General features: G+C 62.0%; 111 protein-coding genes, 1 tRNA gene and 4 pseudogenes (1 of these 116 running past the window's edge). 45 read left to right on the top strand and 71 right to left on the bottom strand.

Annotated elements, in window-relative coordinates; translation table 11 throughout:
• A protein-coding gene (locus ACPS74_RS00855) for a C1 family peptidase (RefSeq protein WP_029650624.1) crosses the window boundary here: on the bottom strand, positions 1-368 show its beginning. Its footprint begins 448 nt before the window's first position; the window shows 368 of its 816 coding nt (coding positions 1-368); it begins with the start codon at positions 366-368; the stop codon falls past the left edge of the window.
• Positions 369-449: 81 nt separating this feature from the next.
• Positions 450-1,028, bottom strand: a complete 579-nt coding sequence (locus ACPS74_RS00850) for a YqaA family protein (RefSeq protein ID WP_029650622.1) — start codon at positions 1,026-1,028, stop codon at positions 450-452.
• A 131-nt stretch (positions 1,029-1,159) separates the two neighbouring features.
• On the opposite strand from ACPS74_RS00850, the gene ACPS74_RS00845 reads away from it, so the two are divergent.
• Both ACPS74_RS00845 and ACPS74_RS00840 read left to right on the top strand, forming a co-directional pair.
• Positions 1,160-1,244: transfer RNA gene (locus ACPS74_RS00845), tRNA-Leu, on the top strand.
• 216 nt (positions 1,245-1,460) lie between these two features.
• Entirely contained in the window at positions 1,461-2,612 is a 1,152-nt protein-coding gene (locus ACPS74_RS00840) for a tyrosine-type recombinase/integrase (protein ID WP_425622387.1), read from the top strand.
• 209 nt (positions 2,613-2,821) lie between these two features.
• Here ACPS74_RS00840 and ACPS74_RS00835 read toward each other — a convergent pair whose 3' ends face one another.
• Positions 2,822-3,022: a CsbD family protein gene (locus tag ACPS74_RS00835; RefSeq protein ID WP_029650618.1), complete on the bottom strand. Its 201-nt coding sequence runs from the start codon at positions 3,020-3,022 to the stop codon at positions 2,822-2,824.
• Between the two features lie 626 nt (positions 3,023-3,648).
• Between ACPS74_RS00835 and ACPS74_RS00830 the strand changes: the two genes are divergently transcribed.
• Positions 3,649-4,083, top strand: a complete 435-nt coding sequence (locus ACPS74_RS00830; RefSeq protein ID WP_029650616.1) for a hypothetical protein — start codon at positions 3,649-3,651, stop codon at positions 4,081-4,083.
• A gap of 949 nt (positions 4,084-5,032) precedes the next feature.
• Here the strand turns inward: ACPS74_RS00830 and ACPS74_RS00825 are convergent.
• The gene (locus ACPS74_RS00825) at positions 5,033-5,383 is read right to left on the bottom strand and encodes a hypothetical protein (protein WP_157055254.1); all 351 of its coding nucleotides are present in this window, start codon (positions 5,381-5,383) and stop codon (positions 5,033-5,035) included.
• Between the two features lie 639 nt (positions 5,384-6,022).
• Here ACPS74_RS00825 and ACPS74_RS00820 point away from each other — a divergent pair.
• From ACPS74_RS00820 to ACPS74_RS00810, 3 genes are all read left to right on the top strand, one after another.
• Positions 6,023-6,772: an SOS response-associated peptidase gene (locus ACPS74_RS00820; protein ID WP_239754547.1), complete on the top strand. Its 750-nt coding sequence runs from the start codon at positions 6,023-6,025 to the stop codon at positions 6,770-6,772.
• Between the two features lie 166 nt (positions 6,773-6,938).
• Entirely contained in the window at positions 6,939-7,400 is a 462-nt protein-coding gene (locus ACPS74_RS00815; protein ID WP_157055253.1) for a hypothetical protein, read from the top strand.
• Between the two features lie 126 nt (positions 7,401-7,526).
• On the top strand, positions 7,527-8,294 hold the full coding sequence (locus ACPS74_RS00810; protein ID WP_157055252.1) for a hypothetical protein: 768 nt from the start codon (positions 7,527-7,529) through the stop codon (positions 8,292-8,294).
• 49 nt (positions 8,295-8,343) lie between these two features.
• Here the strand turns inward: ACPS74_RS00810 and ACPS74_RS00805 are convergent, their stop codons facing one another.
• Positions 8,344-9,012, bottom strand: a complete 669-nt coding sequence (locus tag ACPS74_RS00805; protein WP_029650611.1) for a hypothetical protein — start codon at positions 9,010-9,012, stop codon at positions 8,344-8,346.
• Between the two features lie 248 nt (positions 9,013-9,260).
• On the opposite strand from ACPS74_RS00805, the gene ACPS74_RS00800 reads away from it, so the two are divergent.
• The gene (locus ACPS74_RS00800) at positions 9,261-9,509 is read left to right on the top strand and encodes a hypothetical protein (protein WP_029650609.1); all 249 of its coding nucleotides are present in this window, start codon (positions 9,261-9,263) and stop codon (positions 9,507-9,509) included.
• 126 nt (positions 9,510-9,635) lie between these two features.
• Here the strand turns inward: ACPS74_RS00800 and ACPS74_RS00795 are convergent, their stop codons facing one another.
• The 17 genes from ACPS74_RS00795 to ACPS74_RS00715 all read right to left on the bottom strand — a co-directional run bounded on the left by ACPS74_RS00795 (position 9,636) and on the right by ACPS74_RS00715 (position 24,641).
• Complete coding sequence (locus ACPS74_RS00795; RefSeq protein ID WP_029650608.1) at positions 9,636-12,005, bottom strand: hypothetical protein; 2,370 nt, start codon at positions 12,003-12,005, stop codon at positions 9,636-9,638.
• A gap of 196 nt (positions 12,006-12,201) precedes the next feature.
• Positions 12,202-12,519, bottom strand: coding sequence for a hypothetical protein (locus ACPS74_RS00790; RefSeq protein ID WP_157055250.1), 318 nt, complete (start codon positions 12,517-12,519; stop codon positions 12,202-12,204).
• Positions 12,520-12,533: 14 nt separating this feature from the next.
• Positions 12,534-13,379, bottom strand: coding sequence for a hypothetical protein (locus ACPS74_RS00785; protein WP_029650605.1), 846 nt, complete (start codon positions 13,377-13,379; stop codon positions 12,534-12,536).
• A gap of 259 nt (positions 13,380-13,638) precedes the next feature.
• Positions 13,639-15,075, bottom strand: coding sequence for a phage portal protein (locus ACPS74_RS00780; protein WP_029650603.1), 1,437 nt, complete (start codon positions 15,073-15,075; stop codon positions 13,639-13,641).
• Positions 15,076-15,265: 190 nt separating this feature from the next.
• Positions 15,266-15,640 (bottom strand): hypothetical protein, encoded by a 375-nt coding sequence (locus ACPS74_RS00775; protein ID WP_162231974.1) that lies wholly within the window; start codon positions 15,638-15,640, stop codon positions 15,266-15,268.
• A 19-nt stretch (positions 15,641-15,659) separates the two neighbouring features.
• A complete protein-coding gene (locus ACPS74_RS00770) occupies positions 15,660-17,429 on the bottom strand; it encodes a terminase gpA endonuclease subunit (protein ID WP_029650599.1) in 1,770 nt (589 codons plus the stop codon).
• 6 nt (positions 17,430-17,435) lie between these two features.
• Entirely contained in the window at positions 17,436-17,816 is a 381-nt protein-coding gene (locus ACPS74_RS00765; RefSeq protein WP_157055249.1) for a hypothetical protein, read from the bottom strand.
• Positions 17,817-18,067: 251 nt separating this feature from the next.
• Positions 18,068-18,511, bottom strand: coding sequence for a hypothetical protein (locus tag ACPS74_RS00760; protein WP_157055248.1), 444 nt, complete (start codon positions 18,509-18,511; stop codon positions 18,068-18,070).
• 122 nt (positions 18,512-18,633) lie between these two features.
• A complete protein-coding gene (locus ACPS74_RS00755; RefSeq protein ID WP_051381767.1) occupies positions 18,634-19,293 on the bottom strand; it encodes a hypothetical protein in 660 nt (219 codons plus the stop codon).
• Between the two features lies 1 nt (position 19,294).
• Positions 19,295-19,510 carry a hypothetical protein gene (locus ACPS74_RS00750; RefSeq protein WP_029650591.1) on the bottom strand — a complete coding sequence of 72 codons (216 nt, stop codon included), beginning with the start codon at positions 19,508-19,510 and terminating at the stop codon, positions 19,295-19,297.
• The gene (locus tag ACPS74_RS00745; protein ID WP_029650590.1) at positions 19,497-19,790 is read right to left on the bottom strand and encodes a hypothetical protein; all 294 of its coding nucleotides are present in this window, start codon (positions 19,788-19,790) and stop codon (positions 19,497-19,499) included. The genes ACPS74_RS00750 and ACPS74_RS00745 overlap by 14 nt, the downstream gene beginning before the upstream one ends.
• Before the next feature lie 28 nt (positions 19,791-19,818).
• Positions 19,819-20,082 carry a helix-turn-helix transcriptional regulator gene (locus ACPS74_RS00740; RefSeq protein WP_029650588.1) on the bottom strand — a complete coding sequence of 88 codons (264 nt, stop codon included), beginning with the start codon at positions 20,080-20,082 and terminating at the stop codon, positions 19,819-19,821.
• A 205-nt stretch (positions 20,083-20,287) separates the two neighbouring features.
• The gene (locus ACPS74_RS00735; RefSeq protein WP_029650586.1) at positions 20,288-20,551 is read right to left on the bottom strand and encodes a hypothetical protein; all 264 of its coding nucleotides are present in this window, start codon (positions 20,549-20,551) and stop codon (positions 20,288-20,290) included.
• A gap of 546 nt (positions 20,552-21,097) precedes the next feature.
• On the bottom strand, positions 21,098-23,308 hold the full coding sequence (locus tag ACPS74_RS00730; protein WP_162231973.1) for an AAA family ATPase: 2,211 nt from the start codon (positions 23,306-23,308) through the stop codon (positions 21,098-21,100).
• 95 nt (positions 23,309-23,403) lie between these two features.
• Entirely contained in the window at positions 23,404-23,895 is a 492-nt protein-coding gene (locus tag ACPS74_RS00725; RefSeq protein ID WP_157055247.1) for a hypothetical protein, read from the bottom strand.
• A gap of 12 nt (positions 23,896-23,907) precedes the next feature.
• Positions 23,908-24,147, bottom strand: coding sequence for a hypothetical protein (locus tag ACPS74_RS00720; protein ID WP_029650580.1), 240 nt, complete (start codon positions 24,145-24,147; stop codon positions 23,908-23,910).
• On the bottom strand, positions 24,147-24,641 hold the full coding sequence (locus ACPS74_RS00715; RefSeq protein WP_029650578.1) for a hypothetical protein: 495 nt from the start codon (positions 24,639-24,641) through the stop codon (positions 24,147-24,149). Before ACPS74_RS00715 ends, ACPS74_RS00720 begins: the two co-directional genes overlap by 1 nt.
• Positions 24,642-25,403: 762 nt before the next feature.
• Between ACPS74_RS00715 and ACPS74_RS00710 the strand changes: the two genes are divergently transcribed.
• Positions 25,404-26,435, top strand: a complete 1,032-nt coding sequence (locus ACPS74_RS00710) for a hypothetical protein (protein WP_029650576.1) — start codon at positions 25,404-25,406, stop codon at positions 26,433-26,435.
• Between the two features lie 147 nt (positions 26,436-26,582).
• Here the strand turns inward: ACPS74_RS00710 and ACPS74_RS00705 are convergent, their stop codons facing one another.
• On the bottom strand, positions 26,583-27,335 hold the full coding sequence (locus ACPS74_RS00705; protein WP_029650574.1) for a hypothetical protein: 753 nt from the start codon (positions 27,333-27,335) through the stop codon (positions 26,583-26,585).
• Positions 27,336-27,740: 405 nt separating this feature from the next.
• Between ACPS74_RS00705 and ACPS74_RS00700 the strand changes: the two genes are divergently transcribed.
• Positions 27,741-28,718, top strand: coding sequence for a transglycosylase SLT domain-containing protein (locus tag ACPS74_RS00700; protein WP_239754551.1), 978 nt, complete (start codon positions 27,741-27,743; stop codon positions 28,716-28,718).
• A gap of 8 nt (positions 28,719-28,726) precedes the next feature.
• On the opposite strand, the gene ACPS74_RS00695 is transcribed toward ACPS74_RS00700, so the two are convergent.
• Positions 28,727-29,614: a patatin-like phospholipase family protein gene (locus ACPS74_RS00695; RefSeq protein ID WP_029650570.1), complete on the bottom strand. Its 888-nt coding sequence runs from the start codon at positions 29,612-29,614 to the stop codon at positions 28,727-28,729.
• A 178-nt stretch (positions 29,615-29,792) separates the two neighbouring features.
• Here ACPS74_RS00695 and ACPS74_RS00690 point away from each other — a divergent pair, with 178 nt between their 5' ends.
• Positions 29,793-29,993 carry a hypothetical protein gene (locus tag ACPS74_RS00690; RefSeq protein ID WP_029650568.1) on the top strand — a complete coding sequence of 67 codons (201 nt, stop codon included), beginning with the start codon at positions 29,793-29,795 and terminating at the stop codon, positions 29,991-29,993.
• 4 nt (positions 29,994-29,997) lie between these two features.
• On the opposite strand, the gene ACPS74_RS00685 is transcribed toward ACPS74_RS00690, so the two are convergent.
• Positions 29,998-30,480 carry a DUF2165 family protein gene (locus tag ACPS74_RS00685; protein ID WP_029650565.1) on the bottom strand — a complete coding sequence of 161 codons (483 nt, stop codon included), beginning with the start codon at positions 30,478-30,480 and terminating at the stop codon, positions 29,998-30,000.
• A 100-nt stretch (positions 30,481-30,580) separates the two neighbouring features.
• Here ACPS74_RS00685 and ACPS74_RS00680 point away from each other — a divergent pair, with 100 nt between their 5' ends.
• A complete protein-coding gene (locus tag ACPS74_RS00680; RefSeq protein WP_029650564.1) occupies positions 30,581-31,285 on the top strand; it encodes a glutathione S-transferase N-terminal domain-containing protein in 705 nt (234 codons plus the stop codon).
• A 45-nt stretch (positions 31,286-31,330) separates the two neighbouring features.
• Positions 31,331-32,014 carry an orotate phosphoribosyltransferase gene (locus ACPS74_RS00675; RefSeq protein ID WP_029650562.1) on the top strand — a complete coding sequence of 228 codons (684 nt, stop codon included), beginning with the start codon at positions 31,331-31,333 and terminating at the stop codon, positions 32,012-32,014.
• Positions 32,015-32,033: 19 nt separating this feature from the next.
• Here the strand turns inward: ACPS74_RS00675 and ACPS74_RS00670 are convergent, their stop codons facing one another.
• Complete coding sequence (locus ACPS74_RS00670; protein ID WP_029650560.1) at positions 32,034-32,324, bottom strand: hypothetical protein; 291 nt, start codon at positions 32,322-32,324, stop codon at positions 32,034-32,036.
• An 81-nt stretch (positions 32,325-32,405) separates the two neighbouring features.
• Here ACPS74_RS00670 and ACPS74_RS00665 point away from each other — a divergent pair, with 81 nt between their 5' ends.
• The gene (locus ACPS74_RS00665; RefSeq protein ID WP_029650558.1) at positions 32,406-33,050 is read left to right on the top strand and encodes a M15 family metallopeptidase; all 645 of its coding nucleotides are present in this window, start codon (positions 32,406-32,408) and stop codon (positions 33,048-33,050) included.
• 31 nt (positions 33,051-33,081) lie between these two features.
• On the top strand, positions 33,082-35,184 hold the full coding sequence (gene recG, locus ACPS74_RS00660) for an ATP-dependent DNA helicase RecG (protein ID WP_029650556.1): 2,103 nt from the start codon (positions 33,082-33,084) through the stop codon (positions 35,182-35,184).
• 7 nt (positions 35,185-35,191) lie between these two features.
• Here the strand turns inward: recG and ACPS74_RS00655 are convergent, their stop codons facing one another.
• From ACPS74_RS00655 to coaD, 9 genes are all read right to left on the bottom strand, one after another.
• On the bottom strand, positions 35,192-36,391 hold the full coding sequence (locus ACPS74_RS00655) for a DNA methyltransferase (RefSeq protein ID WP_029650554.1): 1,200 nt from the start codon (positions 36,389-36,391) through the stop codon (positions 35,192-35,194).
• Positions 36,392-36,394: 3 nt separating this feature from the next.
• Positions 36,395-36,829, bottom strand: coding sequence for a HigA family addiction module antitoxin (locus tag ACPS74_RS00650; RefSeq protein WP_036241833.1), 435 nt, complete (start codon positions 36,827-36,829; stop codon positions 36,395-36,397).
• A gap of 68 nt (positions 36,830-36,897) precedes the next feature.
• Positions 36,898-38,022: a tRNA guanosine(34) transglycosylase Tgt gene (tgt, locus tag ACPS74_RS00645; protein WP_029650552.1), complete on the bottom strand. Its 1,125-nt coding sequence runs from the start codon at positions 38,020-38,022 to the stop codon at positions 36,898-36,900.
• Positions 38,019-38,351: a hypothetical protein gene (locus ACPS74_RS00640; RefSeq protein ID WP_029650550.1), complete on the bottom strand. Its 333-nt coding sequence runs from the start codon at positions 38,349-38,351 to the stop codon at positions 38,019-38,021. The genes tgt and ACPS74_RS00640 overlap by 4 nt, the downstream gene beginning before the upstream one ends.
• Entirely contained in the window at positions 38,348-39,409 is a 1,062-nt protein-coding gene (gene queA, locus ACPS74_RS00635) for a tRNA preQ1(34) S-adenosylmethionine ribosyltransferase-isomerase QueA (protein WP_029650548.1), read from the bottom strand. Before queA ends, ACPS74_RS00640 begins: the two co-directional genes overlap by 4 nt.
• Positions 39,410-39,499: 90 nt before the next feature.
• Positions 39,500-40,207, bottom strand: coding sequence for a PRC-barrel domain-containing protein (locus ACPS74_RS00630; RefSeq protein WP_029650546.1), 708 nt, complete (start codon positions 40,205-40,207; stop codon positions 39,500-39,502).
• A gap of 167 nt (positions 40,208-40,374) precedes the next feature.
• On the bottom strand, positions 40,375-40,830 hold the full coding sequence (locus tag ACPS74_RS00625; RefSeq protein WP_029650543.1) for a peptidylprolyl isomerase: 456 nt from the start codon (positions 40,828-40,830) through the stop codon (positions 40,375-40,377).
• A gap of 125 nt (positions 40,831-40,955) precedes the next feature.
• Positions 40,956-41,507 carry a peptidylprolyl isomerase gene (locus tag ACPS74_RS00620; protein WP_029650542.1) on the bottom strand — a complete coding sequence of 184 codons (552 nt, stop codon included), beginning with the start codon at positions 41,505-41,507 and terminating at the stop codon, positions 40,956-40,958.
• A gap of 9 nt (positions 41,508-41,516) precedes the next feature.
• Complete coding sequence (gene coaD / locus ACPS74_RS00615; RefSeq protein WP_029650540.1) at positions 41,517-42,035, bottom strand: pantetheine-phosphate adenylyltransferase; 519 nt, start codon at positions 42,033-42,035, stop codon at positions 41,517-41,519.
• A 325-nt stretch (positions 42,036-42,360) separates the two neighbouring features.
• Between coaD and ACPS74_RS00610 the strand changes: the two are divergent.
• Positions 42,361-42,582 (top strand): annotated as a pseudogene (locus tag ACPS74_RS00610) (LysM peptidoglycan-binding domain-containing protein); the annotation flags it as partial.
• Positions 42,583-42,647: 65 nt separating this feature from the next.
• On the opposite strand, the gene ACPS74_RS00605 reads toward ACPS74_RS00610, so the two are convergent.
• From ACPS74_RS00605 to ACPS74_RS00590, 4 genes are all read right to left on the bottom strand, one after another.
• Complete coding sequence (locus tag ACPS74_RS00605) at positions 42,648-43,244, bottom strand: glutathione S-transferase family protein (protein ID WP_029650536.1); 597 nt, start codon at positions 43,242-43,244, stop codon at positions 42,648-42,650.
• Between the two features lie 261 nt (positions 43,245-43,505).
• Positions 43,506-44,351, bottom strand: a complete 846-nt coding sequence (locus ACPS74_RS00600) for a 23S rRNA (adenine(2030)-N(6))-methyltransferase RlmJ (RefSeq protein WP_029650533.1) — start codon at positions 44,349-44,351, stop codon at positions 43,506-43,508.
• 4 nt (positions 44,352-44,355) lie between these two features.
• Positions 44,356-45,063 (bottom strand): ribonuclease T2 family protein, encoded by a 708-nt coding sequence (locus ACPS74_RS00595; protein WP_029650531.1) that lies wholly within the window; start codon positions 45,061-45,063, stop codon positions 44,356-44,358.
• Between the two features lie 23 nt (positions 45,064-45,086).
• On the bottom strand, positions 45,087-45,563 hold the full coding sequence (locus ACPS74_RS00590; protein ID WP_029650529.1) for a hypothetical protein: 477 nt from the start codon (positions 45,561-45,563) through the stop codon (positions 45,087-45,089).
• Positions 45,564-45,702: 139 nt separating this feature from the next.
• Here ACPS74_RS00590 and ACPS74_RS00585 point away from each other — a divergent pair, with 139 nt between their 5' ends.
• On the top strand, positions 45,703-47,016 hold the full coding sequence (locus ACPS74_RS00585; protein WP_029650528.1) for an SGNH/GDSL hydrolase family protein: 1,314 nt from the start codon (positions 45,703-45,705) through the stop codon (positions 47,014-47,016).
• Between the two features lie 80 nt (positions 47,017-47,096).
• Positions 47,097-47,825, top strand: coding sequence for a L,D-transpeptidase (locus tag ACPS74_RS00580; protein ID WP_029650526.1), 729 nt, complete (start codon positions 47,097-47,099; stop codon positions 47,823-47,825).
• 56 nt (positions 47,826-47,881) lie between these two features.
• Here the strand turns inward: ACPS74_RS00580 and ACPS74_RS00575 are convergent, their stop codons facing one another.
• From ACPS74_RS00575 to ACPS74_RS00545, 7 genes are all read right to left on the bottom strand, one after another.
• Complete coding sequence (locus ACPS74_RS00575) at positions 47,882-48,091, bottom strand: hypothetical protein (RefSeq protein WP_029650523.1); 210 nt, start codon at positions 48,089-48,091, stop codon at positions 47,882-47,884.
• A 6-nt stretch (positions 48,092-48,097) separates the two neighbouring features.
• The gene (locus tag ACPS74_RS00570) at positions 48,098-49,516 is read right to left on the bottom strand and encodes a glutamate synthase subunit beta (RefSeq protein WP_029650521.1); all 1,419 of its coding nucleotides are present in this window, start codon (positions 49,514-49,516) and stop codon (positions 48,098-48,100) included.
• Positions 49,517-49,715: 199 nt separating this feature from the next.
• The gene (locus tag ACPS74_RS00565) at positions 49,716-50,927 is read right to left on the bottom strand and encodes a GGDEF domain-containing protein (RefSeq protein WP_029650519.1); all 1,212 of its coding nucleotides are present in this window, start codon (positions 50,925-50,927) and stop codon (positions 49,716-49,718) included.
• A 137-nt stretch (positions 50,928-51,064) separates the two neighbouring features.
• Positions 51,065-55,759, bottom strand: coding sequence for a glutamate synthase large subunit (gene gltB / locus ACPS74_RS00560; protein WP_029650517.1), 4,695 nt, complete (start codon positions 55,757-55,759; stop codon positions 51,065-51,067).
• Between the two features lie 1,001 nt (positions 55,760-56,760).
• Positions 56,761-57,549: a hypothetical protein gene (locus tag ACPS74_RS00555; RefSeq protein ID WP_029650515.1), complete on the bottom strand. Its 789-nt coding sequence runs from the start codon at positions 57,547-57,549 to the stop codon at positions 56,761-56,763.
• A 16-nt stretch (positions 57,550-57,565) separates the two neighbouring features.
• Entirely contained in the window at positions 57,566-58,030 is a 465-nt protein-coding gene (locus ACPS74_RS00550) for an Hsp20 family protein (RefSeq protein WP_018408616.1), read from the bottom strand.
• A gap of 91 nt (positions 58,031-58,121) precedes the next feature.
• Positions 58,122-59,282, bottom strand: coding sequence for a helix-turn-helix transcriptional regulator (locus tag ACPS74_RS00545; RefSeq protein ID WP_029650514.1), 1,161 nt, complete (start codon positions 59,280-59,282; stop codon positions 58,122-58,124).
• Positions 59,283-59,551: 269 nt separating this feature from the next.
• Between ACPS74_RS00545 and ACPS74_RS00540 the strand changes: the two genes are divergently transcribed.
• From ACPS74_RS00540 to ACPS74_RS00525, 4 genes are all read left to right on the top strand, one after another.
• Positions 59,552-59,944, top strand: a complete 393-nt coding sequence (locus ACPS74_RS00540; protein WP_029650511.1) for a DUF2946 family protein — start codon at positions 59,552-59,554, stop codon at positions 59,942-59,944.
• 60 nt (positions 59,945-60,004) lie between these two features.
• Complete coding sequence (locus tag ACPS74_RS00535) at positions 60,005-62,416, top strand: TonB-dependent receptor (RefSeq protein ID WP_029650509.1); 2,412 nt, start codon at positions 60,005-60,007, stop codon at positions 62,414-62,416.
• A 70-nt stretch (positions 62,417-62,486) separates the two neighbouring features.
• Positions 62,487-63,056 (top strand): TlpA family protein disulfide reductase, encoded by a 570-nt coding sequence (locus ACPS74_RS00530; RefSeq protein WP_051381766.1) that lies wholly within the window; start codon positions 62,487-62,489, stop codon positions 63,054-63,056.
• Between the two features lie 78 nt (positions 63,057-63,134).
• Positions 63,135-64,082, top strand: a complete 948-nt coding sequence (locus ACPS74_RS00525) for an alpha/beta fold hydrolase (protein ID WP_029650505.1) — start codon at positions 63,135-63,137, stop codon at positions 64,080-64,082.
• On the opposite strand, the gene hisN is transcribed toward ACPS74_RS00525, so the two are convergent.
• Both hisN and ACPS74_RS00515 read right to left on the bottom strand, forming a co-directional pair.
• A complete protein-coding gene (hisN, locus tag ACPS74_RS00520) occupies positions 64,079-64,891 on the bottom strand; it encodes a histidinol-phosphatase (RefSeq protein ID WP_029650503.1) in 813 nt (270 codons plus the stop codon). The genes ACPS74_RS00525 and hisN overlap by 4 nt on opposite strands.
• Positions 64,892-64,924: 33 nt before the next feature.
• Entirely contained in the window at positions 64,925-65,884 is a 960-nt protein-coding gene (locus ACPS74_RS00515) for an N-formylglutamate amidohydrolase (protein WP_029650501.1), read from the bottom strand.
• Between the two features lie 179 nt (positions 65,885-66,063).
• Between ACPS74_RS00515 and cpdR the strand changes: the two genes are divergently transcribed.
• Complete coding sequence (cpdR, locus tag ACPS74_RS00510) at positions 66,064-66,438, top strand: cell cycle two-component system response regulator CpdR (protein ID WP_026223012.1); 375 nt, start codon at positions 66,064-66,066, stop codon at positions 66,436-66,438.
• Between the two features lie 59 nt (positions 66,439-66,497).
• On the opposite strand, the pseudogene ACPS74_RS00505 reads toward cpdR, so the two are convergent.
• A pseudogene (locus ACPS74_RS00505) lies at positions 66,498-66,878 on the bottom strand (homocysteine S-methyltransferase family protein); the annotation flags it as partial.
• A gap of 209 nt (positions 66,879-67,087) precedes the next feature.
• On the opposite strand from ACPS74_RS00505, the gene rpmE reads away from it, so the two are divergent.
• Positions 67,088-67,318: a 50S ribosomal protein L31 gene (gene rpmE, locus ACPS74_RS00500; RefSeq protein ID WP_018408626.1), complete on the top strand. Its 231-nt coding sequence runs from the start codon at positions 67,088-67,090 to the stop codon at positions 67,316-67,318.
• A gap of 47 nt (positions 67,319-67,365) precedes the next feature.
• Here rpmE and ACPS74_RS00495 read toward each other — a convergent pair whose 3' ends face one another.
• Positions 67,366-67,896, bottom strand: a complete 531-nt coding sequence (locus tag ACPS74_RS00495) for a DUF1465 family protein (protein ID WP_029650498.1) — start codon at positions 67,894-67,896, stop codon at positions 67,366-67,368.
• Positions 67,897-68,464: 568 nt separating this feature from the next.
• Between ACPS74_RS00495 and ACPS74_RS00490 the strand changes: the two genes are divergently transcribed.
• Together ACPS74_RS00490 and ACPS74_RS00485 are read left to right on the top strand one after the other, a co-directional pair.
• The gene (locus ACPS74_RS00490) at positions 68,465-69,256 is read left to right on the top strand and encodes an inositol monophosphatase family protein (protein WP_029650496.1); all 792 of its coding nucleotides are present in this window, start codon (positions 68,465-68,467) and stop codon (positions 69,254-69,256) included.
• Entirely contained in the window at positions 69,253-69,732 is a 480-nt protein-coding gene (locus tag ACPS74_RS00485) for a GNAT family N-acetyltransferase (RefSeq protein ID WP_029650494.1), read from the top strand. The genes ACPS74_RS00490 and ACPS74_RS00485 overlap by 4 nt, the downstream gene beginning before the upstream one ends.
• Before the next feature lie 38 nt (positions 69,733-69,770).
• Here ACPS74_RS00485 and ACPS74_RS00480 read toward each other — a convergent pair whose 3' ends face one another.
• A complete protein-coding gene (locus ACPS74_RS00480; protein ID WP_029650491.1) occupies positions 69,771-70,220 on the bottom strand; it encodes a GatB/YqeY domain-containing protein in 450 nt (149 codons plus the stop codon).
• Positions 70,221-70,457: 237 nt separating this feature from the next.
• Here ACPS74_RS00480 and carA point away from each other — a divergent pair, with 237 nt between their 5' ends.
• On the top strand, positions 70,458-71,648 hold the full coding sequence (gene carA / locus ACPS74_RS00475) for a glutamine-hydrolyzing carbamoyl-phosphate synthase small subunit (protein WP_029648116.1): 1,191 nt from the start codon (positions 70,458-70,460) through the stop codon (positions 71,646-71,648).
• On the opposite strand, the gene ACPS74_RS00470 is transcribed toward carA, so the two are convergent.
• Positions 71,645-72,286 carry a hypothetical protein gene (locus tag ACPS74_RS00470; RefSeq protein ID WP_029648114.1) on the bottom strand — a complete coding sequence of 214 codons (642 nt, stop codon included), beginning with the start codon at positions 72,284-72,286 and terminating at the stop codon, positions 71,645-71,647. The two genes, carA and ACPS74_RS00470, sit on opposite strands and share 4 nt — an antisense overlap.
• Before the next feature lie 85 nt (positions 72,287-72,371).
• Between ACPS74_RS00470 and ACPS74_RS00465 the strand changes: the two genes are divergently transcribed.
• From ACPS74_RS00465 to ACPS74_RS00455, 3 genes are read left to right on the top strand one after another with little or no spacing between them, the layout of a single operon-like run.
• Positions 72,372-72,944: a DUF2975 domain-containing protein gene (locus ACPS74_RS00465; protein WP_029648113.1), complete on the top strand. Its 573-nt coding sequence runs from the start codon at positions 72,372-72,374 to the stop codon at positions 72,942-72,944.
• Positions 72,944-73,165: a helix-turn-helix domain-containing protein gene (locus ACPS74_RS00460; protein WP_029648111.1), complete on the top strand. Its 222-nt coding sequence runs from the start codon at positions 72,944-72,946 to the stop codon at positions 73,163-73,165. Before ACPS74_RS00465 ends, ACPS74_RS00460 begins: the two co-directional genes overlap by 1 nt.
• 24 nt (positions 73,166-73,189) lie before the next feature.
• The gene (locus ACPS74_RS00455) at positions 73,190-74,074 is read left to right on the top strand and encodes a hypothetical protein (RefSeq protein WP_029648110.1); all 885 of its coding nucleotides are present in this window, start codon (positions 73,190-73,192) and stop codon (positions 74,072-74,074) included.
• Here the strand turns inward: ACPS74_RS00455 and ACPS74_RS00450 are convergent.
• From ACPS74_RS00450 to ACPS74_RS00440, 3 genes are read right to left on the bottom strand one after another with little or no spacing between them, the layout of a single operon-like run.
• Complete coding sequence (locus ACPS74_RS00450; protein ID WP_029648109.1) at positions 74,071-74,391, bottom strand: type II toxin-antitoxin system PemK/MazF family toxin; 321 nt, start codon at positions 74,389-74,391, stop codon at positions 74,071-74,073. The two genes, ACPS74_RS00455 and ACPS74_RS00450, sit on opposite strands and share 4 nt — an antisense overlap.
• Positions 74,385-74,639, bottom strand: coding sequence for an AbrB/MazE/SpoVT family DNA-binding domain-containing protein (locus ACPS74_RS00445; RefSeq protein WP_029648107.1), 255 nt, complete (start codon positions 74,637-74,639; stop codon positions 74,385-74,387). The genes ACPS74_RS00450 and ACPS74_RS00445 overlap by 7 nt, the downstream gene beginning before the upstream one ends.
• Before the next feature lie 58 nt (positions 74,640-74,697).
• Positions 74,698-75,501: a GyrI-like domain-containing protein gene (locus ACPS74_RS00440; RefSeq protein WP_029648106.1), complete on the bottom strand. Its 804-nt coding sequence runs from the start codon at positions 75,499-75,501 to the stop codon at positions 74,698-74,700.
• A 140-nt stretch (positions 75,502-75,641) separates the two neighbouring features.
• Between ACPS74_RS00440 and dapF the strand changes: the two genes are divergently transcribed.
• Entirely contained in the window at positions 75,642-76,505 is an 864-nt protein-coding gene (gene dapF / locus ACPS74_RS00435) for a diaminopimelate epimerase (protein WP_029648104.1), read from the top strand.
• The gene (locus tag ACPS74_RS00430) at positions 76,502-77,680 is read left to right on the top strand and encodes a MiaB/RimO family radical SAM methylthiotransferase (RefSeq protein ID WP_029648103.1); all 1,179 of its coding nucleotides are present in this window, start codon (positions 76,502-76,504) and stop codon (positions 77,678-77,680) included. The genes dapF and ACPS74_RS00430 overlap by 4 nt, the downstream gene beginning before the upstream one ends.
• Here ACPS74_RS00430 and ACPS74_RS00425 read toward each other — a convergent pair.
• Both ACPS74_RS00425 and ACPS74_RS00420 read right to left on the bottom strand, forming a co-directional pair.
• Entirely contained in the window at positions 77,661-78,827 is a 1,167-nt protein-coding gene (locus tag ACPS74_RS00425) for a PQQ-dependent sugar dehydrogenase (RefSeq protein WP_029648101.1), read from the bottom strand. The genes ACPS74_RS00430 and ACPS74_RS00425 overlap by 20 nt on opposite strands.
• A 113-nt stretch (positions 78,828-78,940) precedes the next feature.
• Positions 78,941-79,333: a PRC-barrel domain-containing protein gene (locus tag ACPS74_RS00420; protein ID WP_029648099.1), complete on the bottom strand. Its 393-nt coding sequence runs from the start codon at positions 79,331-79,333 to the stop codon at positions 78,941-78,943.
• A gap of 327 nt (positions 79,334-79,660) precedes the next feature.
• On the opposite strand from ACPS74_RS00420, the gene ACPS74_RS00415 reads away from it, so the two are divergent.
• The gene (locus ACPS74_RS00415) at positions 79,661-80,359 is read left to right on the top strand and encodes a TerC family protein (protein ID WP_029648098.1); all 699 of its coding nucleotides are present in this window, start codon (positions 79,661-79,663) and stop codon (positions 80,357-80,359) included.
• 61 nt (positions 80,360-80,420) lie between these two features.
• Here the strand turns inward: ACPS74_RS00415 and ACPS74_RS00410 are convergent, their stop codons facing one another.
• On the bottom strand, positions 80,421-81,296 hold the full coding sequence (locus ACPS74_RS00410; RefSeq protein WP_029648097.1) for a tetratricopeptide repeat protein: 876 nt from the start codon (positions 81,294-81,296) through the stop codon (positions 80,421-80,423).
• 117 nt (positions 81,297-81,413) lie between these two features.
• Positions 81,414-81,638: pseudogene (gene rpsU, locus ACPS74_RS00405) on the bottom strand (30S ribosomal protein S21); the annotation flags it as partial.
• 257 nt (positions 81,639-81,895) lie between these two features.
• Between rpsU and ACPS74_RS00400 the strand changes: the two are divergent.
• The 5 genes and pseudogenes from ACPS74_RS00400 (at position 81,896) to ACPS74_RS00380 (ending at position 85,883) form a co-directional block, all read left to right on the top strand.
• Positions 81,896-82,063 (top strand): hypothetical protein, encoded by a 168-nt coding sequence (locus ACPS74_RS00400; protein WP_157055179.1) that lies wholly within the window; start codon positions 81,896-81,898, stop codon positions 82,061-82,063.
• An 89-nt stretch (positions 82,064-82,152) separates the two neighbouring features.
• Positions 82,153-82,845, top strand: a pseudogene (locus ACPS74_RS00395) (metal ABC transporter ATP-binding protein); the annotation flags it as partial.
• Complete coding sequence (locus ACPS74_RS00390) at positions 82,835-83,704, top strand: metal ABC transporter permease (protein WP_029648094.1); 870 nt, start codon at positions 82,835-82,837, stop codon at positions 83,702-83,704. The pseudogene ACPS74_RS00395 and the gene ACPS74_RS00390, both read left to right, overlap by 11 nt.
• A 4-nt stretch (positions 83,705-83,708) precedes the next feature.
• Entirely contained in the window at positions 83,709-84,584 is an 876-nt protein-coding gene (locus ACPS74_RS00385; RefSeq protein ID WP_029648092.1) for a metal ABC transporter substrate-binding protein, read from the top strand.
• A gap of 147 nt (positions 84,585-84,731) precedes the next feature.
• Positions 84,732-85,883 carry a CobW family GTP-binding protein gene (locus tag ACPS74_RS00380; RefSeq protein WP_029648091.1) on the top strand — a complete coding sequence of 384 codons (1,152 nt, stop codon included), beginning with the start codon at positions 84,732-84,734 and terminating at the stop codon, positions 85,881-85,883.
• Here the strand turns inward: ACPS74_RS00380 and ACPS74_RS00375 are convergent.
• Entirely contained in the window at positions 85,874-86,404 is a 531-nt protein-coding gene (locus ACPS74_RS00375) for a DUF6101 family protein (protein WP_029648090.1), read from the bottom strand. The two genes, ACPS74_RS00380 and ACPS74_RS00375, sit on opposite strands and share 10 nt — an antisense overlap.
• Positions 86,405-86,623: 219 nt before the next feature.
• Between ACPS74_RS00375 and ACPS74_RS00370 the strand changes: the two genes are divergently transcribed.
• The 4 genes from ACPS74_RS00370 (at position 86,624) to lpxK (ending at position 90,123) form a co-directional block, all read left to right on the top strand.
• On the top strand, positions 86,624-87,445 hold the full coding sequence (locus tag ACPS74_RS00370; protein ID WP_239754562.1) for a 3'(2'),5'-bisphosphate nucleotidase CysQ: 822 nt from the start codon (positions 86,624-86,626) through the stop codon (positions 87,443-87,445).
• Positions 87,442-87,702 (top strand): DUF4170 domain-containing protein, encoded by a 261-nt coding sequence (locus ACPS74_RS00365; RefSeq protein WP_029648087.1) that lies wholly within the window; start codon positions 87,442-87,444, stop codon positions 87,700-87,702. Before ACPS74_RS00370 ends, ACPS74_RS00365 begins: the two co-directional genes overlap by 4 nt.
• 120 nt (positions 87,703-87,822) lie before the next feature.
• Complete coding sequence (locus ACPS74_RS00360; RefSeq protein ID WP_029648086.1) at positions 87,823-89,100, top strand: 3-deoxy-D-manno-octulosonic acid transferase; 1,278 nt, start codon at positions 87,823-87,825, stop codon at positions 89,098-89,100.
• A 27-nt stretch (positions 89,101-89,127) separates the two neighbouring features.
• Positions 89,128-90,123: a tetraacyldisaccharide 4'-kinase gene (gene lpxK / locus ACPS74_RS00355; RefSeq protein ID WP_029648084.1), complete on the top strand. Its 996-nt coding sequence runs from the start codon at positions 89,128-89,130 to the stop codon at positions 90,121-90,123.
• Here lpxK and ACPS74_RS00350 read toward each other — a convergent pair.
• The 7 genes from ACPS74_RS00350 to ACPS74_RS00320 form a co-directional block, all read right to left on the bottom strand.
• Positions 90,120-90,341, bottom strand: a complete 222-nt coding sequence (locus ACPS74_RS00350; RefSeq protein ID WP_014890019.1) for a DUF2093 domain-containing protein — start codon at positions 90,339-90,341, stop codon at positions 90,120-90,122. The two genes, lpxK and ACPS74_RS00350, sit on opposite strands and share 4 nt — an antisense overlap.
• Before the next feature lie 183 nt (positions 90,342-90,524).
• A complete protein-coding gene (locus tag ACPS74_RS00345; RefSeq protein WP_051381651.1) occupies positions 90,525-92,378 on the bottom strand; it encodes an OprO/OprP family phosphate-selective porin in 1,854 nt (617 codons plus the stop codon).
• A gap of 1,083 nt (positions 92,379-93,461) precedes the next feature.
• Entirely contained in the window at positions 93,462-95,408 is a 1,947-nt protein-coding gene (locus ACPS74_RS00340; RefSeq protein ID WP_029648078.1) for an OprO/OprP family phosphate-selective porin, read from the bottom strand.
• A gap of 768 nt (positions 95,409-96,176) precedes the next feature.
• A complete protein-coding gene (locus ACPS74_RS00335) occupies positions 96,177-96,887 on the bottom strand; it encodes a tetratricopeptide repeat protein (RefSeq protein ID WP_029648075.1) in 711 nt (236 codons plus the stop codon).
• Between the two features lie 130 nt (positions 96,888-97,017).
• Positions 97,018-98,646 (bottom strand): porin, encoded by a 1,629-nt coding sequence (locus ACPS74_RS00330; RefSeq protein ID WP_239754564.1) that lies wholly within the window; start codon positions 98,644-98,646, stop codon positions 97,018-97,020.
• 285 nt (positions 98,647-98,931) lie between these two features.
• A complete protein-coding gene (locus ACPS74_RS00325; RefSeq protein WP_051381649.1) occupies positions 98,932-102,705 on the bottom strand; it encodes an AAA family ATPase in 3,774 nt (1,257 codons plus the stop codon).
• Positions 102,702-103,907, bottom strand: a complete 1,206-nt coding sequence (locus ACPS74_RS00320) for an exonuclease SbcCD subunit D (RefSeq protein ID WP_029648071.1) — start codon at positions 103,905-103,907, stop codon at positions 102,702-102,704. Before ACPS74_RS00320 ends, ACPS74_RS00325 begins: the two co-directional genes overlap by 4 nt.
• Positions 103,908-104,336: 429 nt before the next feature.
• Between ACPS74_RS00320 and ACPS74_RS00315 the strand changes: the two genes are divergently transcribed.
• The 3 genes from ACPS74_RS00315 to ACPS74_RS00305 all read left to right on the top strand — a co-directional run bounded on the left by ACPS74_RS00315 (position 104,337) and on the right by ACPS74_RS00305 (position 106,927).
• On the top strand, positions 104,337-104,855 hold the full coding sequence (locus ACPS74_RS00315) for an HNH endonuclease (protein WP_029648069.1): 519 nt from the start codon (positions 104,337-104,339) through the stop codon (positions 104,853-104,855).
• Between the two features lie 27 nt (positions 104,856-104,882).
• The gene (locus ACPS74_RS00310) at positions 104,883-105,395 is read left to right on the top strand and encodes a hypothetical protein (protein ID WP_029648068.1); all 513 of its coding nucleotides are present in this window, start codon (positions 104,883-104,885) and stop codon (positions 105,393-105,395) included.
• Between the two features lie 350 nt (positions 105,396-105,745).
• Positions 105,746-106,927, top strand: a complete 1,182-nt coding sequence (locus ACPS74_RS00305) for a hypothetical protein (RefSeq protein ID WP_029648067.1) — start codon at positions 105,746-105,748, stop codon at positions 106,925-106,927.
• Between the two features lie 49 nt (positions 106,928-106,976).
• Here the strand turns inward: ACPS74_RS00305 and ACPS74_RS00300 are convergent, their stop codons facing one another.
• The 3 genes from ACPS74_RS00300 to hemN all read right to left on the bottom strand — a co-directional run bounded on the left by ACPS74_RS00300 (position 106,977) and on the right by hemN (position 109,905).
• Positions 106,977-108,071: an ATP-dependent DNA helicase gene (locus tag ACPS74_RS00300; RefSeq protein WP_029648065.1), complete on the bottom strand. Its 1,095-nt coding sequence runs from the start codon at positions 108,069-108,071 to the stop codon at positions 106,977-106,979.
• 72 nt (positions 108,072-108,143) lie between these two features.
• Positions 108,144-108,533 (bottom strand): hypothetical protein, encoded by a 390-nt coding sequence (locus ACPS74_RS00295; protein ID WP_029648064.1) that lies wholly within the window; start codon positions 108,531-108,533, stop codon positions 108,144-108,146.
• A 25-nt stretch (positions 108,534-108,558) separates the two neighbouring features.
• Positions 108,559-109,905: an oxygen-independent coproporphyrinogen III oxidase gene (gene hemN, locus ACPS74_RS00290; RefSeq protein ID WP_029648062.1), complete on the bottom strand. Its 1,347-nt coding sequence runs from the start codon at positions 109,903-109,905 to the stop codon at positions 108,559-108,561.
• 177 nt (positions 109,906-110,082) lie between these two features.
• Between hemN and ACPS74_RS00285 the strand changes: the two genes are divergently transcribed.
• Positions 110,083-110,469 carry an AprI/Inh family metalloprotease inhibitor gene (locus ACPS74_RS00285; RefSeq protein ID WP_239754581.1) on the top strand — a complete coding sequence of 129 codons (387 nt, stop codon included), beginning with the start codon at positions 110,083-110,085 and terminating at the stop codon, positions 110,467-110,469.
• Between the two features lie 130 nt (positions 110,470-110,599).
• Here the strand turns inward: ACPS74_RS00285 and ACPS74_RS00280 are convergent, their stop codons facing one another.
• A complete protein-coding gene (locus tag ACPS74_RS00280) occupies positions 110,600-110,935 on the bottom strand; it encodes a hypothetical protein (RefSeq protein WP_029648059.1) in 336 nt (111 codons plus the stop codon).
• Positions 110,936-111,075 lie beyond the last annotated feature (140 nt).

Raw genomic sequence — 111,075 nt, 5'->3', positions numbered from 1 at the left:
CCGCCCTGGCACAGAAGATCGAGATAGGAGCCGAGCCGCGAGCCTTGGCATTGATTGGCGCCGTAGCACTTCATGACCTCGATGTAGATATGCGCCGGACTCGCCTGCAGTGACGCATCGCTTGGCGTCGTCTGCGAATTTTGCGCGGCCGTAAAGGTCGCGAGGCCATAGGTCGTCGCCCAGGCCGCGCAGCTGCCTGGGCTGCCGATATGCTTGGACGTGCCTTGGGCCTGCGGCGGGGGCAAATAAAGCGGATTGACCGTCGCAGAAGTGGGAAGAGTCCCGGAGAAAGCCGGCTTAACTGAACGGCCGGTCTCAATGATGGTCGGATTATAGCCAAGATTCAGAAATTCTTGTCGTGCAGACATTGAAAGCTCCTCTTCAAAAAAGCAGCAGCGGCAAAATTCGGCGCTTCAGTTCTGCAATTCTCGGACTGAAGCCTGACGATTTTAAAACATCTTCGCCGCGAGCGCGAAGCCGGCGACGACGATCACCGCGAGCGACGCGATGAAAAGTCCGAAGTGGCTTTCGAGCTTCGAGCGGATCGGATCGCCAAAATGATTGATCGCCGCCGCCAGCACGAAGAACCGCGCGCCGCGCGTCACCATCGACAGCACGATGAACAGCGGGAAATTATAGGCGAGAAGCCCGGAGACGATGGTCACGAGCTTATAGGGGATGGGCGTGAAGCCCTTGACAAGGATGAAGATCGCCCCCCACTGCGCGTAGAAGGCGCGCAGCGCCTCCATCTTCTCGCCATAGCCATAGAGATTGATCAGCCACTGGCCGATCGTATCGTAGAACAGCGCGCCGAACGCGTAGCCGAGCGCCCCGCCCGCGACCGAGGCGATCGTGCAGATGCCTGCGAAATACCAGGCCTTCTTCGGCTCGGCGAGCGTCATCGGCACGAGAATCACGTCGGGCGGCACCGGGAAGAACGAACTCTCCGCAAAAGCGATTGCGCCGAGCGCCAGGGGCGCATGCCGGCTCGCGGCGAGCGACATGGTCCAGTCGTAGAGCTTTTTCATCTGTTCCCGGGGTTGGCGCGGCGCGCTGCCCGCGCATAGCACGTAAGCGTTGAAGAAAGAAGTTTCTCGGGTTGACGGGCGCCGAGGCGCGGCTAATATCCGCGCCGCTTCGCCGGCTTCCCGCCGGCAGGGCCCCTGTGGCGGAATTGGTAGACGCGCTCGACTCAAAATCGAGTTCCGCAAGGAGTGCTGGTTCGACTCCGGCCAGGGGCACCACCCAAATAATTCAGACGATTTCAAAAGCGCTCAATTCGAGCGCTTTTTTATTGGTTTTCAAGCGATTACCGAGCTTCTAGCCGATCGAACCTTTTCACCCCATTTCATCCTTTCTCGCCACTCGGGTGGGGTCTAAGGTGGGGCCAAGCGATTCCGTGAAGGTGGGGCCAAGACGACGTGGCGGGGGAGAAACTAACAGCGGCGAAAGCGAAGGGTGTGTTGGCGCCGGGCCGATATCTCGACGGCGCCGGGCTCTATTTGCAGGTGAAACCATCCGGCGCGCGCTCTTGGATTTTTCGATACAAGGTCGCCGGCAAACCGAAGTTCATGGGGCTCGGCCCCTTCCCTGCGGTGTCGCTCGCCAAGGCGCGAGAGAAGGCGAGCGAAGCGCGCAAGGTGCGCGCCGGTGGTCGCGACCCAATTCGACAGAAGAGACGCGCCGACGCCCAAGCGGCGCGCGAGACGGCCGGCGCCATCACATTCGAAAGGGCCGCGCTTGAATGCATCGCTGCCAAACAAGGCGAATGGCGGTCGCCAAAGACGGCCTACATCTGGAATCACACGCTGAAGACGTATGCCTTCCCGATCATGGGCGCTCTGCCGATCGGCGACATCGAATTGCAGCACGTCAAAGAGGCGTTAGAGCCGGTTCGCATGGCCAAGCCCGAGACAGGCCGGCGCCTGCGTCGGCAAATTGAGGCCGTTCTGACTTACGCCAAGGCGCACGGTTGGCGCACGGGCGATAATCCCGCGGCGGAGCGCCTTGTTGACGCTGTGATGGCGAAGCCGAGCAATGGCGTCGCGCATCGTCCTGCTATGTGCTGGCAGGACGTTCCCGCGTTCATGGCGCGGCTGGACGATCTAAAGGATTTGTCCGCGGTTGCGCTGCGCGTGGTCATCCTTACGGCTTGCCGGACTAGCGAGGCGCTCGGCGCCCGCTGGAATGAAATCGACCTGAAGGCGAAGGTCTGGACGATTCCCAAGCCGCGCATGAAAGCCGGCAAAGAACACAAAGTGCCGCTATCGCGTGAAGCGGTCGCCGCGCTCAAAGCCGCCGCGCAATTCCGGCTCGCGAATTCCGACTATGTGTTTCCGGGCGCTCGGCTCGGCCAACCGTTATCGAACATGGCGCTGTTGACTTTGCTGCGGCGTATGAAGGTCAAAGGCGTTACCGTCCACGGCTTCCGGTCATCGTTTCGAGTTTGGGCCGCAGAGACGACAGACTTTCCGCCCGAGATTTGCGAGGCCGCCCTCGCGCATCAGGTGGGGAGCGCTGTCGAGAGGGCTTACAGGCGAACGAGCTTCTTTGATCGCCGCAGGGATTTGATGGACGCTTGGGGCGCTTATTGCGATTCGGAAACGGTTTAAGGCCCGCCGACAATCGCGTCGAGACGGCATTGGCGCATTCGATCGGGAGCGCTGTCGAGGCGGCTTACAGGCGTGGCGACCTGTTCGAAAAGCGGCGGGAATTGATGGCGGATTGGGGAGTGTATTGTTCGGAAGAACGGCCGATGCTTGCGCGCCAGTCAATATGAAACCGCTGCACGCCTGCGCCGACCGCACTGATCTTCTCAATCTCAGTTACGCGAAATCCAGTTATCAACTTCTCTCTTTGCTTCGTCCGGCGTATATCCGTATTTCTGCTGAAGCATCCCTTCCAAACCTTCACGTTTGCCGTTGATCTGGACAAGCTCGTCATCCGTGAGACGGCCCCATTGCTCCTTGACCTTACCGGAAAATTGTTTCCAGCCGCCGGAGATGACATTCCAGTTCGTTATCGTCTGACGCACGGCAGGCTTTGGAGCTTGGGGAGTGTAGCCCGGCATACCCACAACATTTGGCGGCGACCATTTCTGCGTGTCGGAAACTTGCTGTCCGGCGAAACACGCCGTGCTGAAGGCAACTGCGGCACCTATCGTTAAAAGCGCGCCCCGTGAGACATTAATTAGCATAGACGGTCCTCCCAATAATGAGCGCTCAGCAACCCAATGCTGACGAGGGTAGAACACCTTGGACTCTAGGATTGTTCCAAACCGCCCTTGCGCATCAGGTGGGAAACGCCGTCGAGAGGGCCTACAGGCGAACAAGCTTCTTTGATCGACGCAGGGATTTGGTGGACGCTTGGGGCGCGCACTGCGATTCCGAAACGGTGTAGAGCTTTTCTCGCCGATACCGATAGTGCGCGAGCCTCAACTTGACCCCGTCCTGTCCCCGATATCCACAGGCGGAAGACTATGACTTCAAACGAATTCTCCGACTCCGACGCGCGCTGTAACCCTGCTTTTCCAAAGAAAATTCGCTGATTTTGCGCTGCTCTCCTTGCCGGCAACAAAATTTGGTGGCCTAGTTTCCACAGGCGCTCAAACGATTCGACGTTGAGACTATGCTGTGGCATAGTGTTCGAATGTCGAAGGTTGTGCTTTTTCCAACTCCCAGTAGCAACGATTCAGGCGGCGGCTCCCACGCCGACGAAGTCGCGCGCGCCATTAAAACTCTGCTCGATCCGTTACCGCCTGCGGAGCAAGAGCAGGTGATTCGAAAGCTTGCGGAAGCGCTTCGATCTGAGACAGCGCCGAAGGCTGGAGACGTGCTGAACACGATCGTCCGTTTGCTCCCCAAACAACGAGATTGGTCTGTTCAAGCCATAAAGAAGGAAGTTGAGGACCGCGGTATCGAAGCGTCAGATAAGTCGATCTACAACGCGATCGGTTATCTAACGCGCAAGGGGCGCATGCGCCGCATCGGCTATGGTCAATACATCGTCGACGGAATCCAAGTGACGACAGCGGATGAGTTCGGCGGCGCACCGCTCTATCCAGCTTCCGAGCATGGCGATTGACGTGATGCTTCGTAAAGAAATTGGGCCGCAGAAGACGACATCCCGCTGCGGCCCATAAAAGTCACCGGCGGAGAGGCCTCCGCCAGACGCCGCGAGAGCGGCATTTCCTGTGCGACAGGCACACCCGGCGTGAAGACCACCGGGAGAAAGGAACATCAAAAATGACCCACAACCCGTGCCTCGGCGTTATCGGTCGCGACGCCTGGACCGCGTCGCGCGCCGTTCCGAGGCTCTTGTTACGGTCAGATTGATTCTCCCGGAGCGGCTAGCTGCTCCGGGAATTTTGTTACCACATCCAAAGAATCCCTGTCCACATATGAAAAAGGACACGAAGAACATGGCTAAAAAGCAGTCATCATCGAACACTTCCAGCCTAGCTGGAAAGGTGCTGTCTGGCGCGAAGAAGGCTACTTCTTCAGATGCAAAAAGGCTCGCCGCTTCTGTTTTGTCTCAAGATGAAAAGAAGGGTCAGAAGCGAAAATAACGCCGCGGTTCAAAGTTCGTAACCTTGGCAAGTCGAATGCAGGTGTTCGCGATCGAGTCGAGCCCTGCATTCTGCCGTCGCTTTCGCGCGCAACGCAGAGAACAATTTAAATGGCCAGTCGGTGGGTGAAGCGACGACAACATGAGCGCCGAACACAGTCCGGCCACACCGCGACGGTTTGCGCCAATTGGGCTGTATACGAGAGCGACGAAGATAGAAAAAAGAATGCGCGATATCCGTGCCCTATGTGTGGGGCGGCTCTTATCCGTGTAATCATGCCAAACGGCGGGCGAGCCCATTTTGAAGGCGCCAATGGTCTGACATGGGTGAAGCATCCTTGTTTGCACCTGGGTGAAGGTTTGTCGCGCAAGCGCGATGACGACACTCCCGACCTATTCGCGGAGCAACTAGCGCCTAATCGGTAAGTGTCACACCATGTGCCGGCCCCGCGATCTGACGAGCTAGTTAAGCATTATCTTTCAGCCACGATTCCATCGCGCGACAAATATCAGCATAATTGAGTTCGCTTGCATTCAAATGATTTTTCATTGAAGCTTCAGGTAATTGTCGGGAAAAGCGGCGGTACTGCTTGTTAATGAACTCGCCCCCAGGCGGCAAATTAGGTCCTTGATGACACGTGTTAAGCCAGTCCCGGATTTTGCGAATGGCTTTTTTTTGAATTCCTCCATGAACTTCTATGTCTTGGCCTGAGATGTCTGACAGCGATGCTCGATAACGATATGCTCGGGTATCGAGAACGAGCGCAACTTTCTTCCTCTGTTGTGAAGAGCCAAATCTCTTCGCAGCGAAAAACATTCCAAGCTCAAAAGGCATGTTGAAGCGAGGAAGATTCGTTCTTGAGTCAAGCTCAACGAAAGAGATGTCATGAATTCCGTATTTGGACTCCTTAATGATCGATTCAATCTTTGCCAGTCGGTTTAGAGATGAATCGCTAATCTCAAGTGCGCATCTAGGCCTGTATCCACAGTAATAGACAGAGAACAGGATCGCTCGAAAAATTGGCTGGTATTCATGGGAGAATGGGCAGTTTATAAAAACACTGCGCGAGTATAGATTAGCCGATCTCACAGTATTTTACTTCTTAAATGCCTTGGACCAGGAGCTTATCGTATTTGATGACTTCGCTGGCGATCGAATGATTACTCTACCAGATTTCGTAACCATCGCATTTTTGGACGACAATGCCGAAGCGGCGAGTGTTTTCACGCGAGAATGCGAAGCCCCCTTAGAGCCCGATAAGGCCTTGCCGGCAACGCTCGAAACACGCGACGAAGATTGCTTTTTAGCCATTTTGGTAGGGCGCGTCTTCAACTCATCAAACTTTCTCTTGATAGGCACGCCCGACCATTCCGTCAATGGGAGCGGGTTCGCGTCGGACAAGCGTTCGCTTGTGAAGGCGCTCTCGTTGCTACGGCGCCGCAGGGCGAACACTTCATGGTTGCGGCACTGCGTGTTTTGGAGAAGTTCGGCTATCGTAGCCCCATGTGCGGACGCTTCACACAAAATCTCTCATGGGCCGAACTGCATCGCCGTGCCGATCTGGTCGGCCAGCCGCGCAACCTTCAGCCGCGTTACAACATCGCGCCTACCACACGGATTGAGGTCATTCGCCCAACGGCCGCCGGGAATGAATTGACTCCCATGCGTTGGGGCCTCATTCCCTCATGGTGGAAAAAGCCGTTTTCGGAGTTGCCCTCGACGTTCAATGCTCGCGCCGAGACAGTCGCCGAAAAGCCGATGTTTCGATCGGCGTTCAAGTCTCGGCGCTGCGTCATTCCGGCTTCGAGCTTTTACGAGTGGACAGGCGCCAAGGGCTCAAAGACGCCCCACTACTTCAGCGCGCCGAGCGGCGAGCCCCTGGCGTTCGCGGCGTTATGGGAGACGTGGCGCGACCCCGAAAGCGACGCGAAGGTGGACTCCGCCACGATCATTGTCGGCGCGGCGAACGATTGGATGTCGCGCTTTCACCATCGAATGCCGGTCATATTGAATTGGCGGGATGTTGGGGCGTGGATGGCCGGCGACGATCCGAGCGCGCTGTTGCAGTCGGCGCCTGGATACGCATTGCAAGAGTGGATTGTGTCTTCGCGCGTCAACATGTCAGGCGTGGGCGACGACAACGCGGAATTGATTGAGCGGGTCACACCGGCGCTTATCGCGCCTTTAGAGACAGCTTCACAATAAAGGACCGCCGACTATCGATGATCTATGACGTGAGCGCGCTATCCCGACAAAATTTCACGTCCACATCCTAGCCTTGTGCTTTACGATGATTGACGGCATGCTCAATCAGAGTATTTGACGAAGTTTCGGCAATGCGCTTTTGGCTGCTCACGAAGAGGGTAATGCGATGTTTAATAAAAATCTCGCCCTGGTTTTTATTGCCGCAAGTCTTACAAGTGTGAGTATAACTTCTGCCGAAGAAGTTCAGTTCGAATCTGCTCCCTACTATTGTAAAAAGTTTTTTGCCGGAGAAGTGACAGGAAATAGGCAATGTACTATGGATGCGACTGTTGAAGACAGCGCTTGCGATCGGTTAGATCGGTATGAATCCGAAGGATATTATGCAAAGGAAGATGCAGACGTTTTGAAGGACGCTCGCAGTGCTCAGTGTGGTCGGCGCACCATCCGGGAGCTTCTCAGCGAGGCAGAACATGCTCGCTACGAAGCAATGAGTTATGTCACTGCGGGCGAGGACGAGAGTCGATGCGATCCTGAAACCAATCCTGTGGCACCTCGATGTAACCAGACTTGGTATGCGGTTTATAACCTATACATGTGCGCGGCTGCGCGGTGCAAATTTGCGCGCTAACTACGTTTGTTCGCCAATATGCCAAACGTTTTGCGCCTTCTCATCTCGTTCCTTTTTTTGGTCGCCTGTTCTTTGGAACATGCACACGCCGACAGTGAATCCGAGTGTCGACGCGCAAATAAGCCTGTGTTTGACGCTCTGGACGCCAGGATCAACGAACTGTACCGGGAGCAGCCCGCAATAGGTGAAGGACCGCAGGTGGACGTTGGCTCCTGCGCCTCAAGATTGCGTAAGCTGGCAGGAAATTTCCTGTGCTGTAGAATATTTGCAAACACGGCACCCATTTGGGAGGAAATCAGTTGTCTCGAACTAAAGAGATTCTATGTGAACAAAGCGTGCTCGTGTAACTCACGTGGCGTGGAATATAGTCAGGACGAGGTTCTTCAAGACGAAGCCTTCGAGACCTATTCGGCTGCAATGAAATTGCGAAATCGTGCGCTAGAGCACGGAATATCGAACGAATTCATTCAGTCATATGTTTCTGAACTGCACAGCACGATCGATTGCATCAATCAGCGATCATTAAGGATCATGAATCAACTCAAAGCAGCGCTGGAGGAAGCAATAGAGAAGGATACCAGTACCACCCCGCAACCGAACTCGGTTTCGAAGTTATCACCTCAGAAACCATCACCGCAATTGCCATCAGTCTCCCCTCCATCGTCTAGCAGACCGAACATGGATTCTTCTCAAAACCGTGGACAATCCCAAAAGGGTAGCCAGGAAGTTCCTGATGCAGAACATGTAGGTTCAGATGGGGGGCAAACTTTAATCTGCCAAGAGCGAGTTCAAGGCGGACAACCTAGTTGTTCTGTTACCGCAAAATCCCGACAAGAGCTTGAAGCCAGCGGGTTCGAATGTGAGTTTAAAGGCAAAGATATACTTTGCTTTTAGAGGGGTGATATTAGACGGCGGGTTAGACGAACGCTGCGGAATCCCGCTCCTAAACTGCTTTTGCCGTCCCTGAGATAACGATCACGTTCGATTGATCCTTCAATCTCGCCAGCACTTCGCCTATCGCGGAGTTGACCCCCGCGCGATAATGTGCGCTCGCCAGCCCTTCAAAGCCATCTGTCACCAGCGCCAGCCGACAATCCCACCCATGTCGCGAGATGATCGCGACGAGCGGCGGCTCGAAAGCGCGATCTTCGCAAACGTCGATTTCCCTGTCTAACGCAGCGCGTCCGAAGGCTGGCAATCCCTTGCGCACGTCTGCTTCGAAGCGATCCAAGAATGACGCGCTCGCGTCGCGCAGTTCGGCGACGGCCTCTTCGTCCGGTCCTGAATAAGACAAATCCAATGAGTCTTCGTCGTCTTCGGCTCCAAGGTCAGCATAAAGCGACGATGCCACGTCTTCGAACCCACTCCCTTCAGGAAAATACCGATCAGGAAAATTCACGTGGGCCACGTCTCCAAGCACACCAAGCTCTGCAGCGTAGTGATGAAAGTCGGCGATATCGTCGAACGTGCGCACGACTGTGTTGCTTTGAGTCACGTGCCAAATCCCTAACCCGCTCTCGATCTCTCGCGGTGACGATTTGTGGATTTTGCCGTTCGGCGCGAGCTTGCGATTGATGCGCGCCAACACCGTGTGAATCGTGATTATCTTCATACGGACCTCCCAGCCATCTCGTTACGATGACCACCGTTTAACACGCTGTTATGTTAAACGTCAAACATTATAGTAAAGTTCCAGGCAAACATTTGACATAGCTCGCAAATCTGCTCACTACTAGCGTCGTTGCGAGGCACCCCGACCCTGTGAGGTTCGATTTGGCCAGAATCAGGAAAGAGCTGGTTAGCGGAGCGACGGTGCGCGCTGCACGCGCGGCTTTACGACTAACTGCACACGATATCGCGATGCGCGGAGGCGTTAATCGAAGCCTCGTCGCCCTGTACGAATTGGGGAGGTATCGGCCGCCGACAGATGATTTCACGGCCAGCATTGCGAGGGTTTTGCAGGAGGCCGGGTTGCTGAATTGGTCAGAGAACGATAACGGCGACATTTCTCTGACGGTGAGCGGGGCGGCTATCGAAGAGGCCGAATTTGGCCGCAAGGAACAAGAGCCCAAACAGCCGAAACCCACGAAAAGGAAGCCGCGGCAATAAGGAAAAAAAAGCTCCGCCGACCCTTCGGCCAGCGGCGCTCCCCACCTTCATCCTAGATTTTGCTTGATCCTGCGGGCGGCATGACTGCGCCCGTTTGAAAGCGCTGTAACTCTTACGGATTCGCCTCTATCGAGTGCCTGCAGGCCCAAACCCAAAGCTCGAATGCAGCGGCGCAGCATGTGGAGCGCCAGCGCCGCCCGATCTCGTGGGTGCGTTGCCGCCGCCCTGCATCGTGGTTCCGAGCTTCCCGCTTAGCTGCATTCGCGCCGATGCGTCTGCAAAACGCCGCTCGATTGACGCCAAGAACTGCAGACTGGCGTCGACTCGCACATGGTTTTCGACACTGACATGGGCCTCACCCTGGACGGTTCCTTGAACCGATATCTCGCGCGGAACGGCCCATGTGCTCCCATGCGGTTCGATACCCGGCCATTTGGGCCGATCGGCCTGGGACGCCGGCAAGCTCGGCAACGGACCGGCCGTGTAGCCGGCGCCGCTCAATCGGCTGTTGAGCGCGAAGCGGGCGCCGTCTGTGGCGCCGCGAAACGCTGATGCGCGGATGATCTCCGCCGTGCCGAAGAGGTGATTGAACGCACCCTGGCGCGAAGGATCGATCTCCCGCGGCGACCATACGTTGAGCGCTCTAAGATATCGCTCGCGTGCTGCACGATCGTATTCGGCTTGGCGGGATTCGTCATAGGCCGAAGGTCGAGGACCTCGACGCTTTTCCTCCTGGGCGCGATCGAAAGCCTTGGCCTCTTCGATCATGAGCTTCGCAACCGATCCGACAACGATTGTCGTGGCGGTTATCGCCAGTCCTTGGGGTGTGAGCAGTCTCGATAGAAGTCCGGCGGTCCTGGCAGTCGCGCCGACCGCGCCCGCGGCGCCAGCGCCTTGCACCGCCGTCCCGCCGACGCCCAAAGCGCCGGCCGCTTTGCCGAGCAAGTCGCCGCCGCCCAGACGCGCTGCAGCCACCTCCAAAGAGGCAGCGGCGACGTTGAGGTTCGCCGCCGAGACGTTCAGTCCGAAGTGGCCACGAAGCGCCTTCAGCACGCCGTCGCCCAAGCGATAAAGCTGGAGGCCCGCGACTCCGGCAATCCCCACGGGCACAGCGCCGAGCGCCTGTGCGCCCAATGGGTGTTCTTTCTGGAACTGCTGCAGCGAACCGCCTAAAGACGCAACGCCCGATGCAAGCCCGCTCATGACTTGCGCAGCTTTTTCCATGTTCGGCGCGGTCAAGGTGCCCGCGAAGTCGCCGATCGCTGTCGAGAGCGATTTGGCCGCCGAGATCGGGTCGCCTGCAGCCGTCTTTAGAGCGCCGTCCACGCCGGCCGCCTGATCGAACAGCGCCATATGACGTTTGAACGTCTGCTCTTGGTTGATGAGCACTTCGGCGAGGCGCGCGGCGTTGCTGTTCGGGAAGAGGCGCTGCGCTTCTATGATCTGGTCTTCCTTGTCCGTGAAGCCTTTGGCTTTGAGAGCAGGAAGCAGTGTGGTCCAGACCCATTGGGCCGGATCATGCGCCGCTGCCTCGTGGCCTTGGATGAAATGGCCGGGCAGCAACCCGAGCGCCTTGCCCTTCCCGCTAAATTCAATGTCTTTGTCTGTGATGAGCCCGAGATTGCGGAACTCTTCCAAGGCCGGATGCGATGTCGGACCTTTGAGGTTCGACGTGAGCAGCTTGAAAAACGATCGAATGCCAAGGCCAGCGGTCGACCCGCCGAGTTCCTGCGCCAAACCTGCGGCGGTCTTGTTGAGAAACTGTTCGGACAAGAGCGGCGCGGCGGCGCCGGAGTATTTCACGACATCGGCTAGCTGTTCGAAGCTAACCGTCTTGCCCATGATCTGAACGGCGCGAACGGCGCCGTCGAGATAGCGCGAGAGTTTTCCAATATCCTGACCAAAGCCGGCGATTTCCGCCGCCTTCAGCATCCACGGCAAGCCATGCGCCGCCTGCCCGGTCGGATCGCTCTGCAGAACCGCCGCCTCAGTCCGCGCGACCATCGGCATGACGTGCGCGGCTTCCTCGGGGCTAGGCAGGATCGATCTGACTTCTTTGTAGCGCTCCAGGAGCTTGGTTTGATCCAAGATCGGAGTCATGCGTTGTAACTGCGCCGCGAGTTCCTTGGCGTGCTCAAGTTCAGCACCGCGAATGCCGGCGAGCGTCAATCGGAACTGCTCAGACGTGCGTTCCGCGCCAAGATGCAGGGACTGCTCCGCCCCATGCAGGATGGCCGGCGACGCCAGCACGGCGACATTCGACGCAAATTGCTTCGCCGCGACGGCGAGGCGATGATAGTTCGACTCGATGCGCGCCAGCGCGCGGGCGTGGGCGTCCAGCGCCGGATTGTTAAACACCTTCGCGAGGCCCGATTGAACGCCGAGCCGGTTTAGCTGATCTGCAATCTTATGAATCCGCTCGGCGATCTTCGCAAGCTCAGGGCTCGCATGGTCGACCGCGGAAACTGTAGCTGTGATTGACGGGCCGCCGGCCATGTCCTGAAACTCCTGGGCCGCGCATGTGCGGCATCATCTGCAAATGGATAGAACGAAAAGAGCGCCCGCTATTGCTGGCGCTCTTTCTGCAACTTCGAAATGTGTTCGAGGTAGAAAGTCGCTTGCGTGACGGTCATGGCCTCGATATCGGAAACCGGCATATGCAGGTCGTAGACAAATGAGGCCATCAGGCGCGTCACGCTGCCGTAGGGCGGTCGCCGGCAACCCCCATCAGTAGCTCTACCATCGCTTGGCGAACAGATATCCAGTCCCGCGCAGGCATAGTTTCCAGAACGACGATATCGTGTCCGCTCATGTCGACCAGAAATCCCGTCAAAGCGGCATTATCGAACTCAGTCGAATGACCATCCTTGTTGCTCGTCAGTTTCCATGGCTCGCCATATTGGCGAAACGTTCGGAGCGTCGGCTCGTTCAGGACGATCTCTTTGATCGGGCCTTTGTGCGTTTGAAGTTCTCGCGAGAGCGGAACGGTTCGGGAGGCAGGCTTCGACATTGCGTTCGCCTCCATTAAGCAGCGGCTAGCGCGCGCTTCGCGGCGTCGCTAATCGCCGCAACGTCGGCGCCTGCCGTATGGAGCGCCTTGCCGATCGGCGTTCCGTTGCGATAGTCCGCGATAGCCGCATTGAGGCGACGCGATTCCGCCTTTGCGGCGGCGTCGCCGCGGGCGCCTTTCTGACTGAGCCCCAGCGCGCGGATTTCAACAGATCGCACGATAACCTTTTCGGTCGCGGCGTCGGCGTGAGAATGGATAGAATACGACATAGTAGGAGCCTCAATAGGTTCAGAAACTTCCGCAGGAATTGCGGATAAAAGAGCTTCGGCCTGATAGACCGGCAACGTGCATTCGTTGTGGATTGATAAGAGCAGCTTGGCTGCTTGCGGTCGCAATCTCGCGGCGTCGGTCGAGAGGACCGACGCTTCATATGGCGACAAGGGAGGTTGTTCGGACGGCGACTCGGAAGCATGCGCCTTGTCGACCGTCGCGGCTTCCCGCCCCAATTTTTGCTCTTGCTTGGCCGCGAACGCGGTGTCTTCCGCGGCCCACCGCGCTTTCTCCTGGTCGATTGCCGCACGCATACCCTTGGGCATGGGCTTGATTGAAAATCCGCGCGCCTCCGCTTTCTCCCGCGAGCCGAGCGCCATGTCCGCGTAGCGCACCATCTCGCGGCCAATGTTCGACGTAGCACTTTCATCAGACCAAGCGACGCGTTTCACGTCAGCGCCCATCGCTTCCGCTTCGCCAAGCGATATCGGCGACGCGACGCCATCGATCTGAACTGCTTCGACAGCGTCAGCATCCTTGCCCGGAATCCAGCGCTCGCCGAGCGCAAGGGCTAGAAGTTCCTCTGCCATCCATATCCCCCATGTTGCTGATATCCGCCGGCTCGGATCGCATAGCGTTTCGGGCCGTGATAGACGCCGCAGATCGACTCCAACCGACGAATCTCGCTTTGCAACGCTCGCGCGTCCGCCCGATGATATCGAACCAATCTCTCGCGGAATCGAACCTCTTCGGCTTGGGAACCCGCTAGGAGCGAGTAGTAAGCGGCACGCAACTTTGGGAGCATCGTGCACGGGTCATCGATGTCAGGCCCTAGAGTGAGTGGTGGACTCATACTGCTTTCACCTTCTTACGTTGCTGCGCGGCGAAAAACGGATGCTCCAAGCCAACGCTTTCGAGATATTGCTTCTCATGTTGAAGCGTTTCCATCTGAGCTTCAAAATCCTTGCCGTCTTCAGCATAGGCTTCCGTTAAGCTGATAAGGCCGGTTTCCAGACCAAGGATCGTCGCCTCGCGAGTCTTCTTTTCGTCGGGCGACACCCTGCCCTTGCCAAGGAATCGGGCACTGCAATATCCCTCTTTCGCGACGTAGAAGTCGCGCGCGCCAGCCGGCAGTCTGATCGTCGTCGTCGCGATCGCCTCTTCTAGCCATGCTTCGAACACGGCTCGATAAAAGCGCTCGGCGATATCTTTCCGCCTGCGAAGATTGATCTCATGGGGCAGCGCAGTCGCGAGCCGCGAAGCACTAAACGACGTGTCGGCGTAATCGCCCGAGATGTCCTCATAGGCTGCGCCCGCCGCTTTCGCAGTCTTTCGAAGGAGCGACTTGTCGAAGGCGTCGAAATTGTTGCTCGGCGACTCTGACTCATGCTGCATCAGCTTGTCGCCCGGCATGAGATGTGTGACCGTTCCGACCTGCGGCGTAATCTTCGCCTTCGAATAGAATTGCTCGTGGGAGTCGAGCCACTCGCCAACGGTCGACGCGATTCCGCCCGCGCGATCATTCACACTGAGAGAGTCGAGCGCCACGGTAGTGGGCAACGAGGACTCAATCGTCGTCGTGAAGCTCGCATCAATCAAAGCTTTGCCAAGGGTGAACTCGGCTAAGGTATCCTCTTCCTTGGCCGGGGTGAGCGCGCCGGTCAGAGGCGACAGTCCGCGGACTTGCCGTGGATCGTCAAACTGAAAAGCGTGAATGATTTTGCAGCGGCCCCAAGAGGTGAACCCCTCCACATAGGTCGCCTGCGGCGCGCTGCGTTGAGCGCCCAAAGGTAACGGCCGCAACATATAACCAGAGACGCGCCCGTGTTGGTCGAACGCTACGCCTTGAATGATGTTGCGCCCATTCTCGCTTCGGGTGATGGATCGATCTAGTTGCGAGATATCGAGGACATTGACCTTCGTCTTCGTCTTCGCGTCTCTCAGAGCAAGCCATTCAAGCGTTGCCAGCGACTCGCCGTTTAGAAGCCAATTGCGAAAGAATGCTCCGGCCATCTGATGAACGTCGAAACGTCCGGCGATATCGCATTCGAGCGGATTTCCTGCCCAAGCCGCCCATTTCGTCTCTATCTGATTTGAAAGCTCGCGCGCTTGCTCCGGCGTGACGCCGATCTCGTCGGCGCGCGGCTTGCTGGAGAGCGTGAGGCCGGTTCCAATTGCCTGCGTCGTCAGATTAAGGAGCAGCGTCGCGATAGGCGCGTTGCTTGTCGCGAGATCGTTACTGATTCGGCTGGCGAGCGCGCCGTCACGCGCAGTCCGGCCGCCCATATTGAGAGTCCAAAGCCCACCATCCGAAAAGGAGAAGCCGGCGCCATGAGTCGAGCGCGCCCATGCCAGACGGGTTCGGCCCCATTGGTCGCGGTAGTAAAGTCAGCGCGTGGCGCTTGCTCGAATGAAGCCGAGAGGGAATTCGGCGCGTCGGAATTTGGCGGCGCGAGGCCTTCATAGGTGATCTGCATTAGACTCTCACGTCAAGCCCGCGAGCTTTCGCCTCTTGAGGGCTGATGTATCCTTTGGCGAAGTTGTGCCGGTTTGCGGCTTCTCTGATCTCCGCCAAGCGCGCCACTTTCGAATCGTCAGACGCGACCGCGGCGCCGAGTGGCGAGATGACGCCGGTCTTGCCTTCCCGCTCCATAGCCGCCAGGAACGGGCTTTCCGCCGGGAGATCGGCCAACATCTCCCGAATGATCTCCGGCGGCGTTTGGCCGTAGAGGGCGAGCCTTAGCGCGGTCTTGGGGCGAGCTTGCGCTTCGGGACTTTCCATGATGGCCTTAAAGCGCATCCTTTCTTCGGCCCGGACGGTCGCTTCAGTCTTCGCGACGGGTTTGGTCATCTTCGGTTCGGACATGGGCTCAAGCAGCCTTTCGTGTGTGCAATGATTGGAGCCGGGCGGCGCGCTCGGCGATGGAAAGAGACTGCGTTTTCGCCTTGTCCACTGGTGCTGCGCGGCCGTTAACGAGTGAGGCCGCAGCGACCGCTAGAACGAGGCAATCGAACGCTTCGTTTCGAACGTCCGGTGACTTCTCCCATTGCTGGCGAGGAAAGCCGCGAACATATTTGACTGCTAGGCGCTCGGCGCTTAGCTGTTCGAAGAAATCGGCGTCGAGATGATTTGGCGTTTTGATCGTGCCGCTTTGAAGCGCCTTCGCCACATTCATCTTAATGTTGTCGACGCCCACGATTAACCCACGCAACAGCCCGCGGATTTTGGCACCCTCCTTCACGTTGGCGCGATCGAAGCCGGCGCGGCCGAACGTGATATGGCAGCGGCGGCCTTTGGCGCGTTGCCGCATCACAAAACGCGCAACGGTTTCGGTCATGAACCCGCCGTCCACGAAGGTCACTTGCGACTCCAGCGCGCGACCATCCTGCGATTTGAAGACTCGCCCAAGCAACCCGTCCAAGTCATCCCAAACTTGCGCGCCGGACGTGTCGCCGTGCAACACGACGTGATCCAGGATCGAACGCTCTAGACCGGACGTTTGGTGGGCGACGAATTGCGCCTCGATACGGTTGGACTGAACGTCGACGCCGCACGTGAGGAAATCGATTGTCTTCTCGTATGGCGCTTGGATAGATTCGGCCATCGCCATGAGCGCGGACGGATCGTTCTCAACTTCGGATGACGCCTCAAAAGGAAGGCCCCAACAAAGGTTTTGAACGGATTTTTTCTGCTCCAGCGACTTTGCGCTATCGACTTGGGCGGCGACCTTGGCGAGTGAACTGAACTCGCTGCAAAGCTCGTTCGCGTGAATCGAGACGACGCCCGGCTCGCCTTGTGCGGTTGGTCGCAGTTCCCCTTTGGCGACCATGCGTAGTCGCTCGGCTTCATCGGCGAGCGCTCCGCACCCTTGGCACAACAGCCGCGCGCCTTCAGGCTTGCCCGGCTCGAAAAGCAGACGATCTTGCGTGATTGGCGCTTCGTTGTGACAGTGTTCGCAGCGGACGAAGAAAAGCCGTTTGTCGCCCTGCTCGTAATTCGCCGCGATGCGCGACGTCGCGCCAAACGTCGGCGTGCTGGCGAGCAGCAGCAAAGAGCGCCTATATGTGTGAAGGCGGCGCCGGACTAAATCTTCCGGCCTGCCTTCTCCATTCGAAGTCACGGCCGCGCATCTGTCGAGTTCGTCGATAATGCCGAACCTGATGGCTTTGCCTGATAACTGCGGCGCCTTGTATGACGACGCCAGCGCGAGCGACCCTCCAGCGAATGTTTTCAGGTTTGCATTGCTGTGCGCGACCGCGCCTTTGAGAGTCGGCGACGCTGCGATTAGAGGGTCGAGCGTCTCTTTGACATAGGAGCCGATATCGCCTTCGTCCGGTCGGACGAGCAGCAAAGGACCGCCTTCGCCGCAAATCGCGTGACCGATGATCGAATGGAGCGCGGTCGTCTTGCCGATCTGCGCGCTTGTCATCAGAATGGTTTCGCGCGTCGTCGGCTCGGCTGCGGCGTCGACGATCTGCTTTTGGAGATTGGCTAGGCGCAGCTTGCCGGGACGGGCGTTCGACTCTCTTGGTAGGACGAGGTTCTGTTCGGCCCATTGGCTGGGTTTGATATTGGGCGGTGGCGCGAGCACGCGCAGCATCTCCGCGAAGATCGCGGACGCGTCATCTATAGATGTCATGGGGTGTCAGTCTCTTAGTGCGTAAAGGTCGATGTCTGACAGCGCGGCTAACTCTTCGCGGATAGCGTCATCTAAGACGCGCTCGATGGCTTCCGCGTCTGCGGCGCCGACAAGTTTGTGAGCAATACGAGCGGGAAAGCCTAAGAGGCCGTTACGAATATGCGTCGCAAACTCGACTGCGGTTTTGTTGACGACATCCCGCGACACGAGTCGACCTTCTTTGCTGGCGACTTCCAGTTCGATCTTTCTGGCCCGAGCCGACTCGGCAGTCGCACGAGCGGCGGCGAGCGCCTGCATATGATCATTGCGCGTGGCGACGTTGCCGTAGCCGTTCATGGCATGGCCGGTCGATCTGCCCGCGTCGCTGAACGCGAGCAAAGCCCGCATGGCGATTTCGGTGGGATATTTCTTGTAAACGTCGCGCTTGATATGTGCGGCTTGAAGGATTTGAAGCGCGCGGGGACGCGAGAGGCCGGCCGCGTCGGCGAGCGCCGTTATTCCCGCTTTGTCAGGCAGGTCATAGTCGTGCATTAAATCGTCCGACAAATCTATTCGTCCAGTCATGAGCCCTCCGGCTAGAACCTGACAAGTTTCCAAATGACCTGTCAGGTTCTAGGGAAATGCCCACGGCGGCAATTTTAACTGACGTGCGTTTTTATCAGATGTGACAAAAATTCTGTGCACAGATCAACGTCAAGCTTTGCGAAAGGAACCGTCTTGAACACAACACCCGGCTGTCTTCCGTGGGCGTTGCGCGTAAAATCCGTGATTACAGCGCACTCGTCCGATCCAATGTTAATAGCGCCTTCGGCTACAAGCGCCTCTGCTTCGAACAATTTCAGATACAAACCTTTGAGTCCGTGACGATTACCGCTATCCAGACCTCCGGCACCTGTCACTATTGTGTCCAATTGAAGTCCCTTCGGAATAGAAGCTTTCACGGCACTATCGATTTCTTCAAGCCGTTTCTCCGCAAAAAGCATAAATTCATTTGCTCGCGCTTCTTTCGCGATTCGCTCCTTTTCCTGAGCTTCACGCTTGTTCTTTGCAGCTTCATATGCGTCTGTCGGAGCTAGGCTCATCTTCGCGTTCTCCAGTGTTTTCAAACCCCTAGAATAAATAGCTCGTCACTTCCCGCATTCAAGCTTTTGCAAGTTGAATTTTGTAATGACACCATCGAAAACACTCACGTTTTCAATGAAAATCATGCGGCAGCGGACCCGCGGAGCGCTTGGAGCGCGTCGGAAGGACCCGGTTGACCTTCGCTCGTTGGCGTCGGGACTGTGCCACCACTGAGAGCGACGCCAACGTTCGCTGCAATTTCTTTCGCTAGTTCGCGCTCGGCGACACTCTGCCATTTAAGCCTCGGCGCGCCGTCGGTCTGCTCCATTCCAGTCCGCGGCATTTCCGCATAAATCGACTTCACGTTGGAACGTCCCCGCCCCTGCCTCACCATCAAGAGTGAATTGCCGCCGACATTCATCACGAATGATTTGCCGATGCGGAGCGACGACGAACCGCCACCAGTGAGACGGAATGTTGAGCCGGCATATGAACCACGCAGAGGCGAGAGGACCGGCTGGAACTTACCCACCTTCAGCGCGCTGATGCGCGCCTTCGAGATCGTCCACGTTGCCGATAGATTATTTTGAGTGCTTCCCTTCACAGGAGGGACGGCTTTTCCAAAAACGCTCATGCTCACGCCGATGTCGGCCGCCATGACCGGGATAGTCTCTCTGCGCGCGGTCCTTGCCGCGCGGTCGACGGATCGGCGCAAAGCGTTGCGCGTCTCCCGTGACGCGAGATCGAGGACGCTCTCAAACTGCCTCGTGTCGAACTCGACCTTTAGCCCGATGTCGCCCATCTCACTTTTCCATCCGTGTCGGCGCGACGAAGCTCCTGCGGTCAACGATCGTTCCGCGCGGGGTCTCGACGGTCAAAGCGATGTGAACCTTGTCGCCGGATGCGATCTCGACGCGCTGAAACATGTTCCACAAGGCAATGCTGGCGTTCTGGCGCACTCTGCTCTGAAAGGCCTCGTCGACTAGGCGCGGCGATGTGAACGACTCACTGACCGCCATCGGCTTTGCCAATCGTGATGCTCAGCCAAGGGGAGTCGCAAATGATGCGGAAGGGAGGCAACGACGAGCGACGCGGCGGCTCAGAAATGATCTCGCTAAATATCTCGCCGATGGTCGGAATGCGCTCGCCGCGCAAGCTGAACTTCGGTTCCGTCTCGGGTGCCGGGGTCATGTATCGAGCGTAAGCTTGTGCGGTGTCGTCGGCGAACCGAGCAAGCGCGGAATAGGCGCGCAGTGTCGCCGGGCCGAGCAGATCGGCCGCGTTGATTGTATCGTCCATGTGGAATCCAGTCTGGAAAAGGAACGGCTCACACCAAGCCGAAATGCGCGGCGGCCGTGATGAGATCGTCGTCGAGATGCGACTCGATAGACTGCTCAGGCGCGGCGCTGTAGGTGCGGCCTTCGATAAAGGCCAACACATCGGATCGGCGCCAGCGCGGATGGCCGGGACCGCCGACTGGCGCAATGAATTTTCCGGCCTTGCGCCACAGCCGCAGGGTTTCGTCAGAAACGCCGAGAAGCCGCGCGACTTCGTGGACGCGCAGCAGCATCGGCTCGTTATCACTCGTCATTTGTCTGAAATCCGGTTGCGCACGCGCCAAAGCACGGCGCGCGACTAGCGGTCGTGGGGCGGATTTGGGTCTGTTGGGAAAAACGAAACGGCCCCATTGGGCGCATTTCGAGATGTGGCGAGAATAGCTAGTTCACCCGCTGTATGTCAAGCCTTCCTTGACGAAAATTTTGGGCAGGCTGGCGATAGGAGTTGCGAGCGCGTCGTTAGGGAACGCTTTGCCGCGCGCAAGCGTTACCCGTCAAACCAATAAAAACGTTCGATTTTTTCACGTCTTGTTCTTGGCAATAATAGGAGGGTGTTATGAAAAGGCTGAGCGTAGCAATTGCATTGATTTTGTTGTCTTCGAACGTGTTGCTCGCCGCAGAACCGCGAATTAAGCCCGGAACGCCCATCAAAGAATCAGAGATCGCGGGCGAAGAGGCCAGCACGGTTACGACGTATAAATCGAGTAGCCCCGGATCATTCATTACCTGCAGGGGACGGTGCCCGAATTCCGGAGAGCACTTCTGGAAATGCGAGGCCAGTCCAGACGGGTTTCCCGTGCATTGCTGGCTGCGCTGTGGTCCGCCCGTTGAAAAGGAATGCCTCTACGAGTGATTGGTCAGTGCGCCCGCTCGATAGAGCCGGACATGGGCCGCGCCTCGGACGATTAATGGCCCATGTCCTCTTAATCGCCGTCTCGCGTCTCAACCCCGTCTCGCGTCTCACTTGCTTTTCCTTCTAGGAAAGGAAAAGCGTGAGACGGTGAGACGATAGAGGGGTTCCGGCCGAAAATCGTCTCATGATCGTCTCACGGTCCGACGCTGCGAACGGCTTATATTCAGTGCCTTATCAAAAAATCGTCTCACCGTCTCACAGATCGTCTCACAAAATCGTCTCACAAAAACGTGAGACGAATCGTGAGACGGCGTCTCACTGATCGTCTCAGACCTCGCAAGGTTGTTTTCAGGCAGACGAGACAAAAAAAACCCGCCTGGATGGCGGGCTTCCTTCTCACGGGAGCTAGTCGCCGGTCACACCGACTCCTCATCGGCCACAGGCTCGAAACAACCTCCCGCCGCTTCCGCGGTGTTCTTGGCCTCGGCGACGGCTGCCCGCCCTTTGCGTGTCAACGTCTTGCCATCAGGACTCTGCTTCACAAGCCCGCGGTCGACCAGCCCGGCGACCCGCCTGCCGATCGTCGCCTTCGAAGCCCCGACTGCCACGGCCAAATCCGTCAAGCTCGACTTCGCGTCCTTGTCGATTGCGACTAGCAGCGCCGCATCGCCAGCAAGCGCGTCCCGCCGTTCCGCGACAACCGCCGCGTCGGCCGCCTCCGATGACTTGGGCCGCGCGATCGGCAGGCGCAGCGCCTTGCCTTTGGCGTCTTTCAGCTTCGTGACGATCTCTGCGATCTCGAAATTCTTGGGCTCGAATGTCCTGCCTCGCAATTTGCCCTGCCAGTGAAGCTCGGCAATCGCGCTCCGGCGCTCTTTCCAAAGCGTAAGGTTCCCGTCGATCTCGTTCAGCAGAGCGCCCCCGCCATAAGGCGTCAATTGATCTCGACCGGCGTTTTTCACCGGGTGCGCTGCAATCACCACGGCAGGCCGCCCCGGAAGGCGAGTCAGGTCTCGCAGCGACATGACGAATTTTTTGACCTGATCATTGCTGTTCGAGTCGTCGCCTGGGAATGCGGCTTGAAGCGTATCGACGATCACCAGGGCGCATTCGCCCGCTTGCCGCACAAGCTTTCGAATCCCGCCCGGCGTCACATGGGCGTCTATGATGTCGAGATTGTCAGACGCGTCGCCGCTCGAAACGCTATGGCCCTCCATTGCGGCGAGCAACTTGACCCGAAAGTCGTCGGGATTCTCGAAGGAGCAATAGACGACGCGCCCCTGCTCTACCTCAATTCCAAGCACTTCGTCACGCTTCGCAGCGACCGCTAGCGCCAACGACGATAGCAGCGTCGTCTTGCCGGCGCTTGTTGGCGCGGTCAATGTGTAGACCTTGCCACGTTCTATCAGGCCATCGATGACATATTCGACCGGCGCGTATTCGGCGCAAAATTCCGCGAGGGATTTAATCTTGCGCCTTGCCTTATCGGCCTCGCCTGCCGGCTCTGACCCTTCTTCATCGACCGGCGTGAACGCTGAACCGTCCGTGATCGCGCCGCGACGCTCGGCGACCGGCTTCGCGTTTTCAAATGCTCTGACGAGGTCACGGTGATTGAATTGCCCTTTTGCGCGCGCATCATCGCCAACATATTCGCCAAACGCGACGCCGCCGGTCTTATCGTTCACACCGTCGACAAGCGATGCGAAGGCAAGCAAATCCAGTTTGTCGCCAAACTCGCGATGCAGACACTTCGCCGCGTTGAAGAGGTTGCCAGAGGCCGAGTCATCGCCGCCCATATCCTGACTGTCGTACGAAGTGCAAATGCGACGCCACTCGGCGTCGCGCTCGGCGAGCGCGTCGAGATCAAAATCGCCAAGGTCCGAGTCCGTGATCTCGCCAAAGTCCGGCCAATCGGACTCGTTCAGCAGCTTCCGGCCACGCGCTTCGTCGATTTTTGTGACGTTGCTGCTTGAACGGTCTGCGCCGCGAAACATCGCGACAAGCGCATCAGGAATCGGCGGAATGGAGCCATTCTGAAAAGCGTCCACGAGCGACGGCGCGCCCTCTTCGGCTGTGTAGCTTTTTCCGTCTGACTCTCGCACGGCACCGGGCGCTACAACCTGCCCTCCTGCGCCCTTCAAATCCCATTGCAGATCGGCGCGGCGTCCGCAGCCGATGTTGCCCGGATTCGAAAAGTAGACGTGCAGGCCGCCGCCTTGCGTGCGAACCCTAGGGCATTTCTCAATATCGACGTCGTGCTCGGCAAGCCATCTGAGGCCCGACTCCACACCGTCGACGCTGTTCTTAATATCGAGATCAAGCACAGCAAGTCCGGCCGCCCCGAGGCTTACGCTCGGCGTAAAGTCGTGAGTCGTTGTCCAGGCGTCGACCGTGCTGGCGTCGAGAGTCGAGCCGACGTGCATCGGCGCAAAGCCGTTCTTCGCTTTGGCTTCTGCAATAATCGTTTGGCGTTCGTCGTCTGAAATTTCAGAATCGAGCTTCGGCCACGCGGCCGGGAGGGGAACTTTGTCTCGCGTCGGCACAACGGGAATCCCGGCGGCGACAAGCGCGCGGCCGGCGGCGCGGTTCGCCTTGCGGCGCTCCGGCACTGAAAGATTGTTCGTCAAGGTTATCTTGACATTACGTAAAACGTAATCCATAAAACGCATATCCTGGTTTGAGACTTCGCCCGGCCGCTTTGTCTGAGCGCGCCGGGCGTTTTTTAATCACTGACGTTGGCTTCGAATGCCGCTCTTGCCTTGGTGATCTCATTCTCGGAAATGCCAAGAGCGCGTGCATGATTTTCGTTCGCACGCAACCACGCTTCCTGCTCTGAGATTTCGTCGCCGTCCTCGATTGATTGCTCGCGCAGATGACGCGCGGTCATCTTCAAGTGTTCGATCGCGGCGAGTTCGGCGAATTGTTCGGGCGAGTAGTCGCGGGAGTCGATCAGGTCCTCAGCCCGCGCGGCTGATCGTGGCGGCGAGCCTGGAGGCGCAAGGTCGAATCTAGACACGTGATCGGCCGGCGCCGGGTGCAGGTGATGCAGAAACCTGAGCGATAGCTCGGTCGGATGTTCCCGCTTCAAGCTCACTGGATGGCACCCGCGCTCGTCGACATGCGAGATGTGAACGGTGTCGATGTCATCCGCCGCGACGAGCACAATGTGCTCGCCGCAGTTCGACTCTAGAGGCACGAGATGTGTGTTACTCATTCGGTCGCCCCCTCAGTGTTCCGCGTGTGACCCGCCCATAAACTGGGCCAAATCTCGCCGTGCCTGTAGTTCGTGACGCGCATCGTGCGTCCAACTTCGTTCGTCCGACACTTCGCGGAAGATCGTGCGCTCAGCGTCCGTCATGTCACCCTTTTCGAGCGCGTCGCGCCACGTCAGAGCGAACTCCTGATCGTCGAGATTGAGCAGATAGCGCCGAAGTGACTCGGCGCTGCTCTTAGGAATCGTCTGCATCAGGCCGCGTGCTCTTTTTTCCAAGGAGCGATGTTGCGACACAAAATTTCCCGCGCTGGCTCGGGTCTTTCGCGACGCCACGTGCGCAGGTCGCGCAGTGCGGATTCAAGCGCGTCGGCGACGCCCAAGGGGTGCGCATCAGGCAGCAAGCGCAACGCCTTGGTCAGCACCCGCGGCACCCCCTTGCGCAAGCCGGCGACGAAGCTGACAAGGCGCGGACCCTCATAGAGATCGAGCGCGGTCTCGCCGTTCAGGATCGCGACGATTCGTTCGACACGTGCGACGCGTTCGGCGTGTTCTTGCAACATGTGTTTGGCGAAGGCGTGCGCGTTGACGGCGCCGCCCATGGTGACGAAGCCGTCCGCGGCGGCTGCGCCTGCATCGATGATCGCGGTATGCGGCGGGTTCTCAAGCGCGCGACGATGCCTGTCCGACAATGGTTCGGCGCCGCGAGCGGCGGTGAGGGCGGCTTCAAAAAGGCTGTGAGAGGTCATTAAGCAGCCCTCCCCTTTAGCGATTCGATGACACTGCGCCGCCAGCGCGGCGCGCCAGGAAGGTTGACCGGCGGAGGGATTTTTCCGCTCTTGCGCCAGCGCCAAAACGTGGTGTTGGAAATAGGCCGCTCGCCGTCGCCCAACTCAGCGCGAACACGGGGGCCACCGAACAAAGCATCGTCGACAGTAGGTGTGGGTTGTTTGGTCACAATAAACCTCTGCGATTCGCGCTCGCGGACGCGCGACGGCGCGGCCTTGGGCGCAAGGTTGGGGATTTTCAGAGGTCAGGAAACAGGGCGCAGGGCGATCAGACGCAAAGGCGCAAGAGATCAGGGCGCAGGAGATCAGAAATCAGACGATCAAGCACAATTCACAAGACGCCACGAACATCGCTCATTGCGCCGGCGCGGGTCAATCCATTGTGTCGCAAATTTTTTCACCCCGCCACAAGGTGTGGCCAGAGGTGGGGCCTCATGTCGAGCGTCTGCGCTTACATTATTGAATCAAAATGCTTCAGAGATTTAGTTTCGTGCTGGCCAGGGGCACCACTTAGTTTCAGTTCATCCTCAATATCAGCCAGTTATTATCAATTCGATTTGTCGGCCCTCGCCTGGCCTCGATCCCTCGCGACGAGCGCGGAACGAACGCTCGAAAGCTGCGTTATAGAAACGATCGCTTCAGCAAACGCGACCGTAAGCTTTCGATCCGTCGCGGCGACGATCTCCCCAAGATGCTTGTAAATTGGCTGAGGGATTTTTGCGCATGTACATGACGCCCATCGACTTTATCGACCTCGGGTTTCGCACGTTCATGCGCAACCCATTTTCCAGTCCCGAACAGATCTCGCTCCGGAAAGGTGAAAGCGACTTTCGCTTGTTGGGCGCGCGCGAGGGACTCGTGGTGACGCTCGGTCCCGAGACGTCCTTTTTTGATCGGCCAAGCAGGTCTGTTTGCCGATGGCCCGGAACACGGACCATTCCGCGTCAAACTCCTCACTTAGCGCCAAAACGCTCCTGGATCGCGAATGAGTTCGCGACATTCCTTTACGTGTTCTGCGGCGGCGGAGACGTGAAGCTCAATCGGATCGCCACTTCGGAGAAGCAAAGAGAGATTTTGCTGACGGCTGGCGAAGGCAATGTCGTCGAGAAAATCGATCTGACGAAACTTGCAGGAGACAATTCGGCGCCGCTGCTGTTTCTCCAGCCTGCCTATCTTTGTTCATCCGCCAATGTCGTGATTGAATCCGTTCCCTGTGACGCATCGACCATGAGTTGGGCGCGAGCGCCTTATGTCTACAAGACATGCCCTCTCGACGATCCGTCGACGCCTGCGATTCTGTGTCTTGCCGGCAAGACGATGATCTGGTGCGAACGGATCGAGCCGGGCGAGAGTCGGGACTACGCGCTTGGAAACGTCATTGCGACGACCGCCAATGTCGTTTCCAAACTGCGGCCAACCAGCCAGACGCATCCTGAGGATATGAGGGTCGCCGCAGTCGCACAGGATCGCTCCAGAGCAAATGCAATCATTACGGCGTCCGCAAAGACGAGCCGCGATAATTCGATCCGCGCGCGCCTGCGTGAGTGCGCCGCCGCCACGAAAATCCTCTTTGAATCGATGCGCGCCCGTGAAGGATTCTTTGTGTGCGAAGTGACCAATGAATCTGACGCGCCGGCCCATGTTTTTATCCAACTCAACAAAGGCAATTTTTATGGCGGCTCAGGGCTCGTTGGCATCGTGATAAAACTCGTATCCAGCATCTTCCGTATGTCGCACCTGTCGCTGGGTCATTGATCGAGCGGCTGCGAGGCAGTCTATCGCGGTCGCCATTACCTCGCCATGGACGGATAAGTCGTCCGTCAATTTAGCGCGCGTACAAAGTTCGATTGAGGTCGCCCAAGCTGCGCCACCATCGTAAGCGATCCGGTCGACTCCTCTATCCTACCGCCCGTAGGCGCCGAGCGGGCGCGGCGCGCCGGGCGCGTCCGGATATTTTGTTGGCTCGAACGCGTCCCCGCGACGTATTTTGTGACGTCGCAGTCCCTCGCCGACTTTCACCGTCGCAGAGACGGTCGTCCGCCGCGACGCGCCTTGTTCGAGAATGACGTATTCGTTTCGCGGCGAACGCGCGCCGGCTTGCTCCGAGGACGCGGGCTTGGCGGCTGCGTCGCGCCGCAGTCCCTCGACCTGACCTGACAGCGCGCCGATCGCGGCGCTCGTTTCCGTCTTCATCGCGTCGACGCGTTTGCCGAGAGTTTCGACAGCGTCGGCGGCCGGAGCCGCCGCCTGCATCGAAGACCTCATCGACTCCATCTCCGTGCGGAGCGCGCGGACCTCCTCTTGCATCTTCTGCGTCGTACGCAGAAAGGCGGCGCGCTCGGCGTTTTCCTGCGTCGCCATCGTGCGGACGAGGTCCGGCAAGGCGGAGACCGTCGGCCAGGCGGCCTCGGCGATCAGCCAGCCGGCGAGGCCGGCGACGCCATAGAGCAGCGCCGCCCAAAGAAGCCGAGAGCCGTGGATGAAAGCGCTTTTGAACGCCGGTGGCTGGCGTTGCGCGACTTTTGTCTCAGAACCAGCGGAGAAATTTCCGGAGATCGCCGCGTCCGCGGTCCCTACCTTCAGCTCCGGAACGTCAGCCGCAGGCGCCGCGGCAGAACTAAGGTCGAGGGCGGCTAATCCCGTTTGCTCGGTCATGGCAAGGCTTCGCATGGGGGGTGCAAGATTTTTGAGCCTCACGCCGATTGCTTGAGAATGGATTAACGGCCTGCGCGACTTGCGCCGCCGCCACGCAAAGATTTCAAACACCATGATTCGGGAAATAGATTTGATCCGGAGGGAAATCGTTCGCTCTTCGGGAATAAAAGCTTCTTCATGAGGGCTCCCGGCCCTCTCGCGAATTTGAAAGCCCATCTGCCTCAATCAACTACAAGCTCGAAGCAGGCGTCGGAAGATTGAGGCAAATTTCGAAGCGCCGAGGCGCGGCGCCTTTCCGTCACAAGCGCAAGCTCGCTCTCTGAAGCATCGTTTACAATTTGATAACAGGAAGCTGCTCCCCTCGTCTGCCATTGGATATTCGCCACACAAGCGAGGAGTGAGCTGATGGACGAGGCAAGCTCTTCAACTGAGACCTCCGACGAAGCGGTTACGCGAGCGCGCGAGGACAAAGCTCCGCCAACTGCGGGAGCCGAAGCCGCAGTAAAAATTTCGGCGTGCGAACACGCGACGTTGGTTTCTGACAGCGAGAGTTCAGACGCAGGAAGAAAGATCGAGATCAGGATCAATCTGGGGTTCGACGACCAGACGCTGCAAAGCGTTCTGTCCTCTCTCAAAAACGCGCAAATACAACCACAGACCGCCGAATATATCAGGCTGACCGCGCCTTATCGGGAAGAGGCTTTCGCCACGCGCAGGCAGGCCAGCGACGAAACAAACACACGCGTTTCTCCAGTCGCTCTAATGTTGATCTTCGCCGTTGGATTCGGACTGAAACTGCACTTCCACGACTTTCATTTTCCAGTTTTTCCCGATCAGGCCGCCTCGTCGCTTAAGGCTCTGGTCGATCGGATCACCATGTCCGAGTCACAGGGAAATCCGGACGCTAGAAACAATTTTTCCTCCGCTGCCGGACTCGGCCAGTTCATCAACGCGACCTGGATGGGGTTGATCAAGAAGCACCGTCCTGAACTCGCCGGCAATTTAAGCGACAAAGAGATTCTGGACTTGCGCAAGGATCCTGAGCTCTCTCGAGAAATGACGGCGCGCTATGTCGAGCAAAACACGTCGATCCTGTTGAAGAAGGGTCTGCCCGTCACGCCCGGCGCGCTTTATCTCGCGCATTTCGCCGGACCGGGCGGCGCGGCGGCGATCCTGTCGGCGCCGGAAGAGGTGGACGCGGCGACGGTGATCGCCAGCGTCGACGGACAGCCCGGCAAAACCCGCGAAAAAATCGTCAATGGAAATCCCTTCTTGAAAGGTTTCACCGTGAAAGACCTCAAGAACTGGGCTCATCTCAAGATGCAGGGGATCAGCTTGGAGCTTGGCGCGACGCCGGAGGAGAATTTAGCGCGGCGAGATTGATCGCAACGTCAGTGTCGACCGGTAACGGCCGCGAGAGGATGATGGTGCGGGGCGAGATCGGACGGCGTCGCGCGGCGGCTTAAGCCGCCTTTGGCGATCCATTCCTGCGACGCGGCGGTCGCGCGTGAAATCAGTTCGCCGGCGCGCGAGAAATCGTAAGGGGAAACGTTCAACGGACACAGCGCCGGCGCGAGATGCACCTCGATCTCCTGCGGCAAGCGCTCCAAATCGCGGATCAACTGCCAGGCGATGAGCAGAGTGATCGCGTGCAGTCCGCGACCGACGGCGCTCGCAGGCGGCTTTTCCAGGGCGCAGGCGTAGCCCGTCGGCAAGACGATGATCCTCGACGCGCCGAGCGTCATGGCGAGCCAAAGCGGCGTGTTGGCCGCGATCGCGCCATCCATCAAGGGCGCGCCGTCCACCTCGACGGTCGGAAAAATTCCCGGCACCGCAGCGCTGGCCATGATGGCCTGCGCAGCCGACCCACGCGAAAGGGTCACGGCGACGCCCTGCATATCCGTGGCGACGATATAGACCGGCAGCCTCGCCTCTTGCAGCGCGACATAAGACAGATGCCGCTCGATCAAGCCGCGCAGCGACGAAGGATCCACCAGATAATCGGCGTGGCGCAGCAAGCCGAGCGCCGCAGAGAAAGTGAACGGGAAGATGTCCCGCCGACGCAGGCCGAGCCAAACATGGGCGAGCCTTTCGACGCCTCCCGCGTCCGGCTGGCCGGCGAAATAGCAGGCGTTCATCGCGCCGACCGACGAACCGACGATAAAGTCGGGGCGCACGCCGGCGGCCGTAAGGCTTCGAAGCATGCCGACCTGAATAGCGCCGAGGCTGCCGCCGCCGGCCAGAACAAAGGCGGTTTTTGCGGCGGTTCCCCCGTTCATGGCGCATCCTTTCGGCGCGTCGCGCCACGCGGGCCAAGAGTCTTCCGTCGGATATCTAGGAGGCCAGGTGAAGTCGATCCATGCGCGCGCCAACTCGCCTTATTGACGCGCCCCCGCTCTTGAAAACAACGCGGGCCTGCTTAATTCGCCACTGCGGCTCTTTCACGAGGACTTTGCAATGGCGGATGACAAAAATCCTATCGTTGAGAACAAACTGACCGACGAAAACCCCACCGTCCAGAAGAACAAATATCTTTTCGGCGGCGTGGGCGCCGTTCTCGGCGGTCTGACTGGCGTCGCGATCGGCGGCCCGCTCATCGCAGTCGTCGGGGCGGGACTTGGCGGTCTGCTCGGATACAATATGCTGAAGCGGCTGTGACGCGTTAATCGTCGCGCTGACCCAGAAACAGCATCACCAGCGCCGCGCAGCCGATGAAGCGGAACGCGGCTTGCTCGGCGTCTGGCAGGGACCGCCACATCTGGAACCATTCCCCGCCAACGGCCATGAAGCCGAACAGGTAGAGGCCGACGGCGAGCGCAAGACCCGCAATCGCGACACCCTTCGCGGCGTTGAATCGCGCCGCCTCCGCTTTGCGCCTCAGCAACAGCCGCCACACGCCGGCGAGAACGAGCGCAGCGGCGGAGAATTCGACTGCGATAATAAATGCATAGAACATCCGGTGCAGCGTTACGCTCGTGACCGCGCGCCACTCGAGCGGGCTGCCGGCCGGCACCTGATCCATCGACATCACATGGCTGACGAACTGGTAATTCGTGGCGTAGTCGGTCACATTGTTGATGGCGACAAGCAGAATGAGCGCGCCGAGCGCAGCGGTCAGCAAAATCTTCGAATATCTGATCAGCATGGCGATCCACTCCCGGGCGTTAGCCTAGCATGACCTGAGCGATTGATCTTGCGACGCGAGGGCTTACAACAGAGTCTGGTCTCCCGTCGGACACGCGTCCATGATCGATCTTCATTATTGGCCGACCCCCAACGGCCACAAAGTCACGATTTTTCTCGAGGAAGCGGGACTCGCTTATCGGATCAAGCCCATCGACATCACCAAAGGCGACCAATTCAAGCCTGAGTTTCTCGCGATTTCTCCAAATAATCGCATGCCGGCCATCGTCGACCGCGAGACGGCGGATGGCGGCGCTCCGGTCGCGCTCTTCGAATCGGGCGCGATCCTCGTCTACCTTGCCGAGAAGACCGGACGGCTTCTTCCCACAGACCTCCATGCCCGCGCGCGAACGCTGCAGTGGCTGTTCTGGCAGGTCGGCGGACTTGGCCCGATGGCCGGTCAAAACCACCACTTCGCCAAATACGCGCCGGCGAAAATTCCCTACGCGATCGAGCGCTACCGTAATGAGACCGGCCGGCTCTACGGCGTGATGGACGGACAGCTCGCCAAGACGCCTTTTCTGGCTGGCGAATATTCGATCGCCGACATCGCTTGCTATCCTTGGATCGTTCCGCATGAGGATCAGGGCCAGGATCTGGACGACTTCCCGCATCTCAAGCGCTGGTTCGAGGCGATCCATTCCCGGCCGGCGGTGATCCGCGCCTATGCGGCGGGCGCGCCCTATGAGCGGTCGCGTCTCGATTTTACGGCGCTGGAGCGCGAAATACTTTTCGGTCAGACCACCGAGCGCGGCGGCGCGAAATAGGCTATGGCTGCGCGGCATTTTTTCTAAGAAGGGCACGCCGCATCCATGTCGAACGACCACCAAACCGCCGCGCGAGAGACCGCCAAGGCGCTGATCGAAGTGCAAGCGGTGCTCGTGAATGTCGATAAGCCTTTCATAACCACCGCCGGCTGGGCGTCGCCGGTCTACATCGACATGCGCAAGATCATCGCCTTCCCGCGGCTGCGGCGGCGCCTCGTCGATTTTGCGACGCGGACGATCGAGCGCGACATCGGCTATGAATCGCTCGACATCGTCGCAGGCGGCGAGACGGCCGGCATTCCCTTCGCGGCGTGGATCGCCGACAGCCTCATGCTGCCGATGCAATATGTGCGCAAGAAGCCCAAGGGCTTCGGCCGCAACGCCCGCATCGAAGGCGATGTGATGGAGGGCGGCCGCGCCCTCCTGGTCGAGGATCTGGCGACCGACGGCGGCTCGAAGAAGGACTTCGTGCAGGCGCTGCGCGACTCAGGGCAGCGCTGCGATCACGTCTTCGTGTTCTTCTTCTACGATATATTTGCCGGCGCGCGCGAGGAGCTCGCCGCGCTCGGCATCAGCCTGCATGCGCTCGCAACCTGGCGCGACGTGCTCGCCGTGGCCCGCGAGCACAAATATTTCCCCGATGACGCGCTCAACGAAGTCGAAGCCTTCATCGCCGATCCCGTCGCCTGGTCGGCGGCGCATGGCGGCCTCGCCAAGGCGAAGGGATAGCCGGCAAACGCGGGCGCTTTTAGCAGCGAATGAATTCGCGATAGAGCCAACCGAGCCGCTTGCCGCCGGGGCTCGCCACATAGGCCCAGGGCCTGCCGTGATCGTCCTCGCCATAACGTTGCACGATAATAGCGTTCCCGTCTTCGATGGCGCCGATGACATTTTTTCGCTGATCGCGGATGGCGATCGAAGCGCCCATGGCGCCCGTCGCATTGCAACGATCGCCAGCGAGCGCCGTCGCGCCCCATGCGATCGCGGCGGCGAGAGCGGCGAGCGTGAGGCCGGCGAAAGGCGCGAGTTTTTCGGACATCAAAGGCCTCCCGATTGCGTTGGAAAGACCTATAGTCGGGGTTCGAGAGTTACGAATTGCGCCAACGCACGTGGAGCCGCCATGCGCAGGGTGATGTTTTTTCTTATCGGGGCGCTTGCCGCGCCATATGCGCACGCCGGCGAGCCGCCGCCAGGTTTCGCGCGCCTTGCTGACGTTGCGCCGACCATCGTTCAGGAGATGCGCTATGCCGGCGCCGATAATTTCACCGGCGCCCCGGTGCCCGGCTATGACGCGCCGCAATGCTGGCTGCGCACTGAGGCCGCCAAAGCGCTGGCCGCCGCGCAGAAGGATGCGCGCGCCCGCGGCGTTTCGCTCGTTGTCTACGATTGCTACCGACCGCTGCGCGCCGTTTCGGCCTTCGTCGACTGGTCGCGCAACGCCGACCAGCGGACGAAGACCGAACATTATCCGCGTCTCGCCAAGAGCGCGCTGTTTCCCGAGGGCTATATCGCCGAACATTCCACCCATTCGACGGGAATGGCCGTCGATATCGGCGTCAAAGGCTGGAATTTCGGCACGCCGTTCGATTTTTTCGATACGCGCTCATGGACGAAAGCCAAAACCTCAAAGACGGCGCGCGCGCATCGCGACGCGCTCGTGTCGCTGATGCGCCGCCACGGCTTTGAAAATTTTCCGCGCGAATGGTGGCATTTCACTTACAAGGGCGCGGACGGCGCGCCGAGCTATGATGTCGAGATCAAGTGACCCGTTCCCCGGCGAGCTGAACTGAACCTTCATGCGTCCCTCCCTGCTCGACCCCTTCTTCGGTCGCGTCGCCGCACTGCCCGGCGTCGGGCCGAAAACCGCCAGGCTGTTCGACCGGCTGCTCGCCAAGCCGGGGACGGAAGCGCGCCTCGTCGATCTGCTTTTTCATCTTCCGTCGACCGTCATCGACCGCAGCGTGCGGCCCACGATCGCCGCCGCGCCGCTCGAGACGATGGTGGTGTTGAAGGCGCGCGTCACCGAACATCGTCGCCCCCAGGGCCGGTATTCGAAGTCGCCCTATCGCGTGCTCGTCGAGGATGACACCGGCGACGTCGAACTCGTGTTCTTTCTCGCCAATCCCGACTGGATCGAACGCAGCCTGCCGCTTGGCGCGGCGCGCTGGATCTCGGGACGCATCGAGCTTTATGACGGGCGCCGCCAGATCGTGCATCCCGACCGCGTGCTCGACGAAGCCGGATTGGCGAAGCTCCCCGCATATGAAGCCGTCTATGGCCTCACCGAGGGCTTGCAAGCGCGTTACGTTTTGCGCGCGACGGAAGAAGCGCTGACGCGCCTGCCGACCCTTCCAGAATGGCAGGACGCCAGCGTTCTCGCCGCCAACAAGCTTCCCGCCTTTGCCGAGGCGCTGCGCGCGGCGCACCGGCCGGCAAGCGCCGATGCGCTCTCGTCGCAGCATCCTGCCCGTCAGCGTCTCGCGCTCGATGAATTGCTCGCGAGCCAGCTCGCGCTGCGCCTCATCCGCGCAAAGATGCGCCGCCCTCCGGGTCGCGCGCACAAGGGCGACGGCCGCTACGCCCGAGCGATCGAATCCGCCCTGCCGTTTCGCTTAACGCGCGCGCAGCAGCGCACGCTCGACGAAATCCGCGCCGATCTTGCGTCGGAACAGCGCATGCTGCGGCTTGTTCAGGGCGACGTTGGATCCGGCAAAACTGTCGTCGCGGCGCTCGCCATGGCGAGCGTGGCGGAGACCGGCCGGCAAAGCGCCTTGATGGCCCCGACCGAGATCCTGGCGCGTCAGCACTACGATCGGCTTACGCCAACGCTCGCATCGGCGGGACTGCGCGTCGCGCTGCTGACAGGCCGCGCCAAACCGAGCGAGCGCGCCGCGCTCCACGGCGCCATTGGAGCGGGCGAAGTCGACGTCGTCATCGGCACGCACGCTCTCGTGCAAAGCGATCTCGCCTTTCACGACCTCGGCCTCGCCGTCGTCGACGAGCAGCATCGCTTCGGGGTCGAGCAGCGGCTGGCGCTCGGCGCCAAGGGCGACGCCGTCGACGTGCTGGTGATGACCGCGACACCCATTCCGCGCACGCTGGCGCTGACGGCGTTCGGCGACATGGACTCGTCTGCTCTCGACGAAAAGCCGCCCGGTCGCACGCCGATCTCGACGCGCGCGCTTCCGGCCGAGAGAATCGATGAGGTGATTGCCGGGCTGCGCCGCGCCCTGGCGGAGGGCGCACGGGCCTATTGGGTCTGTCCGCTCGTCGAGGAGAATGAGGAGCTAGACCTCTCCGCTGCGCAAGAGCGGCACGCCGATCTGTCGAAGCTTTTCGGAGCGGCGGTCGGCCTCGTTCACGGCCGCATGAAAGGCGGCGAGAAGGACGCGGTGATGGAAGCCTTTCAGCGCGGCGAGATCAAAATTCTAGTGGCGACGACGGTCATTGAAGTCGGCGTCGACGTTCCGGAAGCGACGATCATGGTCATCGAACACGCCGAGCGCTTCGGCCTTGCGCAGCTGCACCAGCTGCGCGGACGCGTTGGTCGCGGCTCGGGAAAGTCCTCATGCCTGCTTCTATACAAGGGTCCGCTGAGCGAGGCGGCGAAGGCGCGGCTGATGATCATCCGCCAGACCGAGGATGGATTTCGCATCGCCGAGGAAGATCTGCGGCTGCGCGGCGAAGGCGAGATTCTCGGCGTGCGGCAGGCCGGTCTGCCGAGCTTTCGGCTTGCCGACCTTTCCGCCCACGCGCGTCTCCTCGCCGTGGCGCGCGACGACGCCGAATTGATTTTGCGTCGCGATCCCGAGCTTGCAAGCGACAGAGGCCAGGCCTTGCGCGCCCTGCTCTACCTCTTCGAACGCGACGACGCCGTGCGCCTGCTGCGCGCTGGCTGATGCGAGGTCAAAAGCGCCGCGCGATCACGATTCGGTTGCTGTTGACGCCCTTCACATTATTCGCGACGCCCCAGCAATTGCTGGTCTTCGTGAAGCTTTGCTCGTTGACGAGCACGCCCAATCGCTCGAACGGAAGCTCGTCGAGCGCGCGCCAGACCAGCTGTTCGAGCGGCAGCGCCCCGCCCCTGACCTCACCGACCTCATAAGCCACGTGACCGCCCGGCTTCACGACTCGCGCCAGTTCCGCGAAGACGTCGCGAGTCATCGCGCGCCAGTCTTCCGGCGCGCGAAGCTGCGACAGGCGGATGCTCTCGACGTCGATTCCCGCAAACCAGTTGCGCAGCCAATTGTCGCCGCGATAGTCGACGACGTCGAGAAAGGGCGGCGATGTGACGACGAGATCGACTGTCGCATCGGCGATATGCTCCAAACGGGCGGCATTCGCCACGACGAGTTGCGCGTCGCAGGCAGCCGGCGCCTCCTCCGCCAGAAGCGCGCGCGATTTCTTGAAAATCAGCTCGGCGATATCGCGCCGCGGCGGCGTTTGTTCCCGACGCGCATTGATCTTCAATTGCGCCTTAACCGAGACGGCCTGATTGGGCGGCATCGTATAGACCGAAAAGAAACCCGGCGAGTGTCCGGTCAATCGATTGAGCGCCACCATGCGGATCCAGCCATCCACGGCGTCGAGGCGGCCATCATTTGCGCGGATCAGCAGATAGCGACGCAGCGCGCATATCTGCCGCAGCGTCTCAGCGTGGTAAAAAGCGAGAAGGTCTTCGCGATCAACCTCGCCGCGTCCCCAGGGCGCGGCCGCGAGCCGCGCCTCGATATCGCAAAGCGCAGGAGGCCGCAGTCGAGGCCGCGTCAGCAGCAGCGACAAAGGATTGGCGTCGGAGCCGATGGGCGTCCGCCCCATCAGCGCCGCCTGCAGGATCGTCGTGCCGCGGCCCATGAAAGGATCGCAGACGACGTCTCCCGGCTGCGTCAGCCGATCGATGAAAAAAGCCGGGAGCTGCGGCTTGAAACAGGCGCGATAGCTGATCTCATGCAGCGGATGCGCGCGCCTTTGCCCGGCGGTCCAAAAGGCGTTGATGTAATAAGGAAGGCCATCAGCGACAACGGCGCGAGTCGCCGCGCCGAATTCTGCGGACCAACGCAGGTCGTGAAAAAATTCCGCTTCCGCAAGCTTTTGAACTGCGCCCATGCCTCAGTCGCGCTGACGATCGGCGAGGCTTGGCAATGACTTGATCCTCGCTCCGGCCGCGCGGCGCGCGAGCGAAAGCTCATATTGCGTCTGCAGCTCGAGCCAATCTTCGGGCTGGACGCCGAACCAGTGTCCAAGTCGCAGCGCCGTATCGGCGCTGACGCCTCGCTGGCCATTGATAATGGCGGTGACCCGATTGACCGGCACGTCGATATCACGCGCCAGATCCGACGCCGTCAGACCGAGGTCCTGCAGATGACGGGCAAGAATTTCGCCAGGATGCGACATCCCATTCTCCATCGACGCCAGTTTGGATTTTGACGGGCGCGCGCGAACGCTCTCGCGTCGCAGATGCGTCTGCCGACGAGCATTTGCTGGCGCTTCCTGCCGAACGCCGATCAAAAATCTTCTGGTGAGCTCTTCATGGTAGCGGCCCATGCTCCGCCCCCGCCGAATATTGTTTTCGTAAACCATATTATCTGGTCCGTAAACTCGGCTGAGGTGGCTTAAGCGCTTTCGCCCTCGATCCAATTGGCGCGGGTCTCGGCGATGTAGTCGGCGAGACGCCCGGCGCCGATGGCCGCGCGCAGGCCCGCCATCAGCTCCTGATAGTAGGCGACATTGGCCTGCGTCAGCAGCATCATCCCGAGGATTTCCCCCGCTTTGACGAGGTGATGCAGATAGGCGCGGGAATAGTCGCGCGCGGCGGGGCAGGATGACTGCTCGTCGAGCGGCCGCGGATCGTCGGCGTGGCGCGCATTGCGCAACGTCACCCGTCCGTGGCGCGTATAGGCGAGGCCGTGGCGGCCGGCGCGAGTCGGCATCACGCAGTCAAACATGTCGATTCCCCGCACGACGGCCTGAACGATGTCATCCGGCGCGCCCACGCCCATCAGATAACGAGGTTTCGATTCGGGCAAATGCGGGGCGGTCGTCTCGAGCATGTCGAGCATCACGTCCTGAGGTTCGCCGACGGCCAGACCGCCGACCGCGATCCCATCGAAATCCATGCCGGCGAGCGCTTGGGCGCTTTCGATCCGAAGCCGCTTCGATTCGCCGCCTTGCACAATGCCGAACACCGCCCTGCCCGGGCGTTCGCAAAACGCCTTACGTGAGCGCTCGGCCCAACGCAGCGAAAGACGCATCGCGCGTTCGGCCTCGCTTTCCGAACATGGCAGGCGTACGCATTCGTCGAGCTGCATCTGAATGTCCGACCCGAGAAGATCCTGAATTTCCATCGAGCGTTCGGGCGAAAGGTGATGGCGCGAACCGTCGATATGCGACTGAAAGGTCACCCCGCTTTCATCGAGCTTGCGCAGCTTCGCAAGCGACATCACCTGAAAGCCGCCGGAATCCGTCAAGATCGGATAGGGCCAGCGCATGAATTCATGCAGTCCACCCAGCCGCGCGATCCGCTCTGCGCCCGGTCGCAGCATGAGATGATAGACATTGCCGAGCAGAATGTCGGCGCCCGCGGCGCGCACGTCTTCGACGAACATCGCCTTCACCGTCGCCGCCGTGCCGACCGGCATGAAGGCCGGCGTACGGATTGTTCCGCGCGGCGTAACGATTTCGCCTTGACGCGCGAGGTCGTCGGTCGCGAGAACGGAAAAGGAAAAACCCTGCGTCACTTGTTTTCCTTCGCGCCGAGTACGGCGAGCTTCACGATGCGATAGCGGCCGCTGTCGCTTTCATTGAACCACACGGAGAACTCTGACCCGACCTTTATCGTCGCCTCGCGCAGGTCAGATCGCCAGCTCTCGCCAAAACCAAAGTCGATTCGTCCGTCGCGCCGTAGAATGAATGGACGCACGCTATCGCCGTCGAGCGCAAATGCGCCGAAAAGATCCCATGTCGAAACGACTCGCGCGCCGTCGATCCGCGCGTCAATGGTCATCGGCGCCTCTCGCGGGTCGTCGCGCCAGAGCGCGAGGATGCGCATGTCGCGAGGCTCGCTCATGTTTCGGAACGCTGCAGCAGACAGGCGTCGCCGTAGGAATAAAAGCGATAGCCGCTTTCGATGGCATGCGCATAGGCGGCCTTCATGCGCTCGAGGCCGGCGAATGCGGCGACCAGCATGAACAGCGTCGAGCGCGGGAGATGGAAATTGGTGAGCAGCATGTCCACGGCGCGAAAACGATAGCCGGGGGTGATGAAGATCCGCGTGCGCGCAGCATAAGGCGCAAGCCGTCCGGCGTCGTCCGCGGCGCTTTCCAGCACGCGTAGCGTGGTCGTCCCGACCGCGACGATGCGTCCGCCTCCCGCTCGCACATTGTTCAGCGCCTGCGCCGTTTCAGCGTCAAGCCGCGCGAATTCTTCATGCATCCTGTGCAGGTCCGTGTCCTCCGCCTTCACGGGAAGAAAGGTGCCGGCGCCTACATGCAGCGTCACGCGGTAAAGACGGACGCCGCGCGCTTCGATCGCTGCGAGCAGTTGCGGCGTGAAGTGGAGGCCGGCGGTCGGCGCGGCGACGGCGCCCGCTTCGCGGGCGAAGATCGTCTGATAGTCACTTTCGTCGCGCGCGTCGGCCGAACGCTTGCCGGCGATATAGGGCGGCAGCGGCATGACGCCCGCCTGCTCTATGGCGATATCCAGAGCGGGTCCGTGACGCTCGAAAGCAAGTGTAATCTCTCCTTCGTCGCCTTTCGCTTCGACGCGAGCGTCGATTGCGCCCCCATGGCCCATAAAGCTTATGCGATCGCCGATCGCGAGCTTCTTTGCCGGGCGCATCAGCGCGCGCCAGCGGGAAGCATCCAGCCGTTCGATCAGCGTCGCTTCGACATTGGCGCTCAACGCGTCGCGCAAGCGCCGACCGGAAAGCCGCGCGTGAATGACGCGCGAGTCGTTGACGACGAGCGCGTCTCCCGGACGAAGGTAATTCGGCAGGTCGCGGACGATCCTATCCTCGAAAGGCCCGCCGCACGGCGCGACGAGCATGCGGGCGCTGTCGCGGGGATCGGCGGGCCGAAGAGCGATCCTGTCTTGCGGGAGGTTGAAGTCGAAAAGGTCGACGCGCATGCGGAGCTTGCAAAAACCATAAGCTCCGTCAGGTCAAGCCAGAACGGTCGGCGGCGCCGATTATCGACCAACCGGCGCCGCCGCGAGAGCTTATTGATATGAGCCGACGCGCCGGCGACGCTCGTCGAATCGGAACTCCGGAGCGTTCCGCAGATCGTCGCGAGTCGTGTTCACAACCGCTTCGACATCGCCATCTTCGTTCCGGGAAACGACCATAGATGACGGGTCAATCGCGATATGGCGCTCGCCAATGCCGAGGAAGCCGCCGACGCTGACGATGACCGCACGCAGATTCCTGTTATTGTCGAAGATGACGTCCTCGATCTCGCCGATGTCGTCATTCTGCAGATTGCGGACATCGCTGCCGATCAGCTGCGACATGCGCATGTCGGTAGGTCCGAGCCTATAGAAAATCACGCGGGCGGAGCCGAGCTGCTCCAGTTCGCGCATTTCAGCAGCGGATCGTCCTCTCGTCGTCTGCCGATCCCTGCCCGTGCGGTCCATGGTGCGGTCCATGCCCGGCTGGCTGTCCTGATCGCGCATTCGTTCGCGCGCGGCGCTGCCTCGCCAGGTCGGCGCGGCGTCATCATCGCGGCCCATCTCGCGCCAGCCGCTGCGAGATGTCGTATCCTCCGCATCCTTGGCTGCTTCGCCCGGCTTCTCCTGCTGAGTGCTGCGAGACTGAGTCTGAGTCTTGCTCGTGCTCGCGCCCGTGCGATCGCGCGCTGCATTCGCTGTCACGCTGGCGGAAAGCGCGATCGCCGCTACTGTAGCGATCAACAACTTGAGCGATTTCATCGGATACTCTCCACTGTTCCGCTCGCCCGTCTCGGCGAGCGATACTTTGCAACCAGCGTCTGGAGAGATAGTTCCGAATCCAGCGTCGAACTCAGGTGTTTACTGCACATGCGCCCAAGGCCGGGGCGCATGCTTAACCAAAGGCTCGACTCTGTCGCGTCAGTCGATCAACCCAACGTCGCCTTGACGATCTTGTCGGGATCTTTCACCGGTTCGCCGCGCTTGATCTTATCGACATTCTCCATGCCGGAGATCACTTCGCCCCAAACCGTATATTTGTTGTCGAGGAAGCGCGCATCATCGAAGCAGATGAAAAACTGCGAATTGGCGCTGTCGGGGCTTTGCGCGCGGGCCATCGAGCAGGTTCCGCGCACATGCGGCGTGCTGTTGAACTCGGCCTTGAGGTCTGGATATTGCGATCCGCCCGTGCCGGTGCCGCGCGGACAGCCCGTCTGAGCCATGAAGCCGTCAATCACGCGATGAAAGACGATGCCGTCGTAGAATCCTTCCGAAACGAGCTTCTTGATATGCGCGACATGATTGGGCGCAAGGTCTGAACGAAATTTGATGACGACTGGTCCCTTCGTCGTCTCAAGCGTCATGGTGTCGGCGGCTTCGGTCATTCTGGTTCCCTCTCCACTTGTCTAAAAGCCGGTCCTTCCGCATTACAGCCGGGCATGGCCCGGCTGTTTGCGGAGGGGACGGCTTACGTTACGCCCAACAAGCGCGGGCATAACGCATATGAATCTCAGCTCTCGTCGCCAGCAACGCGCATCTTGACGATCTTGTCCGGGCTCTCGACCATGCCGTTGTTGGACTTTGAACCCTTCTTGATCTTGTCGACGACGTCCATGCCGGAGACCACCTCGCCGAATACGGTGTATTTGCCGTTGAGCTGCGGCGCGTCTGCATAGACGATGAAGAACTGCGAATTGCCGGAATTGACGTCGCCGCCTTCGCGCGCCATTCCAACTGTGCCGCGCTTGAACGGCGTATCCGTAAACTCGGCCTTCAGATCCGTATAGCGCGAGCCTTGCATTCCGGTGCCGGTTGGATCGCCAGCTTGCGCCATAAAGCCGTCGATGACGCGATGGAATACAATACCGTCGTAGAAATGCTCCTTGGCCAGTTTCTCAATGCGCTCGACATGCTTGGGCGCGAGATCAGGCCGCAGCTTGATGGTGACGCGGCCATCCTTCGTGTCGAGATAAAGGAGATGATCGTCTGCCGCTCGAGCGGGCGCGGCGCTGAGCGCGGCGACGGCCGCGGCGGCAAGAAGCAGACGGCGGGTGAGTTTCATGAAGCCTCCCTATGTATTGCCGCGCCTTTTTATGGCGCGTTTGAGTGCGGCGACGGAGACGGCCGGCGCGAAGGCCGACACATCGCCGCCAAGCGCCGCGATCTGACGCACGAAGGTTCCGCTGACATGGCGTAGCCCTGGCGAAGCAGGCATGAAAACCGTGTGAATGTCGGGCGCAAGCGTCCCATTCATCCCCGCCATCTGCATCTCATAGTCGAAGTCGGCGCTATCGCGCAAACCGCGGAGAATGGCGCAGGCGCCGTGCTGGCGCGCCGCCTCGACGACAAGTCCGTCAAAGCCCGCGAACTCGAAGCCGCACGACGCGCCCAAGCCGGCGCAGGCCTCGCGAATGACCGCCGCGCGCTCGTCGAAAGAGAGCCACGGCTCCTTGCCGTGGTGCACGCCGATCGCAACCACGATCCTGTCAAAGAGCGCACCGCCCTGCGCCATCACGTCGAGATGGCCAAAGGTCAACGGGTCGAACGTGCCGGGGTAGAGGGCCGTCCGCGCGGCAGAGGTGGCGATCATCGCAGGGGTATAGGAGATTTTGCACGGTTCCGCGAGACGGTGAGCGCCTGCGCCGCCACGACCGGCTGCCCGCCGGCTAGGATTGTCCGGAAGTCGCGCCCTGGCGCTGCTTTTCGGACACGCCTACACTCGCGAGTTGCGAGCGGAGCGCTACATTAGGTCGGTCGCATCCGGCGTGAATGGCCGGACCTACGAAGGAGACTCCAGCATGGGACTTTTGGATTTTCTGACCGGAAAAGGCAAACCGGGGCCTGCCCCAGACGCGCTCAAGAAAACGGCCGCGGCTACCCCGCCCGCAGCCGCAGGGTCGTCCGCGACAGAGACCTTCTATGTCGTGAAGCCAGGCGACACGCTGTGGAAGATCGCGGAAGAGCATTACGGCGCCGGCAAGGGCGCCAAATATATGGAGATCTTCGAGGCCAATCGGCCGATGCTGACGGATCCCGACAAAATCCAACCGGGTCAACGCCTGCGCATCCCAGCCGCACAGACGGGTCCGTCTGCCGGGGGCGATTGGAAGCCGCCAAGTGAAATCGCCAGCAAATAGGCTGACAGTTTCGCTTCTTCGCAGAGCAGATCTCCCGGACCGGCGCCATATGCGCTAGGGCCGAATTAGACCTTCGTCGCGTCGAAGGCGGGGACAGCGCGCGCAAATTTCGTAAGCCACGAGACGAGACTCTGGTGGTTCTCTCGCCATGCGCCAGAGAAACGCAAATCAAGATAGCCAAGCGCACAGGCGACCGCGATATGGCCGATGTCGACCGAACCGTCCGGCGGGGCGGCGTCGAGCGCGCCGAGCGCCCGATCGATTTTGCCTTGCTGAAGCGCGATCGCTTCCTCGTAACGCATAGCTTCTGGGCGGTTAAAGGTCTCGTACCGGATCAAGAGAGCGGCGTCGTTAATCCCGTCTCCGAGCGCTTGCAGCCGCAGGGCCGCGAAGCGAGCTGTCGCCTCGGTCGGAATGATCCGCCCGCCGCCGGCGAGATGATCCAGATATTCAGCGATGACGCGACTGTCATAGAGCGCTGAGCCGTCCTCCAAAACCAACGTCGGGATTTTACCGAGCGGATTTTGACGCCGCAGACTGTCGGCGGGATCGGCCGCATCGGCGGCGGCGATTTCGATCCTTTCCGACACGCCGAGGAGGTCGACGGCGATTCGGATCTTTCGGGCGTAGGGCGAAGCGGGGGAATAGCGCAGGACGAGCATGGCTGCACCTATCATCCGTGCAGGAAACCCACAACGGCGCTGTAGCGCGCCCGCGAACCTTACGGCTCCGCCAAATGGATTTGATAAGCTCGGCCGCGCCACGACTGAAGACACGGATAATGCAAAGATCGAAAAAAGCTGGTGGCGCCATCGATATTGGCGGCGGCATGAGGCCGCCGCCGCCGCTGCTGAGCGACTTACTCTTCTCTGTCGAGCTCCTCTCCGCGGGAAATCAAAGTCGGACTCGGAAGCCTGCTCAGGTCATTCGCCAGCGAGCCACGCAATCTCGCAGCCCGCGCCTTCGCCCTGCGCCATCCGTGCAGCGAGGAAGGCAAGGAGAGTTCGCGCTTCTTCTTCGAACACGAATGGCGGATTGACGACCGCCATTCCGCAGCTGCGCAATCCCTCTCCGTCTCCGCCGATGCGCAACGAAAGCTGCAGGATGCGCCGTATGCCGCTTTCCCTCAATCTGTTTTGGAATTTTCGAACGTCCCCATCGCTCTTTGCGGGATGCCACAAGGCGTAAATTCCAGAATTCCACTTTGCATATGATTTATTGAAGGCGTCAAAAGCGGCCTCGAATTCGTCCTCGCGCTCGAAAGGCGGATCGATCAACGCGATCCCGCGCCGCTCCTTCGGCGGAACATAAGCGCCAAGCCCCACATAGCCGTCGATATGAATCGCCTTAACGCGCTCGTCGCGTGCGAACCGGCGACGCAGCGCCGCGAAGGCGTCAGGCCGCAGCTCGCAGAAAATCGCGCGGTCCTGCGGGCGCATCAATTTCTGCGCGATCGACGGCGAACCTGGATAGAGCGCGGGCTTTCCCTCGTGGTCGCGCGGCCCGAGACAATCGATGTAGGGCGCTAGCAGCGCGCGAACTTCCGCACTCGAGCCGGAGAGATCAGCGAGACGTCCAACGCCGCCGCGCCACTCGAGCGTGCGCTCCGCCTCCTCGGCTGAAAGATCATAGGCGCCCTCTCCTGCGTGCGTCTCGATCACGCGAAATGGCGTTTCCTTGCGTCTCAGATAGACCAAGAGGCGCACAAGCAGCGCATGTTTGAAGACGTCGGCGAAATTGCCGGCGTGAAACCCGTGGCGATAGTTCATTGTGCTACAGCGGCGCGGGCGCGCTGATTTCTCGAACGTGGCAACCGCGCTGCGCAACGGCAGGACAAGCGCGAAACTCGCGCAGGTCCTTGGACAGGCAGATGCGCACGCCGTCCATAACGCCCCGCCGGCACGACACCGCCATCATGCCGGGCCGCAGCTGTGGATTGGCTTCGTAGAAGGCGCGCTCGACGTCGATCGGCGTAAAGGTCTGGTCGCGGGCAGGCTTGACGAAAAGCGGCGGGATGGCCACGGCGGCGTGGGCGCGCGCCACGTCGGCGAAATAGTCGCTCGGGCTTTTGCCGCTGCAGACTCCATGCTTGCGCCACTCGTAACGCGCCAGCCGCTCGTCGGGAAACAAGCCTGCCGCTTTTTCGAGCGCGACGCGCGATGGGGAAGGCGCGCCCGGACATCCGCTCGGGACGCCGCTTTCATATTGCGGCCAGAGCCCGTGAACGACGAAGCCGAGTCCCTTTCCCGGCTCGCACTGGTCACGCGCGCCCTCGACGCTTTCGCAGAAGCCGGGCGACCAGCTGAGCGCCAGCACGTAGAAGTCGAAGTCACGCGCCGCACCCGACCGCGAGGCCGCGCGATTGGCGCAATCCGCCCCCGTGCAGTCGCCCTCCTTCGCGATAGCGCCGAAAAATCCGCCCCACGCCAGCGCGCCAACAGTGAGCGCCCATGCGGCGCAACGAACGAAAACTCTTCTCATATCAAAGACTCTGCAAAAGAACGCTAAGGCCCAGCGGCTCGACAATTGGGACTGAAGGCATGATTACGGTCGAGCCCGACGACGCACCATGTCACGCCAGGTCCCGCGCCGATAAAGCCCAAGGATTCTCCGATATTGTAGACGACCTCGCGTCTTACGCCGTCGTTAAAAAGCGCCAGTGCGCGACAATAGCGACGGGGAATATAGCTCAGGCCGTTGTTGCGGGCGCCGATGTCCTCGACGCCGTCAAAGGCCACAATGACCAGAGGCGAATTCCAGAACCAGGCTTCTCTTGCAGCAAAACCCTTGACGACTTCGTTGAGAATCGTCGGATCGATGCAGTAGGGCGTCAGTCCGGAGTAAGGCAGAATTCGAAATTCCGCCGGCGGGTTTTCCTCGCGTGCGGGCTGGGCGGCCGCCGTGGCGGCAGCAAGCGCCAAAAGCGCGGCCGCGGCGGCTCGCGTCCAAACTCCGCCAGACCCCCGGTTACGGCGCCGCATCTCGCTTCTCCTAAATCCCGCCCAGTTGCTGACGATTGACGCCAAAACCGCTCCAGGCGTCAAGGCTATGGGCCACACAATTAAGTGAAGAATCGCAACTAGGATGCCAAGGCGTTCGAGACGCGCTATAATCGCGTCCATGTCTAGGAGCGTACAGACCCTGCGCCTCGTTATGGCGCTCTTTCTTGGCGCATTTTTGACGAGCGCGACGCCCGGCGCGTCCTTCGCGCAGGACCCCTTTACGGAATTTTTTGGCGGCATCTTTGGCGGCCATCCGCAGCATGGCTGGGGACCTCGCGGCGAGCCAAGAGTGCGACGGATCATGCCGCACCGCGAGAATCGCGCCCCGACATACTGGCACGGCCAGACGGATAATCCGCGACGCGCGGCGAAGCGTACGGACGGCGCCGCCCCCGACCAGGCTCAGAACACGGCCGTCACCCAGCCAACGTTCGTCGTCGCGACGATCGGCGACACTCTGGGACTGCTTCTCGCAAACGGCTTGAAAGACGGGTTTTCGGATCGCCCAGACGTCGCCATCCTTCGAAAAGGCCGGGAAAGCAGCGGTCTCGTGCGTGAAGACTTCTACGACTGGCCCAAGGCGGCGAAAGAGATCGCGGCCGACCCGCAGAAGATCAATGTCGCCGTCGTCATGCTCGGCAGCAATGATCGTCAAGCGATCCAGCAGGGTCAAGAGTCAATCGAGCCGCTGTCGCCGCGATGGCGCGAAATCTACGCAGCGCGCGTGGACGCGGTGATTGCGGCTTTTAAGGAAAAGAATATTCCGGTCATTTGGGTCGGTCTGCCGGTCATGAAGAACGAGCGGCTGTCCGCCGACATGGCGCAGCTCAATGAAATCTTCAAGGCGCGCGCGGCGCACGCCAATATTCCCTATGTCGATCTCTGGGACGCGATGACCGACGAACATGGGCAGTACAGCGCTTTCGGGCCGGACATCAACGGCCAGATCGTTAAGCTGCGCTCTGCGGACGGCGTGCACTTCACCGACGCCGGCGCGCGCAGCGTTGCCCATTTCGTCGAAGGCGAGATCAAGAAATATTACGACGCCTCTCGCCAGCAGGCGCCAGTCGCCGGCGTGCCGGCGACGCCCCAGCCTGAGGCGGGCGCGACTCCGCCCCAGCAACCCGTGGCGGCGGCGCCAGCGGACGGTCAGCCGATCGTATTCCGCTCGCCGGTCGGCGGGCCATCGGCGGCGCCGAGCTTACCCGAACGACCTGCCGTCGGCCCGACGCAGCAGCTGACGGGCGCCGGAGCGGCGACAGAGCTCGCCAGGAGAACCCCGGCCAGTAAAGCGGCGGCCGATGCAGGCACGCCCGCGCAGGCGCTCGCGCGACATGTTTTCGTCGAGGGCGGGGACCAGAATCCGCGCAGCAATCGCGCCGACGACTACAGCTGGCGCCCGGCGGCGAACGCTCCTTCTCAGCCCCGCTAACGATTTGTGCGTTCGCGCACGGAACGCTTTTCGGTGGTTCTGCATTCTCTCTGCACGAGAGAGAAATTGGAGCCGCCGTCATGTCCCGCCGTGAATTCAACGCCAGCCGCTTTCTGAAGGTCGCCGCCGTCGCCGCTTTTGCGGGACTTTCGTCTTCTGCGGTCAGCGCTCAGGAAAACTCCTTCATGGCGCTGTTTGATCCGTCGGCGGGCGCGCAGGAGATGACCGCGTCCTACTATGACGCGCGTGAGCAGCAAGCTTATTATAGCGGCCAGGATCAGCAGGCCAATTACGCCGCGCAGGACCCGCAGGCCTATTACGGGGATCAAGAAGACGCGCGGCTCGCGCGCGAATATCCGACCACGACGCGCGAGATCGTGCAGGACCCGACCAATGAGCGTCCTGGCACCATCACCGTCGACACAAACAACCGCTATCTCTATCTGTCGCTGCCGAATGGACAGGCCGTGCGCTACGGCGTCGGCGTCGGCCGCCAGGGCTTCACTTGGAAAGGCCGGACGCACATCGGCCGCAAGGAAGCCTGGCCGGATTGGACGCCTCCGGCGGCGATGTTGAAGCGCCGTCCCGATCTGCCGCGCCACATGACTGGCGGCGAGGACAACCCGCTGGGCGCGCGCGCGATGTATCTTTTCTCGGGCAATCGCGACACGATGTTCCGCATCCACGGCTCGAACGAGCCCTGGACGATTGGACAGGCGGTTTCGTCGGGCTGCATTCGCATGCTGAACAACGACGTGACCGATCTGTTCAGCCGCGTGAAGGTGGGCGCCACGGTCGTCGTGCTGTAAGCCGGCTCTCGGTCAAACGAAAGGCCCCGGTTTGTCGGGGCCTTTTCTTTTGCGCCCTATTCGAGCGAGCAAGTGAACACGAGATTGGTGAGCGCCGAGAAGATCAATTGGATGACGAGCCAAACGCCGATCAGCGACCAGGCGAGCTTATATTTCCCGCGGCCGTAGAAGAAGGCCCCCAAGAGCGGCACGATAAGAAGGTAAAACTGCCAGGGCGTGCTGACGAAGGTATCACAATACCACAGATTAAGCTTTTCACTGTCCATTTACTCTCACCTTGGCAGATTGGTTTCGCCCATCAGGAATTCGTCCACTGAGTGGGCGCATTGGCGTCCCTCGCGAATTGCCCAGACGACGAGCGACTGTCCGCGCCGCATGTCTCCGCAGACGAAGATCTTCTCGCGAGACGCCCGATAGGCGCGCGTGTCCGCCGCGACATTGCCGCGTGAATCGAAATCAACCCCGAGCGTTTCGAGCAGACCTTCGCGCACCGGCGACACAAAGCCCATCGCAAGCAGCACGAGATCGGCCTTGAGCCTGAAGTCGCTCCCGGGCTCCTCCTGCATTTTGCCGTCGACGCGCACGCAGCGCAGCGCCTTCACCGCGCCTTCCGCGCCTTCGAATTCGCGCGTCAGCACCGAAAATTCGCGCGATGAACCTTCGTCGTGTGAGGAGGACGTGCGCAGCTTCAGCGGCCAGTCGGGCCACGTCAGCAGCTTGTTCTCCTTCTCGGGGGGAAGCGGCATGATTTCGAGCTGGGTGACCGAAAGCGCCCCTTGGCGCACAGAGGTTCCGATGCAGTCCGAGCCGGTGTCGCCGCCGCCGATGACCACGACATGTTTGCCGGTGGCGAGGATCGGCTCATTGGTCGAGAGCGGCTCGCCCGAGACCCGGCGATTTTGCTGCGGCAGAAAATCCATCGCGAAGTGAACCCCGCGCAATTCGCGGCCGAGGATCGACAGATCGCGCGGCTGTTCGGCGCCGCCGGCGAGGACAACGGCGTCATGGCCCATGACCAGATCGTCGGCGGACAGATCGACGCCGACATGAACGCCGCAGTGAAACACCGCCCCTTCCGCCTCCATCTGCTGAACGCGGCGGTCGATGAGGTGCTTCTCCATCTTGAAGTCGGGAATGCCGTAGCGCAGCAGGCCGCCGGCCTTTGCTTGCTTTTCGTAGACATGCACGTCATGGCCGGCGCGCGCCAGTTGTTGCGCCGCCGCAAGTCCCGCCGGCCCGGAGCCGACGACGGCGATCTTCTTGCCTGTTTTGCGCTTGGGCGGCTCGGGAACCACCCAGCCCTGCTCGAAGCCACGATCGATGATCGCGCATTCGATGGTCTTGATGGTGACCGGCTGGTCTTGGAGGTTCAGCGTGCACGACGCTTCGCAGGGCGCCGGGCAGATGCGTCCGGTGAACTCCGGGAAGTTGTTGGTGGAATGGAGATTGACGAGCGCGCGCCGCCACTCGCCATGGTACACGAGGTCATTCCAGTCGGGAATTTGATTATTGACCGGACAGCCGTTGTGGCAAAAAGGAATGCCGCAATCCATGCAGCGCGAGGCCTGGCTGCGCGTGGTCTCGTCCGACAAGGGAATGACGAATTCGCGATAATGGCGAATGCGGTCGGCCGCCGGCTTATATTTGCGGTCATGCCGGTCGATCTCGAGAAACCCGGTCACCTTACCCATCTTATCGCGCACCTCTCGCGCCGCGCGTCGCGGCCGCAACGACATTTCTCATTGGCGCGGCCGTCTGGCGCGAAAAAAGCGAATTCGCTTTCCGGAGCGCGCTGAGCCGCCGCAATCTTGGATGTTTTCTAAACGCTTTCGAGGGGTCGCCGTCAAGCCGCGAAGCTTCGGCGTTGTGAGCTGACGGTCGCCGCACGCACTATCGGGTGCTCGTGCTGGGGCTCATGCCGCGCGCCGCCGGCGCGATGCGGCGAGACTGATCCTCCTTGACGAGGGTGTGCAGCAATTTCACCTGCCGCTGAGCCTTCGCCTCGTAAAGCGCTTCGTCGGCAACCGCGAGAAGCGCCTCGGCGTCCGCCCCATGTTCCGGCACCAGAGCTATGCCGACACTGACTCCGATCGTCGCGTGAACGTCGTCGCCGAGGTCATACGGCGCCGATATGGAATTCGTCAGCCGGAGGCTCAGCTCCGCCGCCTGCTCGCTCGTCAAACTCCTGGCGAGCACCACGAATTCGTCGCCGCCAATCCGCGCCGCCACGTCGGTCGCGCGCAAGGACTGGCGGAGGCGCTCCGCCACCGATTTGAGCAGCCTGTCTCCGGCGGCGTGTCCATAGGTGTCATTGACCGCTTTGAAGTTGTCGAGATCAAGAAAAAGCACGGCCAAATCGCCGCCGTGCGTTTGCGCGCCATTCAGATTCGCGTCAACCGCGGCTGCGAGCCCGACGCGGTTCGACAGGCCGGTGAGCGCATCATGCTTGGCGCGATGGTCGTTCACGCGTTCGGCCTGCATCGTCGCAATGAGCATCTTATTCAGGCTGTAGGCGGCGGCGATCATGGCGGCGAGATAGAACGGAATTTGAAGAAACACGAGATAGAGCAACGGCTCGCCAGAGAGGGCAGCGCCCGGCAGGAAGGGGCCGAGGCTCGTCAGGATCATTGCGCCGGCGAGGCGCGGCGCGCCAAAATTGCGAAATCCGATGCCGCCGACCATGGCGGACCCGGAGAGGCACGCCAGCGTCGCGGAAACCCAGTCGCCGCTCGCGAGACTTATAAAAGCGCCGTAACCGACGCCGCTGCTCCATAAAAGCTGAAGCAGGAGATAGACATCGGTCGGCGTCTGGCGATGCGCGAGGGCTTCGCGACGCGAGACGCTCAGGACGACCAGACGCACGGCTCCGAGCACGATTTCAAAGACGAACCAAGCGACGAAAGGGAGCGTCTGTTCGCGCGCCGCAATCGCTCCCGACACGACAATCGTATTGATGACGCCGCCAAAGAAGACTGGCAGGGTTCCGAACAACCCGCCAATCAACGCCACTTGGATGTCGCAAGTTGCGCCATGCCCCGGGTTGACGAGCCAGCGCATCGCGGGCCAGCGCGGCAAGCTGTAAACTCTGGAGTCGTCTCGCATCAGGCTTCCTGGCCGCCGTCAAGGAAAAACCGCCGAGTTTAAAGCAGGTTAGCCCGACTCCCTCTCTTTAACAATCACTGCCGACAAAGGCAAAGGCAAAGCCTACGCTCAAGCACTCCGCTCATCAGTAGCCCGGATCACTCGCCCGCAGCTTTCAGCTGTTGCGGCTGGTTTTTGCGCGCGTTGAGTTCATTGAGCGCGCGCCGATACTCGACGGGCATCACCTTCCGGAACTTGCCCATGTAATTTGGCCAATCCGCCAGAATGTCGCGCGCCCGCGTCGAGCCAGTGTAGCGCAGGTGATTGGCGATCAGCTGCCGAAGCCGCTCGGCGTCAAAGCGCGTCATGTCGCTCATCACGTCGACGCGGCCATGGCCTTCCAGATCGCCGGACTGGTGATAGGTCTCGGTCATCACGGCCTCCTCGTCGCGCACCGGCTCCAGGTCGACCATCGCCAGATTGCAACGCGTCGAGAACGCGTCATCCTCGTCCAGAACATAGGCGATGCCGCCCGACATGCCGGCCGCGAAGTTGCGGCCAGTCTGGCCAAGAACCACCACGACGCCGCCCGTCATATATTCGCAGCCGTGATCGCCAACGCCCTCGACGACGGCGAGCGCGCCCGAATTTCTCACGGCGAAGCGTTCGCCGGCGACGCCGCGGAAATAGCATTCGCCGGCGATGGCGCCATAGAGAACGGTGTTGCCGACAATGATCGAATTAGAGGGATCGATCTGCCCGGCGTCGCGCGATGGATAGATGATCAGCTTGCCGCCCGAAAGGCCCTTGCCGACGTAGTCGTTGGCTTCGCCTTCCAAACGCAGCGTCACGCCGCGCGCGACAAACGCCCCAAAGCTCTGACCCGCCGTGCCCGTCGCGCGAATGTCGATTGTGTCCTCGGGCAGTCCCGCATGGCCGTAGATGCGCGCGACCTCGCCGGACAGCATCGCGCCCGTGGCGCGATCGACGTTGCGGATAGGCGTTTCAATGGAAACCTTCGCGCCGCGATCGAGCGCCGCGCGCGCCTCGGCGATGAGCTTGTTGTCGAGGACCTTATCCAGGCCGTGATCCTGCGTCTTGCTGTGACGGATCGCGCCGCCTTCTCCCTGCGGCTTGAAAAACAGCTTGGAGAAATCGAGACCGCGCGCCTTCCAGTGCGCAATCGCCTTCTCCTTGTCGAGCATTTGCATCTGCCCGATCATTTCGTCGAAGTTGCGATAACCCATGGAGGCCATGAGTTCGCGCGCCTCTTCGGCGACGAAGAAGAAGAAGTTGATGACATGTTCCGGCAAGCCGACGAAGCGCTTGCGCAGAACGGGGTCCTGAGTCGCCACGCCGACCGGACACGTGTTGAGATGGCACTTGCGCATCATGATGCAGCCCGCCGCGATGAGCGGCGCCGTCGCGAAGCCGAACTCATCCGCGCCAAGCAGCGCCCCGATCACAACGTCGCGGCCGGTGCGCAACCCGCCGTCGACCTGCACGGCGATGCGCGAACGCAGATTGTTCAGCACAAGCGTCTGATGCGTTTCGGCGAGCCCGATTTCCCAGGGCGAACCCGCGTGCTTGATCGATGTCAGCGGCGACGCGCCGGTGCCGCCCTCGAAACCGGAGATCGTCACATGATCGGCGCGGCCCTTGGAGACGCCGGCGGCGACCGTTCCGACGCCAACTTCCGAAACGAGCTTCACCGACACGGCGGCGCGCGGATTGGCGTTCTTCAAGTCGAAGATGAGCTGCGCCAAATCCTCGATTGAATAGATGTCATGATGCGGCGGCGGCGAGATCAGGCCGACGCCGGGCGTCGAATGGCGCACCTTGGCGATGACGGCGTCGACCTTGTCGCCGGGCAGCTGGCCGCCTTCGCCGGGCTTCGCGCCCTGCGCCATCTTGATCTGAATCATGTCGGCGTTGACGAGATATTCCGTCGTCACGCCGAAGCGGCCGGACGCCACCTGCTTGATGGCGCTGCGCATCGAGTCGCCGTTCGGCAGCGGCTTGAATCGATCCGCCTCTTCGCCGCCCTCGCCGGTGTTTGATCTGCCGCCGATGCGATTCATGGCGATGGCGAGCGTCGTATGCGCCTCGCGCGAGATGGAGCCAAATGACATGGCGCCCGTCGAGAAGCGCTTGACGATCTCGTTCGCCGGCTCGACCTCGTCGAGCGGAATCGGCTTGCGACCGTCCTCCTCGGCGCCTTTGACGCGGAACAGACCGCGCAGATTGAGTAGCTTCTCGTCCTGCTCATTCAGGAGCTTGGCGAAAGCGCGATATTTGTCTTGCGCATTGCCGCGCACCGCATGCTGCAGCAGCGACACGGTTTGCGGCGTCCAGCTGTGCGCTTCGCCTCTGATGCGGTAGGCGTAATCGCCGCCGACGTCGAGCGCCTCCTTGTAGACGGGCGCGTCGCTGAACGCGAGGCGGTGGCGACGCACGGTCTCGCGCGCGATCTCTTCGAGCCCGACGCCTTCGATGCGCGTCGTCGTGCCGGTGAAGAATTCGTCGATAAAGCTTTGCGCAAGACCGACGGCGTCGAAGATCTGCGCGCCGCAATACGACTGATACGTAGAGATGCCCATCTTGGACATCACCTTGAGAATACCCTTGTCGACCGCCTTGATGAAGCGCTTGACGGCGGTCGGACCGTCGACGTCGGAGGGAAATTCCTCAGCGGAGGCGATGAGCGTCTCAAAGGCGAGATAAGGGTTGATCGCCTCGGCGCCGTAGCCCGCGAGGCAGCAGAAATGATGCACCTCGCGCGCCTCGCCGGTCTCGAGGACGAGGCCGACGGAGGTACGCAATCCCCTGCGGATCAGGTGATGATGCACCGCCGCGGTCGCGAGCAGCGCCGGGATGGGAATGCGGTCCGGACCGACCATGCGGTCCGAGAGGATAATGATGTTGTAGCGGCCGCTGACCGCCTCCTCGGCGCGTTGACATAGCCGCTTGATCGCCGCGTGCATGCCTTCGGCGCCCTTTGCGGCGTCGTAAGTGACGTCGATCGTCTTGGTGTCGAAACTATCCTCGACCGTGCCGATCCAGCGGATCTTTTCGAGATCCTCGCTCGTCAGAATCGGCTGGCGCACTTCGAGGCGCTTTGTGTTCGCCGAGCCTTCATGGTCGAGAATGTTGGGGCGCGGCCCGATGAAGGACACGAGGCTCATGACCAGCTCTTCGCGGATCGGATCAATCGGCGGATTGGTCACCTGCGCGAAGTTCTGCTTGAAATAGGTGTAGAGCAGCTTCTCCTTGTCGGAGAGCGCCGACACGGGCGTGTCCGTGCCCATCGAGCCAATCGCCTCCTGGCCGGTGACGGCCATCGGGAAAAGCAACAGATCGAGATCTTCCTGCGTGTAGCCGAAGGCCTGCTGACGGTCGAGCATCGACACGTCCCATCGCGCGGGACGCGTATCGACGGGCTTCAGATCCTCGAGCTGAATTTGCGTGCGCGCCAGCCATTCTCTGTAAGGATGAGAATTCGACAGCTCCTTCTTGATCTCGTCGTCGGAAATGATGCGTCCCTGCTCCAGATCGACAAGCAGCATCTTGCCAGGCTGGAGACGCCACTTGGTCACGATCTTCTCTTCGGGAATCGGCAACACGCCCATTTCCGAAGCCATGACGACGAGGCCGTCGTCGGTGACGAGATAGCGCGCAGGCCGCAATCCGTTGCGGTCGAGCGTCGCGCCGATCTGGAGCCCGTCGGTGAAAGCCATGGCGGCGGGACCGTCCCACGGCTCCATGAGCGCCGCGTGATGCTCGTAGAAAGCCTTGCGGTCGGCGTCCATCAGCGGATTGCCGGCCCAAGCCTCCGGGATCAGCATCATCACCGCATGCGCGAGCGAATAGCCGCCGCGCACAAGGAATTCGAGCGCATTGTCGAAACAGGCGGTGTCGGATTGCCCCTCATAGGAGATCGGCCACAGCTTGCTGATCCCGTCGCCAAACAGCGGCGAGGAGACTGACGCCTGGCGCGCCGCCATCCAGTTCAGATTGCCGCGCAGCGTGTTGATTTCGCCGTTATGCGCGACAAAGCGATAGGGATGCGCAAGCCGCCACGAGGGGAAGGTGTTCGTCGCGAAGCGCTGATGCACGAGCGCCAGCGCCGAAATAAAACGCTCGTCCTTGAGATCGAGGAAATATTCGCCAAGCTGCGAGACGAGCACCATGCCCTTGTAGACGATGGTGCGCGACGAAACCGAGACGGCGTAAAACTCACGTCCGCCGTTGCCGAGCCGGTAAATTTCGTTCGAGGCCGCTTTGCGCGCAAGATAGATGCGCCGCTCAAAGATGTCGGCGTCCGCGACGTTCGGCCCCCGCCCGATGAAGATTTGCGCGTGATGCGGCTCGACGGCCTTCACCGCCTCGCCGAGATCGCTCGAATCGACCGGAAGATCGCGCCAGCCAAGAACGACGAGCCCCTCTTCTTCGATCGACTTATCGATGATGCCGCGCGCGCGCGCGCGCGTCTCGGGATCGCGCGGCAAGAAAAACTGCCCGATGGCGTAATCGCCGGCGGCGGGAAGCTCTATGCCGAGCTTCGCGCACTCCGCTTTGAAGAACTCATGGGGGATCTGAAGCAGGATGCCGCAGCCGTCGCCGAGCTTGGGATCAGCGCCGACGGCGCCCCGGTGATCGAGATTGAGCAATATCTGCAGGCCCATCTCGACGATGGCATGCGACTTCTCGTTGCGCATGTTGGCGACGAAGCCCACCCCGCAGGAATCGTGCTCCTTGGCGGGGTCATAAAGCCCTTGCGCCTGCGGAAGAGCGGGGTCGCGGCCGAGCGGCTGCGGTCCGGCTTCAGCGAAGTGCTCGGCGGCTTTCGTCATTTGGCGTCTCCTCGACAGAATGGCGCGCCTTTTCCTGCGCCCCTCCCGCCCGCTCATCGAACCACAAAACTGTCATAGGCGTGACCGAAATCGTCACAGCCGACTCTCGCATTCCCCGCACGCAGATTCGCAACGTCGGTTGCGAATCCCTCGCGCCTCGTCTCGCGTCCGGGCGCAAGGCAAGCGACGCGCCGCTTTGCGAGCCCCCTCATTTACGTCGGCCACGTCGCGTGTCGAGCGGCGGGCCATGCAAATGAACACGGCGTTCTCCAAAAGCGAGCGCCGCCTTAAGGTCAGCAAGGCTGACATATCTGCGGGCTAACTTAGTGCCAGATTTGCGTTGAAGTGACAAGCAATCGCTTGGGCTTCGGCGCTTGCCCGTCCAATGCTCGCCGCAATGTTGTCAGAGCATCCGCGCGGCCGAGAGGGCTGAACAGGGAAGAAACAATGCGGTCATTCAAGGGGAAAGCGGTTTTGCCGTTCGCGTTGGCGCTGGCGGCAAGCGCCGCAGTTCCGCAGCACGCCTTCGCGCAGTTTTTCTTTCGGCCGTTCGCCTATAGCTACCGCCAGCAAATTCCACCAGAAGAGCCAGGTTTCGCGTCTCGTCGGGCTGTGGCCTCAATTCTGGGACGAGAGGGCTATCGACTGGTTGGGCCGCTCGGCCGTCGCGGCGAGCAGATCGTCGCGACCGGCGTCAGTCGCCGTGAAGGCGACATGCGCTTCATTATCGACCCCTATGAGGGCCGCATTTTGCGCGCGGTGAGACTCGGGCCTCCGCCGATGTATGATCGGGGACCGCGCTATGGCGGCGATTACGGCCCCTCCGGCGGCGATGCTTATGGGACGCCCCCCTCGACGGGCGGCGCTCCATACCCGCCCCAGGGCGCCGGCGGGTCCGGGGCCGCTGGCCCGGCCGCAGATCGTGGACGCCAGCAGCCCGGCGACGGAGCTTTGGCGGATAAGGCGCCGAACAGCCCGAGCCAACAGCGCGCTCGCGCGGCTCAGAAAGGCGCGGCGTCGAAGAGTTCGCGCGCAATCGCCCCGACGACAAAGCCCGAGGCGCCCGAGGCGCCAATGGCGATCGCGCCTGCCGCCTCCCCTGCTCCGACCGCGGCCACGTCGACCGAGCCGAAGACTGCGCCGTCCGCAGCCCGGTCGCAGGAGACCCAGCCCAACGCTCTGAGCGCCAGCACCCCGTCCGCGTCGGGCGCTGAACAGAAGAGCTCCGATTTAACGGCTACGCCTCCGGCGGCGACTGGCGATACCGCGGACGACAAGCGGGCGACTTCAGCTCCGCGAGAGCCGAGGTCTGACGAAGCCAGCGTCCCCGCGCCAGCGCAAGCGACACAAGGGCCGCAGCCAAACGCGGAAAGCACAGATAAGCCGGCGCCGACCTCTGCCGAAAAGGCGCCAGACTCTGGCGCGGCCCCTTCGGCGCAGGCCGCCAAGGAAACGCCCGCCAACAAGCCGGCGCCGGTTTCGGCTGGCAATGCGCAGAGCGCCGCGCCTCCAACGGAGCAGACCGCCGAAACGCCCGCCGCTCCGGCGCAAAGCGTGTCCCCGCCTGCGAAGCGCGCAGCGGCCGCCCGCGCCGCCGGAGGCTCCTCGCGCCGGGCGATCGTCCCGCCGTCAGGGGCGAGCGGCGCGACTGTCGTGACTCCGACGGCGTCCACGCCGCCGGCTTCCGCCCCGACGGGTTCAGCGACCGCGAAGACGCCCGACAGCGCCGCAAAGCCAAAAGCCGGCGGATAACAAAAGAGGCGCCCGAAAGGGCGCCTCTTGCATTTCACTTTAGAACTTTCGCCGTTACGCAGCCTTGGACTCGACGATCGTCGCGGACGGCGTCGTCACGCCGATGTCGATGCGGCGTGGCTTCTGCGCCTCCGGAATCTCGCGCACGAGATCGACGTGAAGCAAGCCGTTGACGAGGCTGGCGCCTGTTACGACCACATGGTCGGCAAGCTGGAACCGACGCTCAAAGGCCCGCGCGGCGATGCCCTGATGCAGGACCTCGCGGCCCTCCGCAGGCTGCGCCGGCTCTTTCGAGCCTTTGATGGCCAAGGTGTTTTCCTTGGTCTCGACGGACAGTTCCTCGCGCGAGAAGCCGGCGACCGCGAGGGTCACGCGATAGGCGTTCTCGCCCGTGCGCTCGATATTGTAAGGCGGGTAGCTTTGGGACGTCTCGAAGCCGCTGGCCTGATCGAGCAGATTGAACAGACGGTCGAAGCCGACGGTCTGGCGGTACAGCGGAGAGAGATCGAACTGACGCATGACATATCCTCCAGTTGAGCGACATGCGGCGCGCTAGCGTTATCGCGCCGCGCCTCTTAGCGCGTCCGTTACGGCCCGCGCTGGCAACGATTTAAGAAGCGCTGCGGCGTCGTTCAAGAGGCGCCGGCGACGCGGATAACAGCGTCTCCGTCGGCAGGGCATAGCGCTCCGGCGCCCGGAAGGGAGATTCCAGAGCAAGCACGAGCTTGACCAGATCAGCCTGGCGGGTCGCGCCGGTCTTCTGGAAAATGCTTTTCAGATAACCTTTGACAGTTCCCTCGCTCAGACCAAGCGCGCGCGCGGTGGCCGGGACGCCGCCCACTTCGGCGATGGCGAGCAGCACCGAACTCTCGCGGGCGGTGAGGCCGAACACGCCCGCGGCGACCTCGCCGCTTTCGCTGGAATTGAGCGCGAGCCTGCGCATGAACAATGCCGACAGTCCCTTGGACAGCGGCAGCACATGCATCACGCAGCAGCGCGACTCCCCGCGCTTCACCATGATCGCGAAGGCTTCCGCGTCAGCGCCGCCGATCTGGGCGAGCGCACGCTCCAAAGCCTCCTTGGCGTGCGGATCGCGCACAGTCAGCGTATTGCCAAAGATCGCCAGCGCGTCGCCTTCGCCGAGCATCTCGTCGGCGCTGCGATTCCTATGGACGACGCGCATCCTGCTGTCGACGACAAGCACGGGCGACGTCAGCTCCTCGAACAATTCGACGAGAGCCGATGTGTCAGACGCCGGCTTATGCCGCGCGATGGCCGTCGCGAGATGCGGCAGAAGCGCGTCAAGCCGCCTCTTCGCCTCGATGTCGGCGAGACCTGCGGCCTCTTCGCGAAAGGCGACGAATAGGCAGACGCCCGTCTCGGATCGGTGAATGACTCCGCCGATCATATCGGCCAGGCCGAAGGGCGCCATCCAGCGCTGGTAGGCGCCGCTTTGATGAAGCTCTTCCAGGGAGACGAAGTCTTCCAACGAGAACGCCCGACCGACGCCAATCTCGGCTAGGACGCGCGCCTTGATCGGATCGAGTTTGCGATGGTTGCGGAGATATTCGACGATCCACGCGTTCTCGGCGCGTGTCGAATGCTTGAGCTCCAACAGCGCCGAACAACGGTCTTCGAACAGCAGCGCTGCAAAGCGCGCATCCAGAAAACGCGCAATCTCGTCGAGCGTATCGGGCCAGTGCTGCGCTTCGGCGCCCGCGGCTTTGATCGCCACGATGACGCGCGCATCCGCATCTTTCGTCAAGGTCATGTCTTCACCCGGTGCGACCTCCCGCCACACCTTCGCAAAGCCGGTCTTCGCGATGGCGCTTGCCGCGCAGCGAAACGTCACACTGCCCTGGAGCCCTAGAAGAACCTGTAAAAACACCAGGGCGTCAATCGATCGCAGCTTAGCGTCTGTGTTGCGCAACTGCAACAAGGACAAGAATTTACGCAAACATCGAGCGTCACCCTCCCGATCGGGGGGAAACGGAGAAAAACGTAGCGGCTAAGTTGCACAAAATGAATCGGCGCGGCGGCATGGCGACTTCGGCTTCAATGGCGAGAGCAAAGACGAACGCAAGGCGGAAAGGCCTGCGCGCCTTTCTTGCTGCGACGCTATTCGTCGTTTCAGCATTGTTGCAGGCGACGATCGCGCCGCATGCGGCCCTGTCGGCGACGCAAGAGTTCTGCGTCACGAGTCACGCCGCCGCGGACGAGACGGCGCCGAGGGGCGCGCCAGCGCACGGCTGGCATGCGCACTGCGGCGCCTGCCAGATTGCCGCGGCGCCGATCCTTTCCGAAAAGCCGCCGATCGCGCGGCTCGAACAGCCGCCAACCCCGCTAGTCTATTTCGACTCCTGGCCTTTCGAACCGCGAGAGCGACGCCGGCCCGGCGAAACGCGCTCGCGCGCGCCTCCCGCACTCTCCTGACGAAACACAACACGCACCGTTTCAACCGCCGTTCGCCGGCGGATCAGGAGAACTCATCCAATGTACCGTCCCGCCCTACTGCGCGGCGCCAGCGCCTGCGCCCTCATTCTCGCGTCGGTTGCGAGCGCTGAGGCCCAAGTTTCTCTCCCCCAGATCGTCGTCGGAGCCGCCCCGGCGCCAGTGGCGTCTGCGCCCGATCGTGACGCTAAGATCGTCGACCAGAAGGAGATCGAGAAGGAAAGGCCGGCGGTCGCCGACACGGCGAAGCTTTTGGAGAACACTCCCGGCGTCAGCATGTACGAGGCCGGCGGCGTTTCGCGCCTTCCGGCAATCCACGGCATGGCCGACGACCGGCTGAAAATCATCGTGGGCGGCGTGCAGCCGACTTCCGCCTGCGCCAACCATATGAATCCGCCGCTTTCCTATATCGATCCAAATAACGTGCAAAAGATTGAGGTCTTTTCGGGCGTGATGCCCGTCAGCAGAGGCGGCGATTCGATCGGCGGTTCGATCATCGTGACGCCGCGACAGCCGGCCTTCGCGCCGCCACCTGGCGCGCCGATTCCGCCGCCGGTCGTGGCGCCGGTCGAGCCGTTCCTGCTTGGCTCGCCATACCCTCCGTTCCTGCCGTTCACCGGTCAAGGCCTGCGCTTTGGGAATCAGAACGAGTTGCTTGCGACCGGCGTCGTCTCAGCCTTCTTTCGCACGAACAATAACGGCATCAGCGTTTCGGGCACGACGAATGTCGCGGCCGACCATTGGAGCGTGCTCTACAACGGCGCCTGGTCGCGCGCGACCGATTATCACCAGGGCGCAAACGGACCGAAAGTGCTCTCAACGAACTTTATTTCGGAGCAGCACTCGCTCACCGGCGCATACCAGAATAACGGGCATCTCTTCACGATGAGGGGCGCCGTCGAACATATCCCCTATCAGGGTTTTCCAAATCAGCGGATGGATATGACCGGCAACCGCGGCTACACCGCCGAAGCCAAATATCTGGGAGCCTATGATTGGGGCCTCGTGGATGCGCGCGCCTTCTGGCATCACGTGACCCATACGATGGGCTTCCTCTACGACAAGCAGCCCGCGAACATGCCGATGAACACAATCGCGCATGATTTCGGCTATTCGATCAAGACGGAGATTCCGTTTACGCAGCTCTCCGGCCACGACCTGTTGCGGCTGGGCAGCGAGTATCACGGGTTCAGGCTTAATGACTGGTGGGAGCCGGTCTACAGCTCGACCATGATGATGATGGGCCCCTTCACCTTCTGGAACATCAATAATGGCCAGCGCAATCGCGTCGGCCATTACGCGGAGTGGGAGGCCGCCTGGACCCCGCAATGGTCGACGCTGCTCGGCGTGCGCAACGACGTCGTGTGGATGACGACGGGCAACGCCTATCCCTACGATCTGCGCAACCCCATTCCCATGGGCATGATGGGCGGCATGGGTGGCGGCATGGGCGGCATGGGCGGCATGGGCATGATGATGTACATGCAGAACCCCGATGCGACCGCCGCGCAAATCTTCAACGCGCGCAGTCACGCCCGCACCGACGTCAACTTCGATATGGTCGCAAGGGCGCGCTACCAGGCCGACGCCTTCAGCACCTACGAAATCGGCTATTCGCGCAAGACCCGTTCGCCCAATCTTTATGAGCGATATGCATGGGGCGTCGGATCGATGGCGACCGCGATGGTCAACTGGTTCGGCGACCTCAACGGCTACACTGGCAATCTCGACTTAAAGCCCGAAGTCGCCCACACTTTCGGCGTCGTCGGCTCTTGGATTGATCCCAACGGCAATTGGGAGGCGCGAGTCAATCCTTACTACAGCTATATCGAGAACTTCATAGACGCCGATCGCGTGAGCAATCTCTCGGGACCGGCCGGGCTCATCTTTCCGATACTCCAGTTCCGCAACCACAAGGCGGAAATCTACGGCTTCGACGTTTCCGGCCGCATGAAGCTCTGGGAAACTCCGGAGTACGGGCTGTTCTCCGCCGTCGGCAATATCAGCTACGTCTATGGCAAAGACCTCGACATTCCTAATTACGCGGCCTGCGGCCTGTCTGGCTCTACATGCTATCTGCTGGCGCGAAACTTCGCGAAGGGCGACGGCCTCTATCACATTATGCCATTGACGGCGCGCGGCGCCATCGAGCACCGTCTCGGCGGATGGTCGAGCGGGATCGAGTTGCAGCTGGTCGATAGTAAGACGCATGTTTCCGTCGCCCGCAACGAATTGAAGACAGGCGGTTATGCGCTGGTCAATCTGCGGACGGCCTACGACTGGGGAACCATGCGCTTTGATCTCGCGATCGAGAACCTCTTCGATCAGCTCTACTACCCGCCGCTCGGCGGCCATTATTTCACCCTGGCGAAAGTCACCGGCAACCCCCTCAACTACGGACCGGTGCCGGGGATCGGCCGTAACTTTATCGCCGGTCTTACGGTTCGCTTTTGACCAACGATGGGAGAGAGGCGCATCTGCGTCCGCCACGCGCGTCTCTCCTTCAATTTGGAGGCTGCTGCTGATGAAGCATGTCTTTGTCTCGCTAGCGCTGTCGACGTTTTTCGCCACTAGCGGCGCGCATGCCGAGATCATCGGCGCGAACGCGCCGCGCGCGGTCACCGAGGACGAGATGAAGGCCTCCCTGGGCGAGGTCGATCTCGTGGGCGCAAATGGCGCGCCGCTCGATCTGCGCGCGCTGATGGCGAACGGCCGGCCGACGCTCGTGAGCCTTTGGGCATATTGGTGTCCGAATTGTCTCGCCGAAATGAAAGGCTTCAAGTCGATCGCCGCCGCCTGCCCGGATCGCTGGAACATCGTCTTCGTCTCGGCGCGCGCAAGCGACTACCCCAAGGATCTGGCGAAGTTCAAAACCTACGGCCTGCCCTGGAAGATTTTTCGCGTCGGCGATTCCACGAAAACCGATGTCGCGAAAGCAAAGAGCGCGCGAGCGTTCTACGGCGCCACGGCCGACGGCGGCGTGGTCACTCCGCTGCACTATCTGATCGGCGCTTCCGGACGGGTCGACGCGATCGTCAACGGCAGAATGAACTTCGCCGAACCCCAGCGTCTCGCCGCCTTCTGCGCCGATTGAAACGGCGGCGTTCGGCCTTGTCGCCAAAATGCATTATCTTGGCGCGAAGATTCGGCTCTGAAGCGCCGAGGAGATTCCATGCGAGAACTTGTCGCGTCGCCCGGCAACCCGATCCCCGAGGGCGCCGCCGTTTACTCCCTGAAGACGCGGGACGGCCGGCGATTGCGCGCCGCCGCATTTCCCTGCGGCGGAAGTGCGCGCGGCACGGTGGCGCTGTTTCAGGGCCACAATGAATTCATCGAAAAATATTTCGAGACGATCGAGGAGTTGCGCAGCCGCCGCCTCGACGTGGTGGCGCTCGATTGGCGCGGCCAGGCCGGCTCGGAGCGCGAGCTCGCCGACCCGCGCAAGGGCCATATCGACGACTTCTCGCAGTATCAACGCGATCTGGAGGTTTTCATCTCCCAGGTGTTGAGCGACCGCCCGCAGCCCTGGTTCGCTCTCGCCCATTCGATGGGCGCGGCTATCCTGCTGGACGCGGCGCATGCAGGAAAAACGCCGTTCCAGCGCTTCGTGCTGACCGCTCCCATGATTGATCTCGCCAATCTGCGGTTTCCGCGCGCCTCACGCTGGCTCGCTGACACGCTCGACATGTGCGGACTGGGCGGCATGTACATTCCGGGCGGAACCGGCGCCTCCTTTATCGAAAAGCCCTTCAACGGCAATCTGCTGACCACAGATCCGGTTCGCTTCGAACGAAACGCGGCGATTCTCAGGGTGGCGCCGCAACTCGCGATCGGCGATCCGACGATCGGCTGGGTCAACGCCGCCTTCCGTCTCATGAGGGGCTTCGAATCGCCCGACTACGCCCGAAGAATCCGGGCCACAATTCTGATGTTCGGCTGCGGTCGCGAGATGATCGTCTCCAATGCCGCCATCGAGCGTTTCGCTCAAAATCTCGACAGCGGCGTTCTCGCAATGGTCCCCGGCGCCAAGCATGAACTCATGATGGAGCGCGACGAGTTTCGCAGTCAGTTCTGGCGCGGCTTCGACGCTTTCATTCCGGGCGAAGCGCGCGTCTCCTAAGCGTTAAGCAGCTTCAACGCCTGTTCGTGCAGCGCCGGGTCGCCCGCCGCAACGATGGCGCCGCCCAGCGCCGCAGCGCCGCCGCTCCAGTTGGTGACGACACCCCCGGCGCCCTCGATGATCGGAATCAGCGCGACGATGTCGTAGGGGTGCAAATTCGTCTCGATGACGAGGTCGACATGGCCTGCCGCAAGCGCGCAATAGGCGTAGCAGTCGCCGCCGTAGCGGGAAAGCCTCGCCCCGCGCTCAACGCGGTGAAAATGCTCGCGCAGCGCCGGGTCGATCAGCAACGGCGATGTCGTCATCAGCGTCGCCTGCGCGAGCTCTGGACAGTGGCGCGAGGCAATCTTGCGCGTCTCGAGAACGCCGCGCGCGCCCTCCGGCCCGCGCGCCGGACCGCGCCAATAGGCGGCCTCGCCGTCGCCAAAGAACCGCTCTCGGGTGAACGGCTGGCTCATCAGGCCGTAGCAGGGGCGCCCGCGATGCGTGAGGCCGATCAGCGTGCCCCACAGCGGCAGGCCGCAGATGAAGCTCTTGGTGCCGTCGATTGGGTCGAGAATCCAGACATATTCAGCGTTTTCGCGCAAATGTCCGAATTCTTCGCCATAGACCCCGTGGTCGGGGAAGGTCGCCTCGATCAGCCGCCGCATGGCGAGTTCTGCGGCGCGGTCGGCTTCCGTGACGGGATCGAACGCCCCGCCATGCGCCTTGTCGTCGGCCGCGAGCGCGGTCCTGAAGAAGGGCATGATGGCTTCCGCCGAAACGTCGGCGAGGCGCTCAACGAATTTATCGAAATCAACGGCGGTCATGCCAGCTCCCGGCGGGGCGCTTCGAGCGCCCGGCTATTCGGCCGCCGCCCGCCGCTCGCCGCCCAAAATCTCAGTCAAGTCTTCATGGCGCGCCACCACCGCCATGACGTCCGCAAGATCGCGGGCGACGGCGTCGAAGCGCTCGTTCTTCTGGAGCGTAGACTCGTCCATGTAAAGACCACGCGACACTTCGATCTGCAGGGCGTGCCAGCCCCCGGCGGGCTTGCCGTAATGCTCGGTGATAAAACCACCCGCGTAGGGTCGATTGCGCATGACGTGATAGCCGCGGCCGCGCAACCGATCCTCGACGACGTCGACGAGTCCGGTGAAGGCGCTGGCGCCGTAGCGGTCGCCGATAACGAAGTCGATGCGCCGCTTGTCGCCCCGCGTCGAAAGCAAGGGGTCGCGTGCGCCGGTCGAAGGCATCGAATGGCAGTCGATCAGCACGGCGACGCCAAAACGCGCCGCGGCGCGCTCCATCAGGCCGCGCAAGGCCGCATGGTAGGGCTTGTAGAGGCTGTCGATGCGCCGCAAGCCTTCCTCGAGGGTGAGCCGGCTTGCGTAGATCTCGCGCGCGTCGGCGACCACGCGCGGGATCGTGCCTAGTCCGGCCGCGACGCGCAGAGAGCGCGTATTGGCGAAGGACGGCAAAGCGCCGTTGAAGAGCTTGGGGTCGAGTTCGTAGGGTTCGCGATTGAGATCGAGATAGGCGCGGGGAAAGCGCGCCCGCAGCAGAGGCGCTCCGAGGGATGAGGCCGAAGCGAAGAGATCGTCGACATAGGCGTCTTCCGAACGGCGCAGCGTCGCCGCGTCGAGCGGCGTCGCGGCGAGAAAGCGCGCAGGATAGATCCGCCCCGAATGCGGTGAGGAAAAGACCAGCGGCGAAACAAGCGCATCCGGCTCGATGATGTCGAAGGCGCGTTCAAACTCCGGTTCGCAGCAGGGCGTCGCCGTCAAACTGGTTTCGCGCCACTCGCGCATGCCGTCGTTCATACGTTTTTCTCGTTCCCGCGCCGCGATGGCCTCTTCAGACGAGCGCCGGCGTGGCGGATCAGCTCAAAAAGGACGGTGCGTCGCGCTATAGTGGGCGCTAAGTTAACGCGGCGCCACCCCGGTTTCACCTGAAATTTACGAAGCTCGGGCGATATGGCTAAAAACCCGCGAGGATGGCGATGAACGATAGACCGACCGCGAGAATTCTGCTTGCGGAAGACGACAACGACATGCGGCGCTTCCTGGTCAAGGCTTTGCAGCAGGCCGGTTTTTCCGTCACGTCATTCGACAACGGGCTTTCTGCCTATGATCAGCTTCGGGTCGAGCCCTTCGAACTCCTGCTGACCGACATCGTCATGCCCGAGATGGATGGAATAGAACTCGCCCGTCGCGCGACCGAGCTCGATCCCGACATCAGGGTCATGTTCATCACCGGCTTCGCCGCCGTGGCGCTCAACCCCGACAGTCACGCGCCGCGACAGGCGAAAATCCTTTCCAAGCCGTTCCATCTGCGGGATTTGGTCACCGAGGTGCACAGAATGCTTGCGGCCTGAGCGCTTTAGATCCCGCTGCATCTGGGCTTTATCGCCCCATGCAGATCACGCAGCGCGCTCTAGGCGCAGGCTTCGCAGATCGCGGCGACATGGCGGTCGTCCGTCCCGCAACATCCGCCGAGGATGCGCAAGCTGGGGTATGTCTCGCGCAATTCCCGATATCTGCGGCCCAGATCGACGGGATCGCCGGAGTCGAGCGTTTCCGATTCGTCTAGCTCCGCGTGGCTTTTCGTCGAAGCGTTGGCTTTGACGCCGAGCAGCCGACTTATCCAAGGCGCGTCCGCGGAGAGCGCCTGCTCGAAATGCGTCGGATGGGCGCAGTTGATCATGTAATAGGCAGGCGCTGCGTCGGTTTCGCGATCCACCGTCTCAACCGCGTCGCGCAAGCTCCGCCCGCCGATAAGTTTGCCGTCGGTCTCCACCGTGAAAGAAATTGACGAAGAGACCAGGCTTCAGCTGGGGAAGATCGGCTCGGTATCCGGTCATTATCTGTATTCCTCGCCTGTGGCGCCGGACGTAAGGGGCCAACTTGCCCATTTGCCCGCAGTGCGTTATCAGCGCCAGCAAATTCGCTTGTTTCGAACGGCCGACCCCGCGCCGCCGCGGCGTGGGTCTTCAGTCGTTTCCATCGCAAAAAGGATGCATCGTTATGAAAAAGGACATCCACCCCGGATATCACATGATCAAGGTCGTGATGACCGACGGCACGGAATTTACGACCCGTTCCACCTGGGGTAAGGCGGGGGACACGATGCAGCTCGACATCGATCCGAAGACGCACCCGGCCTGGACGGGCGGATCGACGCAACTGCTCGACCGCGGCGGACGCCTGTCGCGCTTCAACTCCCGCTTCGGAAATCTCTCTTTCGGCAAGAAATAAAAGAAGGCGGCGGTTGAAGCCGCCGCCTCAGTTGCTCGCCTGAAGGATCACTGGGCGAAAGCGGCGCGCAGTCTCGCGATCTGCGCTTCGACCGGACTGGGTGTTGGCGCCGGCGCGGCGAGCGCTGGCTCGAGCGCATGGATCAGCCGGTCAAGGTGGATAATCCGCGCTTGCAGGCGCAGCGACTGCAGCGACAGCTCGCGCAGACGGAGCGGCAGGCGCTGGAAGAGGTCGGGGGCCGAGGCCAGCTCCTGCTCACGAAGCTTGACGCGATGCCGGTTGCTTGCGGCCTGATGGCGGGTCAGCTCTCCCTGATTCACGGCGCGCTGCAGCAACAGCCAGGACGCAATCTGCATCAGCCTTGTGGTCAGCCGCATGCTCTCAGCCGCATAGGCAAGAGCTTCGGTCCGCGGCAGCGTCTTCGCGTCGAGACGTCCGTCGCCGTCGAGATAGAAGGCGGCCTCCTCGACGAGGCTCATTCCCTCGCGAAATAGAGCGCAAAAGCCCTCGGATCCCGCCAGTCTCTCGATGAAAGAGACCGGCTGCTTCTCCCCCACGCTGCCTTTGACTCGAGCCATACGAACGTTCACGCAAATGCGACGCGTCTGCGTCTCTGATGGCATGAACTGTAACGCAGAGCACCGAGGGGCGCGCGCTTAGCCTTTCCTTAACCTTAACGGGCCAGCGCGGCGCCGGACGCAAAAAGAGAGCCGCGACGGCGGCTCTCAAGGCTTCTTGACAGGGAGGCATCAAGGACGAGTGGAGAAGAAGCCACTCGGACATCCCACTTAAGGGACATTTTCAGGCTGCACGATAATCCTTAATTTACGGTTAACGCGCCAAACTGCTCCTGTGCCGGGCGTTTTTGCCCACGGAGAACAGGCAGCGGCAAAAAGAGTCATTTCGAGTAACCGCTTCTCGTGGCTGGTTAGAGCCGCTCGCCAGCATCGCCGACGCAAAGAAGCGCCTCGCAAGCGCCGGACAACGCCTCAGGTCAACCCAACGTTCTGTCAATCAAGCCGAAAAAGGGACTGGCTCTAGGGCGAAAACTGGCGCATTTGAACAAGCCTCCGCGTGCTTCCCCGGGCGCTCGCCGCGCTTGAAAAGCGTTGAACCTCCCACAACCCTCCCCCTAGGCTCTCCTTAATGATTCGCTCCGCCTTGATGAATGTGATGACCGCCGCCGCGCTCAAAGCGGGACGTGGCCTTAAACGCGATTTCGGGGAGGTGGAGAACCTCCAAGTATCGGTGAAAGGTCCGGGCGACTTCGTTAGCGCGGCCGACAAGCGCGCCGAAAAGACCCTGTTCGACGAGCTGTCGAAGGCGCGCCCCGGCTATGGCTTCATTCTGGAGGAAGGCGGCGTCGTCGAAGGTTCCGACAAGAGCCACCGCTGGATCATCGATCCGCTCGACGGCACCTCGAATTTCCTCCATGGCGTTCCAGTCTTCGCCATCTCTATCGGCCTGGAGCGCGAGGATCGTCTCGTCGCCGGCCTCGTCTATAATCCCGCCACCGACGACATGTTCGTCGCTGAGCTGGGCCAAGGCGCCTATTTCAACAATCGCCGCATGCGCGTCGCGGCGCGCCGGTCGCTCGGCGAGTCGATGGTGGCCTGCGGAATTCCGCCGCTGGCGCGGGTCCGCGACCACGAATCCTTCAAGCGCGAGCTTGCAGCCGGCATGGGAAAAATCGCCAATATTCGCCGCTTGGGCGCCGCCGCGCTCGATCTCGCTATGGTCGCCTGCGGGCGTTTCGACGGCTATTGGGAGCGCGGCATCAGCTCCTGGGACGTGGCGGCGGGAATCGTGCTCGTGCGTGAAGCCGGCGGCTTCGTCAGCGATTTTTCGGGCGGCGCAGACATGCTTGGGAAGGGCGAGATCTGCGCGGGCAATGAGGCGATCCACCGCCAGCTGCTCGATCTGATGAGGAAGGCATGAACGCCCCGACCGCACAGGCGTCGCTGAATCTGCGTCTGCGCGTCGACGGCGACTGGCCCTTCATTCTCGACCTTTGGGTCGCCTCCTGGCGGGTCACCTATCCCGAGATCGACTTTGAGAAGCGCCGCGACTGGCTCCTGCGACGCATTCGCGAGTTGGAAGCGACTGGATCGGTGACGCTCTGCCTGTTTGACGCTCAGGCGACGCTTGCAGGCTTCGTCGTAATCAATCCGGCGGACGGCTGGCTCGATCAGATTTGCGTCGCTCCTAATCGCTTCGGCGCAGGCTTCGGCGCGTCGCTGCTGTCGGCGGCGCGAAACGTCTCGCCGAGGCTTGTTCGGCTCGACGTCAATGCGGACAACGCTCGCGCCATCCGCTTTTACGAACGCGACGGATTTTCGCGCGTCGGGCGCGGCGCAAACACCTTGTCCGGTCGCGAAACCGTCATGATGGAGTGGCGGCCTCTCCCGCTTTAGCGGGGAAGGTGGCGCGAAGCGCCGGAAGGGGGCCGCAATTAGCCCGTCAGCGCCGCCTTCACCGCAGCGCTGGCTTTGCCGAAATCCATCCGCCCCGTATATTTCGCTTTGAGCGCGGCGACGACCTTGCCCATGTCCTTGATCGAGGCCGCGCCGGTCTCGGCGATCGCCGCCTTCACCGCCTCGGCCGCTTCCGCCTCCGAGAGCTGCTGCGGCAAATAGGCGGAAATCACCTCGATCTCGCCGCGCTCCTTGCCCGCGAGATCCTCGCGCCCGGCTTTTTCATAGATTTCCAGCGACTCCTGCCGGCTCTTGATCATTTTCTGGAGCAGGGCGAGTTCGTCGTCGCCGCTGAGCGTCTTGCCCGCGCCGCGCGCCTCGATGTCCTTGTCCTTCAGCGCCGCGTTGATGAGCCGCAGCGCGTCGACCTTGGCGCGCTCGCCCGCCTTCATCGCCGTCTTGAGGTCCGCCGCAATCTTCTCGCGCATGTTATGTCCTTGGGGTTCCCATTTCGAGCCGAAATCGTCTAAGTATCTGCATCACTCGACGAAGCTCGCTTCCACCCTCCCCTTGAGGGGGAGGGTCGAGCCGCGCAAGCGGCTCGGGGTGGGGTGAGCCCAGTCGACAATGACACCCCCACCCGATCGCCTTTGGCGATCGACCTCCCCCCTCAAGGGGGAGGTGAGCGCGCCGCCACGACGCATCCGACCGGGCATAGAACGGACATGACCCTCGATCAAGATAACGGCTGGAAGAAACCCCTCCACACCGGCGTGCTGGTTCTCGCCGGCGGCGAAGTGATCGAGGGCTATGGGCTCGGCGCCGTTGGCGAAGCGGTCGGCGAAGTTTGCTTCAACACCGCCATGACCGGCTATCAGGAAATCCTCACGGACCCGTCCTACGCCGCGCAGATCGTCACCTTCACCTTCCCCCACATCGGCAATGTCGGGACCAACGATGAAGACGTCGAAACCGTCGATCTCGACAAGAGCGCCGGCGCGGTCGGCGCCATCTTCGGCGCGCCCTGCACCGACCCCTCGAATTTCCGCGCCCAGAAGCCGCTCGCCGACTGGCTCGCCTCGCGCGGCGTCGTCGGCATGTGCGGCATTGACACGCGCGCGCTGACGACGCTCATTCGCGAGCGCGGCATGCAGAACGCCGTCATCGCCTATGCGCCGGATGGCTGCTTCGACATTGCGGCGCTGAAAGCCAGGGCCGCCGCCTGGCCGGGCATCGACGGCATGGACCTGGTGCCGACCGTCGGCTCAAAGAAGCGCTACGACTGGCGCGAGACGATTTGGCGGCTTGGCGGCGGCTATGGCGCGCGCAGCGGCGCGCCCAAGTATCGCGTGGTTGCGATCGACTATGGCGTAAAGCGCAACATCCTGCGGCTTCTCGCCGAACAGGATTGCGAAGTGGTGGTCGCGCCGGCAACCGCAACAAGCGGGGAAATTCTGGCGCTCAACCCCGACGGCGTCTTTCTCTCGAACGGCCCCGGCGATCCGGCCGAAACCGGCAAATACGCCGCGCCGGTGATCCGCGACCTGCTCGAAGCAAAAATTCCGACCTTCGGCATTTGTCTTGGCCACCAGATGATGGCGCTCGCGGTCGGCGCCAAGACGAAGAAAATGCCGCAGGGCCATCATGGCGCCAATCATCCGGTCAAGGATTTCACCACCGGCAAGGTCGAGATTGTTTCGATGAATCACGGCTTCGCGGTCGATCGCGACAGCCTGCCGGACAACGCCGTCGAGACGCATCGCTCGCTCTTTGACGGCTCGAACTGCGGGATCGCGCTGACGGATCGTCCGGCGTTCTCGGTGCAGCATCATCCCGAAGCTTCGCCCGGCCCGCAGGACAGCCATTATCTTTTCCGGCGGTTCGTGGAGATGATGGAGAGGGCGAAGGCGGCCTAACGGTATACGACCATCGGCGTCTCGGCGCGGTTAGCGAATTTCTCGCAAGGCGGCACGAGCTGGTCGAGCGGCTTTTCCTTCGTCGCCGCTTCGCGCATGTCGAGATTCTTGAGCACCGTGAGATAGGGGCCGGAAGGCTGCGTGCGCAAATAAGTCGTCGTTAGCAGCTGACCTTCCGGGAAGTCGCCGCGCCGGCAGGCGTCGGCGCCGACGCCGAAGGAACCATGCGTCTTGCCGGGATCGCGCGCCTTCTCTTCCAGAAATTCCTTCTGCCGGACGCGGATCGCCGCATAATCGGCCGGGTCGACGCGATAGGCGTAAATGCGCGTTCCGGCCCTCGTCTCGCCGGCAAGCGGCGCGACGTCTTCCGGCGCGGTCGTTTCCCTAAGCGCGAAAACCATCTCATGCTTCGCGTTCTCGTCGCCGTCGCGCCACCAGCCGATTTTCAAAGTCACGCCGCCCTTCTGCGGCTCGAAACTTTCAGGCAGGCGCACCGCCGCGCGCAGCACGGCCGGATCGACGGAAGCGGCGTCGAAATTTCGCAGCGCCCACATGGTTGAGACCGGCACATGGCTGCAGGCGGCAAGCATGGCGGCGGCGAGCGCCAGGCTAGACAGGCGACGAATAATGCACGACATAAAGTGCCTCATGTTTTTAGATTAGTTTTTAATGTTTGACATTAAATTTTTCTTGTGTCAACGTAAGCGACATAAGGAGACCGCCATGACCGACTTCGCTGCCCTTTCTTCCTTTGATGACCGTCGCCTGGACTCGCTGCGCCGCCGCATCGGCTGGCTCTGCCAAACGCTGCGCTTCGCGCTCGTCGGCTATTGCCTCTGGATTTTCGTCACGATCGTGATGTTCTGGAGCGACGAGTCGCTGGTCGTTTCGCGATTTGCGTCGCTGAAGGTCGATGTCGAAGGCCTGTCCGCCGATCAGCGGCTTGCGGCCTTCGGCGTCAGCTTCGTGATATGGGCGCTGCTCGTCGTCGCCTGCTACGCCGGCTGGAGACTGTTCTCGGGCTATCTTGAGGGGCGCATCTTCACGCCTGATGCGGCCGGATGGCTGCGCTGCCTTGCGCTAGCAGGCCTTATCGCGGCGCTCGTCGATATCGCCGCGCGACCGCTAACGTCGCTCATCCTCACGGCGCACAAGGCGGCGGGCGCGCATATGGTGTCGATCTATCTGCGACCTGAAGATCTTTCGACCGTCATGCTGCTCGCGACGCTCCTCGCGCTCGCCCATATCCAGAAGACGGCGGCCGACATCGCCGATGAAAACGCGCAGATCGTCTGATGCCGATCATCGTCAATCTCGACGTGATGCTGGCGAAGCGCAAGATGCGCTCGCGCGATCTCGCCGCGCAAATCGGCATCGCCGAACAGAATGTGAGCCTGTTGAAGTCGGGCAAGGTGAAGGGCGTGCGCTTCGACACGCTCGAAAAAATCTGCGAAATTCTGCAATGTCAGCCGGGCGACATTCTCGAATATCGGCCGGACGACACGACGACGGCGTAACTTTTGCGCAAGGAGCGCGCGGACATGCCGCGCACGGTGACCCGTGCACTCGGGATCGGGCTTGGGTTTGGGCTCGCCTGCGCCGCCGCGCTCGCTATCGCGATGATGCTGCGGCCAGAGCTTCGCCTCACCGCGCGCGCCGCGTGGAATGATCCGCGACTGCTCGCCGCCTTCGCCGACGATGCGCGCATTCGCTACGAACCAGAGGCGCGCGCTTGCGCGGCCGAGACGGCGGCGCTGCTTCCCGCCGCCATCGCACAAATCGAGTCCGTGCACGGTCGTCCCTTCGCGCAGCCGCCGACGGTGGGCGTCTATGCGTCCTATGAGAATTACGGAAGCGCCAACGGCATGGGCGATCCCGGCATCGCCGCCGTGACGCGGGCCGGCGTGGCGCTGTTGTCGCCGACGCTCTGCGGCGAGGAGCGCGATCGCCTCGAAGGCGTCCTCACGCATGAGCTGTCGCATGTGCATCTCTCCGGCTGGCGGCCGCTCGGCGCGCCGCGCCCGCCGCAATGGTTCACGGAAGGGCTCGCGGTGATGGCCTCAAAGGGCGGCGGCGCCGAGGGCGTCAGCATTGAAGACGCGGCGCAGGCGATCCGCGACGGCTATCGCGTCGTGCTCGACGAGCGTCGATGGATCGACTTCGCGGCGCTCGGTTTTGAGCGTGAACCGCCGCGCGATCCAACGAAGGACGCGCTCACCCAGCGCCAGCGCCTCGCCTATCGACAGGCCGGCATGTTCGTCGGCTGGCTGCGCATGCGCGACGAGACGGCGTTCATGCAGCTTCTTCGCGCGCTCGAAGCGGGAGCGCCATTCGAAGGCGCGTTCCACTCGGCATTCGGCGACGACGCGCAACAGCTCTGGCGCCGCTTCGTTTCCGATCTCTCTCAACAGTCTAGCGCCGGCTAATCTTCAAAGACCTCACGAAGGCCAGCGAGAATCGCCGCGAGCGTAGATTCGGACGCTTTGCCCAAGCGCTTGACGAGCCGCTGCTTGTCGATTGCGCGAATTTGATCAAGCAGCACGAGCCCGCGCTTGCCCTTGAAAGTCAGCGCGACGCGAAAGCCGGCGGGGCGGCTTCCCGTGGTCAGCGGCGCGACGATCGCCGTACGCAAATGGTCATGCATTTCCGGCGGCGAAACAATCAGGCATGGCCGCGTCTTCTGAATTTCGCTCCCGACCGTCGGATCGAGCGCTGCGAGCCAGATTTCGCCGCGCTTCACCACGTCAGTTTTTCGTCGCCTTCATTGCCAAACTCCGGCCATAGAAGCGCGTCATCGCCATGCTCGGCGATACGGCGGGCGTCATCGCCCCAACCCTCGCGCACGCGCTTTTTGACTGGCGTGACGACAAGGCGACCTTTCTCGACGGTCAATTCGACGTCGTCTCCGACATCCGCCCCAATTTCGGCAAGGAACGGCTTGGGGATGATCAAGCCGGAAGAGTTTCCCATTTTTCGGAGCGCGCTGCGCATGACAGATCCATCAATGTTATAACTTAGTTATAACATTGATGGGTGGATTCGCAACCGCTCACTTCAAAAACACATAAATATCGACGTCGACGCTCGCGTCGTCGCCCTTAAAATCGGTCAGATATTCCTCGAGGATGAGATCCTTCGTGTCGAGCCCCTTCTCGTCGAGATAGGCGGCGATCGCCTCATAGGTTGCCTCGATCTCGTCGTAAGCGCCGCGATGCTGGAATTTGAGCGCCTTGCCGGCGGGCGACGCGCCGATGCTGACGCCCTCAGGCAGCTTGGGCTTGCCTTCCGGCGCCGCCGCAAGCGGAACCATCGCCTCGAAGGCGAAGCCCGTGTCGTCGGTTTTGGTGAAGACGGCGAATGGCCGGCCGTTGGCCGCAAGCCCCGCTTTTCCGACCGCCTCGTTGAGCTTGGCGAGCGCCTCGCCGACGGTCTTGCCGGCATCCTCCCACTTGCCCTGCCCCTTGGTCACAGCGGCGGGCCGCGCGTCGACGGTCACGGTCTGGCTCATCACCGCTTGCGCCGCATCGTCAGCGACGCCCGCGGGCGGACTTGCATCGCCTGGCTTGCCGTCAGTCGGACCAGCTTCAGTCGGATTGGCGTCTGTCGGACGTGCCTCGCTCGGCTTCGACTCGCTCGGCTTGGCGTCGCTCGTCTCGCTAGGTTTCGAGTCTGGCGCCGCATTTGGCGGTGTTGGCCTTTGCGGCGTGGCGGATTTGTCCGCCTCCTGAACGCCGCCGAGGGGAACCAGCGCGCGTTCGGCGTAGATCGCGGCGCCCGCGACCAGAATGATGAAGATCGCCAGCGCGCGCCAATGGCGTCGCAGGCTGTCCAGCAAGCCCGGTTCTTCTTCCATCGTCGAGCTTTCCTAAACGGCCATCAATGCCTTTTCGCGCGCACATGCGACGCGCGTCCGGCGGGAGCCGCAGTGGCGCTTCGGCGCAGCCTTCTCTATATACGAGCGCGTCTCCAGGAGAATAGGCGAAAAGCTGCCCCATGGCGCATCCGCTCGACCATCTTCCGATTCTGCGCATGAACGGCGCCGGAAACGAGATTCTCGTTCTCGATTTGCGCGAGAGCGAGCACGAGCTCGCGCCGCAGGAAGCGCGCGCCATCGCCAAGGCGCCCGGCCTGCGCTTCGATCAGCTGATGGCGCTCCACAGGCCGCGCAGGCCTGGCGACGACGCGTATATGCGCATCTACAATATCGACGGTTCTCTCTCCGCCGCCTGTGGCAACGGCACGCGCTGCGTCGCCTATGCGCTGGCGCGCGAAGGCAAGGACGCGCTGCGTCTGGAGACGGACGCCGGCCTCATCGAAACGCGCCGCCAAGCCGATACGGTTTTCACCGTCGACATGGGTCGTCCGCGGTTGGGCTCGCGCGAGATTCCGCTCGCCCACGCCGTCGAAGATACGCGCGATGTCACGCTCGACCCGCCCGTCGCCGGGGCGCCGTCGCGTTTCTCCGCGGTCAGCATGGGCAATCCTCATGCCGTGTTCTTTGTCGGCGACGCGATGGCGATCGATCTCGAGACGCTTGGCCCGCGCATCGAACGCCATCCGCTCTTTCCCGAACGCGTCAATGTCTCCTTCGCACAGATGCTTGCGCGCGACGACATTCTGCTGCGCGTCTGGGAGCGTGGCACCGGCGCCACGAAGGCGTGCGGCTCCGCCGCCTGCGCGACGCTCGTCGCCGCGGCGCGCGCAGGGCTCAGTGAACGCGCTGCGAATCTGCGCCTGCCGGCCGGCGATCTCCAAATCGAATGGCGGGCCGACGATCATGTGCTGATGACGGGGCCGGTCGAGTTCGAATTCGAAACCACGCTCGATCCCCAGATTTTTGAAGGCGTAGCCGCGTGAACGCGCCGCTGCGCAACGCCGAGGTCGTGACCTTCGGCTGCCGGCTCAACGCGGTTGAATCGCAGGAGCTCGCCAAAGCGCACGCCAGCGCGCGCGAGACGGTGATCGTCAACACCTGCGCCGTCACGGGCGAGGCCACGCGGCAAGCGCGTCAGGCGATCCGCCGCTTGCATCGCGAGCGGCCCGACGCCGAGATCGTCGTCGCAGGTTGCGCGGCGCGGCTCGACCCTCCAGGCTTCGCCAAGATCGAAGGGGTGACGCGGGTTCTCGCCGAACATGCGCCAAATCGCGCGCTTGCCGGCAATGAGGGCACGCGCGGACTGCTTGCCGTGCAGAACGGCTGCGATCATCGCTGCACCTTCTGCATCATTCCGTTTGGCCGCGGCGCGGCGCGCTCGGCACCGCCCAGTGAGGTCATCGCGCAGGCTGGCGCGCTTGTCGCGAGCGGCAAAAAGGAGATCGTGCTGACGGGCGTCGATCTCACGAGCTACGGCGTCGACCTTGGCGAAGATTGGACGCTCGGGCGCCTCGTGCGTCTGCTGCTGCGCCGCCTTCCAGAGCTTGAACGGCTGCGTCTCTCGTCGGTCGATTGCATTGAGGTGGACGAAGATCTCGTCGAGGCTTTTGCGGAAGATCCGCGGCTTTGCCCGCATCTTCATCTGTCGCTGCAGTCCGGCGACGATCTGATCTTGAAGCGCATGAAACGCCGGCATTCGCGTGAGGACGCGATCAGCCTCTGCCGCGCGCTCCGCGAGGCGCGGCCCGACATCATCTTTGGCGCCGACTTCATCGTCGGCTTTCCGACCGAGACGGAAGACATGTTCGACGCCACGCTCGACATCGTCGACGCCTGCGGTCTCACGCATCTTCATGTCTTTCCCTTCTCGCCACGCCCGGGAACGCCGGCGGCGCGCATGCCGCAACTCGCGCCGCAGATCGCCAAAGAGCGCGCGGCGCGATTGCGAGAAAAGGGCGACGCCGCGCTACGCCGACATTTCGACGCGCAAAGCGGCCGAACCTTGCGGCTACTGACCGAGCGCGGCGGCACGGCGCGCGCCGCCGATTTTACCCTTGCGCATACGCCGGGCGTCGAAGCGGGTCTGATGATCGAGGCGCTCTGCACGGGTCACGACGGGCGCGCGCTCACGACGCGGCTTACGGCGCTTGGTAGGTGATCCGATAAATCGCGCCGTTCTGGTCGTCGGTGACGAGAAGCGAGCCATCCGCAAGCTCTGCGACGTCGACGGGCCGGCCAAGATAGGATCCGGAACCGTCGTTCCAGCCCTCTGCAAATGGCGTGCTCGCGGTTGTTCCAGCGAGAGTGACCATCACCCGCGCGCCGATTGGGACGCTGCGGTCCCAGGAACCATGCTGCGCGTAAAACATCGCGCCCTTATATTCCTTCGGAAACATGTCGCCGCGGTAAAACATTATGCCGAGATCGGCCGCGTGCGGCGCAGTTTCCACGACTGGAAAGACGACGTTCTTTGGCGGCTCGTCGCGGGCGTATTCATTGGTGCGAACATGTCCGCCGCCATACCAAGGGAAGCCGAAGTTCAATCCTGCTCTGTCGGCGCGATTGATTTCGCCAGGGGGCCGATCGTCACCCATGGAGTCGACCTGATTGTCGGTGAACCAGAGCGATCCGTCCGAGTCGAACGCCATGCCGACGGAATTGCGAATGCCGGTCGCGAAGACTTCGCGCTGCGATCCGTCGAGATTCATCCGAATGACGCCGCCGATTCCCGTCTTCTCGTAAAGCGCGAGCTTGTCGCGCGGCGCGACATTGTGCGGCTGGCCAAGCAAAATATAGAGCTTGCCGTCGGGACCTATTCGGCACACGCGGGAAGAATGGCCGCGACTCTCTTCGTTCCTTGGAATGAGATCGCCTGATTTTACGACGACCTTGGCGTTCGCCGCCGCGTCGCGCCACGTGTTTTCCGCATCGTCGAACCGTGTGACGCGGTTACGCTCAACGAGAAAAAGCGCGCCGTCATTTGAGAAGCAAACGCCATGCGGCATCGTGAATGGCATGGACGGCGCGAAGCGTTCGACCGCAGCGGCCCTCTTATCGCCGGGCGTGATCGCATAGACGTCCTTCTCCTCGGCGCCGACAAAAATCGCCTTTCCTTCGCGCCCGATGGCGAGCGTGCGGGCCCGCGGCGCTAGAGCATAGAGTGCAATCGAAAAGCCCGGAGGAAGTTTTATGCGCTTGAGAGTGGATTCGATCTCCGCGCCGCGACGGTCTTGAGGAACCGACTGAGCGGCGACGCCACCGCCCAGAGTCCATAAAAGCAAAAGTGCGGCGGCTCCGACGCGCATTTTAACGGCCTTTCGGATAATCCTTTCGACGCCATATAGGCCGCAAAAAGGGCGGAGCCAGTTATGGCTCCGCCCCACCGCGGATTCCCACTTCGGTCAAAGACACTCAGACTTCAGCGGTCTCTCGACATCGTTGACGTCGTCGTGTCTTCCCAATAGGGGGAGGACCCGTAGTTCCTGTGCAGCCGGCTTTCCCAATCGCGATCGCTCCAGCTTTCTTCGCCTGTGAATTCAGGAGCGTTCTGCAGCTGCTCTTCCGTCACATCCGCGATGTAACCGCCGAGATTGGTGTCGTAACGGAACGCCTTCCAGGGCAAGGGATGCTCGCCTTCGCCGATGCCGAGAAAGCCGCCGAAGGTCATAATCGCGTATCGAACCGAACCAGAGACGCGATCGATCATCAGGTGATCGATTTCGCCAATCTTGTTGCCGGCCGCGTCATACACATCCGTGCCTTCGACCTTATCGCTGGAGATAAGGTTGGCGTTTGGCTGTGCCATGCCCATAGTAACCTCCTGCAGCGCGCACTTAACCGACGCCATTGTCGACCTTGCCGCGCCTTTCAAAGATGAACACAGGGTGACAGCCCTTGTTCCCGAGGAAAAAGAAAAAACGGCGGTTACATAAGCTTAGCGACGCCTTCCTTCTTTGGTAAAATGTCGCTATTGCAAGTGCGTGATGCGCGGCGCCTGCAGATGAAAAGCTTCAGTCGTCAGATGCACGGTCGCCCATCGCCAATGCATCAGGCGGATTGCGGCGAGCGGAATCGTCCTAGCGACTCCGTTCGTCGGCAACCGCAGCAATGGGCTTCGCCCAGCAGGTAAGAAGCGCGCATGTCTCCGGAATTCAGCCTTGGCTGGGAAGTCTTCGAGATCATCTGGATCAACCTGCTGCTCTCGGGCGACAACGCAATTTTGATTGCGCTTGCGTGTCGGCAACTGCCCGTGCGTCAGCGACGCTGGGGCGTATTTCTGGGCGCCCTGGGCGGCGTCATACTGCGCATCGCTTTCACGCTCGTCGTCGTCGAGCTTATGGCGGTTCCCTATCTGAAAATTGTCGGCGCGATTCTGCTGCTCATCGTCGCCGTGAAACTGCTGATCGATGAAGCCGAGCATTCGGACGTCAAGGCCAAACCCAACCTCTGGAGCGCGGTCGGGGCCATCATCATGGCCGACGCGGTGATGTCGCTCGACAATGTGATCGCCATCGCCGCAGCGGCGCATGGCTCGTCCAATCTCATCGTCTTCGGGCTTCTCGTTTCGGTGCCGATCGTGATGTTCGGCGCGGGCGCGCTGCTGAAGGTGCTGGAGAGGTTTCCGGCGCTGGTCTGGGCGGGCGCAGGCCTTCTCGGCTGGGTTGCGGGCGACATGGCGGGCGCCGATCCAGCCCTGCCCACATTCGTGCATGTAACGAACCACGGCGCGCTCGAACTTGGGCTTTCGATTGCGGGCTGCGTCCTGGTGCTGGCCGTCGCCTTCGCGATCGCGATTTACCGGCAGTGGCGCGAAGACCAGCGCGTCTCGCGAGACTAGAGCGGTCCTATTTTGAGCGATTCCCCATCGATCACATGGTTCCATGTGAGCGGGAAGCGTTTTAACCGCGCCCCATGCCCTGTTTGGCGATTGGCTGCTGCGGATCGAGCGTGAGCGCGCGCTGATAGGATTCCTGCGCCTTGGAGCGGTTGCCGCTCTTGTCGTAAGCGACGCCGAGCCAGGCCCATGCGAGCGCGCTCTTGCTGTCGACGTTGAGCGCGGCGTTGAAATCCTCGACCGCCTTGTCGAATTTGCCGAGTTTGACCAGGCTTTCGCCGCGCGCCAGATAGGGTGCCGCCGCAAAAGGATCGCGGTCGATCGCGTTGTCGAAATCGGTCACGGCGCGCGCATCATCGCCGCGCTTCTGGTGGATGAGCCCGCGCGCATGAAACGCCTGGGCGCTTTCGGGATTGAGGCGGATGGCCTGGTCGAGATCGGCAAGCGCCTGATCAAGGTTGCCCTGGGCGCGCAGCAGGTTGGCGCGACCGACGTAAGCCGGCGCATGTTTGGGATTGACTTCGATCGCTCGGTCGAAGTCGGCGCGGGCGGCGTCGCTCTGGCCCATTTGGCGGAGCGCGAGCGCCCGATTGGTGTAGGCCGCCGAATTATTCGGCTCGAGCTTGATGGCCTGCGTGAAGTCGCCGACCGCCTCCTGGAACCGCCCGACCCGAGCGTAAGCAACGCCGCGGGTGTTGTAGGCCTCAGCGCTCGACGGATTGCGCCGAATCACTTCGCTGAGCGAATCAATATTGACGGAGGCGGAGTTGGCGTCGGTGTCGGCGATCTCGGCGATGCCGCGTCCCGGCGGACGGATGCCGCTCGCGGTTTCGCAGCCCGCGAGAGCGATGATGGCGAGCGCCGCCGCGCCGCGCGTGAGAGACTGACCAGATAGGAGCGAAGCTAGGCGACGCGACGTCGCCGCACGGCAAAAGCCCATGCCTTCAGATCCTCCCAGCCGCAATACGACTTCCCCGTCTATCTTCTATGCGCAATTTTTAAAAAGCGCGTGCAATCGGGCGAGAATTCGACGGCTCTAGCCGGATCAGCGTGCGCCGACCGGCTTCGCCTTGACCGGCAGCAGGCCTTCGCGCTGGAGCTTCTTGCGGGCCAGCTTGCGGGCGCGACGGACCGCTTCGGCCTTCTCGCGCGCGCGCTTCTCGGAAGGCTTTTCATAGTGACCGCGCAGTTTCATTTCGCGGAAGATGCCCTCACGTTGCATCTTCTTTTTCAGAGCCTTGAGCGCCTGATCGACATTGTTGTCGCGAACGAGAACTTGCACGTATCCATCCTGTGTTTGGGACCCGCCGCGACGGCTCCGTCGTTGAGCGGCCATAATAGGGAATAGGTATCCGGGCGCTGACGGAGCGCCTGACCCGTGCGGCACGGGATAACAGAATCGCCCTCCCCTGTCCACGGCCGATTGGCGTGAACGCGCCTCAACCTATACTTAATGCGGCGCTCCACGGCGTCTATCCGCGCGGCGGATGACTGCTTGTTCGATCTCGGCGTTATAATATAACATTGGCTATGTTCGACATGACGACCCAACATCGCGCCCTGGCCCAGCCGTTGCCCGCCAGCGCAGCCACTGGCGCTCGAGAGGCGCGGCTCTCCGCTCTCGGAGCCTCCGCCGGCGCCCGCGTCATCGTCGCCGCGCTGCTTCTTGCGGCCTTGTGGGCCGGCGCCTATTGGGCGCTGCATTGAGCGCGGCGGCCAATGCGCCGGCGATCCGGCTCGTCAATCTCACCCTCGGTTATGATCGTCGCCCCGCGGTTCATCACCTTGAAGGCGAAATCGCCCCTGGAGAAGGGCTCGCCGTCTGCGGCCCGAACGGCGCGGGCAAGTCGACGCTGCTCAAGGCGCTCGCCGGGCTGCTGGCGCCGCTCGGCGGCGATATCCATTTCGGCGGTCTGTCGCCGCGCGCCGTCGCCTATCTGCCGCAGGTCGTCGACATTGATCGCGCTTTCCCGATCAATGTGCGCGATTTCGTGGCCATGGGCGCTTTGGCGCGCGTCGGTCTTTTCGGGGCGCTGAACGCGGCCGAGCAGATTCGGGTAGGCGCGGCGATCGAAACGGTCGGACTCGTCGGCTTCGAATCGCGAACGCTCGAAACCCTGTCCGGGGGGCAGATGCAGCGGGCGCTGTTCGCGCGGCTGATCGTTCAGGATCAGCCGGTCATTCTTCTCGACGAGCCTTTCGGCGCGATCGACGCAGCGACGATCGACGATCTTCTGGCTTTGATCGCCCGATGGCGCGCCGAAGGGCGCACCGTCGTCGCCGTTCTGCACGAACTGGACATTGTCCGCCGCGCCTTCCCGCGCACGCTGCTGCTTGCCCGCGAGTGCATCTTCTGGGGCGACACGCGCGACGCCCTTTGCGAAAAGAATCTCGTTCGCGCGCGCGCCATGTCGGAAGCCTTCGACGAGCGCGCGCGCGACTGTCTTCGCGACGAGTTTGACGCCGAAGATCGCCTGCATGTTCACTGACGTCTTCGTCACGCCCTTCGCCGATTATGAATTCATGCGTCGGGCGCTTGTCGGCTCCCTGGCGCTCGCGCTCTCGGGCGCGCCGCTCGGCGTCTTTTTGATCCTTCGGCGCATGTCGCTTGCCGGCGACGCGTTGTCCCATGCGATCCTGCCTGGGGCCGCCGTCGGCTATCTCGTCGCCGGCCTTTCTTTGCCCGCGATGACCTTCGGCGGCCTCTTCGCCGGCCTCGTCGTCGCGCTCGCCGCGGGCGCAGCCTCGCGATTTACGACGCTGCGCGAGGACGCGTCGCTCGCGGCCTTCTATCTCGTCTCGTTGGCGCTGGGCGTCACGCTCGTATCGCTGCGCGGCTCAAACGTCGATCTGCTCCACGTGCTCTTCGGCTCAGTCGTCGGACTTGATGACGCGGCGCTCCTGCTGCTTGTCGGCGTCTCGAGCCTCACGCTCATTCTGCTGGCGGTTTTCTACCGAGCGCTGGTGCTGGATACGCTCGATCCTCTGTTCTTGCGGCAGACGAGCGCATTCGGCGAATTCACGCCGTTCCTCTTCCTCGCCCTGGTTGTGCTCAATCTCGTCGCAGGCTTTCATGCGCTCGGCACGCTGATGGCCGTCGGCGTGATGATGCTTCCCGCCGCTGCCGCGCGATTGTGGACGCGCGATCTCGCCGTCGCGCTGCCGCTCGCCGCGGCGATCGGCGCCCTCTGCTGTTACGGCGGCCTCGTCTTCTCCAACGAGACCAGCGCGCCGACCGGACCCGCCATCATTCTCGCCGCGGGCGTCGTCTATTTTTTCTCGATGATTTTTGGCCGCGCCGGCGGCGTGCTGCGATTAAAACGGCCGCGCCGGCATCTTGAAGGATAGAGCGATGCTTACACGACGCAGCGCGCTAGCGCTTTCATTCGCCGCATTGGCCGCGCCAGCGATGGCGGAGGCGCAGAAAATACCCGTCGTCGCCAGCTTTTCGATTATCGGCGATCTTGTGCGACAGGTCGGCGGCGACCGGGTCGCCGTCACCACTATCGTCGGTCCCGACGGCGACGCACATGTCTACCAGCCCAGTCCGGCTGACGGCCGCAGCATTGCGCAAGCCCGGCTGATTTTCGTCAACGGACTCGGATTTGAAGGCTGGCTCGACCGTCTCGTCACTGCCGCCAAGAGCAAAGGCGAAGTGTTCACTTTGGGCAAAGGCGTCACTGCGCGAAAGGACGAAGAGGGACAGGATCCGCACGCCTGGCAGAACGTCGCCAACGCCAAAGTTTATGTCGAGGCGATCCGGGAAGCGCTTTCGGCCGTCGATCCCGAGGGCGCAAAGACCTATAAGGCCAACGCCGACGCCTATCTCGCCAAGCTCGACGCGCTCGACGCGGAAATCCTACAGGCGATCGCCGCCATTCCCCAAAATCGGCGCCGGGTCGTTTCGACCCATGACGCCTTCGGCTATTTCGCCGCGCGCTACGGCGTCGAATTCATCGCCCCGCAGGGCGTGTCGACGGAGGCTGACGTCAGCGCCCGTGACGTCGCGAAGATCATCGACGCGGTCAGGGCGCATAAGGTTCAAGCGGTCTTTGTCGAGAACGTCGCCGACCCGCGCCTCGCCAAGCGCATCGCCAGCGAGACCGGCGCCCAGGTCGGCGGCGTCCTTTATTCCGATGCCCTGTCGGACGCCAAAGGCGATGGCGCAACCTATATCGACATGATGCGCCACAATGTAAGAGAATTGACGAAAGCCCTGGCGCCCTAACCCCTCCCCACCCCTCCCCCACTTCGTGGGAGAGGGAGCAGGCCCGGCCCTCTTAGAGAGTTTCGCGCAAGGCCGACCATTGGGGTCCCCTCTCCCGCTTGCGGGGAAGTGACAGAGTGGGGGCGAACGAAACTGGAGTAAGCGGCATTGACAGACAAAATTCCCGTCACCGTCATCACCGGCTATCTCGGCGCCGGCAAGACGACGCTTCTCAACCGCATTCTCACCGAGCAGCATGGCCGGCGCTACGCCGTCATCGTCAATGAATTCGGCGAGATCGGCATCGACAATGACCTTGTCGTCGGCGCCGACGAAGAAGTCTTCGAGATGAACAACGGCTGCATCTGCTGCACCGTGCGCGGCGATCTCATTCGCATCATCGAGGGCCTGATGCGCCGGCGCGGCAAGTTCGACGCGATCATCGTCGAGACGACGGGGCTCGCCAATCCGGCGCCCGTTGCGCAGACTTTCTTCATGGACGCTGACGTCAAGGAGGCGGCGCGGCTCGATGCGGTGGTGACGGTCGCCGACGCCAAATGGCTTGGCGAGCGGCTGAAGGACGCGCCCGAAGCGAAGAGTCAGATCGCCTTCGCCGATGTGATCGTCCTGAACAAAACCGATCTCGTTTCAGCCGATGAGCTCGCGGAAGTCGAAGGCCGCATCCGCGCGATCAATCCCTACGCCGCTTTGCATCGGGCGGTGCGGTCGGACGTTCCCCTGCAGGCGGTTTTGGAGCGCAACGCCTTCGACCTCGACCGAATTCTGGAGATCGAGCCGGCGTTCCTCGAAGCCGAGGAGTCGAGTCACGATCATCACGATGCGCATCACGGCCATGATCATGAATGCGGTCCAGATTGCGGCCATGATCATCACGACCATGATCATCACGACCACGATCATCAGCACGGCCATGAGCATGAGCATGAAAATCATCACGCGCCCCACGCCGGGCTGAAGCATTTCCATGACGACGAGATGCATTCCGTCTCGATCCGCCACGAGGGCCCGGTCGATCCTGAACGATTCGTTCCGTGGCTGAACGATCTGATTCAGCGCGACGGACCGGATATTCTGCGCAGCAAGGGAATCATCGCCTTCAAGGACGAGCCGCGGCGGTTCGTGTTCCAGGGCGTCCATCAGATCCTGGACGGCGATTTGCAGCGAGAATGGAAAGAAGGAGAGAAGCGCGAATCGCGCCTCGTCTTCATCGGCAGGAAGCTCAAGGAGCAGGAGATCCGCGAAGGCTTCGAGAAGATCGTCCTTGGCGCGTCGGCCGCGCAGGAGACGATTCATTCATAAGAAATGATCTCGCGCTCGTCGCCATGCACGACCTTCGTGCGGCGGTAGTCGCCAGCCTTGCGGCGAAAAAGAAAACGCGGACGACGCTTGCCCAAACTGGTCTCGCAGCGGCGGCGAGGCGAGGCGGCGGCGATCGCTTCGCCGGCCCCCTCGAGCGAACGCAATGCGCCATCCTCCTCCGTGACGCGCGGCAGCCCCAGCCAGGCCGCCCAGTGACGCCAGTCGGACGCCGCAGCGCCGCAGTCTTGAGTATCGCCGAGAAGAATGTCGAGGTCCGGGTCGCGGTGCGCCAGCGAAAGAACGTAGCGCGGCGATCCGTCGTCCGCGGGCTGCACCTCGAGGGCGACGCCGCAATAGGCGGTGACGGGCACCGAGATGACCATGGAGACGCCGCTGTATCGGCGGGAGATCAAGACGTCGTCCCGGGTCACGCGGATGCGCCGCGCCCCGCCGTCGGCGCGGCGATCACGCTGAACGAAGACTCTTTCGTCGATCCTGCGCGCGGTATTGGCCTCAACCATCGATCGCTCCTTGCGGCTTGAATTTCGTCTCGGCGCTTATATTGCCGCAGCCTGCCGGCGAAGGCCCTAAAAAGCCTGGTGAACAGCACGTAAATCATTGCTTCTACGCATGGTTTAGGCGATGAGAGTGAAGTCCATGAAAACGAATTCGTTCAAATTGCTCCTATTCTGCGCAACGCGCCCGCTTGCGGCCCGCCGGCGCCTCACCTACTCCTCCTCATGATGGGCTCCAGCCAAGCAGAACTCGCCGCTTTTCTTCCAGAACTCGAGAGCGTCACGCGCAGGGCCGGCGACATCGCCATGGCGTATTTCCGCTTGGGCGAAACCACGACCGCCGCAGTGTCCTACAAGGGCGGCGGCTCGCCGGTCACGGAGGCGGATTTCGCCGTCGATCGGTTCCTGTTCCATGAGATGGCGCGGATCGCGCCCGAGGCGGCATGGCTTTCTGAAGAGAGCGTCGACACGGCCGAGCGGCTGACGCGGGACGCCTTGATGGTCGTCGATCCGATCGATGGAACGCACGCGTTTTCGCGAGGCGACGCGCGCTGGTCGGTTTCCATCGCTCTGGTGGTTCGCGGCCGGCCGGTCGCCGGAATCATCCACGCGCCGGCGCTCGGCGAGACTTATGTCGGCGCGCTTGGGCTCGGCGCCTTCCTTAACGGCTCCCCCCTCATCGCGCCGCAGCGCGCCGAAATCACCGGCGCGGCGCTCGTCGCGCCTCGTACGATGCAGGACCGGCTGGCCGCGTCGCCACGGGGATTCGTGATGGCGCCGCGAACGCCCTCGCTCGCGCTGCGGCTTGCCGATATCGCCTCCGGCCGGCATGATATCGTGGTCGCCGGGCCTAATGCGCGCGACTGGGACATCGCCGCCGCGGATATTCTACTCGCAGAAGCGGGCGCCATGTTGAGCGAGCCGGAGGGCGTCGCGCTCACCTATAATCGCGCGTCGCTCGCCCGCGACATGCTCATCGCGGCTCCGAAATCGCTGTTCGACGATAGCCTCGCGCTGGCGCGGGAGGTGTTGGAAGGAAAATTATGAACAAAACGACGCAAGCAACCTCGGCGAAGAAAGAAAAACAGCTGTTGCATCTTGTATTTGGCGGCGAACTGGAGACGCTTGACGGCGTCGCGTTCCGCGATCCGGGCAAGCTCGACATCGTCGGCATCTATCCGGACAATGATAGCGCGCTCGCCGCATGGAAAGCCAAGGCGCAATCCACGGTGGACAATGCGCACATGCGCTATTTCGTGGTGCATCTTTATCGGCTGCTCGATCCGGATGTGGAGGAGCTATAGGCGGCGTTCCAAAATTCGCCGGTATTGCCACGCATAAAGGCGCTATCCCGGTTGGCTCGACGCGCGGAGAAGACGCCGTCTAATGGCGAATGTGGACCGGATTCTTAATAGATTGGAAACATGTCGCTTCTGACAGTGTACCGGCTGGCGACGATCGCGGCGACGCCCTTCGCCAGCGCCGCGCTCAATTGGCGTGCGAATCACGGCAAAGAAGATCCTGCGCGATTGGCCGAACGCATGGGCGAGTCGAATCGTCCCCGACCGCGCGGACGACTCGTCTGGCTGCACGGCGCGAGTCTTGGCGAAAGCCTGTCGCTGCTGCCGCTCATCGACCGCTTCATTCAGCGCGGACTCGACGTGCTCGTGACAAGCGGCACCGTCTCGTCTGCGCGCGTTCTCAGCGCGCGCTTGCCCGCGGGCGCTTTCCATCAATATGCGCCGATCGACGCCCCGAAATTCGTCGAACGTTTCCTCGATCATTGGCGTCCTGACATCGCGGTCTTCGCCGAGTCGGAGCTTTGGCCCAATATCGTCGCGGCCGTGCGCGCGCGCGGCGCGCCGCTGGTTCTCGCCAACGCCCGCATCTCCCGCAAATCCGCCGAGCGCTGGCGGGCGGTTCCCGGCGCGGCGAAATCCGTTTTCGGCGCCGTCGATCTTTGCCTCGCGCAGGATTCCGATAATGCGGCCCGCTTTCTGGCGCTCGGCGCGCGTTGCGTGCGCATCGCCGGCAATCTCAAATTCGACGTGCCGCCGCCGCCGGCCGACTCTTCAAAGCTCGCCGAGTTCAATGGCGCGATCGGCGGGCGGCCGGCGTGGGCGGCGGTCTCCTCCCATCCGGGCGAAGAGGACCTCGTGCTCGACGCGCATGTCGACATGGCCGCGCAAACCCCGTCGCTGCTGACGATCATCGCGCCGCGTCATCGGGAGCGCGGCGCCGAGATCGTCGAAGCCGCGCGCGCCAGAGGATTGACTGCGGCCTTGCGTTCGCAGGAAGGCGAGCCGCGGCGCGACGTCGACGTCTACGTCGTCGACAGCGTCGGCGAGCTTGGCCTCGTTTTTCGAAGCGTCGGGGTCGTCCTGATGGGCAAGTCGCTGCTGCCCGGCGGCGGACAAAATCCAATCGAGCCGGCGAAGCTCGGCTGCGCCATCCTGCATGGCCCCTATGTCGAAAACTTCACGGAAGTCTACGGCGAACTCGCAGCCGCAAAAGCCGCCGCGCGCGTTACAGACGCCACATCGCTGGCGCGAGCCGCGCATTATCTCCTCTCCGAACCATCGCGCATGCGCAAAATGGGGCGCGCCGCCGGCGAAACTGTCGAGAGACTGGGCGGCGCCTCGCGCGGCATCATGACCGCCGTCGAACCCTATCTCGCGCAAATGGCTGTCGCACAACAATGACCGTCACGCGCGGCGCCGCTGTTTGAGATGCGCGCGCCCGCCTTCTGGCGTGAAGACGGCGCGGCGGCGCGGCTGCTGTCTCCGCTCGGCGCGCTCTACGGCGGCATTGCGCGCAAGCGGCTCGCGCGCGACGCGCCCCGCGCCAATTTACCGACGATTGTCATTGGGGGTCTGACCGCAGGCGGCGACGGCAAGACGCCGCTCGCCATCGCCATCGCGCAGCGTCTCAACGCGGCGGGAGAGCGCCCTGCCCTTCTCACGCGGGGTTATCGCCGAAGGCGCGGTGGAACGTCCTCCTTCTTGGTGGACCTGACGCGTCACGTCGCCGACGACGTCGGTGACGAAGCGCTGCTGCTTGCGCGCGCCGCGCCGACGATCGTCGGCTCGGACCGACTTGCGAGCGCAGACCTGGCGCAGCGCCAAGGCGCCACCGTCGTCATTCTCGACGACGGATTTCACAGCCGTCGCATCGCGCCCGACCTGACGCTCATCGTCGTCGACTCGGACTATGGCGCCGGCAATGGCCGCTGCATGCCGGCCGGTCCGTTGCGCGCGCCGCTCGAAGCGCAGCTTGCGGCGGCGGATATGCTCGTCGTCGTCGGCGACGGCCTGCCCGGGCGCGACATCGCCGTGCGCGCGAATAAACCCGTCGTCGCCGCCCATTTGGCGCCCGACAGCGGAGCCGCCGAGGCGATGAGAGGCGCGCGGGTCGTCGCCTTCGCCGGCATCGCGCGGCCAGAGAAATTCTTCTACTTATTGGAGGCGTCCGGCGCCGAAGTCGCGGCGCGGGTCTCCTTCGGCGATCACCGCCGATTCACGCAAAGAGATTACGAGACGCTGTCGAAGTTGCGGCAGGAACAGGGCGCGCGGCTCGTCACGACGGAAAAGGATGCGGCGCGAATGGGCGGTCACATGGCGACGCTTGGCGTCGATACGCTACCCGTCACTCTAGTTTTCGATGACGCCGATTTTCTGGACGAAGCGCTTCGCGGGCTGTGTAAGGCGCGCCGCCCTGAGCCCTAATCGGGCTTCTTGACGCCAAGACGCATCAGCTTGGCGTGTGGCCCGCTGTAAGGCTCCTGCAGATCGACGTTCCAATAGCGCAGATCCTCGAGCGGGATCGGCTCGCCCGTCACCGCACAGCGCACATAGGCGCCGGGCTTGCGCACGCGATATTCGCCGTCGAGATATTCGACGACAGCCTCTTCAGCGGGCTGAGGCTGGCGGTCATAGCGGTTCATGCGCGTTCTCAACCCGTAGCGCCGGGGAAATGGACGCCCTACCAGGCGCCTGAGCGTCGTCACAAGCGACCTCATCGGCGAAGCCGAACGCTCCCTATCGGCGGATTAGTATCCAGGAGATATAGCATCCGAGGGCATACAAGGAAACGCCCGCCGGCCGTCGTTTCCTCAGAGTGGCGACGCTCACCAATAAACTTTGGCGCGAAGCTCAAACAGATTGGGATGCGCGCCGGTGTAATTGGCGCCCAGCAAGGTGGGGAATTGGCCGCCGTTGTAGAGGTTGAGTGGCGCGACGAGATTCATCACGCGCGTCCAATTAAACTGAAACGCGAAGCCCACGTCCGGATACCAGTTTACCCCGAGCGTAAGATTTTGCTGACGGCCGCCGTTGATCCCCGCGTTCGCGATATATGTCCGCGCGAATGGGTTCGGCGTAACCAATGTCGTCAAAGCGAGCAGGTTGTAGAGATTGTTCCCGTTATAAGGGCCGTTGTTTAGGTCCACGGAGCTGAAGCGCGCAGCCAGGCCCCAGGCGCCCCAGCCGCCAGCGCTGAAGGGATTTTTGATCTTGAGCTGACCAAAGGTCGCGCCGTTCTTGTCCTTTATGTCATAGGAATGCGCGCGTTCCTCGCCGGTGATCCAATAGGTGCCCTGGATGTAGTAGCCGTCGAAATATGCCGAGCGGCCGCCCGGATTGAACGGAACCTGAGAGCCGTTAACGGGAATGAGGCCAGTCGCCGCCGAAGCCGCCGTCAGATACGTCGCCCGGTTGATCGCGTTTTGATCGCGGTTGTACATGGCGCCGAAATATTCAGCCTGGATGCCGAACGGCCCATGCGAAGCCGCCAGCTCCAAGCCGAAGGATTCGACGTTCTTGGTGCATTTGCCCGCGAAAGCGGAGCTGTTGAAGATACTATTGGGGATGGGTCCGACGATCGTGCCGCAGGAAAGATCCGGCGTGCCGATGAGCCCCTGGCCCAGGATATTGGCTTCCGATCGGATGCGATTGCCGAGCGCCAGAACGCGATCGTCATTTACCGCCGTTGAGTCGTTTGGCTGATGATACCGGCCAGAGACGCCCACATGGAGGAGATCATGCTCGGTGTGGATCGGCGCATAGGTCAAACGGCCGGTGAGGTCGAAATACTGTCCGCCGCCTGTGGCCTGGAACCAGGTGGTGTTGGACGGGAAAGGACCGCCGCCGCCCGCGTTGGGAATATAAAGACGCGGAATTCCCCAGGTGGCCGGATAGCCGCGAGCCGGATTCTGACTCGCGTCGCCGAAGCTGGTGCTGAAAATGCCGCCCTTGAAGCTCCAGTCATCGCCATAGGCGCCCATCGCAAGGCCGATATGACGATCCGGCTGGAAGGTGTCGACCGCAAGCGAGCGTTCGATGAAGTCGCGGTATTTTGAGGAATTGATCGCTTCGACGCTGAAGGGCTCGAACATGCTGCCGACCATGATGTAGGCCGGATCCTTGGCGAAGGGCAGTGTGAACAGGGGGCTCTGAAAGCCGAAATAGGCGTCCCGAATGCCGCTCAGCACCTGATTGTTGCCGGTCACCTGAGCGGTTCCGGCAAAATCATACTGCAGCTTGTAGAAGTAAATGCCCGCCGCCCTGCCCTCGACCTCAAGGCGAAGCTGCCGGCCGCCGACCTGATTGTCGAAACCGTCGAGCGGCAGGGCGATGCCGCCGCCATCGAGTAAAATTCGGCCGCCGACCTTGAAGCTGTACGCCTTATCTTCCGTCTCGACAAAAAGGCCGTTCTTGAAGCTGACAAACACTGGCGGTGGCGGAGGCGGACCCGGCGGCGCCTTGGCGACCGCAGCATTGGCGATGTTCGTTGCGCTTTGCTGTGAGCGGTCCTTTGAGGACGCGTTGCGCAACTGTGATTTGGTCTGCCGCGCTTCCTGACGAAGCTTGGCGACCTCGGCTTCCAGCGGACGAAGCCTGGCGATCTCCGCTTCAAGCATGCGCAATCGCGCCTCGACGGCGCTGTCGGATGCGCCGGCGCCTGTCGAGAGCAATGCCCCCATCGTCGCCAGGACGAGTGCTTGCTTCTCTCGCCGAATCGCCAAGTCCCGCCCCGCATGTCCCTTTGTGTCCGGTGACAGGGTGGGGCGTTAACCTTAACGAATTGCTAACCAGCCTGTCGGCCCGCGCGAAACAACGTCGCCGTCTCGGCTGCCCCAACAAGCATGGGCCTCGCAGAAGATGAAAACAGCGAAACACGACCGACACGGGTTCGCGCCATCAATCCCTTTTGCGAATTGCTTGCGAGAATCGAATGCGCCCGCATAGGCCAAAAGAAGAGTCCGCCGGACATTGCGCGCGGCGGACATTGCGAGCGCCACTTCGGCTTACCAATTGACTCTGGCGCTGTAGCCTTGATGCTGAACGAGGATCATAGCGCTTCAGTCTTGCTAAAATCGAAAACGGGGAACATTCTTTCGATTCACTTGCTGCTTATTTCGCGACTCCTGAAATGAGGCAGTCATAGGCCAATTCGGTTCGGAGGGAAGCGATGCTTCGTGAGATTTATGTGTCCGCCGCAATCGCTGCAGCTCTCGCCACGCCTGCCACAGAGGCTACAGCAGGTAGCGCTGCTGGCTCTCATGGCCGATATCGTGTCGCTTACCCTCGCAGTTACGATGTTGGATATCATGAGGGCTATGACCATGGGTATCGCCGGGGTTACTACAGCGGAACGTCCTATCGTCGCAGCTCCAACATAGTTGCGGCGGCTCCCGCCGCAGCGTTTGGCGCCGTGCTACTGGGCGCCACCTATGGTTATTGGAGCGACGGGCATCGGATTTACGGCGGGGATCCTTGCTACGTCTACAATGACCGTGACTGGGCCTGGGAACGAGTCTGTTGATTTTCGCCGCGGTTCGCCTGCTCCCGTTGGATGCCGTAATGGCCGCGCCACGCCTGAGCCCTTAGAGAAGACATAAGTAAAGAGAAGACAGAAAAAACACGCTCGCGTTTGTCTTCGATGGGCGACGAAGCGCTGGTGACGATCGGCCCTAGATTCTAGGGCTCACGCGGCGCCTGACGTCTTCCTTTGGCGCAAAAAGGTTCTGCGCCCCCAAGGGGGCGCAGAACCAAAGTTACAATGACTAGAAGTAGACCTTCGCCCGCATTTCGAGGAACGTCGGGTGCGAGCCACTCTCGTAGGAAGACTGATTGTTCCAGTTCAACGGCGATTTCAGAGACATCACATGGGTCGCGTTGAACTGGAAGGCGATGCCGTTATCCGGATACCAATTGACGCCTGCCGTCACGTTTTGTTGATAGCCGCCATAGACGCCGGAGTTTGCGATAACGTTCTGCAAGAGAGTTGCATTGGCGATCTGTGCAGGAGTTCCCGGGAGGCCCCCGAATAATCCGAACGCGTTATTGGCGACCGCCAGGTTGTTATATAGAGACGCGCCCTGGTATGGCCCGTTGTTCAGGTTGAGAACGCTCCAGCGGCCCACCAGACCCCATGCGCCCCATCCGCCCCTCATGAACGGATCCTTGATCTTCAGCTGACCAAACGTGACGCCGTTCTTGTCTTTCATGTCGTAGGACTGAGCTTTCTCTTCTCCTGTAATCCACCACTCGCCCTGCACATATCCTCCGGTGGTCACGTAATTGGAATTACCGGGGGAGATAAACAGTCCCTGAGCGGGCGAAGCGGCGCCCAACTGAGCCAGTTGGGTCAACGCAAACTGCTGAGCTGCGGACGTGTTACGATTATAGTTCGCCATGAGCCACTCGCCCTGGACGAAGAAGTTTTCGTAGGACAGTGCGGCCTCAAGGTCGACTTTTTCGATATCCTTTATACAGTTACCTGCGGCGTTATACTGGTTCAAGTTCACTCCCGCCACGAAGGGGGCGGACTGAGCGAAACGGCCACACGAAAGATCCGTCGTTCCGAGGAAGTTCGTGCCCAGGACATTGGCTTCCGACCCGAGGCGATTGCCTGGCGCCGAGTTACGATCGTCGCTGTAGGCTGTCGCATTATTTGGCTGATGGTAGCTTCCGGCGACGCCTAAATGCACAAGTCGATGTTCATCCAAGATGGGCGCCCAGGTGACGCGGCCGGTGGTTTCCCAGTAGGCGCCGCCTCCCCAGGGTTGATACCAATTGGCGTTTTTCACGCCGTAGCCACTATAAGCCGGCACTAAAACGCCCGCATTTCCTGACGACGTATTCACCGGACGAGCGTTGAGATCCTGGAAGCTCAGCGAGTAAAGACCGAAGTGAGCCGTCCAATTGTCTTTGCCGATCATGCCAGCCGCCACGCCGATATGGCGGAAGGGCGCGATCGCATCGACCGCAAGCGGCCGTTCGATCGTGTCGCGATATTTCGAAGACGCCAACGCCTCTAAGCTGAAAGATTCATACTGGCTGCCGATCTTGAAATAGACCGGCTCAGCGAGCAACGGATGCGACAAGCGCGGATCTTGCAGGCCGAGGTATGCATCGCGGAATCCGCCCCAAAGGAAATTGCGGTCGGTTACGTAGTTTCTTGACCAGAACTGAAGACCCGTGCCCCCGTTCGCATTCGGCAGATTTGTATTCCAAAGCTGCGTTGTGGAATTCGCGAAATCGTACTGGATCTTATAAAACCAGGGCCTGAAGCTACCCTCGACTTCAAGTCGCGCCTGGCCAAAGCCAACATTGCCCTGCCAGCCGTTGCCCGGGGAGCCAACAGTCCCGCCTCCATCTACAAAGAGGCGACCGCCGATCTTGAAGCTAAATTGCTTATCCGCCGTTTCCACGAACAGGCCGTTCCTAAAGCTGACGAAGACCGGCGGCGGCGGGGGCGGACCCGGCGGGCCCTTCGCCACGACTGCGGCGTTGGCGACGTTGGTCGCGATTGTCGCCTGCGCTTTGGCTCCGCGCGTTTCATGACGAAGCTTGGCGACCTCCGCTTCCAGCGGACGAAGCCGAGCGATCTCCGCTTCCAGCATGCGCAGTCGCGCCTCAGTGGCGCTGTCGGCCGCCTGGCCAGTTGTCGAGAGCAATGCTCCCACCGTCGCTAGAGCGAGTGATTGATTGAACCGTGTAATTGCCATGTCCCAGCCTCGCGCTTTCATGAGCGTTCAAAAACAGCGCGCGACTTATGGCCCACGTCAGATGACAAATCCATGACTTAACATGTATTGAGGCAGCATCTAATCGCTATAATTCAATGTGTTGCTGCAGTACCACACATTTAATCGTCTTAGATACAGTACGTGATTGTACTAAGTACTAGTTAAAAGCCAATTTAACTTCATTTAAGCTTTATGCATAGTATATCATTTTGCGTACGTCCTTATACATTTTATGACAACGGTCGCATAGTCCCAATAATGTACTATTTTAGCAAACTTCCAGCAATATTATTGCTATTTTATACAATGTACACACATTCGAGAAATATCATTCTCGTTTTAGAAATACAGCAGCAACACACCCCTGCGAATGTCTGCTCGGGTTAAGCAAACGCCATCGCGCGTCGCCACCCCAGCAACGGTTACAAGACTGCCGACCCCGTTCGAACTGCCGGGGTGGATGGACGAAAGGCGCTGCGAAGGATCCGGAACAGTAGCAGGCTTCTCACCTGCCGGCCGTGGGCAAAAGCCCGCCGACCACGGTTGATCAAACGGGCGCAAAGCTTATCGCCGGAGGGGCGTGGTGGCGGACTTGGCTGAACGGGGCTGAAACAACCCTCGTCGATCAGCTGCTCGCAGGACTAAAGCCTGCGAGCCCGACAGCGAAAGAACAAATCCAAATCGAGCGAGAATCGGCGGAAATCAAAGGTGGGAACGCTCCGGTCGAACCGAGCGTTCCCCTGCAGCTCAATCGCAATTTTTAAACTTCGATTCCTTGCAGCGAGCGACCATGGCTTGAGCCTTGGCGACATCTTCCGGCGACAATGACTTTGCCGACATGTCCCGCACCGCCTTCTTTTCGGTCTCGCCCATCGACAGCGACTCCGTCGCAAGCTGCGTCCACATGAAGCCGCGCAGCAGATCGCGCTCGACGCCCTGTCCGGCGACATACAGGTTGCCGAGATTCAATTGCGCGTCGGCGTCACCCTGCTCCGCCGCGAGCCGCAGCCATTTGACCGCTTCCTTGTAATCCTGCGCGACGCCGACGCCGTCATAGTACATCGAGGCGATGTTCACTTGCGCCGCGGCCAATCCCTGGCCTGCGGCGAGCAAATTCCACTTCATCGCCTCCTTGTAATCTCTCATGACCACGTGTCCTTCGAGATACATGGTGCCGAGATTGAACTGGGCGGAGGCGTTCCCATGATCCGCTGCGAGACGAAGCCATTTCAAAGCTGCCTTGGGATCGGCGGCGATCCCTTTGCCTGCTAGATACATCGCGCCAATGTCCGCCTGCGCGCGCGCGTCGCCCTTTTCGGCCAGCGGCTTGAGCAATTGGAACGCGCTGGCGAAGTCGCCGCGTCGCGTTGCGCTGACGGCGTTCTCATAGTCTTCAGCAAGCGCTGACCCTGCCAACGCCAACATGAAGGACAAGGCAACCGTCGCGATCAGCTTCATATTTCGAGTCCTCGCACCAAAACCCAACCAAGGTCATTTCGTTACCAGACGAGCAAACGAAAAACCCGAAATCGCAAACGCCCCCGGCGCGAACCGGAGGCGTTTGACAAGAGTTAGTCTGACCAGATGATCAGTAGTTCCACTGCAGCTGCATGCGCACCAGATTGGCCTGGAACTGGCGGTAAGGCGCGGCCTGGGTATTCGTGCGGTTCATCTTCGAATAGTTCACCGTGAATTCAAGCTCCGGCAAAGGCTGATATTCGACGCCAGCTTCCCATTCGTAAATGCGCATCATCGGCGCGTTGTTGTCGAACTTCGAGCCGCCGTTGTAATACTGCCACTTCACGAAGGGGAAATACACGCCAGTGCCGAAGTCCTTGTCCTCATATTTATAGCTGGCTTCGACATAGCCGCCCGTCAGCCGTTTCGTCTCGATCGCCGTCTGCGTCGCATTGAGCTGCGGGCCGACGCCCCAATTCCATTCGGCGCGCAGGCCGAAGGGCTGCGGATAGATCACCGCGTTGACGACGACGCGCGAGTCGCGGACGCCGTTGCCATTGGCGACGACCGGCCCCCAGCCGTTAACGGCGCCATATTGGGCAAGGTTGTAATTGCCGAGACTGTTCCATCCCGACCCGGCGACGTAGGGCACGAAGCCCGATCCGATGCCCGAATAGGGAAGGTTAAGCGGAACGAAGCCCGCCCAATTCGTGCCCCCGCCCAGAGACGGCCGGATGCCAGTCGTATAGGGCACGAAGCGCCCCGTATAGCCGGCGACGCTCGCTTCGACGACCTGGCCGTTCTCGAAGACGTAAGGATAGGTGAAGCGCGCGACGAGATGCGTGCCCTTGTTGAGTTCGATGCGGTTGGCGCCCTGACCGTTATAGACGCCGAAGGCGACCATGCCGTAATCGCCGGAGCCTTTAAGGTTGTTCTTGACCAGATCCCTGAAAATGGGGCGCAAATGTTTCGGCGTATAGTAGAAGAACAGACCGATGTCGCGCTCGTCCTTGCAGCAGCTGTTGACGGCGTCGGCGCGGTCGAGCGCGAGACGATTCTGCGACGACTGCAGGTTCTCAAAGGCGAAGGGGATTTTCGACTGGCCGGCGCGGACGCGGAACTCCTTGTCCTTGTCGAAGTAAATATCCGCGTAAAGGTCGCGGATCTGGCCGAAATTGCCGGGCGCGGAGCTGTAGTTGCCGACCTGATTATAGCCCGGATAGGGGAAAAGAACGCCCGGATTATAGTAATAATACACCGCCTGGCCGGCCAAATTAGCTGGCGCGGCGAAGGTCGCCGAGTTCGAGAAGGCGTTCGGCGGAGAACTCGCGAAATCGTTCTGGAAATAAAGGTACAGATGATCGGAGACGTCGCCGCTCAGGATCATGCGGGCGCGGCGGATGAAGAAGTTCTGGCGCGGTCCGACCGATTTGTCGCCGACAGTGCTGATATCGTTGTAGAACGGCCCGCCGTTGATAATGTCGTTGTAGCGCATCTGCGTATAGCCGCGCAGGCTCAGCCTTTCATACCAGTGCAGCGGCGGCGGCGGCGGAGGCGGCCCCTTGTCGGCCGGGAGCGACGCGTGCACGACCCTGGCCTCGCGCCTCGCGCGGGCTTCGTCGGCTTCGAGTTTGGAGAGGCGCGCCTTGAGCGCGCGGATTTCAGACGCAGTGTCGGCTGCGGCCGGAGCGGTCGAAGCCATCGCATATAAGCCGAACGCAGCGATGGCGAGCGCGCGTTGTCCAACTCCAGGTTTCATTGGTTCCATTCCCCCGTTAACTTTCGGGAGACAGTGAAGCCGGCGCTGGATGACAGACCCGTGACAAACTTTGCCCTAGCTGTAATGTGACGTCGCAACGCACAAGACCTGTGGCGCCGGCGCCACAGTCTCTGGCGCTGATCATTGTTTTTTGTGGCCTTACCGCCACAGCACAGGTTTTTTTCCGAAAGCGTCGTCGCGAATTTGCGGCTTTTTCGACGCGAGTTCTCCGCCGAATAGAATCGATCGGCGGCTTCTTTCAGGGTCGGCCAGTGGCATCACGCGTCACGCGTAGCCAGGCGCACGCAGTCGGACCACGCTAATCCCGCCGCCCCGGCGCTCGACGCAGATTTTCGTCCCGATGCGCTGCTGTAGCGAGTCGACATGGCTGATCACCCCCACCCGCCTGCCCTGCCCCTGCAGCGTCTCCAACGCGTCTATGACGACGTCGAGGGTCGCGGAATCGAGCGCGCCGAATCCTTCATCGATGAAAAGCGTGTCGACGAATGAATCGCGCCCCTCGAGTCCGGCAAGCGCTAAAGCAAGCGCCAGCGACGCGAGGAAGCGCTCCCCGCCGGAGAGCGAACGCGTCGAACGGCGCTCGTCGCCAAGATCGCGGTCGATAATCTGGAGGCCCAGCGCGCCTGCCTCGCCCGAGCGCTCGAGGGCATAGCGCGGCGCAAGCAGCGCCAGGCGCTGATTGGCGAGCGCGACGAGATGCTGCAGGGTCGCGGCCTGCGCGAAACGGCGGAACTTGTCGCCGCTCGCCGATCCGATGGCTTCATTGATCTCGCTCCAGAGTTTGGCGTTTATGCGCGCGCGTTCGAGCTCGTCCGCGAGCGCTGTCGCGCGTTCCCGCGCCTCGTCGTCCTTCGCGCCGCGCTCGCCCAGCGCGCCCAGCCGCGTTGACAATTCGTCGAGGCGATCAGCGATGTCTTTCTCCTGAGCCGCGAGAATCTCACGCGGAACTCCCGCCGGAGCGATCGCCTGCGCTTCATCGAAATCGACCTGCCGCTCCATGACGGCGGCCTCGGCGGCGGCGCGCCCGGCTTCCGCCGCCTCGACGGCGCGACGCAGCTCCGTCTGCTCTTCGCGCGACATCGCAAGAAGAGGCGCCGCAGTCGCCTCATCGAAGCCAGCGTCCGCGAGCGCCCTTGCAAAGACCGCGCGCGCTTGCACGGCGCGACCCGCCGCGCTTTCTGCGGCGCTTGCACAATGGGCGTGACGCGTCTCGCAGGCCGTTTTCGACTGCTGGGCTTCAGCGAGCCGCTGGCGCGCCTCGTCGCGCGCCGCCATCGCCGCCCTGTGGCGCGCCTCGATGCGGGACCGATGCGCGGCCGTCGCTTCTCCCTCAAGAAGCAGCGCGCGCGCATCGCGCGCCTCAGTAACGCCCCTTGCGCGCGCCTCATGATCGCCTTTGGCTTCGGCCTCGCGGGCGCATGCGCTGTCTGCCTCCGCCGCAACGCGCTCCCCCTTCAGTCCGATCGCGGCGAGGTTTGCGGCGACCTCATCCGACCGCGCCAGCGCCTCCCGATAATGCGCGCCCGCCGTCTCGAGCCGGCGGCGCGCCGAAGCGGCGTCGCGATCGAGATCCGCTGCCGAGAGGTCGCAAAGCTGCAGATAAGGCGCGAGCGACCGATCGAGCGACTCCAGGCGCTCGACAAGTCCGGCGCTTTCCGCGCTGGACCGCGCGCGCGCTTCGCGCGAAGCTTCTAGCGACACGGCGAGCGCAGCACGCTCTTCCTGACGGGCGTCGAGCGCCAGTCGAACCGCGTCGCGCTCAGCGCGCAGTCGATCCCGCTCCTCACGCAGCCGTCTCGCGGCGCGAAGCTTTTGCGCGACGCCATCGCGCACGGCTGCAACCTCCTTCGCCAGTACTTGCAGCGGCGGCGAGGCGGACAGAATTGACGTTGACGGCGCCAGCTCCGGCGCCAGATCTCGCGCGCAATCCCCGCTCAGCAGCGACGCATATTCGGCCTCGGCGCGCCCGCGAGCCGCTCGCGCTTGTGCCGCGCGACGCGATGCGTCTTCGTGAAGCGCTTGCGCCTGCGCCGCCCGCGCGCTCAATGCGACACTCTCCTCGTCCAATCTGCTGAGCGTTTGCCGCGCCTCATTGCGCCGGGCGCGCAGCGCTTCGATTAACGCGCTCGCTGCGTCATGCGTCTTAGAGAAAGGATGTTCGCGCGCGCCGCACACGGGGCACGGCGCATCGTCGTTCAAGGCAGCGCGCAATCGCAGCGCGTGGGGATCCGCCGCGGCGTCCGCCAACTCGCCGAAGCGTTCGGCCTCGGCGCTTTGCGCTGCCTCTAACGCGCGCTCCGAACGTACTCCCTCAAGCTTCTGTCGAATCGCCGCTTCGTCCTGCGCGTAGCGGGCGATGTCTTGATGCGCAGAAGCCGCCGCGACGTCCGCCTCGTCAAATGTGCGCGCGCATCTGCGCAAAGCGTCGATCAGTTCGACGGCGCGCGTGAGGTCGTCGGCGCTGGCGAGCGCGGCCGGTTCGTCGAGCGCGACGAGCGCGCTGTCGCGGTCCGCGATTTGCGCGGCAAGCTTTTCACAGGCCGCTCTGTCTTGCGCATCGCGCGCGTTAAAGTCCGCAAGCGTCGCGTCGCCGTGATCGATGTCGGCGAAGGCCGCTGCGAGCGCGCCATCGCAGGCGCGCTTGGCTTGCGAGATTTCGGCACGCTTCGTCAGCCAATCGTCGATGTCTCGCCAGCGTTCGCTGAGCGCCCGCGCCGGCTCGAGGCGCGCGAGATCGGCGACCGCCGTCTCCTTCGCGCGTTCAAATTCGGCGCGCCGTTCGCTTGTTTCGGCGCGTTCGGCGCGCTTCTCCGCAGCGCGCGACGCGACGCCCTCGGCGACGCTTCGCGCTTTCGCTTCCTCCTGCGCCAAATTGGCGATGCGCGCGTCGAGCGCCGCGGCTTCGCTCCATATCGGCGCAAACCGGGCCATCTCCGCTTCCGAGGCGGCGACCGACTCTGCAGCGAAGCGCGCGCGCGCCTCCTGAGCGGCGAAAGCTTCTTGAGCGGCGTCCGCTTTCGCTTTCGCGTCGGCGGCGTCTTCGAGCTCCGCCTTTTGCGTATCCTCGGCGCGCCGCATCTCGTCCCGCGGCGCGCGCAGCGGCTCGACCTGCGCCAGCGCCGCAAGCCTTTCGCGCAGCGGCGCCATCTCGTCAAACGCCCGCAAGGCGCCCTCGCGCGCCGACATCGCCTGCGCAAGCTTTGCTCGCGCCTGGGCCAAGGCGTCGAAGCGGCGCAGCGCATCAGCCATCGCGCTGCGCCTTTCGGCGACTTGCGCGCGTTCGGCTTCGGTCGCTGCGATGTCTGCGTCCATCGCGGCGCGCTCGTCTTCAGACATCACGCCGATGTCGGCGCGACGGCGTTCGACAAGCGTCGTCGCCTGCTGCGCTTCGCGAGCGCGCTCAAAGGCGCGCTGCGACAGAACGCCATAGATTTCAGCGCCGGTGATTTTTTCGAGAAGTTCGGCGCGCTCCTTTGCGTCTGCGCGCAAAAAGGCGTCGAATTCGCCCTGCGCCAAAAGCGCCGTGCGACGAAACTGGTCGAAGGTGAGATCGGTCAATTCGACGACGCGGGCGTTGACGGGCTCTATGCCGCTCTCGACCGGCGCGACGATTTCGCCGGCCTCGTCGATTCGCCACAGCGACCTGACGCGCTTTTGCAGCGCGCCCGACGCTCTGCCGCGCGCCCGCTGCAGGTCGCAGCGCGCCCGATAGCGCAGCCCGTCCTTGCCGATGAAGTCGACTTCCGCGAACCCGCGTCCGGCGCCGCGGCGAAGAATTGTGCGCGGGTCGCCAGAGCCGAGCGTCTCTCCGGACGGATCTGGCGCGCCTTCGCTCGCGCCGGCCGCGACGACGCGCGGGAATTTGTCATAAAGCGCGAGACAGATCGCGTCGAGAATCGTCGACTTGCCGGCCCCGGTTTCGCCGGTGATGGCGAAGAGGCCCGCCGAGCGCAGCGGCTCGCTGTCGAAGTCGATCGCGAAGCCTTCGGCGAGACTGGCGAGATTGGCGCCTCTGATCGCCAGAATGCGCAATGTCACGCCTCCTGCAGAAGACGCTCGAAACAGTCGAAATGATTGTCCGTGGGGGTTACGCCGTGCGCCTGTTCAAAGGCTTCGCGAAACAAATCGGTGGGTTTGCGCTCGGCAAGGCGCAATGGCGTCGGCGCCGCCGCCGGCGCTTGTGGCCGTTCGACGCTGGTCGAAACGACGCGCAGCGGGAATTTCTCGCAAATGGCGTCGAGCTCGGCTTTTAACCCAACGGCTGGGCCGTCGACTCTGATCGCAAGATGCGCGAAGGGCCAGGCGTCCATCGGCGCCGAGGCGTCCAAATCGAGTTCCTGAAGCGCAGCCTCGAGTTCGGTTACGGACAGCGCGCCTGTCGCCGGCGCGCGCAAATGACGGACGGGGCGGATGATCGGCGCATGTTGGATGACAACGGCGCCGCTGTCGTCGACATCGATGATGCTGACGCCATGCGCATAGCCGATCTCGGTCTTCGACATCGGAATGAGCGAACCGGAGTAGCGGATCGTCTCGCGGTCGACGGATTGCGGGCGATGCAGATGGCCAAGCGCAACATAAGCGATATCCGGCGAAAACATGTCGGACGGAAGGGCGTGTTCGCCGCCGACGAGAATACGTCGTTCGGACCCTTCCGATTCGAGCGCGCCTGCGACATGAAGATGGCCGGTGACGATGAGCGGCGCCGCGCCGATTTCGCGCCGCGCGCTTTCGACCGCCTCGCGATAGGCCTCGCGCACGGCGCTGGCGGCGCCGCCGCCGCTCGTTACGGGCAGATCCACGGCGCGCGGATAAGGCAGCGCGAGCAAATGTGCGCCAATTTTGCCGCTGGCGTCGCGGATCGGCGAAAGATGCGAGCGGGCGTCGAAGGCGCCCTCGCGACGCGCAAAGGCGCCGATCGAAACGACGTCGGCCATCTCGAACAATGCGCGCGGCGCTTCGAGTCGCGCCGCCGGATCATGATTGCCGGCGACGAGCGCAATGCGCGCGTGCGGACAGGCGACGCGCAAGTCGCGCAATGTGTCGTAGAGCAGCCGCTGGGCGTCGGCGGACGGATTGAGGCTGTCAAAAATGTCGCCCGCCACGATGACCGCGTCGACCGCCCGCTCCCGGGCGATGGCGACAAGCTGCGCCAGCGCGTCGCGGTGCTCAGCTTCGCGCGACCAGCCCTGCAGCGTCGCGCCAAGATGCCAGTCGGCCGTGTGAAGAAGGCGAATCACTCCGGCAGTAGGCGCCAGGCCGTCGGCCGTGGGCAAGGGCCACGCTTGGGCGCGTCAGGCCTCCGGACGAATAATTCGCCGTTTTTTTCCGATCCGACAGCAAAGGACGAGCTGCTGATCGGCGAGCGGCGACAGTCTTGCGTAGATGTCGTCGAAACAAAGACATGCCGATTACTTTAATATGCAAGCCGTTGCTTGCAGCGTACTGCTTCGCCAGCGTCTATCTCTTTCGAGAGGCGGAGCGCTCCTCCGCGTCGGAAGTCCTGTCGCGGGCCTTCACAACCCTGTCGTGGTGCCTGTAAAATATGCGGCATCGCAAAGGGCTGGACCTTGGCGCGGTCCGTCAGGCCCCTCCTCAATCCGAGAGGAAGCAGGGTGACTGCACACTTTCGTCAGCAGACCGTCTCGCCGCAGGCGTGTCCCGCGCTCGTGCTCAACGCCGACTACAGGCCGCTGAGCTACTATCCGCTCTCGCTGTGGGGCTGGCAGGACGCAATCAAGGCGGTGTTTCTTGACCGCGTGAACATCGTTTCGGAATACGACAAGACCGTCAAAAGCCCGAGCTTCGAGATGCGTCTGCCCTCGGTCGTGTCGCTCAAGGAGTATGTGCGGCCGACCCGTCACCCGGCGTTCACGCGGTTTAACGTGTTCCTGCGCGATCGCTTCACCTGCCAATATTGCGGAGAGCATGAGGAATTGACGTTCGATCACGTCATTCCTCGATCGAAGGGTGGCGCGACGACGTGGGAAAATGTTGTCGCGGCATGTTCGCCGTGCAATCTGCGCAAGGGCGACCGACTGCCGAAGGAAGCGCATATGTCGCCGGCGCAGGCGCCCTTTCAGCCGAGCGTCGCCGACCTGCATCGCAACGGCCGGCTGTTTCCGCCCAATTACCTGCACGAAAGCTGGATGGATTATCTCTATTGGGATTCGGTGCTCGAACCATAGCTTGGCGCGCCAGGAAAGACGGCTCCAATGATGCGCCGAATTGTGGTCATGGCTTTCGGCTTCGTCCTCGCTGTGGGCGTCGCCGCCATTTTTCTTATCGTCTCGGCGCTCCTTGATCCGGCGACGCGGGAGGCGGGATTCGCCGCCGCGACGTCCGGCCTGTTCGCCTTCGTCGAAGAAGATGTGCGCGGCGGCGGATGGAGCGAACCTCTGGCGACTTTCGGATTCATCCTTTGGTCGATGATCATCGCCACCTGCGTCGCGCCCCTCGCGGTCGCGGCGTTGATCGGCGAGATCGCCGGCGCACGTTCGCTCCTCTGGTATGCGGGCGCGAGCGCGACGCTCGCCGGCGCGTCGCCGTGGATCGCCCGCGCTGCGATGGGACTTGATCGCGCCCACGAAGCGAGTCCGCTCGAATTAAGAATCGCCCTGCTGTTTTTTCTGACCGGCGCGGTGGCGGGCGCGATTTACTGGTTGATCGCCGCGCCGCCGCCCGCGCGTCAAATGGCGCGCCCCAAACCGCCGCTTGGCGAAGTTTAACGCGCAGGCTTCCTGGGGCTGCGGCGCCGATAGACGATGAGCGCGGCGCAGTATTTTAGCGCGAGACATCCGGCAAATCGCGGGCCATCTGAACGAGCGCCAGTCGCAAGAATGCTTCAGGCTCGAGGTCTTATCGATACTCACACGTGCGCAGGCGCGCGAATGAAGCAGAATGCGCGCTGAAGCGATCATTGACGCCAGGAATGCTTGATCTCCATTTTGGCGACACATCGAGTGAACTGAGGCGCCTATGAGATCATGAGGCGCCGACGTCGCGAAATCCCCGGGTTTTCTTGGACTCTGGCGGCGTCAGGATTGACGCCAAAAGCCGGAAGTGCTCTTAACCGAACATGGCAGACTACCATTCTTTGATCGCGAGAGCGGTCGCCGCTCTGCCGCAGTCCACGCCGGACACGCGCCAAGCGGTCTATGAACGCGCCCGCAAAGCGCTGTTCAATCAGTTGCGCGGCATCCAGCCGCCGGTGGCGGAAGCCGATATTGCCGCCGAAGGCCGCGCGCTCGAAGACGCGATCCAGCGAGTCGAAGCGAAGCTCGCCGCAAACGAGGCGCAAGCGACACCATCTCGCGATGGGACGTCTGCGCCGCCACGCAGTCCGCATCCGAACAAACCTGTCGAGCCCGCGCCGAGCGATAACGCGGATTCGTCTTGGCGCGAGGCGCCTCACTCATCCATCACGGGCGAAGACGATGCCCCACTGCGTGAAGCTCAGAGGCCGCCAGCGCCGCTGCCGCCAGCGCCGAGGCCGCAGCGCTCGAAGCGTCTCATTCTGTCCGTCGCCGGCGTTGTCGTAGCGCTCGTGGCGGTCGTCGGAACTCTTGCCTGGCAGCTTCGCGAGCAGCCTGAGGATCTGGCCAAACTGAAACCGGAGAAGTCCGCCTCCAATGGGCCCGAAGGCGGCAAGATAAACGATCGCGTCGCGGGCGACGGACAAGCGGCCAAAGCCCCGACGCCGCGTAGCCCGGCCGTGCCGGTCGCGCAAAAGGCGGAGATGTGGGTGGGCTCGCTCGCCGAGCCCACGAAGGTCGACAAAATCTACAATGGCTCCGCCGTCTGGCGCCTGGAGAACGTCGGCGGGCCTGGCGAACCCGTGGGATCGGCCATTCGCGGCGACATCGAGGTCCCCGACGCGAAGCTGAAAATGACTCTGCTGTTTCGCAAGAACACCGACGCCACCCTTTCGGCCTCGCACACCATCAACGTGTCGTTCACGGTGGCGCCCGGCAGTCCCATCGGCGGCGTCAAGGCCATCGGCCCCATCCAGATGCGCCGCTCCGATGCGCAGTCGGGAGAAAAAGTCGCCGGCATTCCTGTGCCCATCACCGACAACAATTTCCTCATCGGCCTGATGCGCGGCGACCACGAGGCGCGCAATATTCTCCTGTTGCGGTCGCTCGCGGCGTTGGACTTGCCGATGCAGCTCGCCGACGGCCGCGCGGCGACGATCAATATGGAAAAAGGCCCGTCTGGCGAGCGCGTCTTCGCCGACGCCATCGACGCCTGGGGAAAATAAACCCAAAGTTCGGCGCAACAGCCGAGGTCAGCAGGGCCCATGCTAAACGTCACATGACGAGCGTCAGTCTCTTCGCCGCGCGCGTCACGCCCGTGTAGAGCCATCGCGCCCGATGTTCGCGGAAGGCGAAGGACTCATCGAATAGCGTCACGTCGTCCCATTGCGAACCCTGAGCCTTGTGGACGGTGAGCGCATAACCGAAATCGAACTCGTCCGAGTCCTTGCGAAGCGCATAAGGAATGTCGGTTTCAGCGCCGAACAGCTGCGGAACGACGGCCACACGCTGAAATTTAGCGGCTTCGCCATCTTCCGGCGTCACCAGCATTCTCACCTTCCCGCGGCGAAGGGCTCCAGCGCTCTTCACCGTAAACAACGCGCCGTTCAAAAGTCCCTTCTTGCGATTGTTGCGCAAGCAGACGAGCTTCTCGCCCGACTGCGGCAGTTCGCCCGTAAAGCCACGCAGCTGGCGCAGGCGTCCGTTATAGGCGCGGCGCGTTTTGTTCAGACCGACGAGCACCTGATCGGCGCCGGTCACGAGCGCGGGATCGAGCGCGTCGCGGCTGATGACGCGCGTATCGCCGAAAACGCCGCGCTCAACGCTCTCGCCTGCGCGGATCGCCATTGACAGGCGGATGATCGGATTGTCCGCCGCCTGTCGATGCACCTCTTTCAGCATGACGTCGGGCTCGGCGTCGGTGAAGAAGCCGCCGCCTTTCACTGGCGGCAATTGCGCCGGATCGCCGAGCACCAGCACCTTCTTGCCGAAAGACAGAAGATCGCGGCCGAGTTCCTCGTCGACCATCGAGCATTCATCGACAACGATGAGTTTCGCACGCGCCGCGGCGCTGTCGTCGTTGAGAACGAAAGACGGCTCTTCGGTTTCCGTGTCGGTCGCGCGATAGATGAGGCTGTGAATCGTGCGCGCGTCCTTGCAGCCCTTGGAGCGCATGACGAGCGCCGCCTTGCCGGTGAAGGCTGCGAAGGCGACATCACCGTCGACATGTTCGGCAAGATGCCGCGCGAGCGTCGATTTGCCGGTTCCGGCGTATCCAAACAGCCGAAACACCTGCCGCGCGCCGGGCGTTTCAAGCCAGCGCGCGACGGCGGTCAGCGCTTGATCCTGTTCGGGCGTCCAGATGGGCATGGCTACGGTGTCGAATCCAGGCGTCACGATGGCGGAGCCGACGCCGGCGAACAAGCGCCATTATCATTCTTGTCAGGCGCTGAAGCCCGCAATCAGCAGCGCGCCGCCGAGCGCGAAGGAGATGAGCGCAAACACGGGATAGCGCGTTTCATATGCCATTCGAGAGAAAATGTCGCGCACCGTCTGCGGCGGCAAAAAGAGCGTCAGGAAACCGCTGATCAGCGTGATCCAGCCGATAAGCGAGACGAGCGCCGCGGTCGTGTCGCTCCAAATGTCGTGGCCGATCACAATGGCGAGACCGATCACGAGGCGTATCATGCCGACGAAGGCGATGGCGACAGGCTCGCGCGAAACGCTCTCGATCATCTGCAGCGCCACGTCCCTGCGCACCAGCATCCAGGCGGACATGATCAGAGCGTAAGCGCCGATCAGCTTTGCGAGAAAAAGCGTAAGCGGCGTCATGAACGCCTCCTTGCCAAATCGCCCTTCACACCGCCGAGGAATGGCGGGCTGGCGCTGACTGCAGGTAGGCGTCAAAGGCGGCTGCGACAAGGCGAACGAAGGGCTTTCCACGTTCGGTCACGGCGAGTCGTCGGCCCTGTACGTCGATGACGCCGTCGTCCGCAAGAGCGTCGAGCGACGCCTGCGCAGCGTCGAAGGCGTCTTCCGCATAGCCGTGACGCGCGGCCACCGCGCCGTAGTCAACATCGAAATCGCACATGAGGCGTTCGATCAGATCCGCGCGGGCGATATCCTCGCGCGTGAACGCGACGCCGCGCGTGGTTGCAAAACGTCCTGACTCGATCGCGCGTCGCCATCCCGCAAGATCGGTGGCGTTCCCGACATAGCCCTCCGGAAGCCGCCCGATGGACGAAACGCCGAACGGCAGCAGCGCGTCGGCGGCGTCAATCGTGTACCCTTGGAAATTGCGGCGCATGCGCCTTTCGCGCGCGGCAACCGCCAGCGGGTCCTCGGGACGCGCAAAATGATCGAGTCCGATCGCCTCGAATCCCGCGCCTTCAAGGGTCGCCCGCACGGCCGCCGCCTGCGCGAGACGCTCGCCGGCGCCCGGCAGCGCCGCGGCGTCGATCAGCTTCTGGTGCGACTTGAACCAGGGCACATGCGCATAGCCGAAAACCGCGAGCCTTTGCGGCGCAAGCGACGCCGCGAGTGAGGCGGTGCGCGCGGCGTCTTCGACGCTCTGCTTCGGCAGCCCATACATCAGATCGAGATTGATGGCGGTAATGCCTGCGCCGCGCAGCAATTCCACGGCGCGCGCCACCGTTTCATAGGGCTGGATGCGGCCGGACGCCTCCTGCACATGCGCGTTCAGATCCTGCACGCCGAGCGACGCCCGCGTAACTCCGGCGGCGGCAAGCGCCTCGACGAGATCGGCGTCGAGAATGCGCGGATCGAGTTCGATCGCGTGTTCAGTTTCGGCGGAAAGATCGAAATGATCGCGCAGAACTGCAACGATGGCGCTGAAACGCGAAGCGCCGAGAATGCCCGGGGTGCCGCCGCCCCAATGGATGCTCGCGACGCGCCGTGCACGCGTCGCTTCTGAGGTGAGGGAAATTTCGTTCTTTAGCGTCTGCGCATAAGACTCGAGCGGCGCGTCCTGGCGCACCGCCTTCGTGTGACAGCCGCAATAGGCGCAGATGGCTGTGCAAAATGGAACATGGAAATAGAGCGAGAGCGACGCGGAAGGATCGAGGTTCGCGAGCCAGGCGCGCGCGTCGCCGTCGCCGATCGACTTGGAGAAATGAGGCGCCGTGGGATAGCTCGTGTAGCGCGGCGCGGATTTTTCGGCCAAGGCCAGGGACGCTGGGTCCATCCTACTGACTCCCTCGCCGCCGCGCGGCGCCGCTTAAATTGATAGCGCGCCTTGGCCCGGCGCGCAAAAGCGACGACCTGCCGCACTTTGACGCGGGCGCGGTGTGAATCGGCTTGGACGCAGGCCGTGAAAAAAGGCAAAGTGAGGCGATTTCACGAGGGCGGGAGCATGGCGCAAATGGCGATATTTTCTGGGCGACGACAGCAATGGCTGGGCTTCTGCCTTTTCGCCGCCGCGAGCGTCTCGGCGCCGCTCGCGCATGCCGCCGGACCGACGGAGGCCTCTGGCCGCTACTCGATTCTCCGCGAGGGAGACAAGGATACGGGCTGCATGCTGACGCTGGATGCACGCACGCGCGGCGGCGCCGGCTTGAAGGCGCAGCTTGCTCCGGCCTGCCGCGACAATGGCGTCGTCATTTTTGATCCCATTGGCTGGGGTCTCGACAGGGGTCGGCTCGTGCTCACCGCCCGCAAGGGGCACAAGGCGCATTTTGAGAAGGGCGCCGACGGCGTGTGGCGCCGCGACGCCAAGGAAGGCAAGGCGCTCGGCCTTCGCCCCCTCTAGCAAGCCTTAGGTCTTCATCCGCCGAACACTTCCGAAAAAGAAGCCTCCCGGATTTCTCCGGGAGGCTCTCCACCGTCGCCGCGCGAGAGGGGCGGGGTGCCGGCGACGGATCGTGTGGCGCGGCCGCCGGCTAATCGCAAACTCGTACCCGGCGATAGTCGACGATCTCGCCCCACGGACCATGAATCGGCTTTCGGAGAAAATGACACTCTCCGTATCCGTAATAAGCATCGGCGTGGTCCGCCCACGAGCCACGATAGGGCTCCGGCGCGAACCAGGCTTCCCGTCCGTCATCATAGGGATCGTAGCCATGACCAAAGCTCTCGCTTTGGTGGCGGCCATGACCAAAGCTCTCGCTTTGGTAGGGAGCATGGCGTTCGGAGGAATCGTCGTCCAGATCCTGTGCGACAACCGGGGTGGCTGCGAGCGCCAGTATGACAGCGAGGATGAAAGGCTGGCGCGACATGCTCGGCTCCGGTCACTAGGGAGAACAGGCGCGGGGAGAAGTTCGTAAGTCGCCTGCCGATACGCTCACTCTGACGCACGTAAGCTGAACCGGACATGGCCGCGCCGTTCATCCGGCAGTCAGTTTGCGGTGGGGCTTCT

The sequence above is a fragment of the Methylocystis sp. SB2 genome, from assembly GCF_049817085.1.
GTDB classification, from domain to species: Bacteria; Pseudomonadota; Alphaproteobacteria; order Rhizobiales; family Beijerinckiaceae; genus Methylocystis; species Methylocystis rosea.
Note: the sequence above shows the minus strand (reverse complement) of the source record. Positions and strands in the feature narration are given on the sequence as shown.

Coding starts and splice junctions, on each gene's coding strand:
- ACPS74_RS00770 (WP_029650599.1), bottom strand. CDS start 17,429: ATGACATCTATAGATGACGCGTCCGCGATCTTCGCGGAGATGCTGCGC.
- ACPS74_RS00370 (WP_239754562.1), top strand. CDS start 86,624: ATGATGGGCTCCAGCCAAGCAGAACTCGCCGCTTTTCTTCCAGAACTC.
- ACPS74_RS00525 (WP_029650505.1), top strand. CDS start 63,135: ATGCGAGAACTTGTCGCGTCGCCCGGCAACCCGATCCCCGAGGGCGCC.
- ACPS74_RS00655 (WP_029650554.1), bottom strand. CDS start 36,391: ATGGGCGCAGTTCAAAAGCTTGCGGAAGCGGAATTTTTTCACGACCTG.
- ACPS74_RS00790 (WP_157055250.1), bottom strand. CDS start 12,519: ATGTCGAAGCCTGCCTCCCGAACCGTTCCGCTCTCGCGAGAACTTCAA.
- ACPS74_RS00495 (WP_029650498.1), bottom strand. CDS start 67,896: ATGGCTCGAGTCAAAGGCAGCGTGGGGGAGAAGCAGCCGGTCTCTTTC.
- hisN (WP_029650503.1), bottom strand. CDS start 64,891: ATGACCGCCGTTGATTTCGATAAATTCGTTGAGCGCCTCGCCGACGTT.
- ACPS74_RS00800 (WP_029650609.1), top strand. CDS start 9,261: ATGCGCGGAGGCGTTAATCGAAGCCTCGTCGCCCTGTACGAATTGGGG.
- ACPS74_RS00295 (WP_029648064.1), bottom strand. CDS start 108,533: ATGACGCCGCTTACGCTTTTTCTCGCAAAGCTGATCGGCGCTTACGCT.
- cpdR (WP_026223012.1), top strand. CDS start 66,064: ATGAACGATAGACCGACCGCGAGAATTCTGCTTGCGGAAGACGACAAC.
- carA (WP_029648116.1), top strand. CDS start 70,458: ATGACCCTCGATCAAGATAACGGCTGGAAGAAACCCCTCCACACCGGC.
- ACPS74_RS00565 (WP_029650519.1), bottom strand. CDS start 50,927: ATGCGAGACGACTCCAGAGTTTACAGCTTGCCGCGCTGGCCCGCGATG.
- ACPS74_RS00680 (WP_029650564.1), top strand. CDS start 30,581: ATGATCGATCTTCATTATTGGCCGACCCCCAACGGCCACAAAGTCACG.
- ACPS74_RS00700 (WP_239754551.1), top strand. CDS start 27,741: ATGGACGAGGCAAGCTCTTCAACTGAGACCTCCGACGAAGCGGTTACG.
- ACPS74_RS00480 (WP_029650491.1), bottom strand. CDS start 70,220: ATGCGCGAGAAGATTGCGGCGGACCTCAAGACGGCGATGAAGGCGGGC.
- ACPS74_RS00720 (WP_029650580.1), bottom strand. CDS start 24,147: ATGCAGACGATTCCTAAGAGCAGCGCCGAGTCACTTCGGCGCTATCTG.
- ACPS74_RS00280 (WP_029648059.1), bottom strand. CDS start 110,935: ATGTCGCGCCAGCCTTTCATCCTCGCTGTCATACTGGCGCTCGCAGCC.
- ACPS74_RS00595 (WP_029650531.1), bottom strand. CDS start 45,063: ATGAGAAGAGTTTTCGTTCGTTGCGCCGCATGGGCGCTCACTGTTGGC.
- ACPS74_RS00440 (WP_029648106.1), bottom strand. CDS start 75,501: ATGGAAGAAGAACCGGGCTTGCTGGACAGCCTGCGACGCCATTGGCGC.
- ACPS74_RS00530 (WP_051381766.1), top strand. CDS start 62,487: ATGAAGCATGTCTTTGTCTCGCTAGCGCTGTCGACGTTTTTCGCCACT.
- ACPS74_RS00310 (WP_029648068.1), top strand. CDS start 104,883: ATGATGCGCCGAATTGTGGTCATGGCTTTCGGCTTCGTCCTCGCTGTG.
- ACPS74_RS00425 (WP_029648101.1), bottom strand. CDS start 78,827: ATGCGCGTCGGAGCCGCCGCACTTTTGCTTTTATGGACTCTGGGCGGT.
- ACPS74_RS00345 (WP_051381651.1), bottom strand. CDS start 92,378: ATGGGGGCATTGCTCTCGACAGGCGCCGGCGCATCCGACAGCGCCGTC.
- ACPS74_RS00285 (WP_239754581.1), top strand. CDS start 110,083: ATGGCGATATTTTCTGGGCGACGACAGCAATGGCTGGGCTTCTGCCTT.
- ACPS74_RS00305 (WP_029648067.1), top strand. CDS start 105,746: ATGGCAGACTACCATTCTTTGATCGCGAGAGCGGTCGCCGCTCTGCCG.
- ACPS74_RS00630 (WP_029650546.1), bottom strand. CDS start 40,207: ATGAAATCGCTCAAGTTGTTGATCGCTACAGTAGCGGCGATCGCGCTT.
- ACPS74_RS00455 (WP_029648110.1), top strand. CDS start 73,190: ATGCCGCGCACGGTGACCCGTGCACTCGGGATCGGGCTTGGGTTTGGG.
- ACPS74_RS00470 (WP_029648114.1), bottom strand. CDS start 72,286: ATGTCGTGCATTATTCGTCGCCTGTCTAGCCTGGCGCTCGCCGCCGCC.
- ACPS74_RS00650 (WP_036241833.1), bottom strand. CDS start 36,829: ATGGGCCGCTACCATGAAGAGCTCACCAGAAGATTTTTGATCGGCGTT.
- ACPS74_RS00815 (WP_157055253.1), top strand. CDS start 6,939: ATGTTTAATAAAAATCTCGCCCTGGTTTTTATTGCCGCAAGTCTTACA.
- ACPS74_RS00445 (WP_029648107.1), bottom strand. CDS start 74,639: ATGCGCAGCGCGCTCCGAAAAATGGGAAACTCTTCCGGCTTGATCATC.
- ACPS74_RS00570 (WP_029650521.1), bottom strand. CDS start 49,516: ATGGGTAAGGTGACCGGGTTTCTCGAGATCGACCGGCATGACCGCAAA.
- hemN (WP_029648062.1), bottom strand. CDS start 109,905: ATGGACCCAGCGTCCCTGGCCTTGGCCGAAAAATCCGCGCCGCGCTAC.
- ACPS74_RS00780 (WP_029650603.1), bottom strand. CDS start 15,075: ATGGGCGGCCGGACTGCGCGTGACGGCGCGCTCGCCAGCCGAATCAGT.
- ACPS74_RS00465 (WP_029648113.1), top strand. CDS start 72,372: ATGACCGACTTCGCTGCCCTTTCTTCCTTTGATGACCGTCGCCTGGAC.
- ACPS74_RS00535 (WP_029650509.1), top strand. CDS start 60,005: ATGTACCGTCCCGCCCTACTGCGCGGCGCCAGCGCCTGCGCCCTCATT.
- ACPS74_RS00850 (WP_029650622.1), bottom strand. CDS start 1,028: ATGAAAAAGCTCTACGACTGGACCATGTCGCTCGCCGCGAGCCGGCAT.
- ACPS74_RS00775 (WP_162231974.1), bottom strand. CDS start 15,640: ATGACCAAACCCGTCGCGAAGACTGAAGCGACCGTCCGGGCCGAAGAA.
- ACPS74_RS00400 (WP_157055179.1), top strand. CDS start 81,896: ATGACGACCCAACATCGCGCCCTGGCCCAGCCGTTGCCCGCCAGCGCA.
- ACPS74_RS00670 (WP_029650560.1), bottom strand. CDS start 32,324: ATGTCCGAAAAACTCGCGCCTTTCGCCGGCCTCACGCTCGCCGCTCTC.
- ACPS74_RS00365 (WP_029648087.1), top strand. CDS start 87,442: ATGAACAAAACGACGCAAGCAACCTCGGCGAAGAAAGAAAAACAGCTG.
- ACPS74_RS00665 (WP_029650558.1), top strand. CDS start 32,406: ATGCGCAGGGTGATGTTTTTTCTTATCGGGGCGCTTGCCGCGCCATAT.
- ACPS74_RS00740 (WP_029650588.1), bottom strand. CDS start 20,082: ATGACGAGTGATAACGAGCCGATGCTGCTGCGCGTCCACGAAGTCGCG.
- ACPS74_RS00685 (WP_029650565.1), bottom strand. CDS start 30,480: ATGCTGATCAGATATTCGAAGATTTTGCTGACCGCTGCGCTCGGCGCG.
- ACPS74_RS00330 (WP_239754564.1), bottom strand. CDS start 98,646: ATGAAACCTGGAGTTGGACAACGCGCGCTCGCCATCGCTGCGTTCGGC.
- ACPS74_RS00540 (WP_029650511.1), top strand. CDS start 59,552: ATGGCGACTTCGGCTTCAATGGCGAGAGCAAAGACGAACGCAAGGCGG.
- ACPS74_RS00335 (WP_029648075.1), bottom strand. CDS start 96,887: ATGAAGCTGATCGCGACGGTTGCCTTGTCCTTCATGTTGGCGTTGGCA.
- coaD (WP_029650540.1), bottom strand. CDS start 42,035: ATGATCGCCACCTCTGCCGCGCGGACGGCCCTCTACCCCGGCACGTTC.
- ACPS74_RS00485 (WP_029650494.1), top strand. CDS start 69,253: ATGAACGCCCCGACCGCACAGGCGTCGCTGAATCTGCGTCTGCGCGTC.
- ACPS74_RS00760 (WP_157055248.1), bottom strand. CDS start 18,511: ATGAGCCTAGCTCCGACAGACGCATATGAAGCTGCAAAGAACAAGCGT.
- rpmE (WP_018408626.1), top strand. CDS start 67,088: ATGAAAAAGGACATCCACCCCGGATATCACATGATCAAGGTCGTGATG.
- ACPS74_RS00690 (WP_029650568.1), top strand. CDS start 29,793: ATGGCGGATGACAAAAATCCTATCGTTGAGAACAAACTGACCGACGAA.
- gltB (WP_029650517.1), bottom strand. CDS start 55,759: ATGACGAAAGCCGCCGAGCACTTCGCTGAAGCCGGACCGCAGCCGCTC.
- ACPS74_RS00590 (WP_029650529.1), bottom strand. CDS start 45,563: ATGCGGCGCCGTAACCGGGGGTCTGGCGGAGTTTGGACGCGAGCCGCC.
- ACPS74_RS00340 (WP_029648078.1), bottom strand. CDS start 95,408: ATGGCAATTACACGGTTCAATCAATCACTCGCTCTAGCGACGGTGGGA.
- ACPS74_RS00575 (WP_029650523.1), bottom strand. CDS start 48,091: ATGGACAGTGAAAAGCTTAATCTGTGGTATTGTGATACCTTCGTCAGC.
- ACPS74_RS00675 (WP_029650562.1), top strand. CDS start 31,331: ATGTCGAACGACCACCAAACCGCCGCGCGAGAGACCGCCAAGGCGCTG.
- ACPS74_RS00745 (WP_029650590.1), bottom strand. CDS start 19,790: ATGGACGATACAATCAACGCGGCCGATCTGCTCGGCCCGGCGACACTG.
- ACPS74_RS00640 (WP_029650550.1), bottom strand. CDS start 38,351: ATGAGCGAGCCTCGCGACATGCGCATCCTCGCGCTCTGGCGCGACGAC.
- ACPS74_RS00765 (WP_157055249.1), bottom strand. CDS start 17,816: ATGCGGGCTTTGCTCGCGTTCAGCGACGCGGGCAGATCGACCGGCCAT.
- ACPS74_RS00460 (WP_029648111.1), top strand. CDS start 72,944: ATGCCGATCATCGTCAATCTCGACGTGATGCTGGCGAAGCGCAAGATG.
- ACPS74_RS00300 (WP_029648065.1), bottom strand. CDS start 108,071: ATGCCCATCTGGACGCCCGAACAGGATCAAGCGCTGACCGCCGTCGCG.
- ACPS74_RS00350 (WP_014890019.1), bottom strand. CDS start 90,341: ATGAACCGCTATGACCGCCAGCCTCAGCCCGCTGAAGAGGCTGTCGTC.
- ACPS74_RS00830 (WP_029650616.1), top strand. CDS start 3,649: ATGTCGAAGGTTGTGCTTTTTCCAACTCCCAGTAGCAACGATTCAGGC.
- ACPS74_RS00705 (WP_029650574.1), bottom strand. CDS start 27,335: ATGACCGAGCAAACGGGATTAGCCGCCCTCGACCTTAGTTCTGCCGCG.
- ACPS74_RS00550 (WP_018408616.1), bottom strand. CDS start 58,030: ATGCGTCAGTTCGATCTCTCTCCGCTGTACCGCCAGACCGTCGGCTTC.
- ACPS74_RS00420 (WP_029648099.1), bottom strand. CDS start 79,333: ATGGGCATGGCACAGCCAAACGCCAACCTTATCTCCAGCGATAAGGTC.
- ACPS74_RS00620 (WP_029650542.1), bottom strand. CDS start 41,507: ATGAAACTCACCCGCCGTCTGCTTCTTGCCGCCGCGGCCGTCGCCGCG.
- ACPS74_RS00750 (WP_029650591.1), bottom strand. CDS start 19,510: ATGGCGGTCAGTGAGTCGTTCACATCGCCGCGCCTAGTCGACGAGGCC.
- ACPS74_RS00515 (WP_029650501.1), bottom strand. CDS start 65,884: ATGAACGACGGCATGCGCGAGTGGCGCGAAACCAGTTTGACGGCGACG.
- ACPS74_RS00410 (WP_029648097.1), bottom strand. CDS start 81,296: ATGGGCTTTTGCCGTGCGGCGACGTCGCGTCGCCTAGCTTCGCTCCTA.
- ACPS74_RS00725 (WP_157055247.1), bottom strand. CDS start 23,895: ATGAGTAACACACATCTCGTGCCTCTAGAGTCGAACTGCGGCGAGCAC.
- ACPS74_RS00805 (WP_029650611.1), bottom strand. CDS start 9,012: ATGAAGATAATCACGATTCACACGGTGTTGGCGCGCATCAATCGCAAG.
- recG (WP_029650556.1), top strand. CDS start 33,082: ATGCGTCCCTCCCTGCTCGACCCCTTCTTCGGTCGCGTCGCCGCACTG.
- ACPS74_RS00715 (WP_029650578.1), bottom strand. CDS start 24,641: ATGACCTCTCACAGCCTTTTTGAAGCCGCCCTCACCGCCGCTCGCGGC.
- ACPS74_RS00605 (WP_029650536.1), bottom strand. CDS start 43,244: ATGCTCGTCCTGCGCTATTCCCCCGCTTCGCCCTACGCCCGAAAGATC.
- ACPS74_RS00490 (WP_029650496.1), top strand. CDS start 68,465: ATGATTCGCTCCGCCTTGATGAATGTGATGACCGCCGCCGCGCTCAAA.
- ACPS74_RS00695 (WP_029650570.1), bottom strand. CDS start 29,614: ATGAACGGGGGAACCGCCGCAAAAACCGCCTTTGTTCTGGCCGGCGGC.
- ACPS74_RS00755 (WP_051381767.1), bottom strand. CDS start 19,293: ATGGGCGACATCGGGCTAAAGGTCGAGTTCGACACGAGGCAGTTTGAG.
- ACPS74_RS00585 (WP_029650528.1), top strand. CDS start 45,703: ATGTCTAGGAGCGTACAGACCCTGCGCCTCGTTATGGCGCTCTTTCTT.
- ACPS74_RS00820 (WP_239754547.1), top strand. CDS start 6,023: ATGGTTGCGGCACTGCGTGTTTTGGAGAAGTTCGGCTATCGTAGCCCC.
- ACPS74_RS00390 (WP_029648094.1), top strand. CDS start 82,835: ATGTTCACTGACGTCTTCGTCACGCCCTTCGCCGATTATGAATTCATG.
- ACPS74_RS00785 (WP_029650605.1), bottom strand. CDS start 13,379: ATGGCAGAGGAACTTCTAGCCCTTGCGCTCGGCGAGCGCTGGATTCCG.
- ACPS74_RS00600 (WP_029650533.1), bottom strand. CDS start 44,351: ATGAACTATCGCCACGGGTTTCACGCCGGCAATTTCGCCGACGTCTTC.
- ACPS74_RS00795 (WP_029650608.1), bottom strand. CDS start 12,005: ATGGCCGGCGGCCCGTCAATCACAGCTACAGTTTCCGCGGTCGACCAT.
- ACPS74_RS00580 (WP_029650526.1), top strand. CDS start 47,097: ATGTCCCGCCGTGAATTCAACGCCAGCCGCTTTCTGAAGGTCGCCGCC.
- ACPS74_RS00735 (WP_029650586.1), bottom strand. CDS start 20,551: ATGAATGATCCGGGGCTACTCGATTTATACGTCGTAACCGTGCTGGCC.
- dapF (WP_029648104.1), top strand. CDS start 75,642: ATGGCGCATCCGCTCGACCATCTTCCGATTCTGCGCATGAACGGCGCC.
- ACPS74_RS00825 (WP_157055254.1), bottom strand. CDS start 5,383: ATGTTTTTCGCTGCGAAGAGATTTGGCTCTTCACAACAGAGGAAGAAA.
- ACPS74_RS00625 (WP_029650543.1), bottom strand. CDS start 40,830: ATGACCGAAGCCGCCGACACCATGACGCTTGAGACGACGAAGGGACCA.
- queA (WP_029650548.1), bottom strand. CDS start 39,409: ATGCGCGTCGACCTTTTCGACTTCAACCTCCCGCAAGACAGGATCGCT.
- ACPS74_RS00545 (WP_029650514.1), bottom strand. CDS start 59,282: ATGACCTTGACGAAAGATGCGGATGCGCGCGTCATCGTGGCGATCAAA.
- ACPS74_RS00710 (WP_029650576.1), top strand. CDS start 25,404: ATGTACATGACGCCCATCGACTTTATCGACCTCGGGTTTCGCACGTTC.
- lpxK (WP_029648084.1), top strand. CDS start 89,128: ATGCGCGCGCCCGCCTTCTGGCGTGAAGACGGCGCGGCGGCGCGGCTG.
- ACPS74_RS00360 (WP_029648086.1), top strand. CDS start 87,823: ATGTCGCTTCTGACAGTGTACCGGCTGGCGACGATCGCGGCGACGCCC.
- ACPS74_RS00385 (WP_029648092.1), top strand. CDS start 83,709: ATGCTTACACGACGCAGCGCGCTAGCGCTTTCATTCGCCGCATTGGCC.
- ACPS74_RS00415 (WP_029648098.1), top strand. CDS start 79,661: ATGTCTCCGGAATTCAGCCTTGGCTGGGAAGTCTTCGAGATCATCTGG.
- ACPS74_RS00375 (WP_029648090.1), bottom strand. CDS start 86,404: ATGGTTGAGGCCAATACCGCGCGCAGGATCGACGAAAGAGTCTTCGTT.